99 protein-coding genes and 1 pseudogene (2 of these 100 cut by a window edge) are annotated in these 115343 nt (G+C 71.6%); 37 read left to right on the top strand and 63 right to left on the bottom strand.

Annotation, left to right across the window (positions count from 1 at the left end):
• Positions 1-375, bottom strand: partial view of a CopD family protein gene (locus B082_RS0101920; RefSeq protein ID WP_018550130.1) — the start only. It extends 588 nt beyond the left edge of the window; only the first 375 of its 963 coding nucleotides appear in the window; its start codon is at positions 373-375; the stop codon falls past the left edge of the window.
• Positions 376-411: 36 nt separating this feature from the next.
• Positions 412-627 carry an EF-hand domain-containing protein gene (locus tag B082_RS0101915; RefSeq protein WP_018550129.1) on the bottom strand — a complete coding sequence of 72 codons (216 nt, stop codon included), beginning with the start codon at positions 625-627 and terminating at the stop codon, positions 412-414.
• A gap of 144 nt (positions 628-771) precedes the next feature.
• Between B082_RS0101915 and B082_RS0101910 the strand changes: the two genes are divergently transcribed.
• Entirely contained in the window at positions 772-1410 is a 639-nt protein-coding gene (locus tag B082_RS0101910; RefSeq protein WP_018550128.1) for a GNAT family N-acetyltransferase, read from the top strand.
• Between the two features lie 31 nt (positions 1411-1441).
• On the opposite strand, the gene B082_RS0101905 is transcribed toward B082_RS0101910, so the two are convergent.
• The 6 genes from B082_RS0101905 to B082_RS0101880 form a co-directional block, all read right to left on the bottom strand.
• Positions 1442-2641 (bottom strand): YncE family protein, encoded by a 1200-nt coding sequence (locus tag B082_RS0101905; protein ID WP_018550127.1) that lies wholly within the window; start codon positions 2639-2641, stop codon positions 1442-1444.
• A complete protein-coding gene (locus tag B082_RS0101900) occupies positions 2641-3447 on the bottom strand; it encodes a polysaccharide deacetylase family protein (protein ID WP_018550126.1) in 807 nt (268 codons plus the stop codon). The genes B082_RS0101905 and B082_RS0101900 overlap by 1 nt, the downstream gene beginning before the upstream one ends.
• A 397-nt stretch (positions 3448-3844) precedes the next feature.
• Positions 3845-4360: an ATP-binding protein gene (locus B082_RS0101895; protein WP_018550125.1), complete on the bottom strand. Its 516-nt coding sequence runs from the start codon at positions 4358-4360 to the stop codon at positions 3845-3847.
• Positions 4361-4611: 251 nt separating this feature from the next.
• Positions 4612-5379: an enoyl-CoA hydratase/isomerase family protein gene (locus B082_RS0101890; protein WP_018550124.1), complete on the bottom strand. Its 768-nt coding sequence runs from the start codon at positions 5377-5379 to the stop codon at positions 4612-4614.
• A 115-nt stretch (positions 5380-5494) separates the two neighbouring features.
• Complete coding sequence (locus tag B082_RS0101885) at positions 5495-6694, bottom strand: L,D-transpeptidase (protein ID WP_018550123.1); 1200 nt, start codon at positions 6692-6694, stop codon at positions 5495-5497.
• Between the two features lie 290 nt (positions 6695-6984).
• Entirely contained in the window at positions 6985-8217 is a 1233-nt protein-coding gene (locus tag B082_RS0101880; RefSeq protein ID WP_018550122.1) for a L,D-transpeptidase family protein, read from the bottom strand.
• A 151-nt stretch (positions 8218-8368) separates the two neighbouring features.
• Here B082_RS0101880 and glgX point away from each other — a divergent pair, with 151 nt between their 5' ends.
• Complete coding sequence (gene glgX / locus B082_RS0101875) at positions 8369-10615, top strand: glycogen debranching protein GlgX (protein WP_018550121.1); 2247 nt, start codon at positions 8369-8371, stop codon at positions 10613-10615.
• Positions 10616-10630: 15 nt separating this feature from the next.
• On the opposite strand, the gene B082_RS0101870 is transcribed toward glgX, so the two are convergent.
• From B082_RS0101870 to B082_RS35395, 4 genes are read right to left on the bottom strand one after another with little or no spacing between them, the layout of a single operon-like run.
• Entirely contained in the window at positions 10631-11281 is a 651-nt protein-coding gene (locus B082_RS0101870; RefSeq protein ID WP_018550120.1) for a response regulator, read from the bottom strand.
• A 24-nt stretch (positions 11282-11305) separates the two neighbouring features.
• A complete protein-coding gene (locus B082_RS0101865; RefSeq protein WP_018550119.1) occupies positions 11306-12568 on the bottom strand; it encodes a sensor histidine kinase in 1263 nt (420 codons plus the stop codon).
• Positions 12569-12588: 20 nt separating this feature from the next.
• The gene (locus B082_RS0101860) at positions 12589-13377 is read right to left on the bottom strand and encodes an ABC transporter permease (RefSeq protein ID WP_018550118.1); all 789 of its coding nucleotides are present in this window, start codon (positions 13375-13377) and stop codon (positions 12589-12591) included.
• Between the two features lies 1 nt (position 13378).
• On the bottom strand, positions 13379-14353 hold the full coding sequence (locus B082_RS35395) for an ABC transporter ATP-binding protein (protein WP_051094567.1): 975 nt from the start codon (positions 14351-14353) through the stop codon (positions 13379-13381).
• A gap of 178 nt (positions 14354-14531) precedes the next feature.
• Between B082_RS35395 and B082_RS0101850 the strand changes: the two genes are divergently transcribed.
• The 3 genes from B082_RS0101850 (at position 14532) to B082_RS0101840 (ending at position 20852) form a co-directional block, all read left to right on the top strand.
• On the top strand, positions 14532-16514 hold the full coding sequence (locus tag B082_RS0101850; protein ID WP_026249328.1) for an ABC transporter ATP-binding protein: 1983 nt from the start codon (positions 14532-14534) through the stop codon (positions 16512-16514).
• Entirely contained in the window at positions 16511-18400 is a 1890-nt protein-coding gene (locus B082_RS0101845; RefSeq protein WP_018550115.1) for an ABC transporter ATP-binding protein, read from the top strand. The genes B082_RS0101850 and B082_RS0101845 overlap by 4 nt, the downstream gene beginning before the upstream one ends.
• A 397-nt stretch (positions 18401-18797) precedes the next feature.
• Positions 18798-20852 (top strand): M4 family metallopeptidase, encoded by a 2055-nt coding sequence (locus tag B082_RS0101840; RefSeq protein ID WP_026249327.1) that lies wholly within the window; start codon positions 18798-18800, stop codon positions 20850-20852.
• 100 nt (positions 20853-20952) lie between these two features.
• On the opposite strand, the gene B082_RS0101835 is transcribed toward B082_RS0101840, so the two are convergent.
• Both B082_RS0101835 and glgP read right to left on the bottom strand, forming a co-directional pair.
• The gene (locus tag B082_RS0101835; RefSeq protein WP_018550113.1) at positions 20953-22176 is read right to left on the bottom strand and encodes an alginate lyase family protein; all 1224 of its coding nucleotides are present in this window, start codon (positions 22174-22176) and stop codon (positions 20953-20955) included.
• 226 nt (positions 22177-22402) lie between these two features.
• On the bottom strand, positions 22403-25006 hold the full coding sequence (gene glgP / locus B082_RS0101830) for an alpha-glucan family phosphorylase (protein ID WP_199783738.1): 2604 nt from the start codon (positions 25004-25006) through the stop codon (positions 22403-22405).
• 576 nt (positions 25007-25582) lie between these two features.
• Here glgP and B082_RS0101825 point away from each other — a divergent pair.
• The 4 genes from B082_RS0101825 (at position 25583) to glgB (ending at position 33495) form a co-directional block, all read left to right on the top strand.
• Positions 25583-27622, top strand: coding sequence for an alpha-1,4-glucan--maltose-1-phosphate maltosyltransferase (locus tag B082_RS0101825; protein ID WP_026249326.1), 2040 nt, complete (start codon positions 25583-25585; stop codon positions 27620-27622).
• Positions 27619-29325 (top strand): maltose alpha-D-glucosyltransferase, encoded by a 1707-nt coding sequence (gene treS, locus B082_RS0101820; RefSeq protein ID WP_018550110.1) that lies wholly within the window; start codon positions 27619-27621, stop codon positions 29323-29325. The genes B082_RS0101825 and treS overlap by 4 nt, the downstream gene beginning before the upstream one ends.
• 240 nt (positions 29326-29565) lie before the next feature.
• The gene (locus B082_RS0101815; RefSeq protein WP_018550109.1) at positions 29566-30963 is read left to right on the top strand and encodes a maltokinase N-terminal cap-like domain-containing protein; all 1398 of its coding nucleotides are present in this window, start codon (positions 29566-29568) and stop codon (positions 30961-30963) included.
• Positions 30964-31029: 66 nt separating this feature from the next.
• Positions 31030-33495: a 1,4-alpha-glucan branching enzyme gene (glgB, locus tag B082_RS0101810; RefSeq protein ID WP_018550108.1), complete on the top strand. Its 2466-nt coding sequence runs from the start codon at positions 31030-31032 to the stop codon at positions 33493-33495.
• A gap of 55 nt (positions 33496-33550) precedes the next feature.
• Here the strand turns inward: glgB and trxA are convergent, their stop codons facing one another.
• Genes trxA through B082_RS0101795 form a run of 3 tightly spaced genes read right to left on the bottom strand, consistent with a single transcriptional unit; the run spans position 33551 to position 35725 of the window.
• Positions 33551-33883: a thioredoxin gene (gene trxA, locus B082_RS0101805; protein WP_018550107.1), complete on the bottom strand. Its 333-nt coding sequence runs from the start codon at positions 33881-33883 to the stop codon at positions 33551-33553.
• 3 nt (positions 33884-33886) lie between these two features.
• Positions 33887-34291: a MerR family transcriptional regulator gene (locus B082_RS0101800; protein ID WP_018550106.1), complete on the bottom strand. Its 405-nt coding sequence runs from the start codon at positions 34289-34291 to the stop codon at positions 33887-33889.
• 54 nt (positions 34292-34345) lie between these two features.
• Complete coding sequence (locus B082_RS0101795; protein WP_018550105.1) at positions 34346-35725, bottom strand: C4-dicarboxylate transporter DctA; 1380 nt, start codon at positions 35723-35725, stop codon at positions 34346-34348.
• Positions 35726-35899: 174 nt separating this feature from the next.
• Here B082_RS0101795 and B082_RS0101790 point away from each other — a divergent pair, with 174 nt between their 5' ends.
• Positions 35900-37555 carry an ATP-binding protein gene (locus B082_RS0101790; RefSeq protein WP_018550104.1) on the top strand — a complete coding sequence of 552 codons (1656 nt, stop codon included), beginning with the start codon at positions 35900-35902 and terminating at the stop codon, positions 37553-37555.
• Complete coding sequence (locus tag B082_RS0101785) at positions 37552-38226, top strand: response regulator (RefSeq protein ID WP_018550103.1); 675 nt, start codon at positions 37552-37554, stop codon at positions 38224-38226. Before B082_RS0101790 ends, B082_RS0101785 begins: the two co-directional genes overlap by 4 nt.
• On the opposite strand, the gene B082_RS37675 is transcribed toward B082_RS0101785, so the two are convergent.
• The 6 genes from B082_RS37675 to B082_RS0101755 form a co-directional block, all read right to left on the bottom strand.
• Entirely contained in the window at positions 38108-39160 is a 1053-nt protein-coding gene (locus tag B082_RS37675; RefSeq protein ID WP_158688845.1) for a PfkB family carbohydrate kinase, read from the bottom strand. The two genes, B082_RS0101785 and B082_RS37675, sit on opposite strands and share 119 nt — an antisense overlap.
• Positions 39157-40146 carry a zinc-dependent alcohol dehydrogenase family protein gene (locus B082_RS0101775; RefSeq protein WP_018550101.1) on the bottom strand — a complete coding sequence of 330 codons (990 nt, stop codon included), beginning with the start codon at positions 40144-40146 and terminating at the stop codon, positions 39157-39159. Before B082_RS0101775 ends, B082_RS37675 begins: the two co-directional genes overlap by 4 nt.
• The gene (locus B082_RS0101770; protein WP_018550100.1) at positions 40143-41009 is read right to left on the bottom strand and encodes a carbohydrate ABC transporter permease; all 867 of its coding nucleotides are present in this window, start codon (positions 41007-41009) and stop codon (positions 40143-40145) included. Before B082_RS0101770 ends, B082_RS0101775 begins: the two co-directional genes overlap by 4 nt.
• Positions 41006-41959: a carbohydrate ABC transporter permease gene (locus tag B082_RS0101765; RefSeq protein WP_026249324.1), complete on the bottom strand. Its 954-nt coding sequence runs from the start codon at positions 41957-41959 to the stop codon at positions 41006-41008. Before B082_RS0101765 ends, B082_RS0101770 begins: the two co-directional genes overlap by 4 nt.
• A 23-nt stretch (positions 41960-41982) precedes the next feature.
• On the bottom strand, positions 41983-43347 hold the full coding sequence (locus B082_RS0101760) for an ABC transporter substrate-binding protein (RefSeq protein ID WP_018550098.1): 1365 nt from the start codon (positions 43345-43347) through the stop codon (positions 41983-41985).
• A 182-nt stretch (positions 43348-43529) separates the two neighbouring features.
• Complete coding sequence (locus tag B082_RS0101755; RefSeq protein WP_018550097.1) at positions 43530-44291, bottom strand: DeoR/GlpR family DNA-binding transcription regulator; 762 nt, start codon at positions 44289-44291, stop codon at positions 43530-43532.
• 440 nt (positions 44292-44731) lie between these two features.
• Between B082_RS0101755 and B082_RS0101750 the strand changes: the two genes are divergently transcribed.
• Positions 44732-45361, top strand: a complete 630-nt coding sequence (locus tag B082_RS0101750; RefSeq protein ID WP_018550096.1) for a helix-turn-helix domain-containing protein — start codon at positions 44732-44734, stop codon at positions 45359-45361.
• A 120-nt stretch (positions 45362-45481) separates the two neighbouring features.
• Here the strand turns inward: B082_RS0101750 and B082_RS0101745 are convergent, their stop codons facing one another.
• Positions 45482-46507 (bottom strand): ATP-dependent 6-phosphofructokinase, encoded by a 1026-nt coding sequence (locus tag B082_RS0101745; protein WP_026249322.1) that lies wholly within the window; start codon positions 46505-46507, stop codon positions 45482-45484.
• A gap of 263 nt (positions 46508-46770) precedes the next feature.
• Here B082_RS0101745 and pta point away from each other — a divergent pair, with 263 nt between their 5' ends.
• The 3 genes from pta (at position 46771) to pyk (ending at position 51649) form a co-directional block, all read left to right on the top strand.
• Positions 46771-48897, top strand: coding sequence for a phosphate acetyltransferase (gene pta, locus B082_RS0101740; protein WP_018550094.1), 2127 nt, complete (start codon positions 46771-46773; stop codon positions 48895-48897).
• Between the two features lie 5 nt (positions 48898-48902).
• Complete coding sequence (locus B082_RS0101735) at positions 48903-50144, top strand: acetate kinase (protein WP_018550093.1); 1242 nt, start codon at positions 48903-48905, stop codon at positions 50142-50144.
• A gap of 74 nt (positions 50145-50218) precedes the next feature.
• Positions 50219-51649, top strand: a complete 1431-nt coding sequence (gene pyk, locus B082_RS0101730; protein WP_018550092.1) for a pyruvate kinase — start codon at positions 50219-50221, stop codon at positions 51647-51649.
• Positions 51650-51727: 78 nt separating this feature from the next.
• Here pyk and B082_RS0101725 read toward each other — a convergent pair whose 3' ends face one another.
• From B082_RS0101725 to B082_RS0101710, 4 genes are all read right to left on the bottom strand, one after another.
• A complete protein-coding gene (locus tag B082_RS0101725; protein WP_018550091.1) occupies positions 51728-53065 on the bottom strand; it encodes a hypothetical protein in 1338 nt (445 codons plus the stop codon).
• Positions 53055-53633 carry a DUF6114 domain-containing protein gene (locus B082_RS0101720; RefSeq protein WP_018550090.1) on the bottom strand — a complete coding sequence of 193 codons (579 nt, stop codon included), beginning with the start codon at positions 53631-53633 and terminating at the stop codon, positions 53055-53057. The genes B082_RS0101725 and B082_RS0101720 overlap by 11 nt, the downstream gene beginning before the upstream one ends.
• A 95-nt stretch (positions 53634-53728) precedes the next feature.
• Positions 53729-54397 carry a DUF6230 family protein gene (locus tag B082_RS0101715; protein ID WP_078622464.1) on the bottom strand — a complete coding sequence of 223 codons (669 nt, stop codon included), beginning with the start codon at positions 54395-54397 and terminating at the stop codon, positions 53729-53731.
• 625 nt (positions 54398-55022) lie between these two features.
• Positions 55023-55997, bottom strand: coding sequence for a tetratricopeptide repeat protein (locus tag B082_RS0101710; RefSeq protein WP_026249321.1), 975 nt, complete (start codon positions 55995-55997; stop codon positions 55023-55025).
• Between the two features lie 316 nt (positions 55998-56313).
• Between B082_RS0101710 and B082_RS0101705 the strand changes: the two genes are divergently transcribed.
• Positions 56314-56943: a TetR/AcrR family transcriptional regulator gene (locus B082_RS0101705; protein ID WP_018550087.1), complete on the top strand. Its 630-nt coding sequence runs from the start codon at positions 56314-56316 to the stop codon at positions 56941-56943.
• Between the two features lie 23 nt (positions 56944-56966).
• Here the strand turns inward: B082_RS0101705 and B082_RS0101700 are convergent, their stop codons facing one another.
• The 4 genes from B082_RS0101700 to B082_RS0101685 form a co-directional block, all read right to left on the bottom strand.
• On the bottom strand, positions 56967-58667 hold the full coding sequence (locus tag B082_RS0101700) for an acyl-CoA mutase large subunit family protein (protein WP_018550086.1): 1701 nt from the start codon (positions 58665-58667) through the stop codon (positions 56967-56969).
• A gap of 82 nt (positions 58668-58749) precedes the next feature.
• Complete coding sequence (locus tag B082_RS0101695) at positions 58750-59085, bottom strand: DUF3817 domain-containing protein (RefSeq protein ID WP_037709164.1); 336 nt, start codon at positions 59083-59085, stop codon at positions 58750-58752.
• A gap of 53 nt (positions 59086-59138) precedes the next feature.
• Positions 59139-59648, bottom strand: a complete 510-nt coding sequence (locus B082_RS0101690; RefSeq protein WP_026249319.1) for a MarR family winged helix-turn-helix transcriptional regulator — start codon at positions 59646-59648, stop codon at positions 59139-59141.
• A gap of 10 nt (positions 59649-59658) precedes the next feature.
• Entirely contained in the window at positions 59659-61212 is a 1554-nt protein-coding gene (locus tag B082_RS0101685; RefSeq protein ID WP_018550083.1) for an MFS transporter, read from the bottom strand.
• 73 nt (positions 61213-61285) lie between these two features.
• On the opposite strand from B082_RS0101685, the gene B082_RS0101680 reads away from it, so the two are divergent.
• On the top strand, positions 61286-62269 hold the full coding sequence (locus B082_RS0101680) for an ArsR/SmtB family transcription factor (protein ID WP_018550082.1): 984 nt from the start codon (positions 61286-61288) through the stop codon (positions 62267-62269).
• A gap of 56 nt (positions 62270-62325) precedes the next feature.
• Here B082_RS0101680 and B082_RS35390 read toward each other — a convergent pair.
• A pseudogene (locus B082_RS35390) lies at positions 62326-62657 on the bottom strand (thiamine-binding protein).
• The gene (locus B082_RS0101670; RefSeq protein WP_018550081.1) at positions 62654-63004 is read right to left on the bottom strand and encodes a DUF3817 domain-containing protein; all 351 of its coding nucleotides are present in this window, start codon (positions 63002-63004) and stop codon (positions 62654-62656) included. Before B082_RS0101670 ends, B082_RS35390 begins: the two are co-directional and overlap by 4 nt.
• Before the next feature lie 259 nt (positions 63005-63263).
• Between B082_RS0101670 and B082_RS0101665 the strand changes: the two genes are divergently transcribed.
• From B082_RS0101665 to B082_RS0101650, 4 genes are all read left to right on the top strand, one after another.
• Positions 63264-63896 (top strand): AIM24 family protein, encoded by a 633-nt coding sequence (locus B082_RS0101665; RefSeq protein WP_018550080.1) that lies wholly within the window; start codon positions 63264-63266, stop codon positions 63894-63896.
• Positions 63896-64546: an AIM24 family protein gene (locus tag B082_RS0101660; RefSeq protein WP_018550079.1), complete on the top strand. Its 651-nt coding sequence runs from the start codon at positions 63896-63898 to the stop codon at positions 64544-64546. Before B082_RS0101665 ends, B082_RS0101660 begins: the two co-directional genes overlap by 1 nt.
• Before the next feature lie 23 nt (positions 64547-64569).
• Entirely contained in the window at positions 64570-65250 is a 681-nt protein-coding gene (locus tag B082_RS35385; RefSeq protein WP_202453382.1) for an AIM24 family protein, read from the top strand.
• Positions 65251-65421: 171 nt separating this feature from the next.
• Complete coding sequence (locus B082_RS0101650; protein ID WP_018550077.1) at positions 65422-65892, top strand: MarR family winged helix-turn-helix transcriptional regulator; 471 nt, start codon at positions 65422-65424, stop codon at positions 65890-65892.
• Positions 65893-66119: 227 nt separating this feature from the next.
• Here the strand turns inward: B082_RS0101650 and B082_RS0101645 are convergent, their stop codons facing one another.
• The 3 genes from B082_RS0101645 to B082_RS0101635 form a co-directional block, all read right to left on the bottom strand.
• Entirely contained in the window at positions 66120-66650 is a 531-nt protein-coding gene (locus B082_RS0101645) for a hypothetical protein (RefSeq protein ID WP_018550076.1), read from the bottom strand.
• A 141-nt stretch (positions 66651-66791) separates the two neighbouring features.
• Positions 66792-68255 carry a sensor histidine kinase gene (locus B082_RS0101640; protein WP_018550075.1) on the bottom strand — a complete coding sequence of 488 codons (1464 nt, stop codon included), beginning with the start codon at positions 68253-68255 and terminating at the stop codon, positions 66792-66794.
• Positions 68252-68911, bottom strand: coding sequence for a response regulator transcription factor (locus B082_RS0101635; RefSeq protein WP_018550074.1), 660 nt, complete (start codon positions 68909-68911; stop codon positions 68252-68254). Before B082_RS0101635 ends, B082_RS0101640 begins: the two co-directional genes overlap by 4 nt.
• A gap of 151 nt (positions 68912-69062) precedes the next feature.
• On the opposite strand from B082_RS0101635, the gene B082_RS0101630 reads away from it, so the two are divergent.
• On the top strand, positions 69063-69644 hold the full coding sequence (locus tag B082_RS0101630) for a PepSY domain-containing protein (protein ID WP_018550073.1): 582 nt from the start codon (positions 69063-69065) through the stop codon (positions 69642-69644).
• A gap of 16 nt (positions 69645-69660) precedes the next feature.
• Here B082_RS0101630 and B082_RS0101625 read toward each other — a convergent pair whose 3' ends face one another.
• From B082_RS0101625 to B082_RS0101610, 4 genes are all read right to left on the bottom strand, one after another.
• Complete coding sequence (locus tag B082_RS0101625; protein ID WP_018550072.1) at positions 69661-71934, bottom strand: protein kinase domain-containing protein; 2274 nt, start codon at positions 71932-71934, stop codon at positions 69661-69663.
• Positions 71935-71962: 28 nt separating this feature from the next.
• Complete coding sequence (locus B082_RS35380; RefSeq protein WP_018550071.1) at positions 71963-74434, bottom strand: protein kinase domain-containing protein; 2472 nt, start codon at positions 74432-74434, stop codon at positions 71963-71965.
• A 238-nt stretch (positions 74435-74672) separates the two neighbouring features.
• Positions 74673-75632: a methylmalonyl Co-A mutase-associated GTPase MeaB gene (gene meaB / locus B082_RS0101615; RefSeq protein ID WP_018550070.1), complete on the bottom strand. Its 960-nt coding sequence runs from the start codon at positions 75630-75632 to the stop codon at positions 74673-74675.
• A gap of 43 nt (positions 75633-75675) precedes the next feature.
• On the bottom strand, positions 75676-76878 hold the full coding sequence (locus B082_RS0101610) for an acetyl-CoA C-acetyltransferase (RefSeq protein ID WP_026249318.1): 1203 nt from the start codon (positions 76876-76878) through the stop codon (positions 75676-75678).
• 134 nt (positions 76879-77012) lie between these two features.
• On the opposite strand from B082_RS0101610, the gene mce reads away from it, so the two are divergent.
• From mce to B082_RS0101575, 7 genes are all read left to right on the top strand, one after another.
• Entirely contained in the window at positions 77013-77441 is a 429-nt protein-coding gene (gene mce / locus B082_RS0101605) for a methylmalonyl-CoA epimerase (RefSeq protein WP_018550068.1), read from the top strand.
• A gap of 242 nt (positions 77442-77683) precedes the next feature.
• Positions 77684-81481: a polarized growth protein Scy gene (gene scy, locus B082_RS0101600; RefSeq protein ID WP_018550067.1), complete on the top strand. Its 3798-nt coding sequence runs from the start codon at positions 77684-77686 to the stop codon at positions 81479-81481.
• Between the two features lie 194 nt (positions 81482-81675).
• Entirely contained in the window at positions 81676-82614 is a 939-nt protein-coding gene (locus B082_RS0101595) for a hypothetical protein (protein WP_018550066.1), read from the top strand.
• An 89-nt stretch (positions 82615-82703) separates the two neighbouring features.
• Positions 82704-83687 (top strand): ABC transporter ATP-binding protein, encoded by a 984-nt coding sequence (locus B082_RS0101590; protein WP_018550065.1) that lies wholly within the window; start codon positions 82704-82706, stop codon positions 83685-83687.
• 2 nt (positions 83688-83689) lie between these two features.
• Entirely contained in the window at positions 83690-84469 is a 780-nt protein-coding gene (locus B082_RS0101585) for an ABC transporter permease subunit (RefSeq protein WP_026249317.1), read from the top strand.
• 160 nt (positions 84470-84629) lie between these two features.
• Positions 84630-85862, top strand: coding sequence for an ABC transporter ATP-binding protein (locus B082_RS0101580; RefSeq protein ID WP_018550063.1), 1233 nt, complete (start codon positions 84630-84632; stop codon positions 85860-85862).
• The gene (locus B082_RS0101575; RefSeq protein WP_018550062.1) at positions 85859-86734 is read left to right on the top strand and encodes an ABC transporter permease; all 876 of its coding nucleotides are present in this window, start codon (positions 85859-85861) and stop codon (positions 86732-86734) included. Before B082_RS0101580 ends, B082_RS0101575 begins: the two co-directional genes overlap by 4 nt.
• A gap of 22 nt (positions 86735-86756) precedes the next feature.
• On the opposite strand, the gene B082_RS0101570 is transcribed toward B082_RS0101575, so the two are convergent.
• The gene (locus B082_RS0101570; RefSeq protein ID WP_018550061.1) at positions 86757-87086 is read right to left on the bottom strand and encodes a hypothetical protein; all 330 of its coding nucleotides are present in this window, start codon (positions 87084-87086) and stop codon (positions 86757-86759) included.
• 210 nt (positions 87087-87296) lie between these two features.
• Here B082_RS0101570 and B082_RS0101565 point away from each other — a divergent pair, with 210 nt between their 5' ends.
• The gene (locus B082_RS0101565) at positions 87297-88340 is read left to right on the top strand and encodes an LLM class flavin-dependent oxidoreductase (protein WP_018550060.1); all 1044 of its coding nucleotides are present in this window, start codon (positions 87297-87299) and stop codon (positions 88338-88340) included.
• Positions 88341-88441: 101 nt separating this feature from the next.
• Here the strand turns inward: B082_RS0101565 and B082_RS0101560 are convergent, their stop codons facing one another.
• Positions 88442-88834 (bottom strand): SCO5389 family protein, encoded by a 393-nt coding sequence (locus B082_RS0101560; RefSeq protein ID WP_018550059.1) that lies wholly within the window; start codon positions 88832-88834, stop codon positions 88442-88444.
• Positions 88835-89097: 263 nt separating this feature from the next.
• Here B082_RS0101560 and nucS point away from each other — a divergent pair, with 263 nt between their 5' ends.
• On the top strand, positions 89098-89769 hold the full coding sequence (nucS, locus tag B082_RS0101555) for an endonuclease NucS (RefSeq protein WP_018550058.1): 672 nt from the start codon (positions 89098-89100) through the stop codon (positions 89767-89769).
• A gap of 177 nt (positions 89770-89946) precedes the next feature.
• On the opposite strand, the gene B082_RS0101550 is transcribed toward nucS, so the two are convergent.
• The 4 genes from B082_RS0101550 to B082_RS0101535 form a co-directional block, all read right to left on the bottom strand.
• Positions 89947-92430: a hypothetical protein gene (locus B082_RS0101550; protein ID WP_018550057.1), complete on the bottom strand. Its 2484-nt coding sequence runs from the start codon at positions 92428-92430 to the stop codon at positions 89947-89949.
• Positions 92431-92681: 251 nt separating this feature from the next.
• Entirely contained in the window at positions 92682-93005 is a 324-nt protein-coding gene (locus B082_RS0101545; protein ID WP_018102617.1) for an STAS domain-containing protein, read from the bottom strand.
• Positions 93006-93242: 237 nt separating this feature from the next.
• Entirely contained in the window at positions 93243-94091 is an 849-nt protein-coding gene (locus B082_RS0101540) for a 3-hydroxyacyl-CoA dehydrogenase family protein (RefSeq protein WP_018550056.1), read from the bottom strand.
• Positions 94092-94224: 133 nt separating this feature from the next.
• The gene (locus tag B082_RS0101535; protein ID WP_026249316.1) at positions 94225-94866 is read right to left on the bottom strand and encodes a TetR/AcrR family transcriptional regulator; all 642 of its coding nucleotides are present in this window, start codon (positions 94864-94866) and stop codon (positions 94225-94227) included.
• A gap of 81 nt (positions 94867-94947) precedes the next feature.
• Between B082_RS0101535 and B082_RS0101530 the strand changes: the two genes are divergently transcribed.
• The 3 genes from B082_RS0101530 to B082_RS0101520 all read left to right on the top strand — a co-directional run bounded on the left by B082_RS0101530 (position 94948) and on the right by B082_RS0101520 (position 97484).
• Positions 94948-95727 (top strand): ABC transporter ATP-binding protein, encoded by a 780-nt coding sequence (locus B082_RS0101530; RefSeq protein WP_026249315.1) that lies wholly within the window; start codon positions 94948-94950, stop codon positions 95725-95727.
• Positions 95728-95944: 217 nt separating this feature from the next.
• Complete coding sequence (locus B082_RS0101525; protein WP_018550053.1) at positions 95945-96694, top strand: ABC transporter permease; 750 nt, start codon at positions 95945-95947, stop codon at positions 96692-96694.
• 217 nt (positions 96695-96911) lie between these two features.
• The gene (locus tag B082_RS0101520; protein WP_018550052.1) at positions 96912-97484 is read left to right on the top strand and encodes a cob(I)yrinic acid a,c-diamide adenosyltransferase; all 573 of its coding nucleotides are present in this window, start codon (positions 96912-96914) and stop codon (positions 97482-97484) included.
• A 55-nt stretch (positions 97485-97539) separates the two neighbouring features.
• Here B082_RS0101520 and B082_RS0101515 read toward each other — a convergent pair whose 3' ends face one another.
• Positions 97540-98127 carry a hypothetical protein gene (locus B082_RS0101515; RefSeq protein WP_018550051.1) on the bottom strand — a complete coding sequence of 196 codons (588 nt, stop codon included), beginning with the start codon at positions 98125-98127 and terminating at the stop codon, positions 97540-97542.
• Positions 98128-98279: 152 nt separating this feature from the next.
• Between B082_RS0101515 and B082_RS0101510 the strand changes: the two genes are divergently transcribed.
• The 3 genes from B082_RS0101510 (at position 98280) to B082_RS0101500 (ending at position 102211) form a co-directional block, all read left to right on the top strand.
• Positions 98280-99485 carry a sensor histidine kinase gene (locus tag B082_RS0101510; protein WP_018550050.1) on the top strand — a complete coding sequence of 402 codons (1206 nt, stop codon included), beginning with the start codon at positions 98280-98282 and terminating at the stop codon, positions 99483-99485.
• Entirely contained in the window at positions 99482-100132 is a 651-nt protein-coding gene (locus tag B082_RS0101505; RefSeq protein WP_026249314.1) for a response regulator, read from the top strand. Before B082_RS0101510 ends, B082_RS0101505 begins: the two co-directional genes overlap by 4 nt.
• A gap of 180 nt (positions 100133-100312) precedes the next feature.
• Complete coding sequence (locus B082_RS0101500; protein ID WP_026249313.1) at positions 100313-102211, top strand: glycoside hydrolase family 18 chitinase; 1899 nt, start codon at positions 100313-100315, stop codon at positions 102209-102211.
• Positions 102212-102608: 397 nt separating this feature from the next.
• On the opposite strand, the gene B082_RS0101495 is transcribed toward B082_RS0101500, so the two are convergent.
• From B082_RS0101495 to prfA, 15 genes are all read right to left on the bottom strand, one after another.
• Complete coding sequence (locus B082_RS0101495; protein WP_018550047.1) at positions 102609-103055, bottom strand: DUF2550 domain-containing protein; 447 nt, start codon at positions 103053-103055, stop codon at positions 102609-102611.
• Between the two features lie 140 nt (positions 103056-103195).
• Positions 103196-103570 (bottom strand): F0F1 ATP synthase subunit epsilon, encoded by a 375-nt coding sequence (locus tag B082_RS0101490; protein ID WP_018550046.1) that lies wholly within the window; start codon positions 103568-103570, stop codon positions 103196-103198.
• Between the two features lie 108 nt (positions 103571-103678).
• A complete protein-coding gene (gene atpD / locus B082_RS0101485; protein ID WP_018550045.1) occupies positions 103679-105121 on the bottom strand; it encodes a F0F1 ATP synthase subunit beta in 1443 nt (480 codons plus the stop codon).
• Positions 105121-106035 carry a F0F1 ATP synthase subunit gamma gene (locus tag B082_RS0101480; protein ID WP_018550044.1) on the bottom strand — a complete coding sequence of 305 codons (915 nt, stop codon included), beginning with the start codon at positions 106033-106035 and terminating at the stop codon, positions 105121-105123. The genes atpD and B082_RS0101480 overlap by 1 nt, the downstream gene beginning before the upstream one ends.
• A gap of 3 nt (positions 106036-106038) precedes the next feature.
• Positions 106039-107610: a F0F1 ATP synthase subunit alpha gene (gene atpA / locus B082_RS0101475; RefSeq protein WP_018550043.1), complete on the bottom strand. Its 1572-nt coding sequence runs from the start codon at positions 107608-107610 to the stop codon at positions 106039-106041.
• 137 nt (positions 107611-107747) lie between these two features.
• Positions 107748-108563, bottom strand: coding sequence for a F0F1 ATP synthase subunit delta (locus B082_RS0101470; protein ID WP_018550042.1), 816 nt, complete (start codon positions 108561-108563; stop codon positions 107748-107750).
• A complete protein-coding gene (locus B082_RS0101465) occupies positions 108560-109105 on the bottom strand; it encodes a F0F1 ATP synthase subunit B (RefSeq protein WP_018550041.1) in 546 nt (181 codons plus the stop codon). The genes B082_RS0101470 and B082_RS0101465 overlap by 4 nt, the downstream gene beginning before the upstream one ends.
• A gap of 37 nt (positions 109106-109142) precedes the next feature.
• Entirely contained in the window at positions 109143-109391 is a 249-nt protein-coding gene (gene atpE, locus B082_RS0101460) for an ATP synthase F0 subunit C (protein ID WP_018102636.1), read from the bottom strand.
• A 68-nt stretch (positions 109392-109459) separates the two neighbouring features.
• A complete protein-coding gene (atpB, locus tag B082_RS0101455; protein WP_026249312.1) occupies positions 109460-110281 on the bottom strand; it encodes a F0F1 ATP synthase subunit A in 822 nt (273 codons plus the stop codon).
• Between the two features lie 226 nt (positions 110282-110507).
• The gene (locus B082_RS0101450) at positions 110508-110945 is read right to left on the bottom strand and encodes a hypothetical protein (RefSeq protein ID WP_018550039.1); all 438 of its coding nucleotides are present in this window, start codon (positions 110943-110945) and stop codon (positions 110508-110510) included.
• A 259-nt stretch (positions 110946-111204) separates the two neighbouring features.
• Positions 111205-112626: an MraY family glycosyltransferase gene (locus B082_RS0101445; protein ID WP_026249311.1), complete on the bottom strand. Its 1422-nt coding sequence runs from the start codon at positions 112624-112626 to the stop codon at positions 111205-111207.
• A 251-nt stretch (positions 112627-112877) separates the two neighbouring features.
• Complete coding sequence (locus tag B082_RS0101440; RefSeq protein ID WP_018550037.1) at positions 112878-113519, bottom strand: low molecular weight phosphatase family protein; 642 nt, start codon at positions 113517-113519, stop codon at positions 112878-112880.
• Positions 113516-114163 carry an L-threonylcarbamoyladenylate synthase gene (locus B082_RS0101435; protein ID WP_018550036.1) on the bottom strand — a complete coding sequence of 216 codons (648 nt, stop codon included), beginning with the start codon at positions 114161-114163 and terminating at the stop codon, positions 113516-113518. The genes B082_RS0101440 and B082_RS0101435 overlap by 4 nt, the downstream gene beginning before the upstream one ends.
• Before the next feature lie 61 nt (positions 114164-114224).
• On the bottom strand, positions 114225-115070 hold the full coding sequence (gene prmC, locus B082_RS0101430; protein WP_018550035.1) for a peptide chain release factor N(5)-glutamine methyltransferase: 846 nt from the start codon (positions 115068-115070) through the stop codon (positions 114225-114227).
• Between the two features lie 43 nt (positions 115071-115113).
• On the bottom strand, positions 115114-115343 hold the end of the coding sequence (prfA, locus tag B082_RS0101425) for a peptide chain release factor 1 (RefSeq protein WP_018550034.1). The gene runs 847 nt beyond the window's last position; the window shows 230 of its 1077 coding nt (coding positions 848-1077); the start codon falls outside the window, past its right edge — the gene reads right to left on this strand; its stop codon occupies positions 115114-115116.

Raw genomic sequence — 115343 nt, 5'->3', positions numbered from 1 at the left:
CGTCGCGTATGTCTCGACCAGGCCGAGGTCGCTGACCCGGGCGAGCCGGACGATCTGGCCCGCCGCCGCGAGGGCGCCGGCGACCGAGGCGGCCGCGGACCAGCCGCGCGGGGCGGTGTCCGGGCGGCCGGGGACGGAGCGGGCGAGCGCGGTGACGGCGAGGGTGCCCAGGTGCACGGCGAGGGCGCCGAAGAGGACCGCGCGCAGCAGGGTCGCGGTTCCGGCTCCGGGGATGCGCAGTTCACCGGTTCCGTGGGTGGCCGCCGACGCGCCGAGCAGGGCTGCGGCCACGGCCGGGGCCCAGAGCGCCGCCAGGGCCAGGAGTGCGGTGGCGGACCGGCGGCGGGCGGGTGCGGGCGCACGGGCGGGAAGCACTGGCACCCCTCCCCTTCCCGGCCGCCCGCCCCGGTGTCAGCCCTTGTTCTGCGCGGCCCAGAACTCGTCGAAGGTGAGGAGCCCGTCGCCGTTGGCGTCGTGGGAGTTGATCACGGCCTGGGCGACCGGCTCGGTGACGTGGGGGTCGCCGAGCTGGGCCATGACGCTCTTGTACTCGGCGGCCGAGATCAGCCCGTCGCCGTTCAGGTCGTACCGCTCGAAAGCCTTGCGCGCCGACTCGATGTCCGCCACGTGTCCACCCCTTCGTATGACTGTCCTACGAAGGTCAGATTATCGGGAGCCCGGGGTGGCTCTCACGGCGGCCGGTGGCCGATCATGGACGGACCGTCCGCCGCCCGGTGGCCGGTGACCCGGAGAGGGAGGCGCGGGGCGCCGATGAGCGAGGCACTGGCCCGGATTCTGGCGGACGCGGGCGAGGGGCGGTTCCCGCCGCCGGACGGTTCCACGACGGTGGTGGCGCAGCCCAGCAGCCGGGACGCCGGGGTGCTGGCGTTCACCGCGCACTCGGTGGTGTTCACGGACGAGGACCCTGAGTGGGTGCGCGACACCCTGGCCGCGACCCCGGGCGACGCGCTCGCCGCGACGATGAATCCGTACTTCCTGAGCGCGCTGCTGGCCCGGACCGGCCGCCGGATGAACACGATCGACCTGCTCACGGCCGCCCCCGCGCTGCCCGGTGCGCCTGAGCCGGCGCTGCGCGAGATCGACGACCCGGAGCACCCCCGGGTGGTGCGGGCGGTGAAGTACCGCGACGAGGTGCGGGTCTGGTCGGCCGACGGCGGGGTGCTGGTCCTGGGCCGGGGGGTCGCGGGCCGCTGGGAGGCCGCGATCGAGGTGGACGAGGAGGCGCGCGGCCGGGGGCTCGGCGAGCGTCTGGCGCGGGCGGCCCGGCATCTGGTGCCGGACCGGGTGGTGTGGGCCCAGCAGTCGCCGGGGAACGCCCGCAGTGTGCGGACGTTCCAGGCCGCGGGCTACCGGCCGGTGGCCTCGGAGGCCCTGCTGATCGCGGGGTGAGCCGCCGGCCGGTGCGCGGGTTTCCCGTCGCTCAGCGGAAGACGCCGGTGTGGCCGAGCGAGTAGCGGCCCGGCTGGGGGTAGACGGCGAGGCCGTGCGGGCCGCTGCCCACCGGGATGCGGGCGAGCTGCTTGCCGGTGGTGGTGTCGATCGCGTACACCTCGGCGTCGTAACGCCCGGACAGCCACAGCACCTTGCCGTCGGCGGAGACCCCGCCCATGTCCGGGCTGCCGCCGTTCGGCAGGTGCCACTTCTTCGCCAGCTTCTTGTGCGCGAAGTCGAAGACGGAGACGGAGCCCTCGCCCCGGTTGGAGATGTACATCTCCTTGGCGTCACGGCTGACGTAGAGCCCGTGGCAGCCCTTGCCGGTCGGCAGCAGCTTCGGGGTGGTGAACTTCTGGCCGTCCAGCACCCACATGCCGTCGGCCTTCATGTCCGCGACGTAGAACGTGCCGCCGTCCGGGGAGAGCTTGACGTCCTGCGGCATGGCGCCGTCGAACGGCAGCTTCTGCTGGGCGACGACCTCCATCTTCTCGGTGTCGACCTTGAGGAGTTCGCCGGAGAACTCGCAGGAGACGATGAAGTACCGGCCGTCGGCGGAGAAGTCGGCGTGGTTGACGCCCGCGCAGCTGACCGGCACGGCCTTGGCCGTCTTCATGGTGTGCGCGTCGCGGAAGACCAGCTCGCGGTCCATGGAGGCCATCACGACGGCGTACTTGCCGTTCGGTGTGAAGTAGAGGTTGTACGGGTCGGAGACGCCGACCGTCTTCCCCGCCTTCCCGGTCGCCGGGTCGATGGCGGTGAGGCTGTCGCCGACGTCGTTGTTGACCCAGAGCGTCTTCAGGTCCCAGGACGGCACGACGTGCTGCGGCTGCCGGCCGACCGGGATGGTCTCGATGACCTTGTACGTGGCGGGGTCGATGACCGTCACCGTGTCGGAGTTGGTGTTGGGCACGTAGACGCGGGACGGGAAGTCCTTGACGACCGGGGACAGCTTTCCGGGGGCGTCGGCCGCGTACACGTTCTTCGGGTCGAGCACCGGCGGCATCCCGGCCAGCCCCGGTGGCTGGGGCTGGGTGACGTGCCGGGCCCTGACGGTCGGGCCGGCCGCTTCGGCGGCGGGGGCGGCCTCGTCGGCGGAGGTGCCGCAGCCGGCGAGCGCGGCGAGCAGGACGCCGCCGAGCAGTGCGGCGGTGCGCGGGACGGTGGTTCGCGGGGTGGTGGGAGACATCAGGTCAGCAGCTCCGTGGTCGTCACCGCGCGCAGTCGGCGGCGGTCGATTTCGGTGAGGAGGAGGGGCAGCGCGGCGACCGTGTCCGCGTAGCCGAAGTGCATGCTCACCACCGATCCGTTGCGGATCTCCCCGGCCACCTTGCGGGTGACGGCCGCGGCGCCGGGCGAGGTGAAGTCGAGGGAGTCCACGTCGTAGGACAGGACGTGGGGGTAGCCCGCGCGCGCGGCGAGCCGCTGGACGAGGGGCGTGGCGTACTGGGTACGCGAGGGGCGGAACCAGGTGCCGATGGAGCCGGTGAGCCGGCGCAGCCGCTGGGCGCATCCGGTGATCTCCGCGTAGGCGCGGGTCTCGTCCAGCGCGGAGATGTCGATGTGGTTCTGGGTGTGGTTGCCGAGGTCGTGGCCGCCGTCGAGGATGCGGCGGGCCATCTCGGGGTGTTCGTCGAGCCAGCTTCCCACGGCGAGGACGGTGACCCTGGCGTGGGCGCGTTCGGCCTCGGCGAGCACGGTCCTGGCGATGGCGGGGTCGCCCTGGCCGTGGAAGGTGAGGGCGACGCGGTCCCGGTCGCGCGGGCCGCTGGTGATCTGTGCCGGCCGGCCGGGGAAGCGGCGCGGGGCGGGGGCGGGGGCGTGCGCTCCGGCGGGGGTGGCGGCGGCGGGCGCGCTCGGCGTGGCGTGGGGTACGGCTCCCGCAGCCGCGCCCGCGGGGTTCCGCTCACCGCAGCCGGCGGTGAGGGCGACGGCCGCCGCGGCTCCCGCGCGCAGGGCGCCTCGGCGGTGCACCGATGCGTCGGGGATGTTCATGGCAGAACAGTAGGGGCGATATGACTGGAACATCCCGATCGACTCCGGCGACTCCCCCGACAGGACCTCGGGATACACGCCGTCCACATTCTGGACGATCAAAGGATCATGCGTGGATACTCATGAATATTCATGGATTTCCAGGCGAGTGACCCAGCACACCTGCGTTTGTTCAATGAAATGTCCGGATATCTTAATCAATGCGCGCTATACGGCTTTGGCTAGGGAGTCGTCCGTCTGCCATAGTCGGTGGCACGACCCCCATTGACCCGGGCCAGGTCGTCACGAGCGGCCGTGGACACACCCCCCATTTCACGGCCCCCACAGAAGCCCCCGAGGCGCCGCACCACGGCCGAGACGGGGGCTTCTGTACGCCCGGGTGCGGGGAGGGCGGGGGTCAGCGGTCGGAGATGCGCATCTCGAACCAGGTGGTCTTGCCGCGGGGTAAGAGATCCACACCCCATCGGTCGGACAGCTTGTCGACGAGGAAGAGGCCCCGCCCGCTGACATCCATCTCCCGGACCGGCATGAGGCACGGCAGCCCGCGCGAGGGATCGCGCACCTCGATCCGGATCCAGCCCCGGCGGCGCAGCATGCGCAGCCCGAAGACCCTGGCCCCGGTGTGCCGCACGGCGTTCCCGACGAGTTCGGACACGAGCAGGACGGCGTGCTCGGCGGTCTGCGCGGAGAGCGCCCAGTGGTGCAGCACCACACACGAGGTGAGCCGGCGGGCGGTGGCCGCGGACTCGGGGCGGGAGGGCAGCCGGACTTCGCCCTCCGTCGGATTTCCGAACAACTCCAGCGCTTTGAACGCCTGTTCGTCTTCGACGGCCGGTAACCTCCGTGCCGCTGTCGCGCTGCTGCGCGGTCGCGGCTGCTCCACACCCTCCAGGCCCGCCATGCACACCATCATGGCCGCACGGCGGGCCTTCCGGGGCCGTTCCGGGTGAATCCCCGACCCGTAATCAGTGATTCCCCCAGGGCCGGTAGGCATATGCCAGAGGCATGACGCGGCTTCTCGCACCCCTTCTGACCTGCACCGATACCACCCCTGGCCGGGACCGGCGGGACGGTGGAGGCGGCAGCCCCCAGGGCTCTCCCGGGGTCCCGCCAATCCGCCCGCACGGATGAACGCGCCGTCGCGCGTTCTCAACTGACGTTCGGTCAGAGGAACTCGGCCTTGCCCGGACCCTCCTCCACAAAGCTGCGCATTCCGCGCTCGCGGTCCTCCGTGGCGAACAGACCGGCGAACCAGGTTCGCTCGATCGTGAGACCCGTGTCGATGTCCGTCTCCAGCCCGGCGTCCACCGCCTCCTTGGCGGCGCGCAGCGCGAGCGCCGGCCCCTTCGCCAGCCGGGCCGCCCAGGCGTGCGCCTGCTCGTACACCTCGGCGGCGGGCACGACACGGTCCACCAGGCCCATGGTCAGGGCCTCGTCGGCCTTGACGTGGCGGCCGGTGAAGATGAGGTCCTTGGCCTTGGCGGGACCCACCAGCCGGGCGAGCCGCTGGGTGCCGCCCGCGCCCGGGATCAGGCCGAGCAGGATCTCCGGCTGGCCCAGCTTGGCGTTGTCACCGGCGATCCGGAAGTCCGCGCAGAGGGCCAGCTCGCAGCCGCCGCCGAGGGCGTAGCCGGTGACAGCCGCGACGACGGGCTTGGGGATGCGGGCGACGGCGGTGAAGGAGTCCTGGAGCGCCCGGGACCGTACGACCATCGCCGCGTGGTCCATCGCCTGCATCTCCTTGATGTCCGCGCCCGCCGCGAACACCTTCTCGCCGCCGTAGAGCACCACGGCCCGCACGTCGTCGCGCCCGGACACCTCCGCGGCCAGTTCGCGCAGCCGGTCCTGGGTCGCCACGTCCAGGGCGTTCATCGGCGGGCGGTCCAGCCGGATCGTGCCGACGCCGCCGCTTACTTCGAGGGTTACGGTCATGCCGTGCAGGTTAACCGCCGCTAACCCGCAGGGCATCGGCCGGGGCCGGGGACGCGGACGGGCCCGGCACCGTGGATCTCGGTGCCGGGCCCGTCCGCGCCGTCGTGCCGGGGAGCTACGCGGTCCACTCCGACCAGCTCATGTTCCAGCCGTTGAGGCCGTTGTCCGGGCTGATCGTCTTGTCGTGGGAGTTCTTGACGACCACGACGTCGCCGATGAGCGAGTTCTTGAAGAACCAGGCCGCCGGCGTGCCCGAGTCCCCGCCGCCGCGCACGTCCTGGATGCCGACGCAGCCGTGGCTGGTGTTGGCGGAGCCGAAGATGCCCGAGCCGCCCCAGTAGTTGCCGTGGATGAAGGTGCCCGAGGTGGACAGGCGCATCGCGTGCGGCACGTCCTTGATGTCGTACTCGCCGCCGAAGCCGACGGTGTCGCCGTTCATCCGGGTCACCTGGAGCTTCTCGCTGATGACCATCTGGCCGTTGTACGTGGTGGTGGCCGGGGCGCCCGCCGAGATCGGGATGTCCTTGATCTGCTTGCCGTCGCGGACGACCTTCATCCGGTGCGTGCTCGCGTCGACGGTGCTGACCTGGCTGCGGCCGATGGTGAAGGAGATGGTCTTGGCCTGCTTGCCGTAGACCCCGGGCCGGCCCTCGACGCCGTCGAGGTTGAGCTTGACCGTCACCTTGGTGCCGGCGGCCCAGTACTGCTCGGGGCGGAAGTCCAGGCGGTCGTTGCCGAACCAGTGGCCCTCGACCGGGATCTCGGGCTCGGCCGTCACCTTGATGGCCTTCTCCACGGCCTCCGGGTCGGTGATGCCCCGGGTGAAGTGGATGGAGACCGGCATGCCGACGCCGACCGTGGAGCCGTCCTCGGGGGTGTACTGGCCGATGAAGGTGTTCTGCGGGACGAGCGTGGTGAAGGTGGTGTCCTTCGCGGACTCACGGCCCTTGGTGTCCTTGGCCACCGCGTGCACCTTGTACTTGGTCGCCGAGGCCAGGTGCTGGTCGGGCACCCAGCTCGCGCCGTCCGCCGCGATCTTCCCCTCGACCTCGCCGCCCTTGGGGTCCGACACCTTGACGGTGGTCAGCTTCCCGTTCTCGGCGGAGACCTTCAGCGCCCCGCTGGTGGCGACGGAATCGGCCCCGTCCTTGGGCGCCACGGTCACCACGGCCTGCGAGGCACTGGTGTCCTGGTCCCTGACGCCGCCCGCCTTGCCGTCCTTGCCCGCGCCGCCGGTGTCTCCCCCGCCGCACGCCGTCACCATCAGCAGCAGCGCACCCACCACCAGGGCCGGCAGGCCGGTGGCCCCCCGCATCCGCCGCCTGCCGCGCGCCCCGGCCGATGTCCCCGATATCGGATGCCCGTTCAATGTGGTCGTCTCCCCTCACACGGCCCGGCCCCGCCTAGGCCCCGGGAACCCGTAGGCTCCCACCCCCGCGCGCTGCACATGCGCGCTCAGCAAAGAGATAATCACACCGACTGCGGGCAGATCGCCCCGGAATTGTCACCGTTCCGTTCCAAGTGGCCCCGGAGGCCGCGGGTCCGGGGCGCACGGTCCTGACATCGCTCCCGGCGCCGCCCCCGCCCCCGCTCCCGGCGCCGTTCTCAGCGCAGCGCCGAACCCGCCTTCCACTGGGCCCAGGTGAGGTTCCAGCCGCTGAGGCCGTTGTCCGGCGCGACCTTCTTGTCCTTGGAGTTGACGACCTCGACGACGTCCCCGATGAGCGTCCGGTCGAAGAACCAGCCGGCCGGGGTGGAGCCGCTGCCGCCCTGGACGTCGCGCAGCCCGATACAGCCGTGGCTGACGTTGGTGGAGCCGAAGACGTCCTCGTCGGACCAGTAATTGCCGTGCAGGAAGGTGCCGGACTCGGTCAGCCGGATGGCGTGCGGCACGTCCTTGATGTCGTACTCGCCGCCGAAGCCGACGGTCCGCCCGTCCATCCGCGTCACGTCGTGCATCTCGCTCACCACCATCCTGCCGTTGTACGTGGTGGTCGTCGGGGAGCCCGCGGTGATCGGGACGGTGGAGACGAGCCGCCCGTCCTGGCGCACCTCCATCGTGTGCGCGGCCGCGTCGACGCGGGAGATCTGCTCCCGGCCCACCGTGAACCGCACCGTCTTGCGCTGGCTCCCGTACACCTCCGGCGCCCCCTCCACATCGCGCAGCCCGATGTCGACGGTGACCTCGGTGCCCGGCTCCCAGTAACCGGCCGGGCGGAAGTCCAGGCGGTCCTTGCCGAACCAGTGGCCCGCCACCGCCACCGCCGGTTCGGCCGTGATCCGGATGGCCCGCTCCACCGCCGCGCGGCGGGTGACCGGGCGGTTGAACTCGAAGGAGATGATCATGCCGGTGCCCACCGTCGAGCGGTTCTCCGGCTTGAAGTACCCGATGAAGCGGTCGGCCGGGACCACCGTGGTGAAGGTGGTGTGCCGGGCCGAACGGTGGCCGCCGCCGTCCACGGCGACCGCGTCGACGCTGTACTTGGCGGCGAGCCCGAGCCGCCCCGCTCCCTCGTCCGGCGCCCAGGACCGGCCGTCCTTCGCGATGCCGCCCCGCACCTCCTCCTCCTGCGCGTCCTCGATCCGCCGCACCCGGACGCTCTCCAGCCGGCCGTCGGGAACCGTCACCTCCACCTGGCTGTCCGCCCGGACGTCCTCGGCCCGGTCGGCCGGGATGATCCGGATCGCCTCCTGCGGCGACCTCGGCTTGCCTCCGATGACCGAGCCCGTGCCCGAGCAGCCGGTCAGAACGGCCAGTAGGACCAGTACGGCGAGCAGTCCCGGCCTGACCGGCGCGGTGGCCGGGCTCGCCCCTGCCTTCTTCGCTACGTGAGTCACGTCCCCCCAACGACGGCGGCGGGCCGGGGGAAACGTGAGGGCGGGGCCAGTCGTGGGCAGAACACAGGGGACGGCCCCGCCCGGGGAGCCGCGGCCGGGACGTCGCGCCGCCCCTCCGGTGCCGGTCCCACGAGCCGCGGGAGGCGAGCAGGTGTCGAGCGCAGCCGAGCAGGAGGCAGTACCGGAACCGGACACGGGAACGGCCGGGTCCCCGGCCGAACGGGTCACCGCCACCGGGTCCGGGCACCGGCATCCCGTGGTGTGGCCGGGCACGCCGATGCCGCTCGGCGCCCGCTTCCGGACCGGCCCCGACGGGGTCGTGGGCACCAACTTCGCGCTGTGGGCGGGCGGCGCGGAGGCGGTCGAGCTGTGCCTGTTCGACGAGGACGGCACGGAGCGGCGGCTCGCCCTGACCGAGCTGACCCACGAGATCCGGCACGGCTTCGTGCCCGGGGTGCGGCCCGGCCGGCGCTACGGCTACCGGGTGCACGGCCGCTGGGACCCGTGGACCGGTGCCCGGTGGAACGCGGCCAAGCTGCTGCTCGATCCGTACGCACGGGCCGTGGACGGGGAATTCACCCTTCCGGCCGAGGTGTACGGCCATGTGAGGGACTGGCCCGAGCAGCAGGTCGCCGACACCGTGCGCGACGAACGGGACTCCGCCCCGTACGTGCCCAAGGGGGTCGTCGTCCACGATGACGACGACTGGGCCGACGACCGCAGGCCGAAGACGCCGTGGGCGGACTCCATCATCTACGAGCTGCACGTGCGGGGTTTCACCAAGCGCCACCCCGGCATCCCCGAGGAGCTGCGCGGCACCTACGCCGGGCTCGCCCATCCGGCGGCCATCGGCCATCTCAAGCGCCTCGGGGTGACGGCGGTGGAGCTGCTGCCGGTGCACCAGTTCGCCCACGAGGACCATCTGCTGCGGCGCGGGCTGCGCAACTACTGGGGCTACAACTCCATCGGCTACTTCGCCCCGCACGCCGGATACTCGGCGAGCGGCACGGTGGGCGGGCAGGTCGGGGAGTTCAAGCGGATGGTCCGCGCCCTGCACGACGCGGGCATCGAGGTGATCCTCGACGTCGTCTACAACCACACCGCCGAGGCGGGCGAGCTGGGCCCGACGCTCTCGCTGCGGGGCATCGACAACCCCGGCTACTACCGCCTCCAGGCCGACGCCCGCCGGTACGCGGACTACACCGGCTGCGGCAACACCCTGCACGTCGTCCAGCCGAACGTGCTGCGGCTGATCACCGACTCGCTGCGGTACTGGGTGACCGAGATGGGCGTCGACGGCTTCCGCTTCGACCTCGCGGCGGCGCTCGCCCGCTCGATGCACGACGTCGACATGCTCTCCCCGTTCCTCGCGGTCATCGCCCAGGACCCGGTGCTGCGCCGGGTCAAGCTCATCGCCGAACCGTGGGACGTCGGCGACGGCGGCTACCAGGTGGGTGCCTTCCCGCCGCTGTGGACCGAGTGGAACGACCGCTACCGGGACGCCGTACGGGACTTCTGGCGCGGCGCGCTGCCCGACGTACGGGACCTCGGCTACCGGCTGACCGGCTCCAGCGACCTGTACGCCTGGGGCGGGCGCCGCCCGTACGCCTCCGTCAACTTCGTCACCGCGCACGACGGCTTCACCCTGCGCGACCTGGTGAGCTACCAGCACAAGCACAACGAGGCCAACGGCGAGGGCAACCGGGACGGCACGTCCGACAACCGGGCCTGGAACTGCGGGGCCGAGGGTGAGAGCGAGGACGACGGTGTCAACGCGCTGCGCCGCCGGCAGCTGCGCAACCTGCTGACCACGCTGCTGCTGTCGACCGGGGTGCCGATGCTGGTGGCCGGTGACGAGATGGGCCGCACCCAGGGCGGCAACAACAACGCCTACTGCCAGGACAACGAGACCGGCTGGGTCGACTGGTCGCTGCTCGACCGGCCCCGGTGGCGTGAGCTGACCGCGCTGACCACCCGGGTCCTCGCGCTGCGCCACCGCCATCCGGTGCTGCGCCGCCGGGCGTTCTTCTCCGGCCGGCCGCAGGCCCCGGACGGGCTGCGGGACCTGGCGTGGTTCACCCCGCAGGGCGCGGAGATGACGGAGAGCGACTGGTACGCCCCGGCCGCGACGGTGGGCCTCTACCTCTCCGGCCGCGACATCCCGGGCCGGGACGCGCGCGGCGAGCAGGTCACCGACGACAGCTTCCTGGCCGTCCTGCACGCGGGGCACGAACCGGTGGACTTCCTGCTGCCGGGACCGCCGTGGGCGCAGGCGTACGAACTGCTCCTGGACACCTCGCGGGAGGACCAGGCCCAGGCGCCGGGCACGGTCCACCGGGGCGGCGCGCGGCTGACGGTCCCGGAGCGGTCGGTCCTGCTGCTGCGGGTACGGGAGTGAGCGGCCGGACAGGCCCTAGCCCAGGATGCCGCGTTCGTAGGCGAGGGCGACGGCCGCGGCCCGGTCCTTGGCGCCCAGTTTGGCGAACAGATGGGTGAGGTGGGTCTTCACGGTGGCCTCGCTGATGAACAGTTCGGCGGCGATCTCCCGGTTGGAGGTCCCCTTGGCGACGAGCGCCAGCACCTCGCGTTCGCGGGCGGACAGCGTCTCGTTGCCGGCGGGGGCCGGGGCGCGTACGGCGGAGACCAGGCGGGAGGCGACGGCCGGTGACAGGACCGTCCGGCCGTCGGCGGCGGCCCGCACGGCGGTGAACAGCTCCTCGCGCGGGGCGTCCTTGAGGAGATAGCCGGTCGCGCCCGCCTCGATCGCGGGCAGGGTGTCGGAGTCGGTGTCGTAGGTGGTGAGGACCAGGACCTTGGAGCGGGCACCGCGCCGGGTCAGCTCGGTGATCGCGGCGACCCCGCCGCCGCCCGGCATCCGCAGGTCCATCAGCACGACGTCGGGGTCGAGCCGGGCGGCCATCTCGACGCCCTCGACCCCGTCGGCCGCCTCACCGAGCACCCGGAACTCCGGCGCGGAGGCGAACATGCCGCGCAGCCCGTCCCGCACGACGGGGTGGTCGTCGACGACGATCAGCGTGATGACGCGCGCGGGTTCCCGGTCCATGACGCACCACGGTACGGGACGGTCTCAGTGGTCGGGGACCATCGGGACGCGGGCGCAGACCGCGGTGCCGAGGCCGGGACCGGTCTCCACCTCGACGGTGCCGGCGACGCGTTCGGCGCGGGCCCGCATGCCGCCGAGGCCGAAGCCGCCGGCGCCCCGGTACGGCGGCAGCGCGGCCGGGTCGAAGCCGCTGCCGTCGTCGCGGACGTCGAGCGTGATCTCGTCGCCCATGTAGGAGAGGGTGACCCCGGCCCGGGTCGCCCCGGCGTGCCGGCCCGCGTTGGAGAGGGCCTCCTCGGCTATGCGGAGCAGGGTGGCGCCGACCTCGTCGTGCAGCGGCTCGACGGTTCCGGTGACGGTGAAGTCGGCGCGGACCCCGGTGCGGCGCGACCAGGTGGCGACCGTCTTCTTGAGCGCGCCGGGCAGGTCGTCGTGTTCCAGGGCGGCGGGCAGCAGGTTGTGCACCGAGCGGCGGGCCTCGCCCAGGCTCTCCCGGGCCAGGTCCGAGGCCCGCGCCAGGTGTTCGCGGGCGAGGTCGGGGGCGCTGTCGGCGGTGGAGGTGACGGCCTGGAGCTGGGCGATGATGCCGGTGAGGCCCTGGGCGATGGTGTCGTGGATCTCGGCGGCCAGCCGGCGCCGCTCGTCGGCCACCCCGGCCTCGCGGGCCTGGACGAGGAGCTGGGCGTGCAGTCCGGCGTTCTCCGCGAGGGCCTGTTCGAGGCGGGCGTTGGCGGACTCCAGGGCGGCGATGGCGTCGGTCTGCGAACGGGCCTGCTCGGCCTCCCGGTTGCCGATCTGAGCGAAGACCATGGCGAGCGTCGTGTGCACGGCCAGCACGACACCGAAGACGACCCAGTTCATGAGGGTGGCGGGCGGCAGGGTGCTGCCGCTCTGCGCGCCCGCCATGATGACGGCGGTGGCCAGCAGCCCCGCCCTCATGCCTCGGTACGGGAGCACCCGGGCGGCGTCGAAGTAGCCGAGCACCGCGTAGATCGAGTAGAAGGGGTTGCACCAGGTCAGGCCGAGGGCCAGCAGGGTGCGGACGACGAAGTAGCACTGGGCGGGCCTGCTCTTCGGGCGGATCCCGGCGCTCGTCCACCAGAGCTGGAGTACGAGCGCCGCCGGGAGCAGCACGAGGGCGCCGCGCTCGTCGGCGCGGGTCATGACGAGGTCACGGGTCACGACCGCGATGACGGTGGCGAGGCCGAGCAGCCCGTACGGCCCGTACCGGAAGAACCGGCCCCACCACAGCTCGACCGCCGTCCCGGCCTCCTCGTGCGCGCTCATGGGAGGAGTCTCCCCCGCGCCTACTGCCACCGGAACGTACGGTTGGCCGCCCACGCCGCCACCGCCGTCCAGGCGGCGACCGCTCCGAGGTACGCCCAGCCGGGCCAGTCGCCCCGGGCCGCCTGGTCCAGTGCCTGGGAGGCCGCGCCGAAGGGGGTGACCTGGACGATGCGGCGGAGCGCGTCGGGCATGGCCTGGACGGGGACCCAGACGCCCGCGGTGAACATCATCGAGAAGTAGACGACCGAGCCGACGGTGGCGGCGATCTTCGTCGTACGGGAGAGCGCGCAGATCAGCGAGCCGAGGGCCAGGACGCAGGCGACGGCCAGCAGCAGGGCGAGCAGATAGCCGAACGCCTGGCCGGGCAGCCGCACTCCGAAGGCGATCCGGCCGACGACGGTGACCAGCAGGGCGGAGACGAGGCACGCGGCGCCGTGCAGCGCGATCTGCGCGCCGAGGAGGGCGGAGGGCCGCACGGGGGTGGTGGACATGCGGCGCAGGATGCCGCGTTCGCGGTATCCGGTCAGTACGGGCGGCATGGCCTGGAGCCCGGACATGATCAGGGCGAGCAGCACCGCGACGGGAACGTAGAGGTCGATGACGCGCCGGCCGCCGAGCCCGTCCTCGTGCTGCCGGAACGAAGGGACCAGGCCCAGGATCGTCAGGAGCACGGTCGGGAAGACCACGATCCAGAACAGGCTGCCCGGTTCGCGCAGGAAGAGCCGGGTCTCCGACTTGAGGACGGCGAGCGTCGCGCCGGACGCGGTGGCGCGGGGCGCGGCGGCGGGGACGGGGTGCGCTGTGGCCATCTCAGGCTGTCCGTTCTGCGAGGCCGCGCCCGTCGGCGGGGCCGGGGTGTTCGGTGAGGTCGGGGTGTTCGGTGAGGTCGGGGTGTTCGGTGAGGTCGAGGAAGGCGTCGTCCAGGGTGGCCTCGGCGACGCGGAGCCGGTGGGCGGTGACGCGGAGCCGGGCCAGCAGCGAGATGACGGCGTTGACGGTCTCGTCGGTGCCGCTGATGACGACCCGGCCGTCCCGGTCCTCGTGGGAGGCGGCTCCGGGCAGGGCGGCGAGTTCGGCCTCGGGAAGCGGCTCGGACGGGGTGAAGGAGATGACGGTGGAGCCGTCGGCGCCGGCGACCAGCCCGGCGGGGGTGTCGAGGGCGACGACGCGGCCCTTGTCGATCACGGCGATGCGGTCGCAGAGGCGCTGGGCCTCCTCCATGAAGTGCGTGACGAGCACGACGGTGACGCCGCTGTCGCGTACGTCCTCGATGAGCTGCCAGGTGTCGCGCCGGGCGCGGGGGTCGAGGCCGGTGGTCAGCTCGTCCAGGATGACGACGCGGGGCCGGCCGACGAGGGCGAGCGCGATGGACAGGCGCTGCTTCTGGCCGCCGGAGAGCCGGGCGAAGCGGGTGTCCAGCCTGGTGTCCAGACCGAGCCGTTCGGCCAGCGGCCGCCAGTCGGCGGGGCTGGGGTGGAAGGCGCTGTACAGGTCCAGGGCCTCGCGCACGGTGATCTTGGGCTGGAGTTCGCTCTCCTGGAGCTGGACCCCGAGCAGCCGGGTCACCCGGTCGCGTTCGGCGACGGGGTCGAGCCCGGCGACCCGGACGGTCCCGGCGTCCGGGACCCGCAGCCCCGCGACGCACTCGACGGTGGTGGTCTTGCCCGCGCCGTTGGGACCGAGGATCCCGAAGATCTCCCCCTCGTCGACGGTGAAGCTCACTGAGTCGACCACGGGGCGGCCGGCGTAGGCCTTGCGCACCCCGTTCGCTTCGATGACTGCCATGGCACCGAGCATCCGCGCCCGCGGCCCGCGGCGGCATCCGCCATCGCGCTCGGACCCGCATCGTCCGATCGGTTGATGCGGCTCTACGACCCCGCCCCCGTACCCCGCGTGCCGGGAGTCGGACGGCGGGACAAAAACAACAGGAACGATTCCCCGGACGGACCGTAGGCTCACCCTGATGCACCAGGAACATGTAGAGCCCAAGGACCGGTCCGCCGTACGTTCTCTTCTGCGGTTGTGGCCATATGTGAAGCCGGTACGGACCCGGCTGTTCAGCGCGGCCCTGGTGGCGGTCGTCGCCTCCTGTCTGGGCCTGGTGATCCCGCTGATCCTGAAGTGGATCGTGGACGGCCCGGTCGCCGACGGGGACCCGGGCGGGGTCTGGCTCGGCGCGCTGTTCCTGCTGCTCCTGGGCATCGCGGAGGCGGTGCTGTTCGGCGTGCGGCGATGGCTGGTGGCGCGTCCGCTGGCCGGTTTCGAGGCGTCGATGCGGGCCGACCTCTACCGGCACCTCCAGCGCCTGCCCGTCTCCTTCCACGACCGCTGGCCCTCGGGGCAGCTGCTGTCGCGCGGGACGACGGACCTGATGCTGCTGCGCATGTTCCTGGTCTTCCCGCTGACCTTCCTGCTGGTCAACGGCACCACGATCCTGGTCGGCTTCGTGATCCTGCTGTTCCAGGAGTGGACGCTGGGCCTGGTGCTGCTCGCCCCCGTCGTCCCGCTCGTGATCATCTGCTCGGCCTTCGAGACGAAGTACGCGAAGGTGGCGCGCGCGGCGCAGGACCAGGTCGGCGATCTGACGACCGTGGTCGAGGAGAGCGTGCTGGGCATCCGCATCATCAAGGGCTTCGGCCGGCACCGCAGCCAGGCCCAGGCCTTCCGCGTCCTCGCGCAGCGGCTGCGCACCACGGAGCTGGGCAAGGCCCGGCTGCTCGCGGGGATCTGGGCCGTCATCACGACGCTGCCGGAACTCGCCATCGGGGCGGCGCTGGTCTTCGGCACGATCGAGGTCGCGGACGGCGGCCTGTCGGCGGGCACCCTGGTCGCGTTCCTCTCCACGGCGCTCGCGCTGCGCTGGCCGGTCGAGTCGATCGGCTTCCTGCTGGCGATGAGCCAGGAGTCGGCGACGGCGACCGAGCGGTTCTTCGAGGTGATGGACGTCGCCGAGGAGGAGGACGCCGCGGCGGCGGCCGGGGACGGCACCGCAGCGGCCCCGGAGGCCGGCGGCATGCGCTTCGAGGGCGTCGAGTTCCGTTACCCGGACGCGGAGGAGGGCTCCGCGCCCGTCCTCGCCCGGATCGATCTGCACATCCGGCCCGGCGAGACGATGGCCCTGGTCGGGGCGACGGGCTCCGGCAAGACGACACTGACCTCCCTGGTGCCCCGGCTGCACGAGGCCACGGCGGGGCGGATCACCCTGGACGGCGAGGACATCACCGCCATGCCGCGCGCCCGGCTGCGGGAGCTGGTGTCGGTGGCGTTCGAGGAGCCGACGCTCTTCTCGGCGAGCGTCGGGGAGAACGTGCTGATGGGCGCTGCCGGGGCGGGCGACGAGGAGTTGCGGCGGGCGCTGTCGGTCGCACAGGCCGACTTCGTCCACGAGCTGCCGCACGGCGTCGGGACCGAGGTCGGCGAGCAGGGCCTGAGTCTGTCCGGCGGCCAGCGCCAGCGCCTCGCCCTGGCCAGGGCCGTGGTGGGCCGGCCGCGCTTCCTGGTGCTGGACGACCCGCTCTCGGCGCTCGACGTGCACACGGAGGCGCGGGTGGAGGCGGCGCTGCGGCGCGTCCTGGAGGAGACGACGGCGGTGGTCGTCGCGCACCGGCCGTCCACCGTGATGCTCGCGGACCGGGTGGCGCTGCTGTCCCAGGGCCGGATCAGCGCGGTCGGCACCCATCAGGAGCTGCTGCGCACCAGCGCCGAGTACGCCTGGCTGATGTCCGGCACGGGCACCGGGACCGAGGACATCCCGGCCGGCGAGGACGTTACGGCCGGGATGAACCTTCCGGGCGGCGAGGACGTTCCGGCCGGCGAGGACGCAAGCGCCGGGCCCGGCACCGGGACGCCCGGTACACAGACAGGCGACGGCCCGCCCGGTACGCGGACGGCCGAAGACGATTCCCTGGGCGCGATGGCCCCTGCCGAGGAGGGCAGCACCCGATGACGAGCACCACGACCGGACGGCCGGCGGAGCCGGGCGGCGGCGACGAGGACGAGCGCCTCGCGCCGTCGGCGGACGGGCCGCCCGCGAAGGGGGACGGCGACCCCTTCGACCGCGATGATCTGCCCGCCCCGCGCGGCGCCACCTGGCAGCTGCTCCGCTCGCTGCTGCGCCCGATGCGGGGCCGGGTCGCCGCTTCCGCCCTGTTCCTGCTGGTGCAGCAGGCCGCGGTGCAGGCGGGCCCGCTGCTGGTGGCCTACGCGATCGACAGCGGGGTGCCCGCGTTCCGCGACAACGACTACGGGCCGCTGATCGCCGTGGCGGTGGGCTACGCGCTGTGCGCGGCCGGTGCGGGGGCCCTCCAGTACGCGTTCATCCGGATGTCCGCGCTGGTCAACCAGGACGTGCTGCTCGACCTGCGCGGCCGGATCTTCCGGCATGCGCAGGCGCTGAGCGTGGACTTCCACGAGCGGTACACCTCGGGGCGGCTGATCTCGCGTTCCACCACGGACCTGGAGTCGCTGCGGGAGCTGCTGGACGAGGGGCTCCAGGAACTGATCCACGTCCTGTTGTCGTTCATCTCCATCGCCGTGCTGCTGCTCTGGCTGGACCTCGCCACGGGCGCGGCGGCCGTGGCGTCGTTCGTGCCGCTGTACCTGCTGGTGCAGCTCTACCGGCGCCGCTCCTCGGTGATCTTCGCGGCCCGTTCGACGGCCATCGCCGCGGTCATCGTGAAGTTCGCGGAGACGATGAACGGCATCCGGCCCGTCCAGGCCTTCCGCCGCGAGCCCGTCAACGACGCGGCCTTCCGGGAGCTGAACGTGCGTCACCAGGGAACCAACGGCGACGCGATGCTGGAGAACGCCCGCTATGTCGTCGGCTCGCGACTGGTCGCCAACACGGCGGTGGCCGGAATCGTACTGTGGGGCGCCTACCGCGTCGCCTCCGGCGGGCTCGCGCTCGGCGTGCTGGCGGCGATGGTGCTCTATCTGCGGCGGCTCTACGACCCGATCGACCGCCTGAGCATGTTCCTCAACTCCTTCGAGTCGGCCGCGGCCTCGCTGGAGAAGGTCGCCGGCCTGCTGGCCCAGCGGCCCACTGTCCCGGAGGCCCTGGAGCCGCGCGAGCTGCCGGCCAGGGAGGGCGGCCGGCCGGGCCGCGAGGTGGTCTTCGACTCGGTGAGCTTCGCGTACCGCACGGGTGGTGAGGTGCTGCCCGCCTTCGACCTGACCGTCCCCGCCGGGCAGACCGTGGCGGTGGTGGGTTCCACGGGCGCGGGCAAGTCGACGCTCGCCAAGCTGCTGGCCCGCTTCTACGACCCGACCGAGGGCCGGGTCCTGCTGGACGGCACCGACCTGCGGGACCTCGCCATGCCCGAGCTGCGGCGCGGGGTGGTGATGGTGACGCAGGAGGCGTTCCTGTTCTCCGGGACGGTCGCCGAGAACATCGCGATCGGCCGGCCGGAGGCGAGCCGCGAGGAGATCGAGCAGGCGGCGAAGGCGATCGGCGCCCACGACTTCATCACCGGTCTGCCCGACGGCTACGACACCGACGTACGCAAGCGGGGCGGCCGGATCTCGGCAGGTCAGCGCCAGTTGGTGGCGTTCGCCCGCGCCCTGCTCGCGGACCCGGCGGTGCTGATCCTCGACGAGGCGACCAGCTCGCTCGACATCCCCGGCGAGCGGGCGGTGCAGCAGGCGATGGACACCGTGCTGCACGGCCGCACCGCGATGGTGATCGCGCACCGGCTGTCGACCGTGGAGGTCGCGGACCGGGTGCTGGTGATGGAGCACGGGCGGATCGTGGAGGACGGATCCCCCGCCGAACTCATCGCCGGCACGGGCCGGTTCGCCGGCCTGCACCGCGCCTGGCGGGAGAGCCTGGCCTGACGTTCCCGGCGCCGGCGCCCGGCCGTCCTCCTTCGCCGTACGAGGGAGGACGGCCGGGAACGCGCCACACTCGCCGGCCGTCTCGCCAGGTGGGAACTTTCCGGTTCTTCACAATCCCGTAGCACATGGTCAAGTCCGTCACGATCTCGACGCGCCCCTGCACGTTGGGGCCACGAAGGCCCCCGGGCCGTCCCCCGGGGGCCCGCCGTGAACACCGGCGAAACGTCCGCTTAACGAACATGACCATTCCGGCAACGGACGAGTTCCGGCCAAATTCTTGACGGGGCCCTGACAGGACCGGCCATCGGCTGACACGCTTCACCCCGTTCTGCGCACTGCTTGCTCTGCCCGGACGGCTCACCCAGCCGCCGGTACCCCCCTCGCAGAAGGAGTCCGCGTGAGATCCACGCCCAGCCGTCGTACCACCGCGACCGGCGCTCTGATAGCCGCAGCAGCCCTCCTCGCCGTAGGAGTGCAGACCGGGTCGGCCTCGGCCGCACCGGACGCGGGCACCCCCAAGGCCGCCACCGCCTCCACGGCGAACCCCGGCGCCCTGCCCAAGCAGCTCTCGCCCTCGCAGCGTGCCGAGCTGATCCGCGAGGCCACCGCGAGCACGGCGGCCACCGCCAAGGAGCTCGGTCTCGGCGCGCAGGAGAAGCTCCTCGTCAAGGACGTCATCCAGGACGTCGACGGCACCACGCACACCCGGTACGAGCGCACCCTCGACGGACTCCCCGTCCTCGGTGGCGACCTGGTCGTCCAGGAGTCGAAGGCCGGCGTGACCCAGAGCATCACCAAGGCGTCCAACGCCACCGCGGCACAGCTCAAGGCCGTCGGCCTGACCGCGGACGTGACCCCCGCGGCCGCCGAGAAGCAGGCCGTCGGCCTGGCCAAGGCGAACGGCTCGTCCAAGACCGCCGCCGACAAGGCCCCCCGCAAGGTCGTCTGGCTGGCCTCCGGCACCCCGCAGCTCGCCTACGAGACCGTGGTCGGCGGCCTCCAGGAGGACGGCACCCCCAACGAGCTGCACGTCATCACCGACGCCGGCTCCGGCGCCAAGCTCTACGAGTGGCAGGCGATCGAGACCGGCATCGGCAACACGGAGTACAGCGGCCAGGTCACCCTGGACACCTCCGGGACCGCCGGCTCGTACAACCTGACCGACACCACGCGCGGCAACCACAAGACGTACAACCTGAACCACGGTACGTCCGGCACCGGCACCCTCTTCTCCGGCGCCGACGACGTCTGGGGCGACGGCATCGGCACCAGCCCGGAGACCGCGGCGGCGGACGCCCACTACGGTGCGGCCGAGACCTGGGACTACTACAAGAACGTCCACGGCCGGACCGGCATCAAGGGCGACGGCGTCGGCGCGTACTCCCGCGTCCACTACGGCAACAACTACGTGAACGCCTTCTGGACCGACAGCTGCTTCTGCATGACGTACGGCGACGGCAGCGGCAACGCCGCGCCGCTGACCGCACTGGACGTCGCGGCCCACGAGATGAGCCACGGTGTCACCTCCAACACTGCCGGCCTGAACTACAGCGGTGAGTCCGGCGGCCTCAACGAGGCGACCAGCGACATCTTCGGCACCGCCGTCGAGTTCTACGCCGACAACGCCACCGACAAGGGCGACTACCTCATCGGCGAGAAGATCAACATCTTCGGTGACGGTTCGCCGCTGCGCTACCAGGACAAGCCGAGCCGGGACGGCACGTCCCCCGACGCCTGGTACTCGGGCATCGGCAACATCGACGTGCACTACTCGTCGGGCCCGGCGAACCACTTCTTCTACCTCCTCTCGGAGGGCAGCGGCACCAAGACCATCAACGGCGTCAGCTACGACTCCCCGACCTCCGACGGCCTGCCGGTGACCGGCATCGGCCGCGACAAGGCCGAGCAGATCTGGTTCAAGGCGCTCACCACCAAGTTCACCTCCACCACCAACTACGCGGCGGCCCGCACCGGCACGCTCGCCGTGGCCGCCGACCTGTACGGCGCGACCAGCACCGAGTACAAGGCGGTGCAGGACGCGTGGGCCGGCATCAACGTCGGTGAGCGCTCCGGCGGCGGCACCGACCCGGGCGAGCCCGGTGACGGCACGGTCTTCGAGAACGCCACCGCCGTCTCCATCCCCGACCACGGCTCGGCCGTCACCAGCTCGGTCAGCGTCACCGGCCGCACCGGCAACGCGCCCAGCGCCCTCAAGGTCGGCGTGGACATCACCCACACCTACCGCGGTGACCTGGTCATCGACCTCGTCGCCCCGGACGGCAGCACCTACCGGCTGAAGAACTCCGACATCAGCGACTCGGCGGACAACGTCAAGACGACCTACACGGTCAACGCCTCGTCGGAGACGGCCAACGGCACCTGGAAGCTCAAGGTCCAGGACGTCTACTCCGGGGACACCGGGAAGATCAACAGCTTCAAGCTGACCTTCTGATCCCGACGCGACACACCATCCCCCACCGCACGATCCGCCGCTGACGCGGCATCCCGCCCGGGAGGAGACATCTCCTCCCGGGCGGCTGCGCCGTGTGCGGTCAGTTCGGGTTGTCCGCGTGGGTCAGGGTCTCCCAGGCGACGAACAGGTTGTTGGACCCGGCGGGCCGCTGCCGCTCGGTCAGCGTCGCGGTGTTGGTCATCGCGATGCCCATCCGGTTGTGCAGCGCGTTGTACCCGACCTCGGTGACCGGACCGAGACTGTCCTTGAGGCTCCCGCCGCACAGGTTCGACGGAACGGGGTTGCCGACCTGGTACGTGGCGTGCAGACCGAGGGCGTGGCGCAGCCGTTCGGCGATCTCCGGGTAGAGGTCCTGCCCCTGGATCCGGCTGGTCTCGGCGATGTGCGAGATGGCGGAGATCCCGTAACCGGTGTGGGTCAGATCCCGGCAGGTCTCCTGCGAGAGGCCGTTCATGAAGGTCGACTGGCCCTGCCAGTAGTTGATGATCTTGTCGCGGGTGTCCAGGCCGCTGCCCGGCGCGGTCTTCGGCAGCGCGCCGTCCTCGGTCACATAGATGTACGCGGGGACACGTCCGCGGAACTTGGTGACGGCCTTGTCGTACGAGGCGCGGTCCTCCAGGAAGACCGAGATGCCGATCGCGGCCTCGGTCATGCTGAGTTCCCAGTTGCCGTTGCTGTTCGAGCCGTTGATGACCTTGGGCAGGTAGACGTCGCGCAGCATGGTGGCGAAACGGCCGGAGTTCGGCCAGCTGCCGTACGTGTACTTGATGATCTCGGCGGCCCGGGGCCAGGACGAGCCGGCCCAGCCGGTCTGGAGGGGCGCGTTGCTGTTGGTGTGGTCCCGGATCACGGCCGACCAGGCGTCCATGATCTCGACGGCCTTGGCGGCGTAGCGGCTGTCCTGGGTGATGTACCAGGCCAGCGAGAGGGTGTAGGCCGCTATCGCGTCCTCGCGCTCGTCGGTGCAGCCGTTGTTGGGGTTGGAGTAGGAGCCGCACTCCACGACGGCGCGGGGTTTGGCCGTGCGGCCGAGCGAGGCGTACTTGCTCGCCATCATCTGGTCGTACGCGCTCTTCCAGGGCTGCGCCCCGGCCTGCACCTTGGCGCGTACGAAGTCGAGCTGGGGGCGGCTGACGAGTACGCCGGGATGGGTGAAGGACGCGGGGGCGGCGGCCCGCGCCGCCGCCGGGGCGGCGTCCGGCCCGGCCCGGCCGGCCGAGGCCGGGGTCATGGAGATGCCGGTGAGCAGGGCCGCGAGGGCGGCGGCGAGGCCGAGGCCGCGTCCGATGGTTCCGGTGCGCATGTGGGGCTGCCTTCCGGTGCGGAGGGAGGGGCCCACAACTCGGCCCGGATCACAGGGAGTTCATATCCGTGAACATCGGGTCGAGCTGTGAACGCTGCAATGAGTGAGGAACTTAAAGGCATCCCATGGACACGTCAAGGACTTGTGTTCAGAAAGCGAAGGACCCGCACCCGGGCAGCCGGAGGGCCCGGCACCCCGCGGTGCCGGGCCCCGGTGACACGGACCGTCAGCGCATCAGCACGCCCGCGCCCTCGCCCGCCACGCCCGTCGGCTGCGCGACCAGGCCGAGTTCGGCGCCATGGGCCAGCAGCCGGTGGGCAGGCAGCACCCGCACGGTGTAGCCGTACGGTCCCGTCCGGTCCAGGGCGAGCGGGCCCTCGTACAGCCAGCGGCCCTCCAGATCCTGGCCGCCCGCCGGTTTCAGCGGGAAGACCTGGGCGTCGAAGATCGCGTCGGCCGAGTCCACCCGCCCGGCCACCGCCTGCACCTCGACGTCGTCCGGCTCCAGGGCGCCGAGGGTGATCCGGACCCGCAGCGCCGGCGTGGAGCCCAGCTCCGCCGACGTACCGGACCCGGTCGGCGTCACCGCCTCCACATGGTCGACGGCCACCCTCGGCCAGGCCGCCGTGACCTTCGCCTTCCAGGCGGCCAGCTCCCGGGCCTGCGGCACGCCCAGGGACCGCTGGGCGACGGCGGCCGGGGTGTACAGCCGCTCCACGTACTCCTGGACCATCCGGTCGGCGAGCACCTTGGGCCCCAGCGTGCCCAGCGTGCGGCGGACCATCTCGATCCAGCGTCCCGGCAGCCCCTCGTCGCCGCGGTCGTAGAAGCGTGGCGCGACCCGGTCCTCGATCAGCTCGTACAGGGCGCCCGCCTCCAGGTCGTCGCGCCGGTCCTCGTCCAGGGCGCTGCCCTCGGCCGTCGGGATCGCCCAGCCGAAGTCCGGCTCGAACCACTCGTCCCACCAGCCGTCCAGCACGGACAGGTTGAGGCAGCCGTTGAGCGCGGCCTTCATCCCGCTCGTCCCACAGGCCTCCAGCGGGCGCAGCGGGTTGTTCAGCCAGACGTCGCAGCCCGGGTAGAGCTTCTGGGCCATCGCCATCCCGTAGTCGGGCAGGAAGACGATGCGGTGGCGGACGCGGGGGTCGTCGGCGAACCTGACCAGCTCCTGGACCAGCCGCTTCCCGCTGTCGTCGGCCGGGTGCGCCTTGCCCGCGACGACGATCTGGATCGGCCGCTCCGGGTGCAGCAGCAGCCCGCGCAGCCGGTCCCGGTCCCGCAGCATCAGCGTCAGCCGCTTGTACGAGGGGACGCGGCGGGCGAAGCCGATCGTGAGGACGCCAGGGTCCAGCACACCGTCGATCCAGCCCAGCTCGGCGGGGAGCGCGCCCCGGGTGAGCCAGGAGGCGTGCAGCCGCTGCCGCACCTCGGTCACCAGCTGTTCGCGCAGGGTCCGGCGCAGCTCCCACAGCTGCCGGCCGGGGATGGACGCCACGGAGTCCCACCGCCCCGGTGTGCCGCCGGACTCGGTCCGCAGCCGGTAGACCTCGGGGGCGACCCAGGTGGGTGCGTGGACCCCGTTGGTGACGGAGGTGATGGGCACCTCGGGGGCGTCGAAGCCCGGCCAGAGCCCGGCGAACATCTCCCGGCTCACCTCGCCGTGCAGCGTGGAGACGCCGTTGGCGCGCTGGGCGAGCCGCAGCCCCATCACCGCCATGTTGAAGACGCCCGGGTCGCCGCCCGTGTAGGTCTCGGTGCCCAGTTCCAGGACCCGGTCGGCGGGTACGCCGGGGAGTTCGCCGTCCTCGCCGAAGTGACGGGCGACGAGCTCGCGGTCGAAGCGGTCGATTCCGGCCGGGACCGGGGTGTGGGTGGTGAAGACGGTCCCGGCGCGGACGGACTCCACCGACGCGTCGAAGTCCAGGCCCGTCGTGGCCAGCTCGCGGACGCGTTCGAGGCCGAGGAAGCCGGCGTGGCCCTCGTTGGTGTGGAACACCTCGGGTGCCAGGTGGCCGGTGAGCCGGCAGTAGGTGCGCACCGCGCGGACCCCGCCGATGCCCAGCAGCATTTCCTGGAGCAGCCGGTGTTCGCTGCCGCCGCCGTACAGCCGGTCGGTGACCTCGCGTTCGCCCGGGGCGTTCTCCTCGACGCCGGAGTCGAGCATGAGCAGCGGGACCCGGCCGACGTGGGCCTGCCAGATCTGGGCGTGCAGGGAGCGGCCGCCGGGCAGTGCGAGGACGACCTGGCTGGGGGTGCCGTCGGCCTCCCGGACCAGGGTGAGCGGCAGTTCGTTGGGGTCGAGGACGGGGTAGTGCTCCTGCTGCCAGCCGTCCCTGGACAGGCTCTGGCGGAAGTAGCCGTGGCGGTAGAGCAGGCCGACCCCGATGAGCGGGACGCCCAGGTCGCTGGCGGCCTTGAGGTGGTCGCCGGCGAGGATGCCGAGCCCGCCGGAGTACTGCGGGAGGGCGGCGGTCACCCCGAATTCGGGTGAGAAGTAGGCGATGGCGGCGGGGAGCGCGCCGCCCTGTTCACGCTGCTCCTGGTACCACCGGGGTCCCTGGAGGTACTCCCGGAGGTCGGCGGACGCCTCGGCGAGCCGGTGCAGGAACGCTTCGTCCCCGGCCAGCTCGGCGAGCCGCCCCGCGGAGACGGAACCGAGCAGGCGTACGGGGTCGCACTCCGCCGCGGGGCCGGCCGCCGGGTCGACGGCACGGAAGAGCTCACGGGTCTCGGTGTGCCAGGACCAGCGCAGGTTGCGCGCCAGCTCGCTGAGGGGTTGGAGGGAGTCGGGGAGGACGGGACGCACGGTGAATCGACGAATGGCCTTCACGCGTTCCACCTTTACAGGGGACGTACGAATCGGAGCGGGACGCACCACCATGTGCGCCGCTCCGTCACCCTCGACGGTAGCCGCGGGCCGCCGGCCGCGGCACGGCGCGCGCATACCGGGCGGAGTGCGACCGGTGCGTCCGGGTATCCGTGCACTCCGGTCCCGTACGCCCCTTTCGCCACCGCACGCACAACCGGACCCGTCCGGCACAGGCGTTATCGGAACTCCTCCGTACGCCCGAGCGGACGGCTTGTCACCGGATTGACCCACCGTGCTGCGGGGGAAGGCTTCTCCGGTACCCGGTACGAATGCATTCGGATGACAGCCGGCGAGGGTTCATTTCCGGCAGGCGCACGATTCATTCCCGGGCCGCCCGTGATCGGCCCCCGGTTTGTATACGACCTGTTTCGGCTGCCATTCGAGTGAACGCGGACAGGAGCGGCCATGCCCACACCCCACCAGCCATCCACCGAGCGACTAGAAAGGACGCGACCCCACCCTCGCGGCGCGCGCGTTCAGCCTCCGGTGCCCGCCGCACGCCTTGTCGAGTCCGAGATCCAGTCCCCAGGTGATTCCATGATCGGTCGCATTCCCGTCCTCGACGTCCATCCGCTCGTCGATTGCGGCAGAAGGCCAGCGAAGGCCGTTGCCGGTGAGACCTTCCAGGTCACCGCGACCGTTTTCCGGGAGGGCCACGACGCGGTGGCGGCCAATGTGGTGCTGCGCGGTCCTGGCGGGCGTCCGGGCCCGTGGACGCCGATGCGCGAACTGGCCCCCGGCACCGACCGCTGGGGCGCCGATGTGACACCGGACGCCGAGGGCCGCTGGACGTACACCGTCGAGGCGTGGAGCGATCCGGTCGCCACCTGGCGGCATGCGGCGCTGATCAAGATCCCGGCGGGCATCGACACCGCGCTGGTGCTCGCCGAGGGGGCCGAGCTGTACGAACGGGCCGCCGAGGGCGTGCCCAAGCGGGACGGCCGCGAGGCGGTGCTGGCCGCGGTCGACGCGCTGCGCGACGAGTCCCGGCAGGCCGGGGCGCGGCTCGCGGCGGCCCTGGCCCCCGAGGCCGCCGACGCGCTGGCCCGCCACCCCCTGCGTGAGCTGGTCACGGCCTCGCGCCCGCACCCGCTGGTCGTCGAGCGCCGGCGCGCGCTGTACGGCTCCTGGTACGAGATGTTCCCGCGCTCCGAGGGGGCCAGGGTCGAACCCGCGAAGGCACCGCGCAAGGGGCGCAAGGCGAAGGCCGCGGCCGCGCCGGAGCCGCCCCGGATCGTCAGCGGCACGTTCCGCACGGCGGCCGAGCGGCTGCCCGCGGTCGCCGCGATGGGGTTCGACGTGGTCTATCTGCCGCCCGTCCACCCCATCGGCACGACCCACCGCAAGGGCCCGAACAACTCGCTGACGCCCGCTCCGCACGACGTGGGCGTGCCGTGGGCGATCGGTTCGGCCGAGGGCGGCCACGACGCGGTCCACCCGGACCTCGGCACGCTGGAGGACTTCGACCACTTCGTGGAGACGGCCCGCAACCTGCGGATGGAAGTGGCCCTGGATTTCGCGCTCCAGTGCTCGCCGGACCATCCGTGGGTCGAGAAACACCCCGAGTGGTTCCAGCACCGGGCGGACGGCAGCATCGCCTATGCGGAGAATCCGCCGAAGAAATACCAGGACATCTTCCCGATCGCCTTCGACAAGGATCTCCCAGGAATCGTCACGGAGAGCGTGCGCATCCTCCGGTTCTGGATGGACCGGGGCGTGCGGATCTTCCGCGTCGACAATCCGCACACGAAACCGGTGATCTTCTGGGAGAAAGTGATCACCGAGATCAACCGTACCGATCCCGATGTGATCTTCCTGGCCGAGGCATTCACCCGGCCCGCGATGATGCACACCCTGGCCACCATCGGTTTCCAGCAGTCGTACACGTATTTCACCTGGCGCAACAGCAGGCAGGAAATCACGGATTACGTGACCGAACTGGCCGGTGAGACCGCCTCGTTCATGAGGCCGAATTTCTTCGTGAACACCCCCGACATCCTTCCCGGATACCTTCAGGAGGGCGGCAGGCCGGCCTTCGAGGCACGGGCGGTGCTCGCGGCGACCCTCTCCCCCTCCTGGGGGGTGTACGCGGGGTTCGAGCTGTGCGAGAACACCCCGACCGACCACGGCAGTGAGGAGTACCTCAACTCGGAGAAGTACGAGATCCGGCCCAGGGACTGGGAAGCCGCAGAGCGTGAGGGCCGTTCGCTGGCCCCGCTCATCACCTCGCTCAACCGGATCAGGCGCCGCCACCCGGCGCTGCAACAGCTGCGTGACGTGCACTTCCACACGTCCGACAACGACGCCCTGATCGTGTACAGCAAGCGCTCCGGTTCGAACATCCTTCTGGTGGTCGTCAACCTCGACCCGCACCACACCCAGGAGGCGACCGTCTCGTTGGACATGCCGCGACTCGGCCTCGACCGGCACGAGAGCGTGCCGGTGCGCGACGAGCTCACCGGCACTTCCTATCACTGGGGCAGGACCTTCTATGTGCGTCTGGAGCCGGGCGTGACGCCCGCGCACATCGCCGTCCTGCGACCGTCCCCGCCGACCGGAGGGTCACCCACACCATGATCGTCAATGAGCCCGTCCACGACCTGTTCGCGGACACCCCGGCCAAGGACCGCGATCCCGACTGGTTCAAGCGTGCCGTTTTCTACGAGGTCCTCGTCCGGTCCTTCCAGGACTCCAACGGCGACGGCATCGGAGACCTGAAGGGGATCACCGCCAAGCTGGACTACCTCCAGTGGCTGGGCGTCGACTGCCTCTGGCTGCCGCCGTTCTTCAAGTCGCCGCTGCGCGACGGCGGTTACGACGTCTCCGACTACACCGCCGTGCTGCCGGAGTTCGGCGACCTCGCCGACTTCGTGGAGTTCGTCGACGCCGCCCACCAGCGCGGCATGCGCGTGATCATCGACTTCGTCATGAACCACACCAGCGACCAGCACGACTGGTTCCAGCAGTCCCGGACCGACCCGGACGGGCCGTACGGCGACTACTACGTCTGGGCCGACGACGACAAGCAGTTCCAGGACGCCCGGATCATCTTCGTCGACACCGAGACGTCCAACTGGACCTTCGACCCGGTGCGCAAGCAGTACTACTGGCACCGGTTCTTCTCGCACCAGCCCGATCTCAACTACGAGAACCCGGCGGTGCAGGAGGAGATCATCTCCGCGCTCCGCTTCTGGCTGGACCTCGGCATCGACGGCTTCCGGGTCGACGCCGTGCCCTACCTCTACCAGCGCGAGGGCACCAACTGCGAGAACCTCCCCGAGACCCACAACTTCCTCAAGCGGGTCCGCAAGGAGATCGACGCCGACTACCCGGACACGGTCCTGCTCGCCGAGGCCAACCAGTGGCCGGAGGACGTCGTCGACTACTTCGGCGACTACCGGGGCGGCGGCGACGAGTGCCACATGGCGTTCCACTTCCCCGTGATGCCGCGGATCTTCATGGCCGTACGACGTGAGAGCCGCTACCCGGTCTCGGAAATCCTGGCCAAGACACCGGCGATCCCCTCGGGCTGCCAGTGGGGCATCTTCCTGCGCAACCACGACGAGCTGACCCTCGAAATGGTCACGGACGAAGAACGCGACTACATGTACGCGGAGTACGCCAAGGACCCGCGGATGCGCGCCAACATCGGCATCCGCCGCCGCCTCGCCCCGTTGCTGGACAACGACCGCAACCAGATCGAGCTGTTCACCGCGCTGCTGCTGTCGCTGCCGGGCTCCCCGATCCTCTACTACGGGGACGAGATCGGGATGGGCGACAACATCTGGCTGGGCGACCGGGACGCCGTACGCACCCCGATGCAGTGGACGCCCGACCGCAACGCCGGCTTCTCCTCCAGCGATCCGGGGCGGCTGTTCCTCCCCACGATCATGGACCCGGTCTACGGCTACCAGGTCACCAACGTCGAGGCGTCGATGGCCTCCCCGTCCTCGCTGCTGCACTGGACCCGGCGGATGATCGAGATCCGCAAGCAGAACCCGGCGTTCGGCCTCGGCACGTACAACGAACTGCCGTCGTCCAACCCGGCGGTGCTCGCCTTCACCCGGGAGCACGGGGACGACCTGGTGCTGTGCGTCCACAACTTCTCGCGGTTCGCGCAGCCGACCGAGCTCGACCTCAGGTCCTTCAACGGGCGTCATCCGGTGGAGCTGATCGGCGGGGTGCGCTTCCCCCCCATCGGTCAGTGGCCCTACCTGCTGACGCTCGCGGGACACGGCTTCTACTGGTTCCGGCTGCGCAAGGACGCGCCGCCGAACTGACCCCGCGCCGGGCCGCCCGGCGCCACCGCGGGGCGGTTTCCGCCGCCCCGCACGGGGCACCCTCCCCCCATACCGGGCGGTTCAGGAAGCTTCCTGGATCCTCCTGGCGTTTCGATCCCCTCATGTCGAGTCCGTACGGATCATCCTGACCCGACACGTCCCGCACAGCCGGACAGCCAATGCCGCAATCCGGGACACTCTTCGCATCCTGTGGTGTGCCCGGGGAAAGGACGCGATGCCATGTCGGAGGCTGCATCCGCTCAGGTCACCCTGGCGAACAGCACAGCCCTGCTTCCGTCTCTCGGACCGCTGCTCCACGAATGGCTGCCCCGGCAGCGGTGGTTCGCGGGGAAGGGGCGCTCCATCACCGCGTTCTCGCTCGTCTCGGCCACCGAGATACTGCCGGTGGACCGCGCCGACGACGACCGCGCCCCCGGGCTCCTGCACCTGCTGGTACGGGTCCATCAGCCCACCATGCCCGCCCAGCCGCCCATCGACTGCTACCAGTTGCTGCTCGGGGTGCGCTCCGCGCCGCCGCAGCATCTGGCGCCCGCCCTCATCGGCCGGGTGCAGGACGGGCCGCTGGCCGGGCTGACCGTCTACGAGGGCCTGCACGATCCGCACCTGGCGGCCCTTCTGCTGGAACGATTGCGCACCCCGGGCCGGCTCGGCGCCGTCCGCTTCGACCGGGGCGCCGAGCCCATCCCCCAGGACCTGCCGCCGCGCGTGCTGGACACCGAACAGTCCAACTCCTCACTGGTGTACGGCAACTCCTACATCCTGAAGATCTTCCGCCGGGTCTTCCCCGGCACCAACCCCGACCTCGAACTGCCGCTCGCGCTCTCCCGCGAGGGGTGCGGGCGGGTGCCCGCGCCCGTCGCCTGGTTCGAGGCCGCGACGCCGGAACGGCTGACGCTCGGGGTGCTCCAGCCCTTCCTGCCGGGTGCCCAGGACGGCTGGCAGCTCGCCCTGCGCGCCCTGGCCACCGGGCACGACTTCCTGGCCGAGGCCCACGCGCTGGGCCGGGCCACCGCCGAGGTCCACACCGCGCTCGCCGCCGCCCTGCCCACCCCGGTGCTGCGCCGCTCCCAGACCGACGAGCTGGCCGCCGCCATGGTGGAACGCCTGGAGGCCGCCGCCCACGCGGTGCCCGAGCTGGTGCCGTACGTCCCCGGGCTGCGTACCGCCTTCGACGCGGTCACCGCGCTCGGGCACCGGGGGCGCGGCTGGGCCGCCCAGCGGGTGCACGGCGACCTCCATCTCGGCCAGACCCTGCGCGGCGCCGATGGCTTCTGGTCGCTGATCGACTTCGAGGGCGAGCCGGCCCGGCCGCTCCCGGAGCGCCGCAGCCCGCAGCCCCCGGTGCGCGACGTGGCCGGCATGCTCCGCTCCTTCGACTACGCGGCCCGCTCGCACCGGCCCTGGAAGCCCGAGTGGGCGGCCCGCTGCCGGGACGCCTACTGCGACGGATACGCCGAGTCGGCGGGCGCCGATCCGCGCGCCGAGCCGGAGCTGCTGCGCGCCCACGAGACCGACAAGGCGGTGTACGAGGTGCTGTACGAGGCACGGCACCGGCCCGACTGGCTCCCGGTCCCGATGGCCGCCATCCACCGCCTGGCCTCCGGCACCGCCCGCTGAGCACCGCGACGCCCGTACCCCCCGTCGTCCGCCCCACCCCCCAACACCTCCGAGGAGGCTGTCCCTGTGACCGCCCGCAAGCCGTCCCGCAAGCCCGAGCCCGCCGCCCCCGCCCCCGAGACCCCGCTCGCCGCCGCCCTCTCCTCCCCCCAGGTCGCCGCCGCGGCCGCCGAGCGCGCGGAGGCCGTCGCCGCTCCGGCGGCCGGGAACCCGGCATCGGCGCAGCCGGCCGCGCCGCCCGCGAAGAAGCGCGCCACCCGGGCCGCGAAGAAGCCCGCGCCGGCGGCCGCCGCCCCGGCCAAGCGCGCGAAGAAGGCCGCCGCGCCGCCCCGCCCCCGCAGCGCGGGCAACCAGGGCCTGCGCCCGGCCGGTGAGCTGGACGCCGGGGACCGGGGCCGGCTCCTGGCGGGCGAGCACCACGCCCCGCACGACCTGCTGGGCGCGCGCCAGGTGCGCGGCGGGGTGGAGATCCGGGTGCTGCGCCCGTTCGCCCGGTCCGTGACCGTGCTGGCCAAGGGGCTGCGGGCGCCGCTGCACGACGACGGGGACGGGTTGTTCTCCGGCCTGCTGCCGGTGCCGGCGGTCCCGGAGTACCGGCTGCTGGTGGCGTACGAGGACAACGAGATCGAGATCCACGACCCGTACCGCTTCCTGCCCGCGCTCGGGGAGCTGGATCTGCACCTGATCGGGGAGGGCCGGCACGAGGAGCTGTGGACGGCGCTCGGTGCCCGGACGATGGAGCACCAGGGCGTGGCCGGGACCCGGTTCACGGTGTGGGCGCCCAACGCCCGGGGCGTCCGGGTGTGCGGTGACTTCAACTACTGGGACGGCACGGGCTTCCCGATGCGGTCGCTCGGTTCGTCCGGGGTGTGGGAGCTGTTCCTGCCCGGGACCGGCGAGGGCGCGTTGTACAAGTTCGACGTCTGCCGCCCGGACGGTTCTCACACGATGCGCGCCGACCCGATGGCCCGCCACACCGAGGTGCCGCCGGCCAACGCCTCGGTCGTGACGGCCTCGCACCACGTCTGGCAGGACCAGGAGTGGATGGCGAAGCGCGGGGACGTACCCGTGCACGAGGCGCCGCTCTCGGTGTACGAGGTGCACCTGGCGTCCTGGCGGCCCGGCCTGACCTACCGGCAGCTCGCCGAGCAGCTCCCGGCCTACGTGAGGGACCTGGGCTTCACGCATGTGGAGCTGATGCCGGTGGCCGAGCACCCCTTCGGGGGTTCCTGGGGCTATCAGGTCACCGGTTTCTACGCCCCCACCTCCCGGATGGGTTCGCCGGACGACTTCCGCTTCCTGGTCGACGCGCTGCACCGGGCGGGGATCGGCGTCATCGTGGACTGGGTGCCGGCGCACTTCCCGCGCGACGACTGGGCGCTCGCGGAGTTCGACGGCCGCCCGCTGTACGAGCACTCTGACCCGAGGCGGGCCGCGCATCCGGACTGGGGGACCCTGGAGTTCGACTACGGGCGGACCGAGGTGCGCAACTTCCTGGTCGCCAACGCCACGTACTGGTGCGAGGAGTTCCACATCGACGGGCTGCGGGTGGACGCGGTCGCCTCGATGCTCTACCTGGACTACTCGCGCGAGGACGGCGAGTGGTCGCCCAACGAGTTCGGGGGCCGGGAGAACCTGGACGCGGTCGCCTTCCTCCAGGAGATGAACGCCACGGTCTACCGGCGCAATCCGGGCGTCGTGACCATCGCCGAGGAGTCGACCGCCTGGGACGGGGTCACCCGGGCCACCGACCGGGGCGGCCTGGGCTTCGGCCTGAAGTGGAACATGGGCTGGATGCACGACTCGCTGGTGTACGTCTCCAAGGAGCCGGTGCACCGCAAGTACCACCACAACGAGATGACGTTCTCGATGGTGTACGCGTACAGCGAGAACTACGTGCTGCCGATCTCGCACGACGAGGTGGTGCACGGCAAGCGGGCCCTGGTCAGCAAGATGCCCGGCGACTGGTGGCAGCAGCGCGCCAACCACCGCGCCTACCTCGGCTTCATGTGGGCCCACCCCGGCAAGCAACTGCTGTTCATGGGCCAGGAGTTCGCGCAGGGAGCCGAGTGGTCGGAGGGCCACGGCCCGGACTGGTGGCTGCTGGACCCCTCGTACGCGGCGGAGAGCGACCACCGCGGGGTGCGGACGCTGGTGAGCGACTTGAACAGGGTGTACGGGGCGACGCCCGCGCTCTGGCAGCGCGACACCCTGCCGGAGGGCTTCGCCTGGGTGGACGGGGGCGCGGCCGAGGACAATGTGTTCGCGTTCCTGCGCCACGACGCGAAGGGCGCGCCGCTGCTGGCCGTCTGCAACTTCTCACCGGTGGTGCGGCACGAGTACCGCGTCGGGGTGCCGGAGGGGCCCCGGGCGTGGGAGGAGGTCCTGAACACGGACGCGGCCCGCTACGGCGGCAGCGATGTGCTCAACGGTGAGCCGCTGAAGCCGCGGGAGGTGGCGGCGCACGGCAGGGCGTCGAGCGTGACGCCGACGCTGCCGCCGCTGGCGACGGTGTGGTTCAGGCCCGTGTGACGGGCTGACGGACCGGGGGGCGGGGGCCGTGGGTGGCCCCCGCCCCCCGGGCGGTTCAGAGCACGTCCGCCAGCTCCTGGAGAAGCCGGCGCTTCGGGCGGGCGCCCACCATGGACTTCACCGGCTCGCCCGCGCGGAACACCATCAGGGTGGGCATCGACAGGACGCCGTACCGGGCGGCGGTCCCCGGGTTGCGGTCGACGTCGATCTGGACGACGCGGAGCCGTTCGCGCTCCTCGTCGGCGACGGCGCCGAGGACGGGGGCCAGCTGGCGGCAGGGTCCGCACCAGTCGGCGGTGAACTCCACCAGGACGGGCCGCCCCTCGCCCAGCACCTCGGTGTCGAAGGTCTCGTCGGTGACCTCGTCGACACCCGTTACCTGGATCATCTGTCATCCTCCCAGTTCGCAGCGTGGTTCGGGTCCGCCGGGCCGTTCGGCGGAGGCCTCCAGCTCGGCGCGGGCCAGCTGGGCGCCCACCTCCGAGCGGACCGTCCGCAGCTGCTCGATGAGCGCGTCGAGCTCGCCGAGCTTGCGCCGGTAGACGGCCAGCGAACCGGGGCAGGAGTCCCCCGCCGGATGCCCCGCCCGCAGGCACTCCACGAAGGGGCGGGTCTCCTCCAGGTCGAACCCGAAGTCCTGGAGGGTCCGGATCTGCTGGATCAGCCGCAGGTCGCTCTCGTCGTACGTGCGGTAGCCGTTCACCGCCCGTCGCGCGGGCAGCAGCCCGCGCGACTCGTAGTAGCGCAGCGCCCGTGTGGTCGTCCCGGCCCGTTCGGCCAGCTCCCCGATTCGCATACCGCGACCGTAATCCTTGACGTCGGCGTCAAGGCAAGGGAGGAACGCGGGCCCTCAGAGCGCCTTCGCCGGCTCCGGCGCCTGCTCGTGGCCGCCGTCCCTGGCCTCGGGGAGGTGCGGCTCGGCGGGGCCCTCGTCGGTGAGCATCTTCTCGTCGAAGGGGATCGCCCCGGAGAGCACCTGGTCGACCCGCTCGCGGTCGATCTCCTTGGTCCAGGTGCCGACGAGGACCGTGGCCACCGCGTTGCCCGCGAAGTTCGTCAGGGCGCGGGCCTCACTCATGAAGCGGTCGATGCCGACGATCAGACCGACGCCGTCGACCAGCTCGGGGCGGTGCGACTGGAGGCCGCCGGCCAGGGTGGCGAGGCCGGCTCCGGTGACGCCCGCGGCGCCCTTGGAGGCGATCACCATGAAGGCCAGCAGGGAGATCTGCTCGCCGATGCTCAGCGGGTCGCCCGTCGCGTTGGCGATGAACAGCGAGGCCATCGTCAGGTAGATGGCGGTGCCGTCCAGGTTGAAGGAGTAGCCGGTCGGCACGGTGATGCCGACGACGGGCTTGCTCACACCCATGTGCTCCATCTTCGCGATCAGCCGGGGCAGGGCCGACTCGGACGAGGACGTGGAGAGGATCAGCAGGAACTCGCGGCCGAGGTACTTCAGCAGCGAGAAGATGTTGAGCCCCGCCACCAGGCGCAGGATCGCGCCCAGCACCAGGAAGACGAAGAGCGCGCAGGTGACGTAGAAGCCCACCATGATCATCGCGAGGGACTTCAGCGCGTCCACGCCGGTCTCCCCGACGACCGCGGCCATCGCGCCGAACGCGCCGACGGGGGCGGCCCACATGATCATGGCGAGGATGCGGAAGACGAGGCGCTGGATGTGCCCGATGCCGCGCAGCACCGGCTCACCGGCCGAGCCCATGGCCTGGAGGGCGAAGCCGGCGAGCAGGGCGATCAGCAGGGTCTGGAGGACCTCGCCCGCGGTGAAGGCGGACACGATGGTGGTCGGGATGATGCCCAGCAGGAAGTCCGTGGTGGACTCCCCCGCCCCCGCGGCCTGCTTCTCGCCGGCGGCGCGGACGGCCTCGGTGAGGTGGAGGCCGGAGCCGGGCTCCAGGAGGTTGCCGACGACGAGGCCGATGGCCAGCGCGACGGTGGACATCACCAGGAAGTAGCCGAGGGCGAGACCGCCGACGGCACCGACCTTGGCGGCCTTGCGCACCGAGCCGACGCCCAGCACGATCGTGCAGAAGATGATGGGCGAGATCATCATCTTGATCAGGTTCACGAACCCGGTGCCGATGGGCTTGAGCTCGACGGCGGCGTCGGGAGCGACGAAGCCCACGAGGATGCCGAGGCCCACCGCCACGATCACGGCGAGATACAGATATTTCGTGCGGTCCGGCTTCGTACGGGCCGGCTCGGCGGCTGCCACTGCCACGGGGGTCTCCTCGGGTCATCCTTGTCCCACCCCCGTCCCTGGGGGTCCCGGCGACTATCCCGCCCGCTGTGACACCGGTCACCCTTACGTGCATTTCGTTCACAGGAGGGGTCGGCCCCTCCCCATGGCAGGCCCCTCCCGAATTTTCGGCCAGGCACACTTGTGTCCATGCGTTTCCCCCGTACCCGCCCGCGCAGCCTGGCCGGTCAGCTGTTCGCGATGCAGGTGGTGCTGGTGGCCGCCGTCGTCGCGGGGTGCGCGTTCTTCGCGTACGTCTCGGGCCGGAGCCAGGCCCGGGAGACGGCGACGCGGCAGGTGCGGGCGGTGGCCGTCGCGGTGGCCGGATCGCCGTCGGTACGGGAGGCGATCCGCACCCCGGACCCGTCGGCGGCGCTCCAGCCGTACGCGGAGCGGGTCCGCGAGGACACCGGTATCGCCTTCATCACCATCATGAATCCGGACCGGGTCCGCTGGACGCACCCGGACTCCGGCCAGATCGGCGCGACCTTCCTCGGGCACACCGCGCGGGCGCTGCGCGGCGAGACCTTCTCGGAGACGTACACCGGCACGCTCGGCCCCTCGATCCGGGTGGTCACCCCGGTCCTGGACGACGGCCGGATCGTCGGACTGGTCAGCGCGGGCATCACCGTGGACCGGGTCTCCTCGCAGGTGCGGGCCCAGCTGGGCGCGCTGGGGCTCGCGGCGGGCGCGGCGCTCGTGCTCGGCGGCCTCGGCACGTACGTGATCAACGCCCGGCTGCGACGGCACACCCACGGGATGAACGCGGCGGAGCTGAGCCGGCTGCACGACTACCACGAGGCCACCCTGCACGCGGTGCGCGAGGGGCTGCTGATGCTGGACGGGCAGCGCCGGATCGCCCTCATCAACGACGCGGGCCGGGAGCTGCTCGGCCTGGCCCCGGGCACGGTCGGCCGCCGGGTCGCCGATCTCGACCTGCCGGCCCCGCTGACCGGGGCGCTGCTCGCCTCCGAGGAGCGGGTGGACGAGGTGCACCTGACGGCGGACCGGGTCATCGTCGTCAACACCCGCCCGGTGGTGGGCGGTGAGCGGCGCGGCACCGTGGTGACCCTGCGCGACCACACCGAGCTCCAGGCACTGTCCGGGGAGCTGGACTCCGAGCGCGGTTTCACCCGGGCCCTGCGCTCCCAGGCGCACGAGGCGGCGAACCGGCTGCACACGGTGGTCTCGCTGATCGAGCTGGGCCGGGCGGACGAGGCGGTGGGCTTCGCCACGGCGGAGCTGGAGCTGGCCCAGGCCCTCACCGACCGGGTGGTGGGCGCGGTCGGCGAACCGGTGCTCGCCGCGCTGCTGCTGGGCAAGGCGGCGCAGGCCAATGAGCGGGGCGTGGAGCTGGTCCTCGCCGACGACAGCCTGATCGACGACGGCGCCCTGCCCGCGACGCTGCCCGCCCGCGATCTGGTGACCGTCCTCGGCAATCTGATCGACAACGCGGTGGACGCGGTCACCGGCACGCGGGAGGCGGCCGTTCCCGGACAGCGCGCACCCGAGGCGCCCCGGCGCGGGCGGGTCACGGTCACCGCGCTCGCCGGGGACGGAGAGCTGCTGCTGCGGGTCGCGGACAACGGGGCCGGGGTCGACCCGGCGGACGCCGCCGAGGTGTTCCGCAGCGGCTGGTCGACGCACGGCGCCGGGCGCGGTCTGGGCCTGGCCCTGGTCCGGCAGGCCGTCCACCGGGGTGGCGGGACGGTGGCGCTGGAGCAGGGTACGGACGGGGGCGCGGTGTTCACCGTACGGCTGCCGCTGCCCGAGCGCGGCGGCGTGCGCGCGGAGGGAGCCCCGTGATCCGGGTCCTGGTCGTCGAGGACGACCCCGTCGCCGCCGACGCCCATCAGCTGTACGTGGGCCGGGTCCCCGGGTTCGCGGTGGCCGCCGTGGCGCACTCGCGCGCCGAGGCGGTGCGGGCGCTGGAGCGCACCCCGGTCGATCTGCTGCTCCTGGATCTGTACCTGCCCGACGGGCACGGTCTGACGCTGCTGCGCTCGCTGCGCGCGGCGGGCCATTCGGCGGACGTGATCGCGGTGACCTCGGCCCGCGATCTGGCCGTGGTCCGCGAGGGGGTGTCGCTGGGCGTCGTCCAGTACGTCCTGAAGCCGTTCACCTTCGCCACCCTGCGGGACCGGCTGGTGCGGTACGCGGAGTTCCGGGCGGCGGCCGGTGAGGCGAGCGGCCAGGACGAGGTGGACCGGGCGCTCGCCACGCTGCGGGCCCCGGGGCCGGCCCGGCTGCCCAAGGGGCTGAGCGGTCCGACGCTGGAGGCGGTGACCGGTGCGCTGCGGGCGGCCCCGGACGGGGTGACGGCCGCCGCGGCCGGCCAGGCGCTCGGGATCTCCCGCATCACCGCACGCCGCTATCTGGAGCACCTGGTGACGGTGGGGCGGGCGGTGCGCAGTCCGCAGTACGGGCAGGTCGGGCGCCCCGAGCTGCAGTACCGGTGGCGGGCCGAGGGGCGCTGAGCGGGGTCCGGCCGCCGGGGCGCGGCCGTGACGGCTCGGTCCCCGACTGCGCGACGACGGAGGCCGCCACCTGCGAGGCGAATGCCAGCATCTCGGCGGCTCGTCCGCCCGGCAGCCGTGCGGCGCCGCCGTCGCGGAACGCGCCGGCGTCCGCCAGCCAGCTGAGCACCGCCGCCATGAACGCGTCGCCCGCCCCGATCGTGTTGACCACGTCCACGCGCACCGCGGGTACGGATGTCCGCCCCCCGTCCCGGGTGAACGCCGTGCTGCCCGCCGCGCCGCGGGTGAGCACCACGAGCCGGTTCTCCTCGGCCAGCCGTGCGCAGGTCTCGTCGGGGGCCGTTCCCGGCCAGAGCGCGGTCACGTCCTCGTCGCTGACCTTGAGGACGTGGGCCCGTGCGCACAGCTCCCGCAGCCGGTGCGCGGCGGACCCGTCCAGCGTGCGGTCCTCGCGCACGTTGGGATCGACCACCAGCACGGAGTGCTCGGCCCCGGCGCGCGCGGTCGCGGCCACCGCGTCGGCCGCGGGCGGGACGACGGCGGCGAGTCCGCCCGCGTACACGGCGCCGAAGCGGCCCACGTCCGACACGCGCTCCGGCAGCCGGAAGGTGGCGGTGTCCTGGAGGTGGAAGTGGTAGCCGGTGCCGTCGGGGCCCGGGTCGGCGACCGCGAGCGCGGTGGGCAGCTCCGAGCGGGCGCACAGGCCCAGCTCCGTACCGGCCAGGACCAGCCGCTCCTCGATCAGGCGGGCGAACCCGTCGCCGCCGAGCGCTCCCGCGAACCAGCTGGGTGTGCCGAGCCGGGCCAGTCCGGCGGCGACGTTGGCGGGGGCGCCGCCCGGCTGGGCCCGGTGCGTCCCAGGATCGTCCCCGCCCGGCACCAGGTCGATGAGCGCCTCGCCCATCACCAGGACGGCGTCGGGGCCACCGGTCACGGCTCTACCACGATCTTGCGGCCCTTGCCCGCCTCGAACCGCTCCAGCGCTTCGGCGTACCGCTCCAGCGGCAGCCGGTCGCTGATGAAGACCCCGGGGTCGATCACTCCCTGGGCGAACAGCGCGGCGGCGCGCTCGTAGCTGTGCAGCACGGCCATCGAGCCGGTGATCGTGATCTCCTGGTTGTAGATCCGGTACGGCTCGATGACGGCCGTCGTCGCGTAGTCGGCGACCCCGAACTGGAGGAACGTGCCGCCCTTGGCGACCCTGCCGAGCCCGTCCTGGATGGCGGACGCGTTGCCGGTGGCGTCGACGACGACGTCCCAGCCCCGTACCGTCTCCAGTTCGTCGGCCGACGCGGCGGAGCGGGAGACGCCGAGCTCGACCGCGGTGGTCAGCCGGTCCGGATTGACGTCCAGCACGTCCACGGATGCGGCGCCGGTCCGTTTGGCGAGCTCCAGCATCATCAGGCCCATGGTGCCGGAACCGTAGATGAGCACCTCGGCTCCCAGCGTGGAGCTGAGCACGTCGTAGCCGCGCACCGCGCAGGACAGCGGTTCGATCAGCGCCGCGGTGGTCACGTCGACGTGGTCCGGGAGCTTCACGCAGTTGGCCACCGGGGCGACGGCGAACTCGGCGGCTCCGCCGGGCCTGCTGACGCCGATCGCGTTCCAGTTGTCGCAGAGGTTCCCGCGCCCGCTGCGGCAGTAGTGGCACTCGTGGCAGTGCAGCGACGGGTCGACGGCGACGTTGTCGCCGACGGCCAGCTCGGTCACCTCGGAGCCGGTCTCCACGATCTCGCCGGCGAACTCGTGGCCGGGGACGATCGGCAGGGCGGGTGCGAACTCGCCCTGGAGGATGTGGAGGTCGGTACCGCACAGTCCGCACGCCTTGACGGCGACGACCACGTCCCGGGGACCCGGGGTGGGGTCGGGGACGGTCTCGACCGACACCTTGCCGATGGACTCGATGATCGCAGCCCTCATTTGACAGCTCCAAGAGAAAGGCCCTGGACGAGTTTGTCCTGGGCGGCGAAGCCGGCGGCGAGCACCGGCAGGGAGACGACGACGGAGGCGGCGCACAGCTGGGCGAGGAAGAGCCCCTGGCTGGTGACGACGCCGGTCAGGAAGACCGGGGCGGTCTGGGCCGCCACGCCGGTGAGCACCCGGGCGAAGAGCAGTTCGTTCCAGCTGAAGATGAAGCAGATCAGCGAGGTGGCCGCGATGCCGGGCGCGGCCACCGGTGCCACGACCCGGGCCAGCACCGTCGGCAGCCGGGCACCGTCGACCTGTGCGGCCTCGATGATGGAGACGGGCACGTCCGCCAGGAACGACTGCATCATCCATACCGCGATCGGCAGGTTCATCGAGGTGTAGAGGATGACGAGGAACCAGATGTTGTCCAGCATCCCGGTGTTCTTGGCGAAGAGGTACACGGGCAGCAGCCCGGCGACGACCGGCAGCATCTTCGTGGACAGGAAGAAGAACATGACGTCCGTCCACTTCTCCACCCGCTTGATGGAGAGCGCGTACGCGGCGGGGAGCGCCAGCAGGAGCACGAGGAGCGTGGAACAGAGGGACGCGGTCAGGGAGTTGATCAGCGGCGGCCAGGGGCTCGCGCCGCCGCCTGCGCCGAAGAACACCCGGTAGCCGTCGAGCGTGAGGGGCGCGCCGAGCGACGGCGGGTTGGTCGCCGCGTCGCTCTCCGAGTGGAAGGAGGTGAGCAGCATCCAGAGCGCGGGCGCGCAGAAGATGATGCCGACGGCCCAGGCGAACAGGCCGAGGGCGGTGGAGCGGCGCCTGCCCCTGCGGGCCGCCTCGGGCGGCTTGGGAGCGGTCGGGGTGCTCATGCGCGGCCGGCCTCCTCGCGGAAGAGTGACGAGACCACGCGCAGGGCGAAGGTCGCGACGACGATGGTGCCGATCACCACGACCACGCCCGCGGCGGACGCCAGTCCGTATTCGTGCGCCTGGTAGAAGGTCTGGTAGATCGTGTAGGGGAGGTTGGCCGTGCCGAGTCCGCCGGCGGTGATGGTGAACACCGCGTCGAAGTTCTGCACGATGTAGATCGACCCGAGCAGTACGCCAAGCTCCAGGTAGCGGCGCAGGTGCGGCAGCGTCAGGTGGCAGAACATCTGCCAGGCGTTCGCACCGTCCAGCCGGGCGGCCTCCATCTGCTCGGCGGACCGGCTCTGCAGCCCGGCGAGCAGGATGAGCATCATGAACGGGGTCCACTGCCAGACGAGGGCGGCGGCGACCGCGGCCAGCGGCATTTCGGAGATCCAGTCGGGCTGCCCGGGGCTGTCGACGCCGAACAGTCCGGTGAACCACGCCCAGGCCCCGTTCAGCAGGCCGTACTCGGGGTTGTACAGCACGTGCTTCCACAGCAGCGCCGCCGAGACGGGCACCAGCAGGAAGGGCGTGATCAGCAGGGTGCGGACGAACCCCCGGCCGATGAACTCGCGGTCGAGCAGCAGGGCGAGGAGGAGTCCGAGTACGACGCTCACGATCACGACGCTCGCGGTGAGCAGAACCGTGGTGAACACCGACTCCCGCAGACTCGGATCGCTGAACACCTCCCCGTAGTTGGAGAACGCGCTGAAGGCGCGGTCGTCGGGCGAGAGCGAGTTCCAGTCGAAGAACGAGACCACCACCGTCGCCACGAACGGGAGCTGGGTGACGGCGATCAGGAAGATCAGGGCGGGCAGCAGCGGGGCACGGGTGGCCCAGACGCGGGCCCGGCCGGGGGCCTTGCCGGCTCTACGGGGTGCAAAGGCACCGCGCGCGCCGGAGGGAGACAGTTCCGGGTCGGAGACGGAGGCACTCACTTCTGCTCCTTGCCGACCTTCTCGGCGAGCGCCTGCGCGTTCTTCAGGGCCGAGGACACCGACTGGCGTCCGGCGATGGCGGAGCTGATCTCCTGGGAGACCTTGGTGCCCAGGTCGGTGAACTCCGGGATGTCGACGAACTGGATGCCGACGGTCGGGCGCGGCTGGGTGCCGGGATCACGGGGGTTCGCACTGGAAATGGCCTGCCGGGTGACGCTCGCGAACGCGGAGGCCTCCTTCAGGTAGTCCTGGTTGGCGTACGTCGACGCGCGCTTGCCGGCGGGCACATCGGACCAGCCGACCGTCCTGCCGACGAGGTTCTCGTACTCCTTGCCGGAGGCCCAGGAGATGAACTTCCACGCGCTGTCGGTCTTCTTGGACGCCTTCTGCATGCCCCAGGCCCAGGTGTAGAGCCAGCCGGAACTTTCGGTCTTCTCGACGGGCGCGGCGACGTATCCGATCCTGCCCTTGACCGGGGAGCCGGACGCCTCCAGCGATCCGGCGCCCGCGGTGGCGTCGTACCACATGGCCGACTTGCCCTGCGTCATGTTGTTGAGGCACTCGGCGTAGCCGGCCTGGGGTGCGCCCGCCTCGCCGTGCTTCCTCACCAGGTCGACGTAGAACTCGACGGCCTTCTTGAACTCGGGGGTGTCGAGCTTCGCGTTCCAGTCCTTGTCGAACCAGGTGCCGCCCATGGTGTTGACGACGGTGGTCAGCGGGGCGATGACCTCGCCCCAGCCGGGCAGGCCGCGCAGGCAGATGCCCTTCATGCCCTTCCTGGCACCGTCGGTGGCGGCCGCCAGGTCGGCGACCTGCTGCCAGGTGGGCTTCTCGGGCATCTTCAGGTTCTTCTCGGCGAAGACGTCCTTGCGGTACATGAGGAAGGAGGACTCGCCGTAGAACGGCTCGGCGTAGAGCTTGCCGTCCTCGGCCGTCAGGGACTCCTGGAGCGGCTCCAGGATGTCCTTCTGGTCGAAGGTCTTGTCCTCGGCCGAGTAGGTGTCGAGCGGGTGGAGCCAGCCGTTCTTCGCGTAGAACGGCACCTCGAAGTTGCTGATGGTGGCGACGTCGTACTGCCCCGCCTGGTTGGAGAAGTCCTGGGTGATCTTGTCGCGGACGTCGTTCTCGGGCAGGACCGTGAAGTGCACCTTGATGCCGGTGTCCTTGGTGAAGTGGTCCGCGGTGAGCTTCTGCAACTCGACCATCTGCGGGTTGTTCACCATGAGCACGTTGATCTCGTCGTCGGCGCCGGATGAGCCGGCGCCGCCCGCGCCGCTGCAGCCGGCGAGCAGGGCCGCGAGGGCGACGCCCGCGCCCAGCCGCGCGCTCAGGCCGATTCGGCGTTCCTGGAGTTGGGACATGTGGTTCTCCTGACCGCTCGTCATTGAGGGACTGGTTGTAAGGGGCATGCCATCCGCCCGGTCGGCGGGCGGGGGGGTCCGGGCACTCGGGACGGAGACTCCTGGGCGGAGACTGGGGGAAGCGGAGACCGGGGGTACGGGAGCGGAGTGCGGGGGTGGGGTACGGGAGCGGGGTGCGGGGGTCAGACGCGGATGACCTGCGGCCCGAGACGCGCGTAGCGCTGCGCCTCGGCCGAGGACAGACCCGTGTCGGTGACGATGGATTCAAATTCGCCGACCTCGGCGAAGCGGCAGAAGCTCACGGCGCCGAACTTGGTGTGGATACCGGCGAAGACCCGGCGGCGGGCGCTGCGCATGGCCTGGGCCTTCACTTCGCTCACCGCCGGATCGGGCGTGGTCAGGCCGTACTCACGGGAGATGCCGTTCGCCCCGACGTATGCCAGGTCGATGACGAAACCGGCGAGCATCCGCGTCGTCCAGTGGTCGACCGTGGCCATGGTGGAACCGCGCAGCCTGCCGCCGAGGAGAAGCACGGTGATCTTCTCCACGTCGGCGAGGACGGTCGCCACGGTGAGGGACGCGGTCACCACGGTCAGGGGCCGGTCCCTGGGCAGCACCTCGGCGACGAGCATGGGCGTGTACCCCTCGTCGACGAAGACCGTCTCCGCGTCACCGAGGAGGTCGGCCGCTGCCGCCGCGATCCTCGACTTCTGCGGAACGAGCCGGCTGGTGCGCGCGGCCAGGGTCGTCTCGAAGCCGGCGCTCTCCACCGGATACGCGCCGCCGTGGGTGCGGCGTACGAGACCGTGCTCCTCCAGGATGTGCAGATCACGCCGGACGGTCTCCTTGGCCACCTGAAGCGCCGCGGCCAGCGCGGTGACCTCCACCGACCCGTCGCGTCGGGCCGTCTTGAGGATCTCTCGTCGGCGCTCGTCGGTGTCCACGGCACACTTCCCTGTATTGCTGCGGCTCAGGCCCCGTTCGGGCTCATGAGTCGTTTGTACAAGCAAGGGACCCACTGCGACCAGGCTCTTCGCTGCTCCGCCTGTGCCCGTTCGTGCCCGTTTCGCCGGGACCGTATCGCCTGGTCAATCCGCGTGGCCCGGTTGTTCCCGTCCGGACCGCTGCCCGAATGAGGCCGGGACCGCGCCCGAACGGCGCCCGCGACGGTCGGCAGTGCCCCGCCGGGCCCCGGGGCGGCTGCCCGTTTCCGTCAGAAGGGCGTCCGGCCGGCCCCATACAGGCCCTGGGAGCTTCCTACAAGCCTCAATTCCGGACGGAAACACCGTAGTCAGACCGGCTCCGGCCTCCTACGGTGGGGGCCGTGCACCCCACCCCACCTTTCAACGCCCCCGCCGCCCGAAGACTTCGCGAGGCCCTGGGAATGGCTCCCGGTCATGTCGCCTACGGCCTCGGCGCTCAGTACGGACTACGGATCACCGCCGAGACGGTGGCCGCATGGGAGCGGGGACTCGCCCTCCCCACCGAATACGAGCTCACCGCGCTCGCCGGGGTGCTGTGGTGCGCCCCGGGCGAGCTGCTGACCGCCGCGCGCAGCCTCCGCGAGCACCGGGTCTCCCGGGACCTGGCGCCGGACGAGCTGGCCGCCGAGGTGGGGATGGCCACCTCCGCGTATCTGCGGATGGAGGAGTCGGGGCGGTGGCGGGGCAACGAGCGCCAGTCCGCCGCGCTCAGTAAGGCCCTGGGGCTGACGCCCGCCGACTTCGTGACGGCGACCGGGCGCGACGAGGAGCTGGCCGGGCTGCTGCGCAGCGCGGTGACGACGCGCTGGCAGGCGTACATCCGGCCGGTGACCAAGCTGGTGCCGCTGGACCGGCGCCGCCTCCAGGAGGCGCTGGAACAGCTGCACGGCGACTACCAGGCGCTCATGGCGTCCACGCTCAGCTGGAACAGCACCGGCACGGACCGGGCGGGCGGCACGGGTGAGGCGGGCCGGGCGTTCCTGGCCCGGATCGTGCCCAGGTTCTGGGAAGCGGCCGACCCCCGGGATTAGGGCCTGTCCGGCGGATCTTCGCCGGCCCGAGACGCCCGGCGGGACCTGACGCCCGGCGGGACCCGATGGAAAAGGGGCCCGCGTCGCGGGCCCCTTCGCCTTCCCGGGAATCCGGCGCGGTCAGAAGACCGACTCGGCCTCGTGCATCCGGTCCAGGGGGACCGTCTTGAGCTGCGTGACCGCCTCGGCGAGCGGCACCATCCTGATCTCGTTGCCGCGCAGGGCGGTCATCCGGCCGAAGTCGCCGCGGTGCGCCGCCTCCACCGCGTGCCAGCCGAAGCGGGTGGCGAGCACCCGGTCGTACGCGGTCGGCGTGCCACCGCGCTGGACATGGCCGAGAATGACCGGCCGGGCCTCCTTGCCGAGCCGCTTCTCCAGCTCGACGGCCAGGCGGTTGCCGATGCCCTGGAAGCGCTCGTGCCCGTACTGGTCGATCTCGCCCTTGGCGTACGGCATGGAGCCCTCGGCCGGGTGCGCGCCCTCGGCGACGCAGATGACCGCGAACCTCTTGCCGCGCGCGAAGCGCTCCTCGACCATCTTGACGAGGTCGTCGACCTCGAACTTCCGCTCCGGCAGGCAGATCCCGTGCGCGCCGCCGGCCATGCCGGACTCCAGCGCGATCCAGCCCGCGTGGCGGCCCATCACCTCGACCACCATCACGCGCTGGTGGGACTCCGCGGTGGTCTTCAGACGGTCTATGGCCTCGGTGGCGACGCCCACCGCGGTGTCGAAGCCGAACGTGCGGTCGGTGGAGGAGATGTCGTTGTCGATGGTCTTGGGGACACCGACGACGGGCATCCCGGCGTCCGACAGCATCCGGGCGGCGGTGAGCGTGCCCTCGCCGCCGATCGGGATCAGCGCGTCCATCTCGTAACGCCGGCTCAGCTCGGCGCAGTTCTCGGCCGCTTCGCGCAGCCGGTCGCGCTCCAGGCGGGCCGAGCCGAGGATCGTGCCGCCCCGGGCCAGGATGCCGCTGACCGCGTTGAGGTCGAGGGGGCGGTAGTGCCCGTCGAGGAGGCCCTTGAAGCCGTCCTCGAATCCGATGACCTCGTCGCCGTGGCCCACCACGGCCCGGTGCACGACCGAGCGGATCACTGCGTTCAGGCCTGGGCAGTCGCCGCCTGCGGTGAGAACTCCGATGCGCATCCTGCTGTATCTCCTGCTCGCTGGGGTCCGTCCGTCGGCATGCGGGGCGGGGGCTTCTTCCGCCTCCCCCGTACCGTGAGTCACGACGAGTGTCCCACGCCTGGCGCACACCTCGCGCTCCCGGCCGTTCCGGGGCCGCCTGCGGGGGCGCGGGCGGGGCAGACGTCCGGCGGGCGGCCACTCGGCCCCCGCAGGTATCGTCAAACGGGCGATACCACCCGAACCGGGCAAGGTACCGGACCAGAGATGACGGGAGAGCACGCGTGACGCGCAGCGTGTACGTGACCGGGATCGACCGGGGAGACGGCCGCCAGGTCGTCGATCTGGGCGTGATGGAGCTCCTGACGCGTCAGGTGGACCGGGTCGGGGTCTTCAGGCCCCTGGTCCACGACGACCCCGACCGGCTGTTCGAGCTGCTGCGGGCCCGCTACCGGCTGTCCCAGGACCCGGGCACCGTCTACGGGATGGACTACCACGAGGCGTCCGCGATCCAGGCGGAGCAGGGTACCGACGAGCTGGTCTCCCGGCTCGTGGAGCGCTTCCACCGGGTGGCCGTCGACTACGAGGTGGTGCTCGTCCTCGGCACCGACTTCGCCGCCACCCAGCTCCCGGACGAGCTGGCGCTCAACGCCCGCCTGGCCAACGAGTTCGGCGCCTCGGTGATCGCGGTGGTCGGCGGCAAGGACCAGAACGCGGAGTCGGTGCGCGCAGAGACCCGCAACGCCTACCGCGCGTACTCGGGGCTCGGCTGCGACGTCCTCGCGATGATCGTGAACCGGGTCGCCCCGGACGACCGCGAGGCCGTCGCGGAACGGCTCGCCGCCACCCTGCCGGTGCCCTGCTCGGTGCTGCCGGACGAGCCCGCCCTCGCGGCGCCGACGGTCGCCCAGATCACCGCTGCGCTGGACGGCACCGTGCTGCTGGGCGACGACGCGGGGCTGGCCAGGGACGCGCTGGACTTCGTCTTCGGCGGCGCGATGCTGCCGAACCTGCTGAAGGCGCTGACCCCGGGGTGCCTGGTGGTCACGCCCGGGGACCGTTCGGACCTGGTGGTCGGCTCGCTCGCCGCGCACAGCGCCGGGACGCCGCCCATAGCGGGCGTGCTGCTGACGCTGGACGAACGGCCCGGCGAGGAGATACTCACGCTGGCCGCACGGCTCGCACCGGGCACCCCGGTCGTCTCGGTGGCCGGCGGCTCCTTCCCCACCGCCGGGGAACTCTTCGCCATGGAGGGCAAGCTCAACGCGGCGACCCCGCGCAAGGCGGAGACCGCGCTCGGCCTCTTCGAGCGCCATGTGGACACCGGCGCCCTCCTCGACCGGATCTCGGTCGCCCGCAGCGGCCGGGTCACGCCGATGATGTTCGAGCACGAGCTGCTGGAGCAGGCCCGCGCGGACCGCCGCCGGGTGGTGCTGCCGGAGGGCACCGAGGAGCGCGTGCTGCGGGCGGCCGACGTCCTGATGCGCCGCGACGTCTGCGACCTCACCCTGCTCGGCGACCCCGACGTCATCCGCAAGAAGGCCGCGGACCTCGGCATCGACCTGGCGGCCACCCAGCTCATCGACCCGCAGACCTCGGAGCTGCGCCAGGAGTTCGCGGAGCGGTACGCACAGCTGCGCGCCCACCGCGGGGTGACGGTCGAGCTGGCGTACGACGTCGTCTCGGACGTCAACTACTTCGGCACCCTGATGGTCCAGGAGGGCCTGGCCGACGGCATGGTCTCCGGGGCCGTGCACTCCACGGCGGCGACGATCCGCCCCGCCTTCGAGATCATCAGAACAAAGGGGGCCGAGCAAAGCTCGTCAGACAGGGCGGCGGCGGGCGATGGGGGGACCAGGCCGGATGCCTCGATCGTCTCCTCCGTCTTCTTCATGTGCCTCGCCGACAAGGTGCTGGTGTACGGGGACTGCGCGGTCAACCCGGACCCGGACGCCGAGCAGCTCGCGGACATCGCCATCCAGTCCGCGGCGACCGCGGCCCGCTTCGGCGTGGAGCCCCGGATCGCGATGCTGTCGTACTCGACGGGCACCTCGGGCAGCGGCGCCGACGTCGACAAGGTGCGGGAGGCGACGGACCGGGTGCGCGGGAGCAGGCCCGATCTGAGCATCGAGGGCCCCATCCAGTACGACGCGGCGGTCGAGCCGAGCGTGGCCGCGACCAAGCTGCCCGGGTCGAAGGTCGCGGGCCAGGCGACGGTCCTGATCTTCCCGGACCTGAACACCGGCAACAACACCTACAAGGCCGTGCAGCGCTCGGCGGGCGCCGTGGCCGTCGGCCCGGTGCTCCAGGGGCTGCGCAAGCCCGTCAACGACCTGTCCCGGGGCGCGCTCGTCCAGGACATCGTCAATACCGTGGCCATTACGGCGATCCAGGCGCAGGGCGAGGAGTGACCCGCATGACCACCCCGAACACCGAAGGCACGGCGGCGGCCGGGAGCCCGAGCCGGGTGCTCGTGCTCAACTCCGGCTCCTCCTCCGTGAAGTACCAGCTGCTCGACATGAGCGACCGCTCCCGGCTCGCCTCCGGGCTCGTCGAGCGGATCGGCGAGGAGACCTCCCGGCTCGTCCACACCCCGCCGCCCGGCGCGGGCGCGGTCCGGGAGCGCGAGGGCCGGATCGCGGACCACGACGAGGCGCTCAGGGCGGCGGCCGAGGAGCTGGCGGCCGACGGGCTCGGCCTGGACTCCCCCGACCTGGCGGCGATCGGCCACCGGGTGGTGCACGGCGGGCTGCGGTTCACCGAGCCGACCGTGATCACCGACGAGGTGCTCAAGGAGATCGAACGCCTGGTCCCGGTGGCTCCCCTGCACAACCCGGCCAACATCACGGGCATCCGCACCGCACGGGCACTGCGCCCGGACCTGCCCCAGGTGGCGGTGTTCGACACGGCGTTCCACGCGACGATGCCGGAGTACGCGGCGCGGTATGCGATCGACGTGGAGACGGCCGACGCGCACCGCATCCGGCGCTACGGCTTCCACGGCACCTCGCACGCGTACGTCTCCCGCAAGGCGGCGGCGCTGCTGGGCAAGGAGCCATCGGAGGTCAACGTCATCGTGCTGCACCTGGGCAACGGGGCGTCCGCGTCGGCGGTCGCGGGCGGGCGGTGCGTGGAGACGTCGATGGGGCTGACCCCCTTGGAGGGGCTGGTGATGGGTACGCGTTCGGGAGACATCGACCCGGCCGTCACCTTCCACCTCAAGCGGGTGGCGGGGATGTCGGCGGACGAGATCGATGTCCTGCTCAACAAGAAGAGCGGCCTGGTGGGGCTGTGCGGCGACAACGACATGCGGGAGATCCGGCGCCGGGTCGACGAGGGCGACGAGCGGGCCGCGCTCGCCTTCGACATCTACATCCACCGCCTGAAGAAGTACATCGGCGCCTATTCGGCGGTCCTCGGCCGGGTGGACGCGGTGGTGTTCACGGCGGGGGTCGGGGAGAACTCGGGCCCGGTACGGGAGGCTGCGATCGCCGGCCTGGAGGAGTTCGGCCTGGTGGTGGACGCGGACCTGAACGCCGTACGGTCCGGGGTGCCGCGGCTGATCTCGCCGGATTACGCCCGGGTCGCGGTCGCCGTGGTGCCGACGGACGAAGAGCTGGAGATCGCCAACCAGACCTTCGCGCTGGTCGACAACTGAGCACCCCCGCGCCCCTTTGTATCTTCCACCAGCCGGAATATTCCGCAGCGAAACAAACCGATAGGATCCGCCTCATGCGCCGTTCCAAAATCGTCTGCACCCTCGGCCCCGCCGTCGACTCCCATGAGCAGCTCGTCGCTCTGATCGAGGCCGGCATGAGCGTGGCCCGTTTCAACTTCAGTCACGGCTCCCACGCGGAACACCAGGGTCGTTACGACCGGGTCCGCAAGGCCGCCGCCGAGACCGGGCGGGCGGTCGGCGTGCTCGCCGACCTCCAGGGCCCGAAGATCCGTCTGGCGAAGTTCGCCGAGGGTCCGGTCGAACTGGTCCGCGGGGACGAGTTCGTCATCACCGCCGAGGACGTGCCCGGCGACAAGTCGATCTGCGGAACGACCTACAAGGGCCTGCCCGGCGACGTGGCCAAGGGCGACCCGATCCTGATCAACGACGGCAACGTCGAGCTCAAGGTCGTCTCCGTCGAGGGCCCCCGGGTCCACACCATCGTCATCGAGGGCGGGGTGATCTCCGACCACAAGGGGATCAACCTGCCGGGCGCCGCGGTCAACGTCCCGGCCCTGTCCGAGAAGGACGTCGAGGACCTGCGCTTCGCGCTGAAGATGGGCGCCGACATGGTCGCGCTCTCCTTCGTCCGGGACGCCGACGACGTCAAGGACGTCCACAAGGTGATGGACGAGGAGGGCCGCCGGGTCCCCGTCATCGCCAAGGTGGAGAAGCCGCAGGCCGTCGAGCACATGGAGGGCGTCGTCATGGCGTTCGACGGTGTGATGGTCGCCCGTGGCGACCTCGCCGTCGAATACCCGCTGGAGAAGGTCCCGATGGTGCAGAAGCGCCTGGTGGAGCTGTGCCGGCGCAACGCCAAGCCGGTGATCGTGGCGACCCAGATGATGGAGTCGATGATCACCAACTCCCGGCCGACCCGCGCCGAGGCGTCCGACGTCGCCAACGCGATCCTGGACGGCGCGGACGCGGTCATGCTCTCCGCGGAGTCCTCGGTCGGCGCGTACCCGATCGAGACGGTCAAGACGATGTCGAAGATCGTCGTCGCCGCCGAGGAGGAGCTGCTCTCCAAGGGCCTCCAGCCGCTGGTCCCGGGCAAGAAGCCCCGCACCCAAGGCGGTTCGGTGGCCCGCGCGGCCTGCGAGATCGCGGACTTCCTGGGCGGCGAGGCCCTGGTCGCCTTCACCAAGTCCGGTGACACCGCCCGCCGCCTCTCCCGCTACCGCGCCGCCCAGCCGATCCTGGCCTTCACCACGGACGAGGCCACCCGCAACCAGCTGGCCCTCAGCTGGGGCGTCGAGGCCCACGTCGTCCCGCACGTGGACAACACGGACGCGATGGTGGACCTGGTCGACTCGGAGCTGCTGAAGCTCAACCGCTACAACCCCGGCGACACCATGGTCATCACGGCCGGCTCGCCCCCCGGCGTCCCCGGCACCACCAACATGGTCCGCGTCCACCACGTGGGCGGCCAGGACCAGGGCTGACCGCACCCGCACCGCGTACGGCGACGGGCCGCGCCCCGAGGGGTGCGGCCCGTCGCCGTTGTGCGGAGCACTGCGGCGTCAGCCGGTGCCCTCCGTGAAGTAGTTGTGCAGGCCCGGGACCGTCAGCGTGCCGCCGAACTGGCCCGCCTGGGTCACCTTCACCTTGGTGAAGAAGGCGAACGGGACGTTCAGCGGGGGCGGGGTCTCCGGGCTGAAGGTGATCGGGATGAGACCGAAGAGGTTGCCCTTCAGCTCCTCCGTGTACATCGTCACCGTGCCGTTGCGGATCGTGGAGGTGGAGCCCTTCCGCGCCTGCACGTGGCCCGTGGTGCCCGGCATCGGGCCGACCGTCAGCTGGTGCAGGTCCTTGATGTCGATCGAGGACGCGGTGAACTTCAGCACCTTCTTCGTGCTGCCGTCGCCCTTCTTCACCTCGACGATGCCCTTGTAGTCGAGCCCGTTCAGGGTGAGCATCGAGCTCTCCAGGATCCACGGGTCGCTGGGCAGCAGCGGGATGCCGGGCTCCGCCTTCGCGTCGGCCAGGGCCTGCGGGTCCGCGGTCGGGCAAGGGAACGGCTGCTTGGCGCCGTCCGGGATGTCCTCGTCCTTCTTGGCGTCGGTGCCCTTGACGTCCTCGTCCAGCTCCTCGACCGTCCTGCCCGCCTTGCCGGCCGCCTCGCGGATGGCTTCGGTGGTCTTGTCGGCCGTGTCCTTCGCCGTGTCCTTCGCCGCGTCCGTGGCCTTCTCGGTGGACTTCTCCGGCGCCTTGTCCTCCGCCGTGGCGGACGCCGACGGCTTCGGGGACTCGGCGGTGGCGCTCGGGGACGGGCTCGCCGTCTCCTTGTCCGGGCCCTCGAAGAGCTTCTTGAGCGCGTCGCCGAGGCCCAGCGGGTCGAGCGGGTTGGTCGACTTGGTGGGCGAGGGCGTGGCGGCGGGGGTCTCGGCCGGGGCGGCGTCGGTGCTCTTCTTCGCCGTGTCGGCGGAGTCGGCGCTGTCGGCCGAGTCCTTGGCCGGATCGGACGCCGCATCGGACGCGGAGCCCGTGGCGGTCGGCTTCGGGGTCGCCTCACCGCTCGTGCCCGGCGTCGGCTTTCCGCTCTCGCTCGCCGACGGGGACGGCGTCTTCGACGCGGAGGGCGTCGGGTCGGCCGACTCGCTCGGCTCGTCGGAGCGGGTCACACACGGGCCCGGCGCGAAGGGGATGTCCGCGCTGTCGTCGGCCATCGCCAGCCTCGGGGTGAGCCCCATGCCGACGAACACCGCCGTCGGCATCGCGGCGAGCGCGAACGCCTTCTTGCCCGAGGGCATGTGCAGCTTCGTCAGCAGCGACTTCTTCGGGGCGGCGTGGCGCGGCCCCCGGCGTTCCTGGAACCCGCTCTCGTCCGCGGCGTTCACCTGCTTGTCGTCACCCCGCACGATGCCTCCCGCCGTCGGCCTCGACCGTGGTGTCGTAGGCGGCCTGCTGCTCGGGGACGCCGGCACCGTGGAGCGCACCCTCGGGAAGCGGCTCGTCCTTCGCGAACGAGACGGTCTCCGGGGCCTCCTCGGCGGGAGCGGCCGCGACGGGCGCGGGCTCCTCCGCCTGTGGCTCGCCCGGGGCCCACGAGATGGAAAGCGCGCCGCCGAGCAGGGCGAAGACGAAGCCGACCAGGAAGCCGCCGATGTTGGCGACGGGTATGGAGATGAGGGCCAGCAGAATCGCCGCGACACCGGCGAACACGCGGACGATGCTGTGGAACCACATCGTCAGGCCCAGCGTGACGAGCAGGACACCGATGATCAGCGAACCGGCGCCGGCCGTGGTGGACATCGCCAGCGTCATGTTGCCGAGGTGCATGTTCGCGTACGGGAAGTACATGATGGGCAAGCCGCCCAGCATGGTGAACAGTCCGGCCCAGAACGGCCGGTCACCCCGCCAGGTGCGGAAGCCTCGCCGGGCGACGGAGAGGTAGTGCTCGTTCTGCCCTTGGGATTCGGGGCTCATGGAAAACAGCTCCCTGGGAACCGGTACTGCTGTGAGAAGGAGAAGGGTGGGCGGCCGGGGACCCGTTGTGCGCCCCCGACCGCCCGGGCGAGTGCTTAGTAGCACTCCTTGCCGGCGCCGGAACCCTTGTGAAGGCGCAGCTTCAGTCCGCTGAGGTTGAAGGTGCCGGCCGTCGTGGCCCACGCCTTCTGGCGGACATCGGTCAGCACGGCCTTCTCGGCACGCTGGGCGAACCCGTTGGGGTTGGCCTGCGTACCGGGCTGAATGCCAATGCTTCCCGGCTTGTCCGTCTTCAGCGAACCGGCACCCACACCGATGTCGATGTTGCTGAACTTGGCGTCACCGTCGAGCTCCGACACGTCAAGGTAGAGGTCCTTGGCGTAGACACGGTCGTGCCCCTCGCCACCCGCCTCCAGCTTCAGGGTGATGTCGCCGAGGCCGAACGGCAGGTTGGGCGTGACGACCGACTGGCACATGTTCGTGATGTAGGCCTTGCTGAAGCCCGACACGGCCACGGCGTGACCCTTGCCGTCAGCGACCTTGGGATCGGCGCCCTGCTCGGTGGCCACACTGCCGTACTGCACGAAGTCGTAGCCCTCGAGCTCGCCGGCCTTGACCTTGAACTCCTGCCCCGACACGCTGAAGGACGCGGCGAGCGCGCCCTGGGCCAGACCGACGCCGACGGCGGCGGTGGCTATGACGCTCGGCACCATGACGACAGCGAAACGCTTCCATCTCGTGCCACCGCGAACCTGGGAACTCATACTTTTCCTCCTTCTCGGACGTACATCTCCGGTCTGGCATCCTGCCCGACCTGGGATGGGAGAAGTGCTACGTCCTCGGAAAGAGAGCGCCCGCGAACGGAGGCCTGTAAAGCGTCCGTATCACCGGCGATCACCCCCGAGCGACAACCACTGGCCACGCGTTCGCGCGACCTCGTCGGACAGGCCCTGCCGGTCGGCAGGAACCCCCCTGTCCGGAGCCGGCGCCACTGCCGCCGGCCCGCCCGGCGGGGACCCAACGGAGCCGCCGCACCGACTGGCTGCCGGACTGGCGTCATTGGACCGAGCGTGGCCGATCGTGGTCCATTCCCGCCCGTGGCACAAGGGGGTTCGTTACTCGCTAGTAACGGCCCGATAACCGGGCCACGACATCGCGACACCGGGCAGCCACACAGGGTTGCCCCGCAGTGACGGACGAAAGGTGGGAAGGATGAGCGAAACAGGACAGTTCGCAAAGATCGATTTACTGCGAGTAACAGGGCGCGCTTTTATCAAGATTTGGTAAAGCGGAGCCCACTCTTATCGCCTGATCGCGAAAACGGCCGCGACGCCCGGAGGCAGTCGCGGCCGTGTTGTCAGTTCAGAACAATCGGGTCGGACAATCGGCTCAGAACAGGACGCGCGCGAGCGCGGTGCGTGCGGCACCGACCCTCGGGTCCTCCGGGCCGATCACCTCGAAGAGGTCGAGCAGCCGCAGCCGCACCCGGTCGCGGTCGTCGCCGAACGTGCGGCGCACCGTCTCCACGAGCCGGCCGAAGGCGTCCTCGACATGGCCGCCGACGAGGTCCAGGTCGGCCGCCGCCAGCTGCGCGTCCACGTCGGCCGGCTTCTCGGCGGCGTCCTTGCGGACCTGCTGCGGGTCCGTCTTCTGGACCCGGGCCAGCAGTTCGGCCTGGGCGAGGCCGAGCTTGGCCTCGGTGTTGGCCGGGTCGTCGGACAGGACGTTCTTGTACGCCTGGACCGCACCGGGGAAGTCATTGGCGTCCAGCGCCCGCGCGGCCGCCTCCAGAAGGCTGTCGTAGGGCCCGGGGGGCACCGGAGCGGGGGCCTGCGCCTCGGCGTCGGCCGCCGACGGGTCGACCGCGATGCCGGTGATCCCGAAGCGCTCCTCGCCGACCTGGATCAGCTGGTCCAGGGTCTGGCGGATCTGGGCCTCGGGGGCCGCGCCCTGGAAGAGCGGCAGCGCCTGTCCGGCGACGACCGCGAAGACGGCGGGAATGCCCTGGATGCCGAACTGCTGCATCAGCATCTGGTTGGCGTCGACGTCGACCTTGGCCAGCAGGAAGCGGCCGTTGTACTCGTGGGCCAGGCGCTCCAGGAGCGGGCCCAGCTGCTTGCACGGCTCGCACCACTCGGCCCAGAAGTCGATGACGACGGGCACTTCGGCGGAGCGCTGGAGGACGTCGCTCTCGAAGCCGGCCTCATCGACGTCGATCACGAGGGACGAGGCGGGCACGGCCGCGGGGCCGCCCTGCCGGGCGGACTCGGCGCGGGCCTGCTCCGCCTTCACCTTGGCCTCACCGGCCGCCTTCACCGCGGCGAGGTCGACGACGCCGCTCATGGACATGTTTCTGGGCTGCATACGTACATCCTCCCCCCTCGGCGCACTGTTCCGGAAAGCGATACGTGAACCGCGCCCGTCCGCAGCCCTCGCCGGTGTGCGAGGCGCACGGACAGACACGGCCACTGGGCCCCTGAAGACCCGGTTCGGCACCCGGTCCCCACCCGGCGCCTGTGGCTGTCGTTCGTCGTAGCGCGATGCCGGACCAGGCCGTCATCCTTACGCTACGACCCGTAGCGTAACTGGCCGGGACCCCTCTCGCACAGGAGTGTCCGGTGATCTGTCTCACGGGTTGCGGGACCGGCCGGGCATACCTACTGGCGGGTATGGTCACGGCATGCTCAGCCGCAGCCACCCCAAACCCGCACGATCGGGACGTCCGCGCAGCGCCGCCGCCGACGAGGCGATCCTTGAGGCGACCAGAGCCTCGCTGGTGGACCTCGGCTGGTCGAAGCTGACGATGGGCGACGTGGCGGCGCGGGCCGGGGTCGCCAAGACGACCCTCTACCGGCGCTGGGCGGGCAAGAACGAACTGGTCGTGGACGCGGTCGCGGTCCTCTTCGACGAGTTGGAGATGCCGGACCTCGGCAGCCTGGCCGCCGATGTGGAGGCGGTGGTGCTCCAGTTCGCGGCGCTGCTGGACCGCCCGGAGACGCGGACCGCGCTGATGGCGGTGGTCGCGGAGTCGACCCGCGACGAGGCGCTGCGCACCCGTATCCGCGACTCGATCGTGAACCGGCAGAAGCGCCTCGTGCTCCAGGGGCGGCGGCGGGCACAGGAGCGCGGTGAGCTGCCCGTCGAGCCGGACGAGGCCACGGCGGCGCTGACCGCCGACCTGATCTTCGATGTGATCGCCGGCGCGGTGGTGCACCGGACGCTGGTGAGCGCCGAGCCCGTCGACGCCGACTGGGCCCGGCGCTTCACACTGCTGCTGCTCGCGGGCGTGGGCGCGGCCGCCGCCGAATAGCGGCGGGGCCGCGCGTACGTACGTCAGAAGCCCGGCGGCTCCGTGTAGACGCCCCACTCGTCGCGCAGGACCCCGCAGATCTCGCCGAGGCTGGCCTCGGCGCGCACCGCGTCGAGCATCGGCGCGATCATGTTGGAGCCGTCGCGGGCTGCGGCCAGCATGGCGTCCAGCGCGGCGCGGACCCCGGCGTCGTCACGGCCCGCCTTGCGGGCGGCCAGTTCGCGGACCTGCTCGCGCTCGACCTCGTGGCTGACCCGCAGGATCTCCAGGTCGCCGGTGACCGAGCCGTGCGCGACGTTGACGCCGACGACCCGCTTGTCGCCCTTCTCCAGGGCCTGCTGGTAGCGGAAGGCGGACTCGGCGATCTCGCCGGTGAACCAGCCGTCCTCGATGCCGCGCAGGATGCCGGAGGTCATCGGCCCCACCGGGTGCTGCCCGTCGGGGTGGGCGCGGGTGCCGCGTTCCTTGATCTGCTCGAAGATCTTCTCGGCGTCGGCCTCGATGCGGTCGGTGAGCTGCTCCACGTACCAGGAACCGCCCAGCGGGTCGGCCACGTTGGCGACGCCGGTCTCCTCCATCAGCACCTGCTGGGTGCGCAGCGCGATCTCGGCGGCCTGCTCGGAGGGGAGCGCGAGGGTCTCGTCGAGGGCGTTGGTGTGCAGCGAGTTGGTGCCGCCGAGGACGGCGGACAGCGCCTCGACCGCGGTCCGTACGACGTTGTTGTACGGCTGCTGCGCGGTGAGCGAGACACCGGCGGTCTGGGTGTGGAAGCGCAGCCACTGCGCCTTGTCGGTCTTCGCGCCGTACGTCTCCTTCATCCAGCGGGCCCAGATCCGGCGGGCCGCGCGGAACTTGGCGATCTCCTCGAAGAAGTCGAGGTGGGCGTCGAAGAAGAAGGACAGGCCGGACGCGAAGGCGTCGACGTCGAGGCCGCGCGAGAGGCCGAGCTCGACGTAGCCGAAGCCGTCGGCGAGGGTGTACGCCAGCTCCTGCGCGGCCGTCGCCCCGGCCTCGCGGATGTGGTAGCCGGAGACGGAAAGCGGCTTGTAGGCGGGGATGGAGCTCGCGCAGTGCTCCATCAGGTCGCCGATGAGGCGCAGATGGGGCTCGGGCTGGAAGAGCCACTCCTTCTGCGCGATGTACTCCTTGAAGATGTCCGTCTGGAGCGTGCCGTTCAGGACGGCCGGGTCGACGCCCTGGCGTTCGGCGGCGACCAGGTACATGCAGAAGACCGGCACGGCCGGGCCGCTGATCGTCATCGACGTGGTGACGTCGCCGAGCGGGATGTCCTTGAAGAGGACCTCCATGTCGGCGGCGGAGTCGATGGCCACCCCGCAGTGGCCGACCTCGCCGAGCGCGCGCGGGTCGTCGGAGTCGCGGCCCATCAGGGTCGGCATGTCGAAGGCCACGCTCAGCCCGCCGCCCCCGGCGGCCAGGATCATCTTGTAGCGCTCGTTGGTCTGCTCGGCGTTGCCGAAGCCGGCGAACTGGCGGATGGTCCAGGTGCGGCCCCGGTAGCCGGTCGGGTGGAGCCCCCGGGTGTAGGGGTACTCACCGGGCCAGCCGATCCGCTCGAAGCCCTCGTACGCGTCCCCGGGGCGGGGCCCGTAGACGGGCTCGACCGGGTCTCCGGAGAGCGTGGTGAAGTCCGCGTCACGCTTGCGGGCCTTGTCGTAACGGGCCTGCCAGCGGCGGCGGCCTTCCTCGATCTCGTGAGCGTCCATGCCACCAATTTACTAGGACGTCCTAGTAAATGTCGATGACAAACCGCCCGGCGCTTCGCGCGGGGCGGTTCGGACCGGGCGGTCAGACGCTCGCGGGGGCCGCGGGCGTCCCGTCCGCGACCAGCGGCTCGACCTCGCGGACGACCTTGCGCTCCACGAAGAACGCGGCCGTCGGGATCGTGCCGGAGACCAGCACCCACAGCAGCTTGCCGATCGGCCACTTCGCCTTGGAGCCCAGGTCGAAGGCGAAGATCAGGTAGATGATGTACAGCACGCCGTGGATCTGGGAGACGACGAGCGTCAGGCCCTCACCCTTGTCGAAGCCGTACTTGAAGATCATGCAGAGGCAGAGGATCAGCAACATGACGGCGGTGACGTAAGCCATCACCCGATAACGGGTCAGCACACTGCGTTTCATGCCATCGAGCGTAACCGGACGTCCGGCGCGATCTTGCAGCGGGCTCGGGCCCCCTACATCTCCTCGAAGTCCTGCGCGGCGATGCGCAGGGGCCGCAGCAGCGCGAAGATCTCGGCGCACTCCTCGGCGTCGTACACCCCGAGTCCGAACTCCATCGCGACCAGGTCGCGGGTGGCCGACTCGACCACTTCGCGGCCCTTGTCGGTGATGGAGGCGAGCGTGCCGCGGCCGTCGTTGGGGTTCGGGCGCTTGTCGACCAGGCCGGAACGCACCAGCCGGTCCACCGTGTTCGTCACCGAGGTCGGGTGCACCATCAGCCGCTCGCCGATCTTGGACATCGGCAGCTCGCCGGCCTTGGAGAAGGTGAGCAGCACCAGCGCCTCGTACCGCGCGAACGTCAGCCCGTACGGCTTGACGACGGCGTCGACCTCGGCGAGCAGGATCTGCTGCGCCCGCATGATCGAGGTGATCGCCCCCATGGAAGGGACCGGGCCCCAGCGCTGCTGCCAGAGCTCGTCGGCGCGGGCGATGGGATCGAAGGGGAGACTGAGCGGCTTCGGCACGGCCACGACCTTACCCATGGGGAACTTGCCGGTCCTCCCCGTCTCGCACTTCGGTCCGAATCCGGGGAACGGGTACGGACGCGGGCGCCGTCCTGCGGACCTCGGCGACGAGCAGCAGCAGACACAGGGTGCCCACGACCCCGGCCCCGGCGACCACCCGGTGGACGGGGAAGAACTCGGCGGCCAGGCCGGCCAGGGCCATGCCGACGCCCTGGAGCGTCATCAGTCCGGCCGTGAGCAGGGTCATGGCCCGGCCGCGCAGCTCGTCGGGCACGGCTGCGACGAACCACTGGTCGAGGCCGATGACGTACGCCGATCCCGCACCGGCCAGCACCAGCGCGACGGCGGCCAGGACGACCCCGGGCCGCAGGCCGTACAGCACGAGGGGCAGCAGCCCGGCCGCGGCGAGCGGCAGGACGATCAGCGAGCGGGTACGGGGGCTCAGCGCGGCGCCCACGTACAGCTCGGCGGCGATGGAGCCGACCGGCATCGCGCACATCAGCAGCCCGAGCGCGGCGCTGCCCACACCGATCTCGTCGGCGTACGGGGCGGCCAGCGCCTCCGGCGCGACGACGAACACCGGGGGCAGCCAGAACAGCAGCATCAGCGCCCTGATCCGGCGGTCGCCCAGCACCAGCCGGGCCCCGGCGACCGACTCCGCCAGCAGGGTGCCGCCGCCGGCCGTGGTGCGGGCGGGCCGGGCGCGGGTGCCGAGGCGGAGCAGGGCGGCCGAGCACAGGAAGGTGGCGACGGTGATCGTGATCGCGCCGCGCGGGGAGACCACGGCGAGCAGCAGCCCGCCCACGCCGAAGCCGGCGAGCAGGGCGCTCTGCGAGATGATCCGCAGCAGTGAGCGTCCCAGGACGAACAGGTCGCCCTCGCCCAGGATGTCGGTGAGCGCGGCCATCCTGGTCCCGGTGAAGACGGGCGAGACGGCGGCGACAAGACAGCGCAGCACGAGGAGTCCGGCGACCGGGGTGCCCGGCAGCACCATCACGGCGACGCAGCCGGCGCAGATCAGGTCGCAGGTGACCAGGACCCGGCGCGCGGGGTAGCGGTCGGCGATCCCGGCGAAGAGGGTGCCGCCGACGAGGTAGGGCAGCATCCCCAGCGCGAAGGTGAGGGCGCTGAGCAGGGGCGACGCGGTGAGGTCGTACACGAGGACGGTGAGCGCGAGTTCGCTGACGACGACTCCGAGCAGCGAGAGCAGGTGCGCGGCGAAGACGGCCCGGAACTCGCGTACGGCGAAGACGGCCCGGTATCCGCCCGGGGCGCCGGGCGTGCCCCGGGCGGGCGTGCCCCCGGCGGGCGCGTCTTCGCCGGGCGCGTCTTCGCCGGGCGTACCCCCGATAGGCGCGCCCTTCGCCGGTGCCCGGAGCGCGGGCGGTCCGCTCGGGTCGGGGGGACCGTCGCGCTCCGGGTGGGGGGCCGGGAGAGCGGCCGGTCCCGCGGCGGGGCTCGTGGAACGCGCGGTGGGCGGCGTGGGCCCGCGCGGGGTCCGGTCGCCAGGGGTGTCCGTCGCGTCGCGGGCGCCGCCCGTCGGGGGCTCGGTGTCTCTCGGCATGGACGCAGCGTGCGGCAGCCCCCGACCGGGTCCGTAGACTTTCGGCTCCGCCCGAATCTTTCCCGAGGCCCGCATGCCCTTCCATCTGCACTTCGACGAGAGCGATCTGCTGCGCTGCCGGTTCGCGCTCTCGCCGCTCGGGGAGACCCAGGCAGCCGTACGGGTGCTGGCCTCGCCGGAGCGGCAGGGCTATCACCTGCCGTGGCTGCGCAGGATCCGGGACGCGGCCGCCGGTCTCGATCTCGGGCCCCTGTGGCTGCTGATGAACGAGCGCGGTCACAGCCCCGACTTCTTCTGCCCGCCGCCGCTGGGGCCCCTCGCCTCGTTCGAGGAGGAGATCGCGGGGGTGCGGGAGGTCGACCCGGCGCTGGCGCGGGAGGACATGGCCGCGGCGCTCTCCGGGCGGCCCGGGGCGTCGGACTCCGCCGCCGGGCGCGCGCTGCTGGCCGATCCCGCGCGGGCCGTGCGGGAGCTGGCGGATCTGCTGGAGCTGGCCTGGCGGGTGCTGATCGAGCCGCACTGGCCCCGGCTGCGCGCCCTCCTGGAGGCCGATGTGGCCTACCACTCACGGCGGCTGGCGGCGGTCGGCTTCGATCGGCTGCTGGGCGAGCTGAGTCCGCAGCTGAGCTGGGCGGACTCGACCCTCACCATCGCCCGCACGTCCGGCCGGCACGCCCGGGTGCTCGGCGGACAGGGCCTCGTGCTCATGCCGTCCGTCTTCGCCTGGCCGAACGTGGTCGGCGGGTTCGAGCCGCCCTGGCTGCCGGCGGTGATCTACCCGGCCCGCGGCATCGGCGGGCTGTGGACGGAGCCGGCCGACACCACCCCGGACGCGCTCGCCCGGCTGCTCGGCCGGGTCCGGGCCGACGTCCTGTGCGCGCTGGACGAGCCGGCGGGCACCACGGCGCTCGCCCACCGGCTCGGGCTCGCCCCGTCCTCCGTGTCGGAGCACCTGTCGGTGCTGCGGGCGGCCGGACTGCTGACGTCGCGCCGTTACGGCCACCAGGTGCTGTACGAACGGACGCCGCTGGGGATCGCGCTGGCGGTCCCGGAATGACGGGAGCCCCCGCGCCGTGCTCGGGCAGCGGGGGCTCCGCGTACGGGTGTACGGGGTCAGTCCGCGAGGTAGCGCTCGACCGTCTCGACCTTGGAGGTGAGGCCGTCGGTGACGCCGGGGCGGATGTCCGCCTTCAGGACGAGGGAGACCCGTCCGGCACGCGCCTCGACGGCCGCGACCGCCCGCTTGACGACGTCCTTCCCCAAGCTCTCAACTACGTTCGAGCAGGGGAGACCCCACTCTCGTCCCACTCCCCTTCGACGGAGGTGAACATCGCGTCCGTGCGGTTGGGCAGCCCGGACTCGCGGACGACCCGGACGGCGTCGGCGACGTACTCACCGACGTCCTCGCCGACGCCGAGCGGGCTGACGGAGAAGGCGACGATCATGCGCTGACCGTGCCTTCCCGGCGCGCGCGGGCGGCGATGACGCTGTCGGCCTCGTAACGCTTGAGCACCTTGTCGCCGTACAGGCCACCGAAGGGCAGCACGCAGAGCAGGAAGAAGAAGGCGACGCGCTTGAGCGGCCACTTGGTCTTCGCCCAGACGTCCAGCAGGGCCACGACGTAGATCACGAAGAGCACGCCGTGCAGCATGCCGAGCGGCATCATCAGGAAGTCGATGTCGGAGATCCGGCTCAGCACCGAGCCGAAGAGGATCAGCGCGGGGAAGGACAGCGCCTCGGGAATCGAGATGAGGCGCAGCCGGTGCAGGGCGGTAGCGGTCTTGATGTCCACGGGGGCACCTTCGGTGGGAGGGTCGTGACGGCTTGTGAACGCACGCACAAGCGGCACCATTGTGACATCGCGGCTCGGACCGCCCGGCGGCGGGGGCGGCCGCACCCGGAAGGACTCGGCGCCCGTCCCCCGTAAGAAGTACGTCCCGATTGCGTCCGGGTCCGGTACCGGATGCGTATCAGGGGCGGTCCGGGACGGCCCGGCGCACCGCTGCCCCTGTTCCGCCGGCGGTGCGTGCCGCTATTTTCGCCGGGTGGCAATGTTCCGGCTCCAGGAGAGCAAGACGCTCGCCGTCGATCTGAACGGCGACGCCGTCAAGGCGAAGAACGGCTCCATGGTCGCTTACGAGGGCCAGATGTCGTTCAAGAAGATGACGGGCGGCGGTGAGGGGCTGCGCGGGATGGTGACGCGCAGACTGGCCGGCGAATCGATGGCGGTGATGCAGGTGTCCGGGAAGGGCACCTGCTACTTCGCGGACCGCGCGAGCGAGATCAATCTCGTCTCGCTGCACGGCGACAAGCTGTACGTCGAGGCGAGCAATCTGCTCTGCACCGACGCGGGGCTGCGCACGGGCACCACGTTCACCGGGCTGCGCGGTGGCGCGACGGGCAACGGCCTGTTCACCACCACCGTCGAGGGCACCGGACAGGCGGCGATCATGTCGGACGGAACGGCCGTGGTGCTGCGGGTCTCCGCCCAGTACCCGCTGTTCGTCGACCCGGGCGCCTACATCGCCCACCAGGGCAATCTCCAGCAGCACTTCCAGTCCGGGGTGAACTTCCGGACGTTCATGGGCGAGGGCTCGGGCGAGTCGTTCCAGATCCGTTTCGAGGGCGAGGGACTCGTCTACGTGCAGCCCAGCGAGCGGAACACGATCGGGGGCAACGTCTGATGCCGTTCCGTGAGATCAACTCGAAGATGGTCGAGGCGACGGTGGTCCCCGGCCAGAAGATGTTCAGCCAGCGCGGGGCGATGCTCGCCTACCGCGGCGAGGTGGCGTTCACGCCGAACATCCAGGGCGGCCAGGGCGGGGTGATGTCGATGATCGGCCGCCGGATGGCGAACGAGGCGACCCCGCTGATGACGGTCGAGGGGAACGGCACGGTGATGTTCGGCCACGGCGGCCACCACATCCAGGTGATCAACCTGTCCGGGGACACGCTGTACGTGGAGGCGGACCGGCTGCTCGCCTTCGACGGGACGCTCCAGCAGGGCACGATGTTCATGGGCTCGCAGGGCGGGGTGATGGGCATGGTGCGCGGGCAGGTGACCGGCCAGGGCCTGTTCACCACGACGCTCACCGGGCACGGCGCGGTGGCGGTGATGGCGCACGGCGGGGTCATCGAGCTGCCGATCGCCCCGGGCCGCGACGTGCACGTGGACCCGCAGGCGTACGTCGCCCACCACGGCGAGGTGCGCAACAAGCTCTCGACCGCGATCGGCTGGCGCGAGATGGTGGGGCGCGGCTCGGGCGAGGGGTTCCAGCTGGAGCTGAGCGGCAATGGTGCGGTGTACGTCCAGGCGTCGGAGGAGAAGCTGTGAACGGCCCCGTGGTCTTCGACCCGATGACGCTGCCGTCGGACGACAACGTCAACTCGTACACCTTCTGCGTGGAGCTCAAGGGGAGCCAGTGGTTCCTTCAGAAGGGCAAGATGATCGCCTACTACGGGCAGATCGGCTTCGACGGCATCGGGCACGGCCGCTTCGAGCGGCTGGTCCGGTCGAGCTTCCACTCGCCGCTGCACGCGAGCGACTGGGTGGTGGCCGAGGGCAGCGGCAAGATGCTGCTCGCGGACCGGGCGTTCGATGTGAACTCCTACGACCTGGACGACGGGAACCTGACGATCCGCTCCGGCAACCTGCTGGCCTACCAGCCGTCGCTGGCGCTGAAGCAGTCGATCGTGCCGGGGTTCCTGACGCTGATCGGTACGGGGAAGTTCGTCGCCGCCTCCAACGGTCCGGTGGTCTTCATGGAGCCGCCGCTGCGGGTCGACCCGCAGGCGCTGGTGGGCTGGGCGGACTGCCCCTCGCCGTGCCACCACTACGACCACGGCTACATGACCGGTGTCATAGGGGGGCTGCGCGCGCTCACGGGGATCGGCGGGGCGTCCGGCGAGGAGCACCAGTTCGAGTTCGTGGGCGCGGGTACGGTGCTGCTCCAGTCGTCGGAGGCGCTGATGACGGATCAGCCGGTGGGGGCGGTGCCACTGCAACCCGGGGTGCCGGGCGGCGGGGGTCAACACTGATCCTCGCCCCGTGGACCCCGCGGCCCGGGACCTCCGGCGTCGCTTCGTTTGGTGAACGGTAGTCTGCGGAGTGTGACATCGAACGTCTGCGCCCCGGCACGGCCCATGCCGTGCCGGGTGTCACACCCCCACACTTCGTCCGGCTTTCAACTTCTTAGGTAGAATCCATACATGGAGACCGAGACGGCCACCCGCTGGCTGAGCGACGCCGAGCAGTGCGCCTGGCGCACCCATCTGGACGTCAGCAGGCTGCTGATGCACCAGCTGGAGAAGGACCTCCAGCCGTTCGGCCTGACCAACAACGACTACGAGATCCTCGTGAACCTCTCGGAGTCGCCGGACCGGCGGATGCGGATGAGCGACCTCGCGGGCGCCACCCTCCAGTCCAAGAGCCGGCTCTCGCACCAGATCACCCGCATGGAGAGCACGGGCCTGGTCCGCCGGGAGCACTGCGAGTCGGACCGCCGCGGCCTGTTCGCGGTGCTCACCGACGAGGGCGCGGAGACGATGCGGAAGGTGGCCCCCCACCACGTCGCCTCGGTCCGCAAACACTTCATGGACCTGCTCACCCCGGACGCCCTGGCCGAACTGCACGCGGCCCTCACCCCGGTCGCCGAGCACCTGCGGGGACAGCGGGGCTAGGGCCTGTCCGGCGGATCTTCGTGGATCAGCCCGCGGCGTCCGGTGCGTGCTATCGGCGTGCGCCCGAATCGCCCTCGTGCTGGACGTACTCGGGTGATTCGGGCGTGCGGCGAGAGTGCGTCGCGGGCCCGCGAAGATCCGCCGGACAGGGCAATACACCTGGTGCCGTGGCAGGCCGCACGCGTCACCCGGCGCGGGCGGCCCCGCCCACCGGCGCCCGCGGCACGTCACTTGCCGTCGACCGGAAGCCAGCTGGACCGCGCCTGGGGCTGGTAGAACGTGCCGGTGTCGCCGTCGTACCGCATGACGAGCAGTTGCACGTTCCCTTTCTCCCAGTAGTCGTACTTACACGTGGCCATGGTGCCCGCGCCGCGCGGGTTGACGCACACGGCGGGCTCACGCCCGTAGTCGGTGTAGACCCCCACGGCGGAGGACATCCCGTCCGCCTGCGTGTCGGCCGACCACACCGTGTCGCCGTAGTGCTGGAAGCAGCCGACGGCGCCGTAGGTGGCGGTCACGCCCAGACACTCGGCGGGCAGTCCGCCCGCGTCGGCCGAGGCCGGCGCCGAAGTCCCCGTGCCCGCCGCCACGGGCGTGGCCATGACGATCTCCGTGCCGGGCGGCAGCGTCACCTCCCGGAGTCCCCTCGGGGACTCGTCGGCGAGTGCCGGCATCGTGGTCATGACGGAGACCGCCAGCACCGCCGCCCCGGTCAGCGCGCCCAGCCTGCCGCGTCCGGGTATGCCACGTGCGCCCATATTCCACTCCCCAGCCGGGCCGCGACGGGCGACCCACGACTTCACCGATGTGAACAAACGGTGATGGTAATGGACCTTCAACGTTGAACAAAGAGAAGCGGGCGCCGGCCGGTCCGGTCCGCGCGGCCGCTCTCCGCGAGGTCAGCCCGGCCCCGTGCCCGGCAGCCGCAGTTCGAAGCGGGCGCCGCCCTCCGGGGCATCGGTGACGGTGAGCCGGCCGCCGTGGCGGGCGGCCACGTCGCGGGCGATGGCGAGGCCCAGGCCCGCGCCTCCCTCGTCACGGGTGCGGGCGTCGTCGAGGCGTACGAACCGTTCGAAGACGCGCTCGCGTTCCGCTTCCGGCACCCCCGCACCGTCGTCGGTGACCACGACGACCACGCCGCCGCCCTCCCGGTGCACGCCGACGGTCACCGAACGGGCCGCGTGACGCTGGGCGTTGTCCAGGAGGTTGGCGACGACGCGGGCCAGTTGACCGCGCGAACCCGCCACCTCCGGACCGCCGGACTCCGGCACGGACACCGTGACGGGGACGCGGTCGCCGCCGCGCTGGGACACCTCCTCGCGGATCAGGGCCCCCAGGTCCAGCCGGGTCCGCGCCGGCCCCTCCCCCGCGTCGAGCCTGGCCAGCAGCAGCAGGTCGGCGGCGAGCGTCTGGAGGCGTACGGTGTCGGCGACCGCGCCCGGCAGGTCCAGCAGTCCGGGGTGGGCGGCGGCCACCTCCAGCTGGGTGCGCAGCGAGGCGATCGGGCTGCGCAGCTCGTGCGAGGCGTCGGCGACGAAGCGCCGCTGGCGGTCGACGGAGGCTTCGAGCGCGGTGAGCGTCTCGTTGGTCGTCCGGGCCAGGCGGGCGATCTCGTCGCGGGAGTCCGGCTCCGGGACCCTCCTGCCCAGGTCCTTCGACGCGGTGATCGCGGCCATCTCGCGGCGGATGCCCTCGACGGGGCGCAGCGCCCGCCGGGTCACCAGCCAGGTCACCGAGGCGACCACGAGGAGCACGACGGGCAGCCCGGCCAGCATCGCGGAGCGCACGCTGCGCACGGCCCGCTGCTCGGCGGCGAGCGGGGCGCCCGCGTGGACGGTCAGGGTGCGGCCCGCCGAGTCCGTCGCCTCGACCGAGGCGAACCGGTAGTCGGCGCGGTCGCCGTCCACGGTCGCGGTGCCGTTGCTGAAGTCCGGCTCGTCCGTGGACACTTCGCCCCGGCCCGGGTCGTCATCGTCGTCGCGGTCGTCGTCGCGGTCGTCACTGTCGTCCCGGTCGTCGTCCTCGTCCCCGGCCGCCGAAGGGGCGGGCGGGCGCTGCGGGGTGACCCGGTCGGTGCCGGTGCCGGAGATCGCCTCCAGGTCCTCGGAGACGGCCACCACGCGCCCGTCCTCGTCGGTCACCTGGACCGGGTGCTCCTCCTCGTCCCCCGTCTCCAGCTTGTCGTACGGCACGTCGAGGGCCAGCTGCCCGGCGACCTCGCGGGCGACGACCTCGGCCTGGAGGCCCGCCTGGTCGGTGAGGTTGGCGCGCAGGACGAGCAGGACGGCGAGCCCGGCGGCGCCCAGCGCGAGGGCGACGACGACGGTGGCGCCGAGCGCGGCCCTGGCCCGCACGGACCTCACAGCGCCTCCAGCCGGTATCCGGCGCCGCGCACCGTGCGGATGGCGGTGGCGCCGAGCTTGCGGCGCAGGGTGCTCACGTACACCTCGACGATGTTGGGGTCGCCGTCGTAGGCGAAGTCCCAGACGTGCTCCAGGATCTCCGCCTTGCTCACCACGTTCCCGGCCCGCAGCGCGAGCTGTTCGAGCACGGCGAACTCCTTGGCGGTCAGGGCGATCTCGGCCTCGCCGAGGTGCACGCGGCGGGCCGCGGTGTGCATCCGCAGGGCGCCGACGGTGATCACCGGCGACGCGGAGCCGCCCCGGCGGCGCAGCAGGGCGCGGACCCGGGCGACCAGCACCACGTAGCTGAACGGCTTGGTCAGGTAGTCGTCGGCGCCCGTGTCGAGCCCCTCCGCCTCGTCGTACTCGCCGTCCTTCGCGGTCAGCATCAGGACGGGCACCTCGTGACCGGCGGCGCGCAGGGCGGCGCAGACCCGGTAGCCGTTCATCCCGGGCAGCATGATGTCGAGGATCACGAGGTCGTACGCGCCGTCCAGGGCCCGGTGCAGGCCCTCGGCCCCGTCGTGCACGGCATCCACGGCGAACCCCTCGGCGGTGAGCCCCCGGGCCAGGGAGATCGCCAGCCGCTTCTCGTCCTCCACGATCAACAGGCGCATGTGCACAGCGTCGCAAACCGAAGCTGAAGACGGCTTCAGGTGGCTTCAGGCTGCGTTCAGCATCGCCCCGGCAGTGTGGACCGCGTCGCACCGGAGGAATCCGGCCGGCGACATCGTCCGACCAGCGACATCCGATGCGGGAGGAACCCCCATGAAGCGCAAGATCGTCATCGCCGCCGTCGCCGCGGCCGTGCTCGCCGGCGGCACGGCCGCCACGGCGGTCGCCCTCACCGACGGGGACGGCCACGACGACAGCGGCGGCCGTAGCGGCCACGCCGCGAGCGGTGTCACCGCCCGGGTCACGGTCGGCGAAGCGGTCGCGGCCGGTCTGCGGGCCGTCCCAGGGACGGTGACCGAGGCGGAACTCGACGACGAGAACGGCGGGCTCGTCTGGGAGCTCGATGTGTACGGCTCCGACCGGGCGTGGCACGACGTGACGGTGGACGCGGGCAACGGCAAGGTGCTCGGCAAGCACATCGACCACGACGACGGCGACCGGCGCGCGCCCCGGAAGACCTCCGTCACGCTGGACGAGGCGGTGGCCGCCGCGCTGAAGTCGGCCCCGGGCACGGTGACGTCGGTGGAGCTGGAGGGCGGGCGCGGCGGCGCGGCGCACTGGGAGGTGGACGTGCGCGGCAAGGACGGCGGGGAGCACGAGCTGAACGTGGACGCAAGGTCGGGGGGCGTCACGGCGGACGGTTACGACGACGGGGACGACCGGGACGACGACTGAGCCCCGGCCCGGGTCGTCAGGGGGCGTAGGCGGAGAGGACCGTCCCGTCCTCGAAGCTCATGAACAGCGCGTCGCCCGAGGCGATGACCGGGACGGACGCCGGGTCGAGCGGGTCTCCGGGCTCGCCCGGCCAGTCCTTGATCAGCCCGGGGCTCGTGGGCCGCGGAGTGCCCTCGGCGTTCAGCGGGATGGCTCCGGGCCCGTGTCCCTCCACGACGACGGCGTGGTCACCGACGACGAACGGCACGCCCTCGGTCTCCAGCCCCTCCCCGCAGTCGCACGTCACCCAGCGCAGCTGCCCGTCGGCCAGGCCGAACGCGTACACCTGGCTCGTGCTGCTCGCCACGACGACGCCGTCCCGCGAGACCGTGGGGCGGTAGGCGATGTCCACGCCGGGGGCTTCGGTGCGGCGCCTGTCCGGGTCCGTCACGTTCACGACCGTCAGGCCGTCGGAGCCCGAACAGAGCAGCTGCGTCCCTTTCAGGACCGGTGTACGGCAGGTGAGGTCGCCCGCCGGCACACCCGGCTGCCGTGCGCCGTCGGAGCTGTTCAGGACGGTGACGGCCTCGCCGACCGCGACGAGACGGCCATCGGCGAAGAGCAGTTCGGCCTCGTCCGCCGACTCCTGCCAGGCCGTGTCCCACGCCTGCGCGTGCTTGCCGGTCAGCCGCTGGGCGATCAGCCGGCCAGTGCCGGAGCCGGCGGTCTTGGCGGCGTAGTAGAGAACGTCGCCGGACTGCACGGAGTCAACCACCTGCGAGCCGTCCGGAAGCCGTTCGCGCCATTGCTCCTTGCCGTCGGACAGGTCGCGCGCCACCAGGGCGTTGCCCTCGAAGGCGTAGACGGTGGTGCCGAGGACGGCGCCCACGGAGGCGGGCGCGGACCCGGCCCTCGTCTGCGGGCCACGCCAGCGCCGTTTGCCGTCCGCCGCGTCCAGCACGGTGATCCGGCGGGCGTCGGCGCACACCAGGGACGCGCCCGCGAGCGCGCACTCCACCGGGCCGTCGGCTACCTGGGTGTGCCACGCCTTCCAGCCCTTCGGCCGGTTGGAGACGTCGGCGGCCACCGCCCCGAAGTCGCCGGTACGGCCGGGGTCCGCGCCCGGGAAGACGGCGGCCCCGGACCGGACTCCGACCGCGTCCGTGGCGGATGCGGCCGACCGCCGGCCGCCGGACGCGCCGGCGTCGTTCTTCTCGTCGTCCCGGTCGAGGAGCCCCGGCAGCAGCACCGCCACCAGGGCGAGGCACACGACCGCGGCCCCCGCCGCGAGCCCGGTCCACAGCGACCTGCTGCCGGGGCGCTCGCCCGGCACCGGCACCGGCACGGGCACGGCGGGCGTCGGGGCGTACGCGGGCCGGTGGGGCGGATACGCGGGTGCCGACGCCCGCGCGCAGGCGTCGGCCGCCGCCGCGTGGGCGGCGAGCTGACCGCGTACCGCGTTGGTCCAGGGGAAGGCTCCGGGGGCGGGGCCGTCCGGCAGGAGCAGGTCCGCCAGCCGCCGGGGTGCGGGCCGGGCACCGGGGTCGCTGCGCAGGCAGGACTCGATCACGTCCCTCAACCCGGCCGGTACGCCGGAGAGTTCGGCCTCGCCCCGGGAGATCCGGTAGATGACGGCCGCCATGTCCGAGTCGTCGAACGGCCCCCGGCCCGTCGCCGCGAACGCCAGCACCGCGCCCAGGCAGAACACGTCGGAGGCGGGCACGAGGGAGCGTGAGCCGTTGACGTGCTCGGGCGAGATGTAGCCGGGGCTGCCGACCACGACGCCGGTACGGGTCAGCTGGGTGGCGTCGAAGGCCTGGGCGATCCCGAAGTCGATGACCTTGGGGCCGTCGGGGCCCAGGAGTACGTTGCCGGGCTTGAGGTCGCGGTGCAGGACGCGTACGGCGTGCATGTCGGCGAGGGCCAGGGCGAGTCCGGCGCCCAGGGCCCGGACCACGGGTTCGGGAAGCGGGCCGCTGCGGGCCACCGCCTCGGCGAGCGAGGGGCCCGGCACGTACTCGGTCGCGAGCCACGGCAGCCGGCCGTTCGCGTCGCCGCCCACGAGGCCGGCGGTGTGCGGGCTGCGTACGGCCCCGGCGGCGGCGATCTCACGGCGGAAGCGGACCCGGAAGCCGTCGTCGAGGTCCAGGTCGGGCCGGATCGTCTTCAGCGCGACCAGCCCGCCGGCGGCCCGCGCGCCTCCGGCGGGCCCGGCCAGGTAGACCTCGCCCATGCCGCCCGCGCCGAGCAGTCCGAGCAGCTGGTAGGGCCCGATCAGCCGGGCCCGTCCGGCCGGCAGCGGCTGGATCACTGTGCGCTCTCCTCGGTCCGTGCGGGGGTCACTCGGGCAGCGGTACGGAGACCGTGGTGCCGTCGTCGTAGACGATGTGCACGACCCCGCCGACCGGCAGTACCTGGGGGGCGAGCACTTCCTTGCCCAGCTCGATGCCGTTGGCGCGTTCGTACTCGGGGGGCCTGCTCGGGCCCGGGGCCCCGGGGACCGCGGTCCCGCGCAGGGAGCCGAGGGTGCCGTCGGGGTGCAGGGCGACCGTGTACAGCGTCGCGGTGTCCGCCCAGACCAGGGTGTCGGCGACGATCAGCGGGCTGGAGACCGGATTGCTCATCCCCTCCTCCGGATGGACCTTCATCGGGAACCGGCCGAGCGTCCGGCCGTCCGCCTGCCCGACGACGACGATCTCGTCGGGCACGCTCTCGACGTACTCGTCGCCCCTGAGCAGCACGACCACCCGGTCGTCGAGCGCGGTCAGCGCCGCTTCGGCCACCAGCCCGGAGTCCACCCGCACCTCCCCCCGCGCCTTGAGGTCACCGGCGGTGTACCGCAGGACGACCAGGTCGTCGCCGAAGCCCGAAGGATCGTCGTTGTGGACGCTCGTCGTGCAGAACGCGGACGTGCCCCGCACGCGCATCCCCCAGCACACGGCGTTCGCGGACTTCTCGTCCTTGCCGCCGGCCGAGCCCACCGGGGTGCCGTCCTCGGGGCGGAACGCCTTCGGGCCGGCCAGGCCCATGGCATAGGCGACCTCGCCGTCGGTGGCCAGGGGCCAGAAGTTGGACTTCTGCGCCATGGATATGCCGTCCGGAGCCAGTGGCTGTCGCCACTTCTCGGCGCCCGTCGCGCGGTCGAACCCGGCGAGTTCGGACCCCGCGGATCCTGGGCCGGACCCGGAAGCGGCGGCGAGTACCAGGTCGCCCACGACGAGCGGCGCGCTCTCCAAGGCGAGCGCCGCGCCCGCTCTGGTCTCCCAACGCCCCTTCCCCGTGCGGGCGTCCAGCGCGTGGAGGCGGCCGCCCACGGCCAGCACGACGGTGTCGTCGTAGACGGTGGGCAGGGTCGCCCCGGCCGGCATGAAGAACGCGCCACTCGGCCCCCAGCCCGCCCCCCGGCCGCCCAGCTCCGCTCCCGAGTCGAACGTCCACATCCGGTGCCCGTCACCCGCCGACAGGGCCTCGTACGTGCCGTCGACGAGCCGGCAGACCAGTGCGTCCCGCCCGGCCGAGCAGCCGAGCGGGGGCCCGGCGAACTTCCCCTGCCAGGACTTCTTCCAGCCGGCGGGGCGCACGTCGCGGCCGTACGGAATGGTGCCCGACGCGTCCGGGCCGCCGTTCTCGCCCACGCCCGCGACGATGGTGGCGGCGGACCCGGGTGAGGTCTCGGCGGGGCCGCTGCCGCGGTCGCGCCAGGCCAGATACCCGCCCGTCGCCGCCCCCAGCACGATCAGTGCGGCGAGGGTGGCGCCCAGGGCGCGCCTCGGGCGGCGGGCGGGGGCGGGAAGGCCGGGGCCCTGGGTGGGTGCGAGGTGCAGGCCGGGGGTGGAGTCCGTGCCCCGGGCGGGCAGTTGGTGCGGCCCCGCCGGGCTCCCCGTAACCGCCTCGGTCGGCGTGTAGCCCGGCAGCAGGGGCCCGTCCAGCGCGCCGACCCGGGCCAGTTCCCGCCCGTACTCCGCGATCTGCCCGGCGACCGGGGCGGGCCAGTCGGCGGCGGCGCCGGGCGCGAGGTGGCCGGCGAGTTCGGCGGCGGTGGGGCGGGCGGCCGGGTCGGCGGTCAGGCACCTCTCCAGCACCGCGCGCAGCGCGTCCGGCACGTCGTCGAGGTCGGCCTCGACGTACTTCACCCGGTAGAGGACGGCGGCCACCGGGCCGTCCCCGAACGGGTCGTGCCCGGTGGCGGCGAAGCAGAGCAGCGAGGCGAGGCAGAAGATGTCGGAGGCCGGGACGACGCGTCCGCTGCCCGCGACGTGCTCCGGGGACATGAAGGCGGGGCTGCCGACCATCCGGCTGGTGGTGGTGAGCGGGGTGGCGCCGGCGTCCCGGGCGATGCCGAAGTCGATGAGGCGCGGCCCGTCGGCGGCGAGCATGACGTTGCCCGGTTTCACGTCGCGGTGGACGATCCCCGCCGCGTGGACCGCCGCCAGGGCGCGGGCGATCCCGGCGCCCAGCATCCGCACCTCGGCCTCGTCCATGGCGCCCGCCCCGCGCACGGCGGCGGACAGCGTCGGCCCGGCCACGTACGCGGTGGCGAGCCAGGGCACCTCGGCGTCGGCGTCCCCGTCGAGCAGCGGGGCGAGGTGGGGTCCGGTGACGGACCGGGCGACGGTGATCTCGCGGCGGAAGCGGCTGCGGAAGCCGGGGTCCTGGGCCACGTCGCGGCGGACGGTCTTGACGGCGGCGGGTCCGGTGCCGTCACCCCGGTCGCCGAGGAAGACCTCACCCATGCCGCCCGCGCCCAGCCGGGCCCTGATCGCGTACGGGCCGATCGTCCTGGGCGAGTCGTCCCTGAGCGGACCGAGCATGTGCCACTCCCCCCTGGTGCGCATGACACGTGGCCGCCGGCAATCCTGCCACGGCCGGCCGGAAGAGGGGTGAGTACGCGAACACCACGGCCCGCGCCGGTAACTGACATTACGTCAGCGAGCGCCGATGAGAAAGGCCCCTCTTCGGGCGCGGCCCGCACGCCGCGCCCGAAGAGGGACCGTCAGCCCTCGACCATCGGCCCTCGACCGTCAGCCCTCGACCATCGGCCCTAGACCGTCAGCCCTCGCCGGTCAGCTCCGCCACCAGTTCGTCGGCCGCCGCGTACGGGTCGAGGCCGCCGGCCACGATGCGCTCGGCCAGCGCTCCGAGGCGGCGGTCGCCGTGCAGGCTGCCGATGCGCTCACGGAGCCGGGTGACCGTGATCGTCTCGACTTCGCGGGCGGCGCGGGCCGCGCGCCGCTCGCCGAGGACCCCGCGCTCCTCCATCCACGCCCGGTGCTTCTCCAGGGCCTCGACCACCTCGTCGACGCCCTCGCCCCGGGCGGCAACCGTCTTCACGATCGGCGGCCGCCAGTCGCCGGGGCCCCGGGACTCCCCGAGGCCCAGCATGTGGTTGAGCTCGCGTGCGGTGGCGTCCGCCCCGTCCCGGTCGGCCTTGTTCACCACGTACACATCGCCGATCTCCAGGATTCCGGCCTTGGCCGCCTGGATGCCGTCGCCCATGCCGGGGGCGAGCAGGACGACCGAGGTGTCGGCCTGGGAGGCGATCTCCACCTCGGACTGGCCGACGCCCACGGTCTCCACCAGGACGACGTCGAAGCCCGACGCGTCCAGCACCCGGATCGCCTGCGGCGCCGCCCAGGCGAGGCCGCCGAGGTGGCCGCGGGTCGCCATGGAGCGGATGTAGACGCCCGGGTCGGAGGCGTGGTCCGACATCCGGACCCGGTCGCCGAGCAGGGCCCCGCCGGAGAACGGCGAGGACGGGTCGACGGCGAGGACGGCGACCCGCTTGCCCTGCCGCCGGTAGGCGGAGACGAGCGCCGACGTCGATGTCGACTTGCCGACACCCGGCGAACCGGTCAGGCCGACGACGTAGGCGTTGCCGGCCAGCGGCGCCAGGGCCGCCATCACCTCGCGCAGTTGCGGCGAGGCCCCCTCCACCAGCGAGACGAGCCGTGCCACGGCCCGCGGCCTGCCCGCACGGGCCTGCTCCACCAGGGTGGGGACATCCACCATCACCGCTCCGTCTCCTCGCTGCCTGTTGCGCGTGTTCTGCGTACTACTTGCCCGGGACGCGCAGGATCAGCGCGTCGCCCTGGCCGCCACCGCCGCACAGGGCCGCGGCCCCGATGCCGCCGCCGCGCCGCTTGAGCTCCAGCGCCAGGTGCAGCACCACCCGGGCGCCGGACATGCCGATGGGGTGGCCGAGCGCGATGGCGCCGCCGTTGACGTTGACCTTCTCCGAGGTGACGCCGAGGTCCTTCATGGACTGGACGGCGACGGCCGCGAACGCCTCGTTGATCTCGATGACGTCGAGGTCCTCGACGCCGATGCCCTCCTTCTTCACGGCGTGCCGGATCGCGTTGGACGGCTGCGACTGGAGCGAGTTGTCCGGGCCCGCCACATTGCCGTGGGCGCCGATCTCGGCGATCCACTCCAGGCCCAGCTCCTCGGCCTTGGCCCTGCTCATGACGACGACCGCGGCGGCGCCGTCGGAGATCTGCGAGGAGGTGCCCGCCGTGATCGTGCCGTCCTTGGCGAAGGCCGGGCGCAGCTTGCCGAGGGACTCGGTGGTCGTCTCGGGGCGGATGCCCTCGTCCTTCGAGAAGAGGACCGGGTCGCCCTTGCGCTGCGGGATCTCGACCGGGGTGATCTCGGCCTCGAACAGGCCGTTCTTCTGGGCCGCGGCGGCGCGCTGGTGGGACAGGGCGCCGATCTCGTCCTGGGCGGCGCGGTCCAGGCCGAGGCGGGTGTTGTGCTTCTCGGTGGACTCGCCCATCGGGATGTTCTCGTAGGCGTCGGTCAGACCGTCGTACGCCATGGAGTCGAGCATCTCGACCGCGCCGTACTTGTAGCCCTCGCGGGACTTCGGGAGCAGGTGCGGGGCGTTCGTCATGGACTCCTGGCCGCCGGCCACGACGACGTCGAACTCACCGGCGCGGATCAGCTGGTCGGCCAGAGCGATGGCGTCGAGCCCGGAGAGGCACACCTTGTTGACGGTGAGGGCCGGGACGCTCAACGGGATACCGGCCTTGACCGCCGCCTGGCGGGCCGGGATCTGGCCGGCGCCGGCCTGGAGCACCTGGCCCATGATCACGTACTCGACCTGGTCGCCGCCGATGCCGGCCCGGTCCAGCGCCGCCTTGATGGCGAAGCCGCCGAGGTCGGCCCCGGAAAAGCTCTTGAGGGAGCCCAGGAGGCGGCCCATGGGCGTCCGGGCGCCCGCGACGATCACGGAAGTGGTACCGGTCGTTCCTGACATGAGGCACAGCCCCTTGGAATAGATGTGAACGAGGGTTTACTTGAATGTACTGAGCGGCCCCGCCCCCGTCATCCGGCCGCGAGTGTGATCGCGCGCACGTTGCGTAACCACCCGCCGCGCGCTGCACTGGTCCCATGCTGACGCGAATCGACCACATCGGGATCGCCTGTTTCGACCTCGACAAGACTGTCGAGTTCTACCGCTCGACCTACGGGTTCGAGGTCTTCCACTCCGAGGTCAACGAGGAACAGGGCGTGCGGGAGGCCATGCTCAAGATCAACGATACGTCCGACGGCGGCGCCTCCTACCTCCAGCTCCTCGAACCGACCCGCGAGGACTCCGCCGTGGGCAAATGGCTGGCCAAGAACGGGGAGGGCGTCCACCACATCGCCTTCGGTACGGCCGACGTCGACGCCGACGCCGCGGACATCCGGGAAAAGGGGGTCAGGGTGCTGTACGACGAGCCCAGGACGGGGTCGATGGGCTCCCGGATCACCTTCCTGCACCCCAAGGACTGCCACGGCGTCCTCACCGAACTGGTCACGGCAAAGACAGAGCACTGACCCGAGGCAGACCCGGCCCGGTAGAGTGGCTTTTCCGGGCCGGGGCCGGATCGGGGCCGCGGCGCGTCCTGGGCCGTTGATCTGTCACCATTCCCCGGGGGGCCGTTCACCGGCGGACGGTTCTCGTTCGGAGTGTACGACCGGGGTTGGGGTCTCCCCTGCTCAGTGGGACATCCCCTGCTCGAACGAAGTTGAGAGCTTGGGGAAAGAGTTGAGAGCTCGGGGAAGGATGGGACCGCGCAGTGCGGGGCTACGAACGCCAGGAGAGCCACCGGGCTGAAGACGACCATCTCTCGCGGTTCGAGGCCGAGATGGAACGGCTGAAGACCGACCGGGAGAAGGCCGTACAGCACGCCGAGGACCTCGGTTACCAGGTCGAGGTCTTGCGCGCCAAGCTGCACGAGGCACGGCGCAGTCTGGCGACCCGTCCCGCCTACGACAGCGCGGACATCGGCTACCAGGCGGAGCAGATGCTCCGTAACGCCCAGATCCAGGCCGAGCAGCTGCGTACCGACGCCGAGCGCGAACTGCGCGACGCCCGCGCCCAGACACAGCGCATCCTCCAGGAGCACGCGGAGCACCAGGCCCGGCTCCAGGCCGAGCTGCACAACGAGGCGGTGCAGCGCCGCCAGCAGCTGGACCGGGAGCTGGCCGAGCGCCGCCAGACCGTCGAGTCCCACGTCAACGAGAACGTCGCATGGGCCGAGCAGCTGCGGGCCAGGACCGAGTCGCAGGCCCGCCGCCTGCTGGAGGAGTCCAGGGCCGAGGCCGAGCAGGCGCTCGCCGCCGCCCGCGCCGAGGCCGCCCGGCTGGCCGAGGAGACGCGCCAGCGGGTCGGTTCGGAGGCCGAATCCGCCCGCGCCGAGGCGGAGTCGATCCTGCTGCGGGCCCGCAAGGACGCCGAGCGGATGCTCAGCGTCGCGGCCGGACAGGCCCAGGAGGCCACCAGCCACGCCGAGCAGCTGCGGCTGACGACGACCACCGAGACCGAGCAGACGCGGCAGCAGACCACCGAGCTGAACCGGGCCGCCGAGCAGCGCATGCAGGAGGCCGAGACCCAGCTGCGCGAAGCCAGGCTGGAGGCCGAGAAGGTCCTCGCCGAGGCCAAGGAGGCCGCGGTCAAGCGGCTGGCCGGTGCCGAGTCGCAGAACGAGCAGCGCACCCGTACCGCGAAGACGGAGATCGCCCGGCTGGTCGGCGAGGCCACCAAGGAGGCGGAGACCCTCAAGGCGGAGGCCGAGCAGGCCCTCGCGGACGCCCGTGCCGAGGCCGAGCGGCTGCGCGCCGAGGCCGCCGAGGCCGCCCGCACCGCCGCCGCCGAGGACGCCGCGGCGCAGCTCGCCAAGGCGGCCAGGTCCGCCGAGGAGGTGCTGACCAAGGCGTCCGACGACGCGAAGTCGACCACCAGGGCCGCGGGCGAGGAGGCCGAGCGCATCCGCCGCGAGGCGGAGGCCGAGGCCGACCGGCTGCGCGGCGAGGCGGCCGAGCAGGCCGATCAGCTCAAGGGCGCGGCCAAGGACGACACCAAGGAGTACCGGGCCAAGACGGTCGAGCTCCAGGAGGAGGCGCGCCGGCTGCGCGGCGAGGCCGAGCAGCTGCGGGCCGAGGCGGTCGCGGAGGGCGAGCGGATTCGCGGCGAGGCCCGCCGCGAGGCCCTTCAGCAGATCGAGGAGGGCGCGAAGACCGCCGAGGAGCTGCTCGCGAAGGCGAAGGCCGACGCGGAGGAGCTGCGCGGCGGCGCGGCCACCGAGAGCGAGCGGGTCCGCGGCGAGGCGGCCGAGCGGGCCGCCGCCCTGCGCAAGCAGGCCGAGGAGGCGCTCGACCGGGCCCGCACCGAGGCCGAGGAGCTGCGCACCGAGGCCGCGGAGCAGGCGGAGGCGGTGGGTACGGCGGCCGAGGAGGCCGCGTCCGGGCTGCGCGAGGAGACCGAGCGCGCGGTCGCGGCCCGGCAGGCGGAGGCGGCCGATGAGCTGACCCGGCTGCACACCGAGGCCGAGACCCGTCTCGCCGCGGCCGAGCAGGCGCTCGGCGAGGCGCGTACGGAAGCGGAGCGCATCCGGCGGGAGACGAACGAGGAGTCCGAGCGGCTGCGCACCGAGGCCGCGGAACGGCTGCGGACGCTCCAGGAGCAGGCCGAGGCCGAGGCCCAGCGGCTGCGCGACGAGGCCGCCGCGGACGCCTCGCAGTCCCGTGCGGAGGGCGAGTCGGTCGCCGTACGGCTGCGCGGCGAGGCCGCCGCCGAGGCGGAGCGGCTGAAGACCGAGGCGCAGGAGACCGCCGACCGGGTGCGGTCGGAGGCCGCGGCCGCCGCCGAGCGGGTGGGCGCGGAGGCCGCAGAGGCGCTGGCCGCCGCCCAGGAGGAGGCGAACCGGCGCCGGCGCGAGGCCGAGGAGACGCTCGACGCCGCGCGCACCGAGGCGAACCAGGAGCGTGAGCGGGCCCGCGAGCAGAGCGAGGAGCTGCTCGCCTCCGCGCGCAAGCGGGTCGAGGAGGCGCAGGCCGAGGCGCAGCGCCTGACCGGCGAGGCGGAGACGCGGGCCACCGAGCTGGTCGCGGCGGCCGAGCAGACCGCCCAGCAGGTGCGGGACGCGGTCAGCGGGCTCCAGGAGCAGGCCGAGGCGGAGATCGCCGGGCTGCGCTCCACCGCGGAGCATGTCGCGGAGCGGACGAAGACCGAGGCGCAGGAGGAGGCCGACCGGCTCCGGGCCGACGCGCACGCGGAGCGGGAGCGGGCGGGCGGGGACGCCGCCCGTATCCGCGAGGTGGCTCAGGAGGAGACGGACGCCGCGAAGGCGATGGCCGAGCGTACGGTCTCCGAGGCGATCACGGAGTCCGAGCGGCTGCGCGCCGAGGCCGCCGAGTACAGCCAGCGGATGCGTACGGAGGCGTCGGACGCCCTGGCGTCGGCCGAGCAGGACGCGTCGCGCAGCCGGGCGGAGGCCCGCGAGGACGCCAACCGGATGCGGACCGAGGCGGCGGCCCAGGCCGACCTGCTGGTGGGCGAGGCGACCGCGGAGGCGGAGCGGCTGCGCACCGACGCGGAGCGGCAGGCGGCCCGGGTCGGCGACGAGGCGGCGGGCGAAGCGGAGCGGATGCGCGCGGAGGCGGCGGCCACCGTGGGTTCGGCGCAGGAGCACGCGGCGCGGACCCGCGAGGAGTCGGAGCGGCTGCGGGCCGACGCGGAGGCGGCGGCCGAGCAGATGCGGGCCGAGGCGCGCCAGGAGGCGGACCGGCTGCTGGACGAGGCGCGCGAGGCGGCGTCCAAGCGCCGGGCCGACGCGGCCGAGCAGGCGGACCAGCTGGTCAACAAGGCCCAGGAGGAGGCGCTGCGCGCCGCCACGGAGGCCGAGGAGCAGGCCGACACGATGGTCGGCGCGGCGCGCAAGGAGGCGGTGCGGATCACCTCCGAGGCGACCGTCGAGGGCAACGGGCTGGTGGAGCGGGCCCGCGCGGACGCGGACGAGCTGCTGGTCGGCGCGCGCCGGGACGCGACGCAGATCCGGGAGCGGGCCGAGGAGCTGAGGACCCGTCTGGAGGGCGAGATCCAGGAACTGCACGACCGGGCACGCCGCGAGACGTCCGAGCAGATGAAGACGGCCGGCGAGCGCGTCGACAACCTGATGAAGGCGGCGACCGAGCAGCGCGAGGAGGCCGCGGCCAAGGCCAAGGAGCTGCTGGCGGACGCGAACGCGGAGGCGAGCAAGGTCAGGATCGCCGCGGTGAAGCGGGCCGAGTCGCTGCTGAAGGAGGCCGAGCAGAAGAAGGCCAGCCTGGTGCGCGAGGCCGAGAAACTGCGGGCGGACGCCGAGGCCGAGGCCAAGCGGACGGTGGACGAGGGCCGGCGCGAGCTCGATGTCCTGGTGCGCCGGCGCGAGGACATCAACACCGAGATCTCCCGTGTCCAGGACGTGCTGGAGGCGCTGGAGTCCTTCGAGACCCCGGCGCCGAGCGGCAAGGGCACGGGCGCGGCACCGCCCGGCGGCGTCAAGGCCGGGGCCGCTGCGGGCACGCGATCGGGTGGCAAGCAGTCCGATGGGTAGTCGGCCGGCCGTCCGTCGTGGTTCCGCGTGGACCTTCCTACCCGACCGTGATCCGTCGAGCACGCCCTCCGGGTGTCAGCCACTCAAAAGGGGTGTCATTCTCCAGATCAAAAGCGCATCTGCTCGATGACACGCCGTTCCGGCCCCTAGGATTCCCTCTATCACCTCACCGGTCTCACTTCGACAGGAACCCCATGAGTGACCCTTCCTCCCCCTTCGGCTTCGAACTCGTGCGGCGTGGTTACGACCGCGGTCAGGTGGATGACCGCATTACCAAGCTCGTCGCCGACCGTGATAGTGCCCTCGGCCGCATCACATCGCTGGAAAAGCGCATCGAGGAGCTTCACCTCGAAACGCAGAACGCCCAGGCCCAGGTGAACGACGCGGAGCCGTCGTACGCGGGTCTCGGCGCACGCGTGGAGAAGATCCTCCGCCTCGCCGAGGAGGAGGCGAAGGACCTGCGCGAGGAGGCCCGTCGCGCCGCCGAGCAGCACCGTGAGCTCGCCGAGTCCGCCGCCCAGCAGGTGCGCAACGACGCCGAGACGTTCGCCGCCGAGCGCAAGGCCAAGGCCGAGGACGACGGCGTCCGCATCGTCGACAAGGCCAAGGGTGAGGCGACCGCTCTGCGCTCGGACGCGCAGAAGGACGCGGCCCAGAAGCGTGAGGAGGCCGACGCCCTCTTCGAGGAGACCCGCGCCAAGGCCGCCCAGGCCGCCGCGGACTTCGAGACGAACCTCGCCAAGCGCCGCGACCAGTCGGAGCGCGACCTCGCGTCCCGTCAGGCCAAGGCCGAGAAGCGTCTGGCCGAGATCGAGCACCGCGCCGAGCAGCTCCGTCTGGAGGCCGAGAAGCTCCGTACGGACGCCGAGCGCCGGGCCCGTCAGACGGTGGAGACCGCGCAGCGCCAGTCCGAGGACATCGTGGCGGACGCCAACGCGAAGGCCGACCGCATCCGCAGCGAGTCGGAGCGCGAGCTCGCGGCCCTCACCAACCGCCGCGACTCGATCAACGCGCAGCTGACCAACGTCCGCGAGATGCTGGCGACGCTGACCGGTGCCGCCGTGGCCGCCGCCGGCACCCCCGCCGACGAGGAGCCCGCCTCCCGCGGTGTTCCGGCCCAGCAGACCCGCTGACGCCGGCGCGAAGCACCCGCTCCGCATCCCTCGTGCCCGGTTCCGCCTTTGTGGTGGCGCCGGGCACGCGGGCGTTCTAGCGTGAACGCATGATCGAGCTTGACGGACTCACCAAACGTTTCGGACACAAGGTCGCCGTCGACCAGTTGTCGTGCGTGATCAAACCGGGAATGGTGACGGGTTTTCTGGGACCCAACGGGGCGGGCAAGTCCACCACGATGCGGATGATGCTCGGTCTCGACAACCCCACCAGCGGTTCCGTGCGCATCGACGGCAAGCACTACCGCGACCTCGCCGAACCGCTGAAGTACATCGGCGCGCTGCTTGACGCCAAGGCGATGCACGGCGGGCGCAGCGCGTACCACAATCTGCTGTGCCTTGCCCAGAGCAACCGCATCCCGGAAAGCCGGGTTGCGGAGGTCCTGGACACCGTCGGGCTGACCGCGGTGGCGAAGAAGAAGTCCAAGGGCTTCTCGCTCGGCATGGGCCAGCGGCTCGGCATCGCCTCGGCGCTGCTGGGCGACCCCGAGATCCTCATGTTCGACGAACCGGTCAACGGCCTGGACCCCGAGGGCATCCACTGGATCCGGAATCTGATGAAGACGCTCGCGGGCCAGGGCCGGACCATCTTCGTCTCCTCGCACCTGATGAGCGAGATGGCGCTGACCGCCGACCATCTGATCGTGATCGGCCAGGGCAGGCTGCTCGCGGACACGTCGATGGCCGACTTCATCCACGAGAACTCCCGCAGCTACGTCCGGCTGCGCTCGCCGCAGCAGGAGCGGCTGCGCGATGTGCTGCACGAGGAGGGCATCGCCTCCGTCGAGGCGGGCGACGGTGCGCTGGAGGTGGACGGTGCCACCACCGAGGACATGGGTGAGCTGGCCGCCCGGCACACGATCGTGCTGCACGAGCTGAGCGCCCAGCGGGCGTCGCTGGAGGAGGCGTTCATGCAGATGACGGCGGGCTCGGTGGAGTACCACGCGCACTCGGGCCAGGACGGGGCGCCACCGCCCGAGGAACAGCCATGGGGCCAGTGGGGTCAGCGCCCCGACAGCGGAAAGGGGGCGTGACCATGGCTTCGGTCCCCGCTGTCCTGACCTCCGAATGGACCAAGATCCGGACGGTCTCCTCCACCACCTGGACGCTCATCTCGGCGTTCGTGGTCACCGTCGCGATGGGCGCGGCCCTGTGCGCGGTGATGAACTCCCAGTTCGACCAGCTCGCCCCCGAGGAACGGGCCACCTTCGACCCCACCTACATCAGCTTCTCCGGGATGATTCTCGGCCAGCTGGCGATGGTGGTGTTCGGGGTGCTGGTGGTCGGCACGGAGTACAGCTCCGGCATGATCCGCACCTCGCTGGCGGCGGTGCCGCAGCGTGCGACCTTCCTGCTCGGCAAGATGCTGGTCGCCGGGGTGCTGGCGCTGGTGGTGGGTCTCGCCACCAGTTTCGCCACGTTCTTCCTCGGCCAGGCGCTGCTGGGCGACCACCGTACGGACATCGGCGCGGACAACGTGCTGCGGGCGGTGGTCGGCGGCGGCCTCTACATGGGGCTGATCGCGATCTTCTCCATGGGGGTGGCGGCGATGCTGCGCAGCTCCATGCTGTCGCTCGGCATCCTGATGCCGTTCTTCTTCCTGGTCTCGCAGATCCTGACGGCCGTGCCGGGCGCCAAGACGGTCGCCCGGTACTTCCCGGACCAGGCGGGCTCCAAGATCATGCAGGTGGTGCCGGACGCGCTGAACAGCGATCCGGCGCCGTACGGGCCGTGGGCCGGACTGCTGATCATGGTCGCGTGGGTGGCGGCCTCGGTGATCGGCGGCCTCCTCGTCCTGAAGAAGCGGGACGCCTGACCGGGGGGCGGCGGGCTTCGGCCCGCCGCCTCTCGCGGGACTCGCCCCGTGAACGACTTGGCCGGAACCGTCAGCGCCTGGATATCCTCCTCACTCATACGGGGGGCGTACGGCCGGACGGCCTGTGCCCCGACGACAGATAAGTCGATGGGGCTGGAGCATGATCGAGGCAGTCGGCCTGACCAAGCGCTATGGCGCGAAGACGGCCGTGTACAACCTTTCCTTCCAGGTGCGGCCCGGGGCCGTCACCGGATTCCTCGGTCCCAACGGGTCGGGCAAGTCGACGACCATGCGCATGATTCTCGGCCTTGACCGGCCGACGGCCGGCCGGGTGACCATCGGTGGCCACGATTTCCGCAATCTGCCGAACGCGCCCCGCCAGGTGGGCGCCCTGCTCGACGCCAAGGCCGTGCACGGGGGCCGCAGCGCCCGCAACCACCTCCTCTCGCTGGCCCAGCTGGCCGGCATCCCGGAGGCCCGGGTGGACGAGGTGCTGGGTGTGGTCGGCCTCCAGGGCGTGGCCCGCAAGCGTTCCAGGGGCTTCTCGCTGGGCATGGGCCAGCGGCTCGGCATCGCCGCCGCGCTGCTGGGCGACCCGCAGGTGCTGCTCTTCGACGAGCCGGTCAACGGCCTCGACCCCGAGGGCATCCTCTGGGTCCGCAACCTGATGAAGATGCTGGCTTCCGAGGGCCGTACGGTCTTCGTCTCCAGCCACCTGATGAGCGAGATGGCTCTCACCGCCGACCACCTGATCGTGATCGGCCGCGGCCAGCTGATGGCCGACATGAGCATCACCGACTTCATCTCGGCCAACTCGGCCGACTTCGCCCGGGTCCGCGTCCCGGAGGAGACGCCGGAGCAGCGCGAGAAGCTCACCACCACCCTGACCGAGGCGGGCGGCCAGGTCATGCCGGAGCCGGACGGGGCGCTGCGGGTCACCGGCCTGGCCCTGCCCCGGATCAGCGACCTGGCCCATGAGTCGGACGTCCGGCTGTGGGAGCTCTCGCCGCACCAGGCCTCGCTGGAGGAGGCGTACATGCGGATGACGCAGGGCGCCGTGGACTACCGCTCGACGGCCGACCAGAAGGCCCACCTCCAGCAGCAGCAGCCGTACGCCGGATACGGGCAGCAGCCGCAGCCGGGGTATGCCCCGCCGCCGCAGCAGCCCGTACCGGATGTCCCGCAGCAGGGCTGGTACGCCCCGCCGCCGCCAGGACAGAACCCGTACGCGGCCGCCCAGGCGCCCGCCGCCCCGGCGCAGGCCCCCGCCGCGGCCCAGGCCCCCGCGGACGCCCCGGCCCCCGCGCCGGTGGCCGCTGCTCCCGCCCCGGCGGCGCCCGCCGAGGCCCCCGCAGACCTGACCAAGCGCGACACCAGCGAGGACCCCCGATGACCACGCCGTCCACGCCGCCGGCGCCTCAGGCGCCGTACCAGCAGGCCGCCCCGCCCCAGGCGTACCAGCACCCCCAGGGCTTCTACAGCTCGCCGATCCCGGTGCGCCCCGCGACGCTCGGTGACGCCATCGCCTCCGAGTGGACCAAGATCCGCTCCGTGCGCTCGACCATGTGGACGCTCGGCGTCATGACCGCGCTGCTGCTGGTCATCGGGGTGCTCACGGCATGGGCGGTCGCCGTGTCCGATTCGGAGATGGAAAGCACCCCGGTGCTGAGCCTCGGCTTCTTCGGTGTGCTGCTGGGCACGATCTGCGTGATCACGCTCGGCGTGATGACGATCGCGTCGGAGTACAGCACCGGCATGATCCGTACGACGCTGACGGCCTGCCCGAGCCGGGGCCGGGTGCTCGGTGCCAAGGCGCTCGTCTTCTTCCTGCTCACCTTCGTCCTCACCACGGTGATGACGTCGATCGTCGCCCTGATCCAGACGTCCGTGCTGGACGCGGCGGCGCCCACCGGGGAGGAGTGGCTGCGCGCCACGGTCGGCGTCGGCCTCTACATCGCGACGCTGGGACTGCTGGCGCTGGCGGTCGGCGCGCTGATCCGGCACTCGGCCGGGGCGATCACGATCATGATCGGCGTGGTGCTGCTGCCGCTCGTGCTGGCCATCTTCATGTTCGCGGACTCGCTGCGGACGCTCCAGGAGAAGCTGCTGGAGTACTCGATCCCCAACCAGCTGAGCATCTTCTACGACAACTCGGTCACGTCGTCCGGCGGCCCGTCCGGCTGGGACCCGCTGTGGATCATGATCGGAGTGACCGCGGTGGCCATGGGCGGCGCGTACCTGTCGATGAACCAGCGCGACGTCTGAGCCCCCGGGCCGGTCCGGCCCTTCAGTACCTGGGCGCGTTCCTGGACCGCTGCACCCGTGTGGTGCGGCGGTCCTTCGCGTTCCAGCAGGCCTTGTGCCAGTGCCTGCGGTCGTCCACCCCGCCGTACTCGGACCAGGCCACCAGGTGCGGGACGCCGGACGGGATCTCCTGGTCGCAGCCGGGGCAGCGGTAGCGCTTGCCCGCCGCGCTCGCGCCGCTGACCGGGCGCACGGACCACTCCTCGCCCTGCCACTCCTCCGAGCGCCCTCCCCCGCCGTACCGGCCCCCCGCCACGCTCGCGCTGTTGACGGGGCTCTCGCCGCCTCGGGGGCGGTTGCGGCGCGGGGACACGTGACACCTCACGGGGCAGGCTGGGCAGTTCCCGTCCAGCGTAGGGCCATTCGGGCGGGGTACCCGTCCCGCACCGCCCGCGGCGGGGGCAGCGGCGGCGCGGGTTAGCGGAAAATCGCAACAACCGGGCCCCGGACCGTGCCTTTGGCACGTGTCAGACGTTGTTGCCAGTAGGGGAGAGCCGCGTCGGCCGCAAGGAGGCAATTGGCGATGCGTGTGGGAACGTTCGTACTGGCAGCCCAGTTTCCGGGCCAGGGGCCGGGGGAAGCGCTGCACCGGGCGATCCGGTCCGCCGAGGTCGCGGAGGAATCCGGCCTGGACGCGGTCTGGCTGGCCGAACATCATTTCGTGCCGTACGGGGTGTGCCCGTCCGCCGTCACGCTGGCCGCGCAGCTGCTCGGCCGCACCCGCCGCATCCGCGTCGGTACGGCGGTGAGCGTGCTGCCCACCCAGCACCCGGTCGCGCTCGGCGAGCAGGCCGCGCTGCTCCACCTCACCAGCGGCGGCCGGTTCAGCCTCGGGGTGGGCCGGGGCGGTCCCTGGGTGGACCTGGAGGTGTTCGGCGGCGGGCTGGAGGCGTACGAGAAGGGCTTCCCGGAGTCCCTGGGGCTCCTGCTCGACTGGCTGCGCGAGCCGCGCGTCGCGGGCCGGGGCGAGCGGTACGGCTTCCGCGAGGTGGCGGTGGTCCCCCGGGCCGACGAACCGCTCGACGGCCGGGGCCCGGAGAGCTCCGGCGGCCCCGAGGTGATCGTCGCCTGCACCTCGCGCTCCAGCGTGGAGCTCGCCGCCGAGAACGGCCTGCCGATGCTGCTCGGCATGCACTGCGGGGACGCGGAGAAGGCGGAGATGGTCGCGCTGTGGCGGTCCCGCGCGCTGGCCGCCGGCCACCCGCCGGAGCGGGTGCACGGGGCGGGGCACGTATCGGCGGGGGTGGCCCAGATCGCCGACCGCACCGAGGACGCCGTCGAGACGCTGGTGAAGGCGATGCCGGGCTGGCTGCGCCAGGGGCTCGGCGCGCATGTGACGGTCGACGGCCGGCACCGCGTGATGCGGGACCCGGTGGAGTACGCGGAGCTGCTGTGCCGCCTTCATCCGGTGGGCACGCCACAGCTCGCGGCCGACCGCCTCGCGACCACCGCCGCGCGCACGGGCATCACCCGCTTCGCGCTCCTGGTGGAGGGTTCCGGAGATCTGGTCGCCACGGAGGAGAACGTAGCGCGGCTGGGCACCGAGGTACTGCCACTCCTCGAATGACCCCCGCGCACCGCTCCGAGGGTGTACGGCGGTGTACGTACGGGGGCTGCCGCCCCGGACCAGTCGCACCTCCCGCGGCCCGGGGCGACAGCCGAAAGGATTCAGCAGTCCCGTAGTTCGGGCGACTGGTTGAGCAACTGGCCCCTCACCGAAGTGAACTTGGCCAGTCGGTCGTCGACCGAGGCGTCCAGCGGGAACACCGCGACGCGGTGGCAGTTCTGGAATGCGAGACGCACCCCGAAGTGCCGCTGCAGCGCGCCGCGTATCGCATCACTCGCGAGCGCACGCAGCAGCTGACCACGTGCCTGCTCGTTGGGCGGCGGCGTCTGGTTGTCGGCGAACTCCCCGCCGTCGACCTTCAGCTGAGCCACCAACGAGCTGATCATCTCCCATGCGAAGGGCAGGGAGGTCCGGACGCAGTCGACGAAGTCGGCTTCGTCGACCTCGCCTCGCTCGGCCTGTTCCAACAGCGCCGGTGAGACGTCGAGCGACATGGGTTCTCCTCTCGCGACCCCGGCGGAGTGCCGGAGCCTTACGGGCAGGGAAGGAGGACGGCGACGCAGCGTACACACGCGACGACCTCCTGCATCCACGGTAAGGGTGCAGTCCGGGCCGCACCAGGAGATTGGGAACACAACCGGCCAATAACGAAGGGGTTCAAAGAGGGGCAAGACAGAAAGCGTCAGGTCCGAAAGGGGCGGGAGTGGCGGATGGGTGAATCGCGTCGAGGCCCCGACGTCGAGTAGCGTTGCGGACCATGCGTCTTGTCATCGCCCGCTGCTCCGTGGACTACGCGGGCCGGCTCACGGCCCACCTGCCCTCCGCTCCCCGCCTGATCCTGGTGAAGGCCGACGGGAGCGTGTCGATTCACGCCGACGACAGGGCGTACAAACCGCTCAACTGGATGTCGCCGCCCTGCACCCTGAAGGAGGGCAGCGGTGACACCGAGGGCGTCTGGACCGTGGTGAACAAGGCGGGCGAAAAACTGATCATCACCATGGAGGAAATCCTCCATGACTCGTCCCACGAGCTGGGCGTCGATCCCGGGCTGATCAAGGACGGCGTGGAAGCGCACCTCCAGGAACTGCTCGCCGACCGGATCGAGACCCTCGGCGAGGGTTACACCCTGATCCGCCGCGAGTACTTCACGGCGATCGGCCCGGTCGACATCCTGTGCCGCGACGCCGACGGGCAGACGGTGGCCGTCGAACTGAAGCGGCGCGGTGACATAGACGGTGTGGAGCAGCTGACCCGCTACCTGGAGCTGCTGAACCGCGACCCGCACCTGGCGCCGGTGAAGGGCATCTTCGCCGCCCAGGAGATCAAGCCCCAGGCCCGCGTCCTGGCCACGGACCGCGGCATCGGCTGCGTCGTCCTCGACTACGACGCGATGCGAGGCATCGAGGACGACAAGCTGCGGCTGTTCTGAGCCCTTTTCGGGCGGGCCCACACTCCCAGGGCCCGCCCGGCGACACCACCGGCCCCGCCCGGCACCATCAAGCCCGCCCGGCGATTGAGGGCAACACGTCAGCCAGGACGAGCCCGCACCTTCAGGACCCGCCCGGCGATTGAGGGCAACGCGTCGACCGAGCCGCGCCCGCACCCCCTAGAGCACCGACGGGCTCTCGCTCACCTCGCCGGAGGGCCCGCTCGCCGAGTCGGACGAGCCCGGCGGCGTCGACTCCTCCGGGTCCGGCTCCGTCGGGCTCGGGGACTCCGGCTCCGTCTCCGAGGGCGCCGGACTGCTCGGCGCCGTGGCCGACTTCGTGGGCGTCGGCCTGGTCGACCCGGTCGGCCCGGTGGACGACGGCACCGAGGGCGACGAAGGCGCCCCGGACGACGCCCCCGTCTCCTCCGCACCGGCCGAGGACGACGCCGACGTCTCCCCCGCGCCCGCCGGAGCCGACCCGCTGTCCGACGGCCCGGGGGTCGTCGACGGCGAGGCGGAGCCCGACGCCGTCGCCTTCCCCGTCGGGGGCGTATCGTCCGCGGGCTCGCCGACCGTCGTGTCGCCGTCGTAGATGCCGTCGTCGTCGGGGACCTGCTGCTCGGTCGAGGCCCCGGGGTCGCCCTGCGGGTCGCTGCTCGACGTCAGCCCGAGCGTCACCACCGTGCCGAGGACCCCGGCCAGCAGGACGCCCGCGCCCGCCGCGACCAGATTGCGCCGGGCCCCGCCCAGGAACGCCGCCGGTCCGATCCGCCCGGCGCTCCTGCCGGCCGGGGGCGCCTCCTGGCGGGGCACCACCGCCGTGTCGTCGAACGCGCGCTGCATCGAGACCGGTATGACGGCGGGCACGCCCAGCGGTGGGGACACCTCGAACGGACCGGCCGGAGTCTCGTCGCCCATGGGCAGGCCGCTCACGGCCGTACCCCCGGAACGGTCCTCGACCAGGGCGAGCGCCCGCCGGCCGGCCACCGCTCCGCTCTTGTCCGCCAGCGCCCCGCGCATGCTGACGGAGGTCTCCAGCTCGGCCCTGGCCCGGTCGGGGTTGCCGGTGCAGAGCGCGAGGACGCCCAACTCGTGGTGGAAGTAGGCCTCTTCCGCGACCTCCCCGGCGATCCGGCCCGCCTCCTGGCCGATCCGCAGGACCCGCTCCCAGGCGCCCCAGTGCAGCCCGGCCGCGAAGGCGGGGGCGGCGCTGCGGGCCAGGAGCACGGCGGCGCTCGTCTGCCCCGCCTCCTCCCCCGGCACCAGCTGGGTCAGCGCCGCGATGATCGCGTCGGCCTCGGCGGCGGCCCGGACGGGGGTGACCGAGGGGTGGCCGGTCCACCAGGCGTAGTGCTGGGCGGCCGAGCGCGCCCGGTCGGCCGCGTCGTCGCCGTATCCGGCGGCCACCAGCTGGGCGAGCACCCCGGCGGCCAGCCGGTAGCGGGAGCCGGCCGGGGAGAGCAGGCCGCAGCCGGCCAGCTCTCCGAGTGCGGCGTCGGCGTGGGTGTCCCCGACGAGCGCCGGCAGATGGGCCTGGTGCGGCACCTCGCCGCCGAGCGCCACCGCGAAGCGCAGCGTGTCGCGGGCCGCGGCGCTCAGCCGCGAGGCGAGCAGGGCGGCGGGCGCGGCGCCCTCGCCGAGACTGGGCAGCGGAGTCCCGGTGTCCTCCGCGCCGTCCTCGGGGGCCGGGGGCGCCTCGGCGGGCCGGTTCTCCAGGTAGCCGTACTCGTCGTACGCGGTGGGGTCGGTGCGCAGCTGGTCGCGCTGGCGCAGCAGGGCGCCGGCCTGGACGAAGCGCAGGGGCAGGCCCTCGGACTCGAACCAGAGGTCTCCGGCCCAGTTGGCCTCCTCCTCGGTGAGCGGCCGCTCGACGACCCGTTGCAGCAGGTCGATGGAGGTGGCGCGGTCGAGTCCGGTGAGGAAGACCTCTTCGAGGTGGGAGTCCGCGTCGGGGGCGGGCACGTCGGGCGTGGCGGCGAGCAGGTAGGCGCACTCGGGGGTCGCGTCGAGGAGTTCGTCCAGGGCCGCGCCGCCGAACTCCAGGTCGTCCAGGACGACGACGGCTCCGGTGGAGCGCAGCTTCTCCATGAGCAGGGGGCGGTCGGGGCGGTGCAGGGGTGCGTCGTGGACGGCGTCGAAGAGTGCGTGCAGCAGGTCGGTGACGGTGCGCCTGTGGCCGCTGAGGCGGACGACCCCGTCGGGCGCGAGTTCGGCGCAGTCGGCGGCGACGGCGTCGAGCAGGGCGGTGCGGCCGGAGCCCGCCGGGCCGGTGAGCCGGACCGAGCGGCCGCGGACGAGCAGGCGGCCGAGCCGTTCGCGTTCCTCCTCGCGCCGGAGCAGGGGCAGCTGCGGGAGGGGCGGGCCAGGCGGCACGGGGGGTGCGGCGGCGCGGGCACGGTCGGCGCGCTCGGCGGGGGTGCGGCGGACGGGCGGGGCGGGCTGCTCGCCGGGCGGGCACAGCTCGACCTCGCTGCCGTCGACGGGGTTGACGGTGAGCAGCAGGTCGCCCGCGACGAGCGTGACGACGCGGACCTGTTGCGGTGTTTGCTGACCGAAATCCGGGGTCAGCGGATCGCGTGAGGGCCGGCGCCGGCCGGCCTCGTCGGCGAAGCCGTTGCTGTCGTGGCCGAACTCATCCGGCCCCCGGTGTATCGGGTCCATCGCCAAAGCCCCCAAGACGCGTCGAGCGCGGTTGTCCCTCCCGGCCTCGCACATCCGCTCACGGTCCGGTGTCCGCCGGGTGGGTCCGTCAATCGGCAGACGGCCGAACCCTAAACCTTCGCACAGTATCTACGAACCCCCGGGGTGGCTCGCCGCCCCACAGATCACGGTCTCGTGAGGATTATGCGCCTTCGGGCCGTACGGTCACCGAGGGTCCGTCCGGGGCCACGGGGCGTCCCCGGCGGGGGCGCTCAGACGCGCGGCAGCGACTCCGCGGCGATCCCGCCCTCGATGGCGAGGATGCGGTGCAGCCTTGTGGCCACCAGGAGGCGTTGCATCTGCGGGGGTACGCCGCGCAGCACGAGGCGCCGTCCGGCGCGTCCGGCCCTGCGGTGTGCGCCCATGATGACGCCGAGTCCGGTGGCGTCCCACGAATCCAGCTCGGTCAGGTCGAGCACCAGATCTCCGACGCCGTCGTCGAGGGCCGAGTGCAGGACCGTACGGGCGTCCGCCGCGCTTCGGACGTCGAGGCGGCCCCCGACGACCAGCTCGGCGTGGTCGCCCCTGATGTGCATATGCGCTCCCCTGGGATGCTCCGTGATCCGGTCCGTCTGTCCGAAACTGTCTCTGCCCCAACTGACTGCGGCAGCGTCAGGGTAGTTGCCGTCTGTAAGCGAACCGATACCGAATTCACTCCGAGGAGTGATACGGACGGGTCGCGGACTCCGGTGGCTGAGCCGGCGGCGGCCGGCGTCCCCCGACGGGCACCCGGCCTGATTGACAGCGGATCAGACGGACCGGACCGAAAATGATCAGTAGGTGTAGAAGCCCTGCCCGCTCTTGCGCCCGATGTCACCTGCATCGACCATCCGGCGCATCAGCTCCGGGGCGGCGAACTTCTCGTCCTGCGACTCGGTGTAGATGTTGCCGGTGGCGTGCAGCAGGATGTCGACGCCGGTCAGGTCGGCGGTGGCCAGCGGGCCCATGGCGTGGCCGAAACCGAGCTTGCACGCGATGTCGATGTCCTCGGCCGTGGCGACGCCCGACTCGTAGAGCTTGGCGGCCTCGACCACGAGCGCCGAGATCAGCCGGGTGGTGACGAAGCCGGCCACGTCGCGGTTGACGACGATGCAGGTCTTGCCCACGGACTCGGCGAACTCCCGTGCGGTGGCGAGGGTTTCGTCGCTGGTCTTGTAGCCGCGCACGAGTTCGCAGAGCTGCATCATCGGGACCGGCGAGAAGAAGTGGACGCCGACGACGCGCTCCGGGCGCTCCGTCACGGCCGCGATCTTGGTGATCGGGATGGCGGAGGTGTTGGAGGCGAGCACGGTGTCGTCCCGGACGATCTTGTCGAGGGCCCGGAAGATCTCGTGCTTCACCTCCAGCTTCTCGAAGACGGCCTCCACGACGATGTCCGCGTCGGCGACGGCGTCCAGGTCGGTGGTGGTGGTGATCCGGCCGAGCGCGGCCTCGGCGTCGGCCGCGTCCAGCTTGCCCTTGCCGACGAACCTGTCGTAGGAGGCCTTGATGCCGTCACGGCCACGGGTCAGCGCCTCGTCGGTGACGTCGCGCAGGACGACGTCCCAGCCCGCCTGCGCGGAGACCTGTGCGATGCCGGACCCCATGAGTCCGGCTCCGATGACGGCGAGCTTCCTGGCCACGTTGGCACCCCTGTGTCTTGGTCAATGGTTATGGTCCATGTCCTCCCGGCGGAGGTTAGTACCCGTGGCGGGCCCTGGGGCCGCGAAGAGATGCGCGTCACGTCTCAAATGACGGACATCACACCGCGAGGTGTCATTCGGCGGTGCGGCGGGCGTAGTTGAGCACCTTTTCGCCCAGCAGGTCCTCGATGTCGTCGAGCAGGGCGAGGGCGTCCCGGGAGACCTCGGCGGGCTTGCGCCCGGCGACCATCTCGCCGCCGACGTAGGCCATGAGCGTGCTGTGGACCCAGGAGAGCTGACCGGCCACCAGGACCGCCGTCCGGTCCCCGGGAGCGGCCCCGGACACCTCCTGGAGGGTCGCCTCCAAGTGCCGCTGGGCCTCCTGCTGAATGAGCCACAGGCGGGCCTTGAGGCCGTCGGCACCCTCGATGACCCGCATGAAGCGGGCGTACCCCTCCATCAGTCCGACGGTGGGCGAGACGCTCTCGACCTGGACGCGCAGTTCCCGCAGGACGGCGTCGGCCGCGGACTCGCCCTCGTCCCGCCCCCTGACGTACCGGGAGAGGCGCTCGACCATGCCGGCGCCGCGGTCGAGGAAGAGGTCCTCCTTGGTGGGGAAGTAGTTGTAGACCGTGTTGACCGAGACATCGGCGGCGTGCGCGATCTCGGCGATCGTGACGGCGTCGAAGCCCCGCTCCAGGAACAGGCCGGTGGCCACGTCCGAGAGGTACTGCCTGGTCTGCCGCTTCTTGCGCTCCCTGAGTCCCTCAGCCATGCCCCCATCGTAGAGCGCGCTGGGGTCCATGAATATTTGGAGTCGTTGCAATTTTTCAGTGACTCTGTTTTTGTGGTCGCTATGCCAATCATCAGTACGGCCGGGCTCGCCCGGACCTTCATGAGCAAGACCGGTCCGGTGGAGGCCGTCCGCTCCATCGACATGACCGTGGCGGCCGGCGAGATCGTCGGCCTGCTCGGCCCCAACGGCGCCGGCAAGACCACCACCCTGCGCATGCTGACCACGCTGCTGTCCCCCACCGGGGGCGCGGCCACCGTCGCCGGCCACGACCTGGCCACCGACCCGGCGGGCGTACGCGAGCGGTGCGGTTACGTCGCCCAGTCGGGCGGGGTCGACCCGCACATCACCGTGCGGGAGGAGCTGGTCACCCAGGGCCGGATGTACCGGCTCGGCAAGGCGGCCGCGGCGGCCAGGGCCGGCGAACTGGCCGGGGAACTCGGCCTGTCCGACCTGCTCGACCGCAGGACCGCAACGCTCTCCGGCGGCCAGCGCAGGCGGCTCGACATCGCGATGGGGCTCACCCACCGCCCCGCCGTGCTCTTCCTGGACGAGCCGACGACCGGCCTCGACCCGGGCAGCCGCACCGACCTGTGGGAGCTGGTGCGCCGGCTGCGCGACGAGTCCGGCACCACCGTCGTACTCACCACGCACTACCTGGACGAGGCGGACGCGCTCGCCGACCGGCTCGTCGTGGTCGACCAGGGACTGGTGGCCGCCGAGGGCACACCCGGCGCGCTGAAGACCCGCTACGCGGGCTCCCCCGGCGCCACGCTCCAGGACGCCTTCCTCGCCATCACCGGACGCGCGCCCGCCGCCGACACCGCTCCGGTCGCCGTCTAAGGGCTGTCCCGCAATTCCTGGCGGATCAGCGCGCGGCGTCAGATGCGGTGCATCGCAAGGCGGAGAGGCGCCCGCATACTGGATGTATTCGGGCGTTTCGACAACGCGGCGAGGTGCCGTAGCTGACGTCGTGCGCCCGCCAGGAATTGCGGGACAGCCCTTAGCGCCGCCTCAGGCACTAGGAGACCGGCCGGACACCGATCAGGAACCGATACCCATGCTGCTGCACGACACCGCGCTGATCTTCGGGCGCTACGCCCGCCAGACCCTGCGCTCCAGATTCCAGATCCTCTTCGGCATCCTCATGCCCCTGCTCTACCTGCTCTTCTTCGGCCCGCTCCTCACCGAACTGCCGCTCGGCCCGGACGGCGACTCCTGGCAGGTCCTGGTGCCCGGACTGCTGCTCCAGCTCGGCCTGTTCGGCGCCTCGTTCACCGGATTCGCCCTCATCATCGACAAGTCGACCGGAGTGCTGGAGCGGATGCGGGTCACCCCGGTCAGCCGGGCGGCGCTGCTGCTGGGCCGGGTGCTGCGCGACGCGCTGCTGTTCATGTTCCAGGCGGTGCTGCTGGTGCTCGTCGCCGTGCTGATGGGGCTGCGGGCGCCGCTGGGCGGGGTGCTCGTCGGCTTCGCGTTCGTCGGTCTGCTGACGGTCTCGCTGGCCTCGCTCTCGTACGCCCTGGCGATGCGGGTCTCCACCCCGCAGGAGTTCGGCCCGGTCATCAACTCGCTCACCATGCCGGCCATGCTGCTGTCCGGCCTGATGCTCCCGATGACGCTCGGCCCCCGCTGGCTGGACGTGCTCTCGCACTTCACCCCGTTCCGCTATCTGGTGGACGCGGTCCGGGACGCGTACGTGGGCTCGTACGCCACCGCGCACATGCTGTACGGGGTCCTGGTCGCGCTCAGCTTCGCGGCACTCGCCGTGACCCTGGGCACACGTGTCTTCAAGAAGGCCGGGGCCTGACTAGTGCTGCGTCAGCCAAGGTTCGCCCCGTCACGACGCCATGCACGCACGCTCGCCGCACCGACCGAAAGCCCAAGTACATCCAGTACGAGGGGCTGGGGCCGGCACGCCGGGGGGTGGGGTATCCCCTGTTCGAGCGAAGCCGAGAACTTGGGGAAGCACCTGACGCCGCTCCTCTACGGGCAACCCCTGACTGACGCAGCACTAGGCTGGCCGCATGGTCAATCTGACGCGCATCTACACCCGCACCGGCGACAAGGGCACCACCGCCCTCGGCGACATGAGCCGGACCGCCAAGACCGATCTGCGGATCTCCGCGTACGCCGACGCCAACGAGGCCAACGCGGTCATCGGTACCGCGATCGCCCTCGGGCAGCTGTCCGACGACGTCGTGAAGGTCCTCGTACGCGTGCAGAACGACCTGTTCGACGTGGGCGCCGACCTCTCGACGCCGGTGGTCGAGAACCCGGAGTACCCGCCGCTGCGGGTCGAGCAGAGCTACGTCGACAAGCTGGAGGCGGACTGCGACCACTACCTGGAGCAGGTGGAGAAGCTCCGCAGCTTCATCCTTCCGGGCGGTACGCCGGGCGCCGCGCTGCTCCATCAGGCGTGCACCGTGGTCCGGCGGGCCGAGCGCTCCACCTGGGCCGCGATGGAGGTGCACGGCGAGGTGATGAACGCGCTGACCGCCACCTACCTCAACCGCCTCTCCGACCTGCTGTTCATCCTCGCCCGGGTGGCGAACAAGGAGGTCGGCGACGTCCTGTGGGTGCCGGGCGGCGAGCGCTGAGCCAGGGGGCCGCCCGCGAGGGGATCAGCTCGCGGGCGGGCCATAGGGCCTGTCGTCACATTCCCGTCCGCCCTCCGGGCGAACGACGGGAATGTGACGACAGGCCCTTGTGGGGCTCCCGCTTGGGGAACACGGTGTAGCTCGCCGCGATCACCAGGTTGATCCCGATCACGAACAGCATCGTCCGCTGCCACGACTGCAACGAGGACACGTCCCCGTCGCCGCCCACGTACCAGACCGCCGCCTGGAGCAGCGCCAGCGCCGTCACCGCGGCCACGGTCCACCGGCCGGCCACCCGCCACTCGTGCACGGCCCGCGCCGCCCCGTACTTCGGCGGCTTCACCGGGGGCGGGCCGCCGGCGAAGCGGTGGGCGACCCGGGCGTCGGCCCACTTGACGGTGGAGTGCCCGAGGCCCACCGTGAAGCCGATGTAGACGGCGGCGAGCCCGTGCTTCCAGTCGGGGGCCGCCCCGTTCTTCAGGTCGACGGCGGTCACGGCGAGCAGGACGAGTTCGAGCACCGGTTCGCACAGCAGGACGGCGGCGCCCAGGCGCGGCCTGCGCGCCCCGTAGCGCAGCGCCAGGCCGGCGGCCAGCAGCACCCAGAAGGCGATCTCGCAGGCGACGATCAGTGTGACGATCACGGTCCGTTTCCTTTCCCTCCCCTCCAGGCTCCCGCCCGCACCGCCGCCGGGCGTCGGCCCCGGTGACGAAAGGCGACTGCATCCTTCGGTGTAGTGGCGGATCGCCCGCCGAGCGGAGGTGCGGCGGCGGGCCGGACGTGTTGGATGGGCAGGTGTTCTCCTCGGCCCGCCCCCACCGCCACGACATCCTGATCGCGGCCCTCGGACTGCTCGGCGGAGCGGTCCTGTCGCTGCTCGGGCTGCGCATGCAGAACGGCCGCCTGTTCGACGCGTCCTGGACCGCTCTGGTCCCGCTCACGGTGATGGCGGGGCTCGAACTGCTGCGCCGCGGCGCACCGCAGACCGCGCTGGTCATCGGCACCCTCGCGCTGGTCGCCGACCAGTTCACCCCGGGGAACCTGGCGACCGTGCTGATGTTCACGGACATCATGTACGCGGCCGTCCTCTACGGCACCCCGGCCGCCGCCCGCCGCATCCCGGTGACCACGTTCCTGATCACCGTCGGGGTCACGATCGGCTTCCTGGCCTGGTTCCGCGACGCCGAGGCCCTGCTCGTCGGCATCCTCACCGCCGTGGTCGCGTTCGTCCCCGCCCTCACCGGGGTCAGCGTCCGCAACCACCGCGACGCCGCCGACGCCGCGCGGCTGCGCGCCGACCAGACCGCCCTGCTCGCCGAGATGGACCGCACCCAGGCGGTGACCGCCGAGCGGGCCCGGATGGCGCGCGAGCTGCACGACATGGTCGCCAACCACCTGTCCGCCATCGCGATCCACTCCACCGCCGCGCTCTCCATCGACGAGCCGGAGACCTCCCGCAACGCCCTCGGAGTCATCCGTGAGAACAGCGTCGAGGGTCTGGCCGAAATGCGCCGTCTGATCGGGCTGTTGCGCACCGGATCGGCCGACCCGGAGCCCAGCAGCTCGCCGACACTGGCCTCACTGGACGCGCTGGTCGAGCAGCACCGGGCGAGCGCCGCGTCCAGTGGGCTGAGCTGCGTTCTGGAGGACACCCGGGCGGACCGGGGGCCGCTGCCGGCCCCGGTCGAGCTGGCCGCGTACCGCATCGTGCAGGAGTCCTTGACCAATGCCCTCAAGCACGCGGCGCCGGGCCCGGTCACGGTCCGGCTCGGACAGACGGAGCGGGTGCTGACGGTGGAGGTGAGCAGCGCGCTCGGCGGCCGGACGGGGCCGCGCGCACCGGGGTCGGGGGCCGGTCTCGTGGGGATGCGGGAGCGGGTGGCGCTGCTCGACGGGGAGTTCGAGGCGGGCCCGGTGGCGGGCGGGGACGATGCGCGGTTGTGGCGGGTACGGGCACGGCTGCCCGCCCCGGACGGTACGGAAGGCGGGACGTGGTCATGACGATCCGGGTGCTGGTCGCGGAGGACCAGGCGGCGGTACGGGCGGGGCTGGTGCTCATCCTGGGCAGCGCGCCGGACATCGAGGTCGTCGGGGAGGCGGGCGACGGCGAGGAGGCGGTGCGGCTGGCGCGCGAGCTGCGCCCGGACCTGGTGCTGATGGACGTACAGATGCCGCGGCTCGACGGGGTGTCGGCCACCCGGCAGGTGGTGGACGAGCATCTCGCGGACGTGCTGGTGCTCACCACCTTCGACCTGGACGCGTATGTGTTCGGCGCGTTGCGCGCCGGGGCGTCGGGCTTCCTGCTGAAGGACACCGAGGCGCGCGGGCTGCTCGACGCGGTCCGCACGGTGGCGCGCGGCGAGGGGCTGATCGCCCCGGCGGTGACGCGGCGGCTGATCGCGGAGTTCGCCGGTTCCGTGCCCGTACGGCCGGCCGGCGCACCCGACGCGGCGGTGCTGGAGACGCTGACCCGGCGCGAGCGCGAGGTGCTGGGATGCCTGGGCGAGGGGCTGTCGAACGCGGAGATCGCGGTGCGGCTCTCGATGGCCGAGGCGACGGCGAAGACACACGTCAGCCGCCTGCTGGGGAAGCTGGAGCTGCGCAGCCGGGTCCAGGCTGCAGTGCTGGCACAGGAGTTGGGCGTCTGAGGTTTATTCCCGCGGGTACGGCGATCTTTGGTCCAGACCTCTTGACGATTGGTCCAGACCTTCCTAATCTCACCGAGCACACTGCGGTGAGCCCGCCATGACAAGGCAGGCTCAGGGCGGCGCAGGGTCAGCAGTCCACGGACCACCCCCGTTTGTCCGGACCTCACCCGAGGAGCACCGTTGAGCACTGAGACCCCCCGCCGGACCCGATTCAGACTCGGGTCCGGAACAGCCACCAGATCCAGAGCCGTCGCGGGCCTCACCGCACTGCTCCTTCCCCTTGCCGCCATGGTCGGCATGGCCTCCCCCGCCGAGGCGGCGACCTCCGCCACGGCCACGTACCTCAAGAAATCCGACTGGGGCACCGGCTTCGAGGGCCAGTGGACGGTGAAGAACACCGGCACCACCGCCCTCAGCTCCTGGACCATCGAGTGGGACTTCCCCAGCGGCACCGGCGTCGGCTCCGCCTGGGACGCCACCGTCACCCACACGGGCGACCACTGGACCGCCAAGAACGTCGGCTGGAACGGCACGGTCGCCCCGGGCGCGAGCGTCTCCTTCGGCTTCAACGGCACCGGCTCGGGCAGCGGCGCCGCCACCAACTGCACGCTGAACGGCGCCTCCTGCGACGGCGGCAGCGTCCCCGGCGACGAGGCACCCTCCGCGCCGGGCACCCCCACCGCGAGCGACATCACCGACACCTCGGCGAAGCTCAGCTGGTCCTCGGCCACCGACGACCACGGCATCAAGAACTACGACGTCCTGCGGGACGGCGCGGTCGTCGCCACGGTCACCGGCACCACGTACACCAACACCGGCCTCACCGCGGGCACCGACTACTCGTACACCGTGCAGGCCCGTGACACCGCCGACCAGACCGGACCGGTCAGCGGCGCGGTCAAGGTGCACACCACCGGTGGCGGCGACGGTGACGGGGACGGCGACGGGGACGGCGACGGCAACGGCGGCAACATCAACCTCGGTTACTTCACCGACTGGGGCGTCTACGGCCGCGACTACCACGTCAAGAACCTGGACACCTCCGGCTCCGCCGCGAAGATCACGCACATCAACTACGCCTTCGGCAACGTCCAGGGCGGCAAGTGCACCATCGGCGACTCCTACGCCGACTACGACATGGCGTACACCGCCGACAAGTCCGTCGACGGCGTGGCCGACACCTGGGACCAGCCGCTGCGCGGCAGCTTCAACCAGCTGCGCAAGCTCAAGGCGAAGTACCCGAACATCAAGGTCCTGTGGTCCTTCGGCGGCTGGACCTGGTCCGGCGGCTTCGGCCAGGCGGCCCAGAACCCGGCCGCGTTCGCCGAGTCCTGCTACAACCTGGTCGAGGACCCGCGCTGGGCCGATGTCTTCGACGGCATCGACATCGACTGGGAGTACCCCAACGCCTGCGGTCTGACCTGTGACACCAGCGGCCCGGACGCGCTGAAGAAGCTCACCTCGGCGCTGCGCACGAAGTTCGGCAGCAACAACCTGGTCACCGCCGCCATCACGGCCGACGGCTCCGCCGGCGGCAAGATCGACCTGGCGGACTACGCCGGCGCCGCGCAGTCGCTCGACTGGTACAACGTGATGACGTACGACTTCTTCGGCGCCTGGGACGCGAAGGGCCCGACCGCCCCGCACTCCCCGCTCAACTCCTACAGCGGCATCCCGCAGGACGGCTTCAACTCCGCCGACGCGATCGCCAAGCTGAAGGCGCAGGGCGTCCCGGCCTCGAAGCTGCTGCTCGGCATCGGCTTCTACGGCCGCGGCTGGACCGGCGTCACCCAGGACGCGCCCGGCGGCACCGCCACCGGCGCCGCCCCGGGCACGTACGAGGCGGGCATCGAGGACTACAAGGTCCTCAAGAACAGCTGCCCCGCCACCGGCACCATCGCCGGCACGGCCTACGCGCACTGCGGCACCAACTGGTGGAGCTACGACACCCCGGCCACGATCACGTCCAAGATGGCCTGGGCGAAGAACCAGGGCCTGGGAGGCGCGTTCTTCTGGGAGTTCAGCGGGGACACCAGCAACGGTGAACTCGTGAGCGCGATGCACAACGGCCTCAACTAGCACCACGGCGCCGCACATCGCGTAACCCCGAAAGCACCGGGGAGACAGGTCCGCCCCCTGTCTCCCCGGTTTTCGCGTTCCCGGGGGGGCTTGGCGCACCGGGGCATGACGACGCCGGCCGCCTTCGCTGCGGACCAGGTGCACGAGGACGCGACCCCGCAGGCCGCGTTCACCCTCCCCGGACTCCGTCCGAGTGCCCCTGCTCAAGCCACGTCGGCTCCCCCGGACTCCGTCCGGGGGGAGGGCCCAATCAGCGAGCGCCCCTACTCAAGCCACATTGACTCTCCCCCAGACTCCGTCCGGGGGGACCCCCAACCAGCGAGCGCCCCTACTCAAGCCACATTGACTCTCCCCCAGACTCCGTCCGGGGGGACCCCCAACCAGCGAGCGCCCCTACTCAAGCCACATTGACTCGCTGGCCGGGCGGGGCCGCCTCCAGCCAGGCCAGGAAGCCGGTCAGCGCGTCCTCGCTCATCGCCAGCTCAAGGCGGGTCTCCCGGTGGAGACAGCCGAGCACGATGGCGTCCGAGAGGAGGGCCAGCTCTTCCTCGCCCTCCGGCAGGCGGCGGGCCACGACCTCGATCGAGGACCGCTCAAGCACCCGGCGCGGACGCGGCGAGTAGCTGAAGACCCGGAACCAGTTGACCTTGTCGCCGCTGTACCGGGCGACGCCGTACACCCAGCCCTTGCCCGAGAAATCGGGCTCGGCGGGCACATCCCACCTCAGGCTGCAGTCGAAGGTCCCGCCGGAGCGCTGAATCAGCCGCCGGCGCAGACCGAAGACGAAGAGTCCAATCGCGACCAGTGCGACGACCAGCCCGCCCACCCACAGCGCGAGGAACATCTCCACCGACCTCCTCGCGTCGTCGAGTAAACGGATACCGTCCGGACTTCACCTGCATCTGCATCGCCTCAGCCGCGACACGGGCCGGAGGGGTCTCCGGCACGGGCCGCGGCTGAGGGTAAAGCCATGTCGTGTGGTGGCTAGTGTGCCGCCACCGCACGCAGTCGTACTTCGGCGCGCCGCTCGGAGGCGGCGTCCGTGTCCGACTTCGCACGTTCGAGCGCACGCTCCGCGCGCTCGACATCGATCTCGTCGGCCAGCTCGGCAATCTCCGCCAGAAGCGAGAGCTTGTCGTCGGCGAACGAGATGAAACCGCCGTGCACCGCGGCGACGACGGTCGCGCCGTCGCTCGTACGGATCGTCACCGGGCCCGACTCCAGCACACCCAGAAGCGGCTGGTGACCGGGCATGACGCCGATGTCGCCGGACGTGGTGCGCGCGACGACCAGGTTGGCCTCGCCGGACCAGACACTGCGGTCCGCGGCGACCAGCTCGACGTGCAGCTCAGCAGCCAAGGGTGGCTCCTCGGGTCACCACCCGGCGGTCGTGCCGGGTGTTGGGTCAATTCTACGGGGCGTGGTGAGGGGGACGGGACGCGCCCGCCCCCCTCGGTGAGCCGGGGCTCAGGAGACGCCGAGCTCCTTGGCGTTGGCCTTCAGGTCCTCGATGCCACCGCACATGAAGAACGCCTGCTCGGGGAAGTGGTCGTACTCACCGTCGCAGATCGAGTTGAACGCGGCGATCGACTCGTCGAGCGGAACGTCCGAACCGTCCACGCCGGTGAACTGCTTGGCGACGTGGGTGTTCTGCGACAGGAAGCGCTCGACGCGACGGGCACGGTGGACAACGAGCTTGTCCTCCTCGCCCAGCTCGTCGATACCGAGGATCGCGATGATGTCCTGGAGGTCCTTGTACTTCTGGAGGATCCCCTTGACACGCATGGCGGCCGCGTAGTGGTCCGCGGCGATGTACCGCGGGTCCAGGATGCGGGACGTGGAGTCCAGCGGGTCCACGGCCGGGTAGATGCCCTTCTCCGAGATCGGACGGGAGAGCACCGTCGTCGCGTCGAGGTGGGCGAAGGTGGTGGCCGGCGCCGGGTCGGTCAGGTCGTCCGCGGGGACGTAGATCGCCTGCATCGAGGTGATCGAGTGACCGCGGGTCGACGTGATGCGCTCCTGGAGCAGACCCATCTCGTCGGCCAGGTTCGGCTGGTAACCCACCGCGGACGGCATACGGCCGAGCAGGGTGGACACCTCGGAACCGGCCTGGGTGTACCGGAAGATGTTGTCGATGAAGAAGAGCACGTCCTGCTTCTGCACATCGCGGAAGTACTCCGCCATGGTCAGACCGGCCAGGGCGACGCGGAGACGGGTCCCCGGCGGCTCGTCCATCTGGCCGAAGACGAGCGCCGTCTTGTCGATGACGCCGGACTCGGCCATCTCCTCGATGAGGTCGTTGCCCTCACGGGTGCGCTCACCGACGCCCGCGAACACCGACACACCGTCGTGGTTGTTGGCGACGCGGTAGATCATTTCCTGGATCAGCACGGTCTTGCCGACACCGGCACCACCGAACAGACCGATCTTTCCACCCTTGACGTACGGGGTGAGAAGGTCGATGACCTTGACGCCGGTCTCGAACATCTCGGTCTTCGACTCGAGCTGGTCGAAGTTGGGCGCCTTGCGGTGGATCGGCCAGCGCTCGGTGACCTCGGCCTCGGCCTCGGGCTTGTTCAGGATCTCACCGAGGGTGTTGAACACCTTGCCCTTGGTGATCTCGCCGACCGGCACCGTGATGCCGTTGCCCGTGTCGGTCACCGGGGCCTGGCGGACCAGACCGTCGGTGGGCTGCATCGAGATCGCGCGGATCACGCCGTCACCGAGGTGCTGGGCGACCTCAAGGGTCAGCTTCTTGAGCTTGCCGTCCTCGGCCGGGTCGGCCACCTCGACGGTCAGCGCGTTGTAGATCTCCGGCATCGCGTCGACGGGGAACTCCACGTCGACGACCGGGCCGATGACCCGGGCGACGCGGCCCGTGGCAACGGCCGTCTCAACTGTGGTCGTCATTACTTGTCACTCCCCGCGGTCGCGTCGGCCAGCGCACTGGCACCACCGACGATCTCGCTGATTTCCTGGGTGATTTCGGCCTGGCGGGCCGCGTTGGCAAGCCGGGAGAGCGTCTTGATGAGCTCACCGGCGTTGTCGGTGGCCGACTTCATCGCGCGGCGGCGGGCGGCGTGCTCGGAAGCAGCGGCCTGAAGCAGCGCGTTGTAGATACGGCTCTCGACGTACCGCGGAAGCAGGGCGTCGAGGACGTCCTCCGCCGACGGCTCGAAGTCGAACAGCGGCAGGATCTCTCCCTTGCCGTCCTCGTCCTTCGTGGCACCGAGACTGAGCGGCAGCATCCGGTCGTCGACCGGGTTCTGCGTCATCATCGACACGAACTCCGTGAAGACGATGTGCAGCTCGTCGACGCCGCCCTCGGCGGTCTCCCGGGTGACCGCCTCGATCAGCGGAGCAGCCGCCCGCTTGGCATCCGCGTACGTCGGGCTGTCGGTGAAGCCGGTCCACGAGTCCGCGACCTTGCGCTCGCGGAACCCGTAGTAGGCGACACCCTTGCGGCCGATCACATACGTGTCGACCTCCTTGCCCTCACCTCGCAGCCGCTCGGTCAGCTTCTCCGCGGCCTTGATGGCGTTGGAGGAGTAACCGCCGGCCAGACCGCGGTCGCTCGTGATGAGCAGGATCGCGGCCCGTGCCGGAGTCTCGGCCTCGGTGGTCAGCGGGTGCTTGGTGGTGGAGCCGGTCGCCACCGCGGTCACCGCACGGGTGAGCTCGGTCGCGTACGGCGTCGACGCCGCCACCTGGCGCTGCGCCTTGACGATGCGCGAGGCGGCGATCATCTCCATCGCCTTGGTGATCTTCTTCGTGGCGGTGACGGAGCGGATGCGGCGCTTGTAAACGCGAAGCTGAGCGCCCATCTGTCAGCCCTCGCCCAGGAGCTTGCCGTCCGAGGTCTCGAACTGCTGCTTGAAGGCGGCGACGGCGTCGGCGATGGCCTGCAGCGTGTCGTCGGACATCTTGGCGCCCTCGCGGATGCTGGTCAGGAGGTCCTTGCGCTCGCGGCGCAGGTACTCCAGCAGCTCCGACTCGAAGCGGCGGATGTCCTCGACCGGGACGTCGTCCATCTTGCCGTTGGTGCCGGCCCAGACGGAGACGACCTGCTCCTCGACCGGGAACGGAGCGTACTGCGGCTGCTTCAGCAGCTCGACCATGCGCTTACCGCGCTCCAGCGAGGCCTTCGAGGCCGCGTCCAGGTCGGAACCGAAGGCGGCGAACGCCTCCAGCTCGCGGTACTGGGCGAGGTCCACGCGGAGCCGGCCGGACACCTGGCGCATGGCCTTGTGCTGGGCAGAGCCACCGACACGGGAGACCGAGATACCGACGTTCAGGGCCGGACGCTGGCCGGCGTTGAACAGGTCGGACTCCAGGAAGCACTGGCCGTCGGTGATGGAGATGACGTTGGTCGGAATGAACGCCGACACGTCGTTCGCCTTGGTCTCGACGATCGGGAGGCCCGTCATCGAACCGGCACCCATGTCGTCGGAGAGCTTGGCGCAGCGCTCCAGCAGACGCGAGTGGAGGTAGAAGACGTCGCCCGGGTAGGCCTCGCGGCCCGGCGGGCGGCGCAGCAGAAGCGACACGGCGCGGTAGGCGTCGGCCTGCTTCGAAAGGTCGTCGAAGATGATCAGGACGTGCTTGCCGGAGTACATCCAGTGCTGGCCGATGGCCGAACCGGTGTACGGCGCCAGGTACTTGAAGCCGGCCGGGTCGGACGCCGGGGCGGCGACGATGGTCGTGTACTCAAGCGCGCCGGCCTCTTCGAGGGCACCGCGCACCGAGGCGATGGTGGAGCCCTTCTGACCGATGGCGACGTAGATGCAGCGCACCTGCTTGTTCACGTCGCCCGAGCGCCAGTTGTCGCGCTGGTTGATGATCGTGTCGACGGCCAGAGCGGTCTTACCCGTCTGACGGTCGCCGATGATCAGCTGACGCTGGCCGCGGCCGATCGGCACCATGGCGTCCACGGCCTTGTAGCCGGTCTGCATCGGCTCGTGCACCGACTTACGGACCATGACGCCAGGGGCCTGCAGCTCAAGGGCGCGCCGGCCGTCGGTCGCGATCTCGCCGAGACCGTCGATCGGGTTGCCGAGCGGGTCGACGACGCGGCCGAGGTAGCCCTCGCCGACGCCGACGGAGAGCACCTCACCGGTGCGCTGCACCGGCTGGCCCTCCTCGATTCCGCTGAACTCGCCGAGGACGATCGCGCCGATCTCGCGCTCCTCAAGGTTGAGGGCGAGACCGAGGGTGCCGTCCTCGAACTTCAGCAGCTCGTTCGCCATGGCGGAGGGCAGGCCCTCCACCTTCGCGATGCCGTCGCCGGCAACGCTGACCGTACCGACCTCCTCGCGCGAGGCCGCGTCCGGCTGGTACGACTGGACAAAGTTCTCCAGTGCGTCCCGGATCTCCTCCGGCCGGATCGTGAGCTCCGCCATCTGGGTTCCCTGCTCTCCTTGTTGGGCCCGAAGTTTCTTAAGGGGGTCTGGGGGCCGACCCCCAGGAATCTTCTGCAATTTCTGCACGGCCCAACCGGGCCGCTGGTCTTGCTCTGTTCTGTTGCGCTGCGTCTGTGTCAGCCGGCCATGCGGCGGGTCGCCTCGTCGAGGCGCTCCGCGACGGTGCCGTTGATGACCTCGTCGCCGACCCGCACCGCGATCCCGCCGAGGACCGCGGGGTCCACGTCGAGGTTCAGGTGCATCTGCCGGCCGTAGATCTTCGCCAGGGCCGCGCCCAGGCGCTGCTTCTGCCGGTCGCTGAGCGGAACCGCCGAGGTGACGGTCGCAACCGTGCGCTCCCGGCGCTCCGCGGCGAGCTTGGAGAGGGACTCGAGTCCCGCTTCCAGGCTACGTCCCCGGGGCTGGGTGACAAGCCGCACGATGACGCGCTCGGTGGTGGGCCGCGCCTTTCCGCCGAGCAGGCTGCGCAGCAGCTCGCCCTTGGCGGCGGGGGTCGCGGTCCGGCTGGTGAGCGCGGCGCGCAGACCGGTGTCCGAGGCCACGATCCGGCCGAACCGGAAGATCTCGTCCTCGACGTCGTCCAGGTCGCCGCTGCGCTGGGCGGCGGTGAGGTCTGCGGTGTTCGCCAGCTCCTCGACCGAGTCGACCAGGTCACGCGACTGCGACCAGCGTGAGCGGACCATGCCGGAGACCAGGTCGACGGCTTCGCCGCCCACCTGACCGCCGAACAGCCGGGCTACCAGCTCGGCCCTGGCCTCGCCGGGCTGCGCCGGGTCGGTCAGGACCCGGCGCAGCGACACCTCGCGGTGCAGCAGCGCCGTGACGCCGGCCAGGTCCTCGGCGAGCTTCGCCGCGTCGACCGACGTGCTGTCGGTCAGCGCGTCGAGACGCTCGCGTGCGGCAGCCAGTGCCTCGCGGCTCGCGCTGTTCATCGGACGGCCTCGGCCTTCGCCTCGAGCTCGTCGAGGAAGCGGTCGACGGTGCCACTCTGCCGGGCGTGGTCCTCCAGGGACTCGCCGACGAGCTTGCCGGCCAGGTCGGTGGCGAGCTTGCCCACGTCCTGGCGCAGTGCCGAGGCGGCGGCCTTGCGGTCGGCCTCGATCTGGGCGTGGCCGGCGGCGACGATCTCGTCGCGCTGGCGCTGCCCCTCCTCGCGCATTTCCTGCAGGATCACGGCGCCCTGCTCCTGCGCCTCCTGGCGCATACGAGCGGCTTCGTGGCGGGCCTCGGCGAGCTGAGCCTTGTACTGCTCAAGAACGCTCTGGGCCTCGGTCTGGGCCGCATCGGCCTTTTCGATACCGCCTTCGATGGCCTCGCGGCGCTCTTCCAGAACCTTGTTGATGTTCGGGAGAAGCTTCTTGGCGAGGAAGCCGAAGACGATGACGAAAGCGATGAGGCCAATGACGAGCTCAGGGATCGGCGGAATGAGCGGGTTTTCCGCTTCCTCCGCCGCGAGCTGAACCAGGGGGTTCACGTCAGTGCCTTCCGTCGAATGGGCTGTTCGCGACCGGTCAGGAGGTCGGGTAGACGAACGGCATGACCAGACCGATCAGGGCGAGCGCCTCACAGAAGGCGAAGCCGAGGATCTGGTTGGCGCGGATGAGACCGGCAGCCTCGGGCTGACGGGCGAGCGCCTGGGTGCCGTTACCGAAGATGATGCCGATGCCGACGCCGGGGCCGATCGCGGCGAGGCCGTAACCGATCGAGCCGAGGTTGCCCTTGATTTCGACGCCGGCGGCGAGGGTCTGGAGAGCGGACATGCCGGTTCTTCCTTCTCTTTCAATGTCCGGTGGGGGTTGGCCACCGGGTGCTTCAGGAGGTGGGGTGCTCAGTGGCCCTTGGCGAGAGCGCCCTGGATGTAGCTGCAGGCCAGCAGCACGAACACATAGGCCTGGACAGCCTGGATGAAGAGTTCGAAGGCCGTCATCACGAGGACCATCACGAACGACACACCTGCGTAGGCGATGCCGATGCCGTTGAGCATGTACCAGCTGGCGATCGTGAAGAGCAGCAGGAGCGTGTGGCCCGCGAACATGTTGGCGAAGAGTCGGACCGCGTGCGTGAACGGCCGGACCAGGAGGTTCGAGAAGAACTCGATGGTCATCGAGAGCGGCAGGACCCCGCCGAGGTTCTTGTCGTAGCCGGTGAAGTTCTTGAAGGCTCCGACGAAACCGTGCTTCTTGAAGGTCAGGCCGACCCACAGGAGGTAGACGATTCCGGCGAGGATCGCCGGGTACGAGATGATCGCCGTCACGGGGAACTGGGCAACCGGGATGATGGACCAGAGGTTCATCATCCAGATGACGAAGAACAGCGAGACCATCAGCGGGACGTACTTCTCGCCGTCGCGCTTGCCGATCGTCTCGTAGACGATGCCGCGGCGGATGAAGTCGTAGCCGGCTTCGGCCGTCATCTGAAGCTTGCCGGGCACCAACTTCGGCTTACGGAAGGCGGCCCAGAAGAAGCCAACGATGATGACCGAGCCGAGCAGGGCCAGCAGCATCGTCTTGTTGAAGTACAAGTTGCTGTCCGCGTCGCCCCAGAGGGGTTCGAACAGGAACGAGTGCAGGCCGGGTGCCGGAAAGCCACAACCGTCGAAGAGGTGGCAATCGGTCTCGAAGGCGAGCACCTGTGTCGGGTCAGCACTCACCGCGGGCTCCTTCAGCGTGGCGCATAGGTACGGCAACCTCGTTGTGTCGGCGCGGCGCACAGCCGCGGTTCGGCACTGGACTGGTGTTTCGGATGTGTGAGCGGCAGTCAGGCATGTGAGCCTCGCGATCGAGCAGGCGTCAGCTCACATGCACGCGCCCGCAGTGCCGCAGTTGGAACCGGACGATAGCAGGGTCCTGACCCCGCGTTTATTCCGCCCCTACCCTTCACGCTTCGGACCCCGGTTTCCCGGGCTTCTCGCCCTTGTCGGACTCGGGTTCGACGTAAAGGATCTTGGCCTTCATGTGCGCACGCGCCTGTGCGCCGATCCACACGAGGGTCGTCGCGACCAGCGTGATCGCGAAGGCCTTCGGGTTGAACAGCGAAGTGTTCTTGAATACGGCGACGAAGATGAACAGCAGCAGGAGCTGCGCCGTGTAGAGCGCGAGCCCCATCGCCTGGAAGAGGTGGGGCATGGACCGGGCGGTCCGCTGCAGGACCATGAGTCCGATCCCCATGAAGAGGATGACCACGACCGTTCCGACGACCGCGCCCAGGGCTCCCTTGCCGCCGGCGACACCAGCGCTGATCGCGGCGGCTACGGCGCCGGCGACAGCGGTGGGTACGGCGGTCTGGAGGAGAGTCCGGACGTCGTTGGACGGCATGGGGCAGCTCCGCTTGCAGGGGGTGGGCAGTGTGTCGTCAGGGACGAGCGTAGGCCCGGTCCGAGTCGATGCCTCGGGCCGATGGACCGTGCTACATCAGGTCCTTCGGCTCTGTCACCGGGCTTCGTGAACGGTATCACAAACTATTTGATGAGGTCTTTACCAAGAAAGTGTGCTTGCTGTCACACGTGAGGACTAACGAGCACGTGTGAGCGAGGCACACTTTCGAAGTGTCTGCTAATGGGCACCGATGCCCGGTTCACCGACGGGTGGAACCGGCTTCACGGCGGTCCGCGAAACGCGAACGGTGACCAATGGCGGTCGCTCCGTTGACGCCGGAGACACCCGCGGCGACCGGGGCGCCGGCCGCGGCCGGGCGCCCGCCTCCGCCGTCCTGCGATCCGCCCGCCCCTTCCCGCTCCATCTGCCCGTCCTGGGGCCCCTGTTGGCCCTCCTCGGCGCCGTGCGGCTCCGCCCCGGGCTCCCCCTCCGGACCGCGCGGTCTGCGGCGGTAGCGGGGCGGTACGAAGCGTTCCGCCCAGTGCGGCGCACGCGGGGTGAAGCGCGGCATCAGCAGCAGGATCAGCCCCAGGGCGCTCAGCCCCACGATCACCAGCACGATCCACATGGACGTCGAGTGCACCGAGTAACCCACCGCACCGAACGCGATCAGGGCCGACCAGAAGTACATGATCAGCACCGACCGGCTGTGCGAGTGCCCGATCCCCAGCAGCCGGTGGTGCAGGTGGCCGCGGTCCGCCGCGAAGGGCGACTGGCCGTTCCAGGTGCGCCGCACGATCGCCAGCACCAGGTCGGCCGCCGGGATCGCGATGATGGTCAGCGGCAGCAGCAGCGGGATGAAGACCGGCAGCATCGCGTGGGTGGCCTGACGCTCACTGCCCTCGAAGATCTTCATGGTGTCCGGGTCGACCTGCCCGGTCACGGAGATCGCGCCGGCCGCCAGGACGAGGCCGATCAGCATCGAGCCGGAGTCGCCCATGAAGATCCGGGCGGGGTGCATGTTGTGCGGCAGGAAGCCCAGGCACATGCCCATCAGGATCGCGGCGAACAGCGTCGCCGGAGCGGCGGCCTCGATCGTGTGGCCGTACCAGAGCCGGTAGGTGTAGAGGAAGAACGCGGCGGCGGCGATCAGGACCATGCCCGCCGCCAGGCCGTCCAGCCCGTCCACGAAGTTGACCGCGTTGATCGTGATGACGACCAGCGCAACAGTAAGCAGCGTGCCCTGCCACGGGGTGAGGGCCACGGTCCCGACGCCCGGGATCGGCAGCCACAGGATCGTCAGGCCCTGGAGCACCATGACCGCCGCGGCGAGCATCTGTCCGCCGAGCTTGATCAGGGCGTCGATCTCGAACTTGTCGTCCAGCACCCCGATCAGCCAGATCAGCGCCGCCCCGGAGAGCAGCGCCCTGGGCTCGCTGGAGCGGTCGAAGACACCGTCGAGATTGGCCAGGTGGTTGGCGACGATCAGGCCCGCGCACAGCCCGCCGAACATGGCGATGCCGCCGAGCCTCGGGGTCGGTTCGCGGTGGACGTCGCGCGCGCGGATCGCGGGCATCGCCCCGACCGCGATGGCGAACTTGCGCACCGGGCCGGTGAGCAGGTAGGTCACAGCGGCCGTGACACAGAGTGTCAGCAAATAGTCACGCACGGGCTGCCCCACAGAATGTCGCCGGCCATCTCAGCCCACACCTTAACTAGACAGGTCCCATGGTTGAGGACACGGAGCCGTCCGCGATGGTTGCACAGACCGCTGTCATCGCGGACAAAGGGTCGATGTCACCCGGGGTGGGCCGGGTGGAGCGGGGCCGGTTCGCGGACCCGCTGTCCGGGACCCGGTGGGTACGCCACGTCATCCCCGGGCCGCCGTACGGCCCTCGGCGCGGCGTGGACGGCCCCCGCGGGGCCGGGGGGTCAGTGCGGGGCGGGGACGCCGGTCAGCGCGGTGACGACCGGATCGAGGGCCTGGCTGATCTCGTCGCCGATGGACCGGAAGAACGTGATCGGGGCGCCGTACGGGTCGTACACCTCGTCGGCCTCCGCGGTCGGCGCCAGCAGCCAGCCGCGCAGCGCGGCGGCGGCCCGGACCAGGGCGCGGGCGCGCTCCACGACGCCCTCCTCGCGGGCGTCGGGCAGGGTCGCGGGGTCTATGGCCCGCACCAGGCGGGTGAACTCCTTGAGCGTGAACGTGCGCAGCCCGGCCGAGTGGCCCATCGAGATCACCTGGGCCCGGTGGTCGCGGGTGGCGGTGAGGACCAGGTCGGCGCGGATCACGTGCTCGTCGAGCAGCTCACGGCCGGTGAAGCCGGTGGCGTCGGCCCCGAAGTCGGCGAGCACCACCTCGGCGTTGGCCTCCATGGGGGCGCCCTCGTGGCCCCAGGTGCCCGCGCTCTCCACGATCAGCCCGCCCTGGAGGGGATCGCCGAGGCGGTCCACCAGGGCATGGCGGGTCAGCCGCTCGGTGATCGGTGAGCGGCAGACGTTGCCGGTGCTGACGTGGAGGATGCGGAAAGTGCCGGCCCGCCCCGCTATGCCACGCCCCTCGGGGGCGGTCAATTGGCCACCTCAAGGTCGGGTACCACCTTGCGCAGGTCCTCGGCCGAGAGCGCGCCCGCGCGCAGCAGGACGGGCACCTTCCCGCTGACATCCACGATGGAGGACGGCACGATGCCCGGGGTCGGACCGCCGTCGAGGTAGACCGAGACGGAGTCGCCGAGCATCTCCTGGGCGGCGTCGCAGGTCTCCGGCGAGGGGTGGCCGGTGAGGTTGGCGCTGGAGACGGCCATCGGGCCGACCTCGGTGAGCAGTTCGATGGCGACCGGGTGCAGCGGCATCCGGACGGCGACGGTGCCCCGGGTGTCGCCGAGGTCCCACTGCAACGAGGGCTGGTGCTTGGCGACGAGCGTCAGCGCGCCCGGCCAGAAGGCGTCGACCAGCTCCCAGGCCTGCTCGGAGAAGTCGGTGACCAGGCCGTGCAGGGTGTTCGGCGAGCCGATGAGGACGGGTGAGGGCATGTTGCGGCCACGGCCCTTGGCCTCCAGCAGGTCACCGACGGCCTCGGAACCGAAGGCGTCCGCGCCGATCCCGTAGACGGTGTCGGTGGGCAGCACGACGAGTTCGCCGCGGCGGACGGCTGACGCGGCCTCGCGCAGACCCGTCGTACGGTCGGTCGCGTCGTTGCAGTCGTATCGCCGTGCCATCAGCCGGCCTCCTCAAGCATGTACGGGTAGGGCTGGTACGGGTCCGGCTCGTGCCCGCCGGTCACGGCATCGCCTTGCGGGCCGTGGCGAAGCGGGGGCGCCGGTTGAGGTCCGGGTGGTCGGCCGCGTCGGCCCAGCCCCGCTCCTCGGTGAAGATCCAGGGCACCTGGCCACCCTGGGTGTCGGCGTGTTCGATGACGACGAGGCCGCCGGGGCGGAGCAGACGGTGGGCGGTGCGCTCGATGCCGCGGATCGTGTCGAGGCCGTCCTCGCCGGAGAAGAGCGCCATCTCGGGGTCGTGGTCGCGGGCTTCGGGCGCCACGTACTCCCACTCGGTGAGCGGGATGTACGGCGGGTTGGAGATCACCAGGTCGACCTGGCCGTCGAACTCGGGCAGGGCGGTGAGGGCGTCGCCGCGGTGCACGGTGACGCGCGAGTCCTCGGCGTTCTTCCGGGTCCACTTCAGGGCGTCCTCGGACAGCTCCACGGCGTGCACGCGGGAGCGCGGCACCTCCTGGGCCATGGCGAGGGCGATGGCGCCGGAGCCGGTGCACAGGTCGACGATCAGGGGCTCGACGACATCCATCGCGCGGACGGCGTCTATGGCCCAGCCGACGACCGACTCGGTCTCCGGCCTGGGCACGAAGACACCGGGACCGACCTGGAGCTCCAGGTAGCGGAAGAAGGCGCGTCCGGTGATGTGCTGGAGCGGTTCGCGGGCCTCGCGGCGGGCGACGGTCTCCCAGTAGCGGGCGTCGAAGTCGGCGTCCGGCACGTTGTGCAGCTCGCCCCGCTTGACGCCGTGCACGAACGCGGCGAGTTCCTCGGCATCGAATCTCGGTGAGGGAACACCGGCGTCGGCCAGCCGCTGGGTGGCCTGGGCCACCTCGGCGAGCAGCAGGTTCATCGCGGTTCTCCGTACGGGTTCACGAGCGGGGCGGGCGGTGAGGTCAGGCGGCGGCGAGCTTGGCCGCGGAGTCGGCGTCGACACAGGCCTGGATCACCGCGTCCAGGTCTCCGTCGAGGACCTGGTCCAAGTTGTACGCCTTGAAGCCGACGCGGTGGTCCGAGATCCGGTTTTCCGGGAAGTTGTAGGTACGGATCTTCTCCGACCGGTCGACCGTGCGCACCTGGCTGCGACGTACGTCCGAGGCTTCCTGCTCGGCGGCCTCCTGGGCGG

The organism is Streptomyces sp. ATexAB-D23 (assembly GCF_000373645.1).
In the GTDB taxonomy this organism is placed as follows: Bacteria; Actinomycetota; Actinomycetes; order Streptomycetales; family Streptomycetaceae; genus Streptomyces; species Streptomyces castrisilvae.
Note: the sequence above shows the minus strand (reverse complement) of the source record. Positions and strands in the feature narration are given on the sequence as shown.

Excerpts from the sequence above, each read along its gene's own strand:
- B082_RS0101910 (WP_018550128.1), top strand. The coding sequence starts at position 772 with ATGAGCGAGGCACTGGCCCGGATTCTGGCGGACGCGGGCGAGGGGCGG.
- B082_RS0101905 (WP_018550127.1), bottom strand. The coding sequence starts at position 2,641 with ATGTCTCCCACCACCCCGCGAACCACCGTCCCGCGCACCGCCGCACTG.
- B082_RS0101900 (WP_018550126.1), bottom strand. The coding sequence starts at position 3,447 with ATGAACATCCCCGACGCATCGGTGCACCGCCGAGGCGCCCTGCGCGCG.
- B082_RS0101895 (WP_018550125.1), bottom strand. The coding sequence starts at position 4,360 with ATGATGGTGTGCATGGCGGGCCTGGAGGGTGTGGAGCAGCCGCGACCG.
- B082_RS0101890 (WP_018550124.1), bottom strand. The coding sequence starts at position 5,379 with ATGACCGTAACCCTCGAAGTAAGCGGCGGCGTCGGCACGATCCGGCTG.
- B082_RS0101885 (WP_018550123.1), bottom strand. The coding sequence starts at position 6,694 with ATGCGGGGGGCCACCGGCCTGCCGGCCCTGGTGGTGGGTGCGCTGCTG.
- B082_RS0101870 (WP_018550120.1), bottom strand. The coding sequence starts at position 11,281 with ATGGACCGGGAACCCGCGCGCGTCATCACGCTGATCGTCGTCGACGAC.
- B082_RS0101865 (WP_018550119.1), bottom strand. The coding sequence starts at position 12,568 with ATGAGCGCGCACGAGGAGGCCGGGACGGCGGTCGAGCTGTGGTGGGGC.
- B082_RS0101860 (WP_018550118.1), bottom strand. The coding sequence starts at position 13,377 with ATGGCCACAGCGCACCCCGTCCCCGCCGCCGCGCCCCGCGCCACCGCG.
- B082_RS35395 (WP_051094567.1), bottom strand. The coding sequence starts at position 14,353 with ATGGCAGTCATCGAAGCGAACGGGGTGCGCAAGGCCTACGCCGGCCGC.
- B082_RS0101850 (WP_026249328.1), top strand. The coding sequence starts at position 14,532 with ATGCACCAGGAACATGTAGAGCCCAAGGACCGGTCCGCCGTACGTTCT.
- B082_RS0101845 (WP_018550115.1), top strand. The coding sequence starts at position 16,511 with ATGACGAGCACCACGACCGGACGGCCGGCGGAGCCGGGCGGCGGCGAC.
- B082_RS0101835 (WP_018550113.1), bottom strand. The coding sequence starts at position 22,176 with ATGCGCACCGGAACCATCGGACGCGGCCTCGGCCTCGCCGCCGCCCTC.
- B082_RS0101825 (WP_026249326.1), top strand. The coding sequence starts at position 25,583 with ATGATCGGTCGCATTCCCGTCCTCGACGTCCATCCGCTCGTCGATTGC.
- treS (WP_018550110.1), top strand. The coding sequence starts at position 27,619 with ATGATCGTCAATGAGCCCGTCCACGACCTGTTCGCGGACACCCCGGCC.
- B082_RS0101815 (WP_018550109.1), top strand. The coding sequence starts at position 29,566 with ATGTCGGAGGCTGCATCCGCTCAGGTCACCCTGGCGAACAGCACAGCC.
- trxA (WP_018550107.1), bottom strand. The coding sequence starts at position 33,883 with ATGATCCAGGTAACGGGTGTCGACGAGGTCACCGACGAGACCTTCGAC.
- B082_RS0101800 (WP_018550106.1), bottom strand. The coding sequence starts at position 34,291 with ATGCGAATCGGGGAGCTGGCCGAACGGGCCGGGACGACCACACGGGCG.
- B082_RS0101790 (WP_018550104.1), top strand. The coding sequence starts at position 35,900 with ATGCGTTTCCCCCGTACCCGCCCGCGCAGCCTGGCCGGTCAGCTGTTC.
- B082_RS0101775 (WP_018550101.1), bottom strand. The coding sequence starts at position 40,146 with ATGAGGGCTGCGATCATCGAGTCCATCGGCAAGGTGTCGGTCGAGACC.
- B082_RS0101770 (WP_018550100.1), bottom strand. The coding sequence starts at position 41,009 with ATGAGCACCCCGACCGCTCCCAAGCCGCCCGAGGCGGCCCGCAGGGGC.
- B082_RS0101760 (WP_018550098.1), bottom strand. The coding sequence starts at position 43,347 with ATGTCCCAACTCCAGGAACGCCGAATCGGCCTGAGCGCGCGGCTGGGC.
- B082_RS0101750 (WP_018550096.1), top strand. The coding sequence starts at position 44,732 with ATGGCTCCCGGTCATGTCGCCTACGGCCTCGGCGCTCAGTACGGACTA.
- B082_RS0101745 (WP_026249322.1), bottom strand. The coding sequence starts at position 46,507 with ATGCGCATCGGAGTTCTCACCGCAGGCGGCGACTGCCCAGGCCTGAAC.
- B082_RS0101735 (WP_018550093.1), top strand. The coding sequence starts at position 48,903 with ATGACCACCCCGAACACCGAAGGCACGGCGGCGGCCGGGAGCCCGAGC.
- pyk (WP_018550092.1), top strand. The coding sequence starts at position 50,219 with ATGCGCCGTTCCAAAATCGTCTGCACCCTCGGCCCCGCCGTCGACTCC.
- B082_RS0101720 (WP_018550090.1), bottom strand. The coding sequence starts at position 53,633 with ATGAGCCCCGAATCCCAAGGGCAGAACGAGCACTACCTCTCCGTCGCC.
- B082_RS0101715 (WP_078622464.1), bottom strand. The coding sequence starts at position 54,397 with ATGAGTTCCCAGGTTCGCGGTGGCACGAGATGGAAGCGTTTCGCTGTC.
- B082_RS0101710 (WP_026249321.1), bottom strand. The coding sequence starts at position 55,997 with ATGCAGCCCAGAAACATGTCCATGAGCGGCGTCGTCGACCTCGCCGCG.
- B082_RS0101705 (WP_018550087.1), top strand. The coding sequence starts at position 56,314 with ATGCTCAGCCGCAGCCACCCCAAACCCGCACGATCGGGACGTCCGCGC.
- B082_RS0101700 (WP_018550086.1), bottom strand. The coding sequence starts at position 58,667 with ATGGACGCTCACGAGATCGAGGAAGGCCGCCGCCGCTGGCAGGCCCGT.
- B082_RS0101695 (WP_037709164.1), bottom strand. The coding sequence starts at position 59,085 with ATGAAACGCAGTGTGCTGACCCGTTATCGGGTGATGGCTTACGTCACC.
- B082_RS0101685 (WP_018550083.1), bottom strand. The coding sequence starts at position 61,212 with ATGCCGAGAGACACCGAGCCCCCGACGGGCGGCGCCCGCGACGCGACG.
- B082_RS0101680 (WP_018550082.1), top strand. The coding sequence starts at position 61,286 with ATGCCCTTCCATCTGCACTTCGACGAGAGCGATCTGCTGCGCTGCCGG.
- B082_RS0101665 (WP_018550080.1), top strand. The coding sequence starts at position 63,264 with ATGTTCCGGCTCCAGGAGAGCAAGACGCTCGCCGTCGATCTGAACGGC.
- B082_RS0101660 (WP_018550079.1), top strand. The coding sequence starts at position 63,896 with ATGCCGTTCCGTGAGATCAACTCGAAGATGGTCGAGGCGACGGTGGTC.
- B082_RS35385 (WP_202453382.1), top strand. The coding sequence starts at position 64,570 with ATGACGCTGCCGTCGGACGACAACGTCAACTCGTACACCTTCTGCGTG.
- B082_RS0101650 (WP_018550077.1), top strand. The coding sequence starts at position 65,422 with ATGGAGACCGAGACGGCCACCCGCTGGCTGAGCGACGCCGAGCAGTGC.
- B082_RS0101645 (WP_018550076.1), bottom strand. The coding sequence starts at position 66,650 with ATGGGCGCACGTGGCATACCCGGACGCGGCAGGCTGGGCGCGCTGACC.
- B082_RS0101635 (WP_018550074.1), bottom strand. The coding sequence starts at position 68,911 with ATGCGCCTGTTGATCGTGGAGGACGAGAAGCGGCTGGCGATCTCCCTG.
- B082_RS0101630 (WP_018550073.1), top strand. The coding sequence starts at position 69,063 with ATGAAGCGCAAGATCGTCATCGCCGCCGTCGCCGCGGCCGTGCTCGCC.
- B082_RS35380 (WP_018550071.1), bottom strand. The coding sequence starts at position 74,434 with ATGCTCGGTCCGCTCAGGGACGACTCGCCCAGGACGATCGGCCCGTAC.
- meaB (WP_018550070.1), bottom strand. The coding sequence starts at position 75,632 with ATGGTGGATGTCCCCACCCTGGTGGAGCAGGCCCGTGCGGGCAGGCCG.
- B082_RS0101610 (WP_026249318.1), bottom strand. The coding sequence starts at position 76,878 with ATGTCAGGAACGACCGGTACCACTTCCGTGATCGTCGCGGGCGCCCGG.
- mce (WP_018550068.1), top strand. The coding sequence starts at position 77,013 with ATGCTGACGCGAATCGACCACATCGGGATCGCCTGTTTCGACCTCGAC.
- B082_RS0101595 (WP_018550066.1), top strand. The coding sequence starts at position 81,676 with ATGAGTGACCCTTCCTCCCCCTTCGGCTTCGAACTCGTGCGGCGTGGT.
- B082_RS0101590 (WP_018550065.1), top strand. The coding sequence starts at position 82,704 with ATGATCGAGCTTGACGGACTCACCAAACGTTTCGGACACAAGGTCGCC.
- B082_RS0101585 (WP_026249317.1), top strand. The coding sequence starts at position 83,690 with ATGGCTTCGGTCCCCGCTGTCCTGACCTCCGAATGGACCAAGATCCGG.
- B082_RS0101580 (WP_018550063.1), top strand. The coding sequence starts at position 84,630 with ATGATCGAGGCAGTCGGCCTGACCAAGCGCTATGGCGCGAAGACGGCC.
- B082_RS0101575 (WP_018550062.1), top strand. The coding sequence starts at position 85,859 with ATGACCACGCCGTCCACGCCGCCGGCGCCTCAGGCGCCGTACCAGCAG.
- B082_RS0101565 (WP_018550060.1), top strand. The coding sequence starts at position 87,297 with ATGCGTGTGGGAACGTTCGTACTGGCAGCCCAGTTTCCGGGCCAGGGG.
- B082_RS0101560 (WP_018550059.1), bottom strand. The coding sequence starts at position 88,834 with ATGTCGCTCGACGTCTCACCGGCGCTGTTGGAACAGGCCGAGCGAGGC.
- nucS (WP_018550058.1), top strand. The coding sequence starts at position 89,098 with ATGCGTCTTGTCATCGCCCGCTGCTCCGTGGACTACGCGGGCCGGCTC.
- B082_RS0101550 (WP_018550057.1), bottom strand. The coding sequence starts at position 92,430 with ATGGACCCGATACACCGGGGGCCGGATGAGTTCGGCCACGACAGCAAC.
- B082_RS0101545 (WP_018102617.1), bottom strand. The coding sequence starts at position 93,005 with ATGCACATCAGGGGCGACCACGCCGAGCTGGTCGTCGGGGGCCGCCTC.
- B082_RS0101535 (WP_026249316.1), bottom strand. The coding sequence starts at position 94,866 with ATGGCTGAGGGACTCAGGGAGCGCAAGAAGCGGCAGACCAGGCAGTAC.
- B082_RS0101530 (WP_026249315.1), top strand. The coding sequence starts at position 94,948 with ATGCCAATCATCAGTACGGCCGGGCTCGCCCGGACCTTCATGAGCAAG.
- B082_RS0101525 (WP_018550053.1), top strand. The coding sequence starts at position 95,945 with ATGCTGCTGCACGACACCGCGCTGATCTTCGGGCGCTACGCCCGCCAG.
- B082_RS0101520 (WP_018550052.1), top strand. The coding sequence starts at position 96,912 with ATGGTCAATCTGACGCGCATCTACACCCGCACCGGCGACAAGGGCACC.
- B082_RS0101505 (WP_026249314.1), top strand. The coding sequence starts at position 99,482 with ATGACGATCCGGGTGCTGGTCGCGGAGGACCAGGCGGCGGTACGGGCG.
- B082_RS0101495 (WP_018550047.1), bottom strand. The coding sequence starts at position 103,055 with ATGTTCCTCGCGCTGTGGGTGGGCGGGCTGGTCGTCGCACTGGTCGCG.
- atpD (WP_018550045.1), bottom strand. The coding sequence starts at position 105,121 with ATGACGACCACAGTTGAGACGGCCGTTGCCACGGGCCGCGTCGCCCGG.
- B082_RS0101480 (WP_018550044.1), bottom strand. The coding sequence starts at position 106,035 with ATGGGCGCTCAGCTTCGCGTTTACAAGCGCCGCATCCGCTCCGTCACC.
- atpA (WP_018550043.1), bottom strand. The coding sequence starts at position 107,610 with ATGGCGGAGCTCACGATCCGGCCGGAGGAGATCCGGGACGCACTGGAG.
- B082_RS0101470 (WP_018550042.1), bottom strand. The coding sequence starts at position 108,563 with ATGAACAGCGCGAGCCGCGAGGCACTGGCTGCCGCACGCGAGCGTCTC.
- atpE (WP_018102636.1), bottom strand. The coding sequence starts at position 109,391 with ATGTCCGCTCTCCAGACCCTCGCCGCCGGCGTCGAAATCAAGGGCAAC.
- B082_RS0101450 (WP_018550039.1), bottom strand. The coding sequence starts at position 110,945 with ATGCCGTCCAACGACGTCCGGACTCTCCTCCAGACCGCCGTACCCACC.
- B082_RS0101435 (WP_018550036.1), bottom strand. The coding sequence starts at position 114,163 with ATGGCACGGCGATACGACTGCAACGACGCGACCGACCGTACGACGGGT.
- prmC (WP_018550035.1), bottom strand. The coding sequence starts at position 115,070 with ATGAACCTGCTGCTCGCCGAGGTGGCCCAGGCCACCCAGCGGCTGGCC.